Here is a 115,343-nt window from a genome sequence, read left to right on the forward strand (position 1 = left end):
TGGTGACTTAGACGTTGAGAGCTTCAGTGTTTCTCACGATGCGGCCGATGCTCAGTTTTACAACTTTCATGATGGCGACAAGAGTTTCGTCGTTCTGACGGATACGGGCTATGTTTCGGACCACATTGAAGGTGTCATCAAGGACGCGAACGCCTACGTCTTAGAGTGTAATCATGACGTGGAAATGTTGCGAAACGGCGACTATTCGTGGCCAACGAAACAACGTATCATGAGTGATGAGGGCCATTTATCTAATGAAGCCGGTGCGGATGCGATGATTGACATCATTGGACGCGACACCAAGAACATCTTCATTGGCCATCGTAGTCACCACAACAACATGAAGTCGTTGGCGCACCTTACCGTGGCTTCGATGCTTGAAAATGAGGACTTTGGTGTGGGACACGACTTTAATTTGTTTGATACGGACGTGGAAAAACCATCTAATTTAATAACTCTTTGAGAATTATTGACCCTTTCTTAAAAATTATTTGCTAAAATAACGTTAAATGGGGTGTAAATATGAAGAGAACACATCCACTACTAACGGTTGCCATTGTGGCATTAGTAGCTGGTTTATTGGGTGGCGGAATTGCCTACGGAGGAATTACGTGGTATAACGGCGGAATGTCTCTCGGCACGCAAGCTGTCCCTGCTGGTTCCAATCGTGGTGGAACCGCAAAAGTTGAGAATGTAAAAGTCAATGCCTCTAATCAGGCTGAGAAAGTCTTTAAGAATAATAAGGACACGGTGGTTTCGGTTATTAATACCGAGAAGACCAAGTCCAACGACTCCGATCCACTATCAGGAATGTTTAGTGGGATGTTTGGCGGCAGTGACGGAAATGGCAGTAAAAATAATCCATCGCAAAAGGACCAGCAACAGATTAGTGAAGGTTCTGGAGTGGTCTACAAGAAGGATAACGGTTCTGCTTACATTGTGACCAACAATCACGTGGTTTCTGGTTCATCAAGTCTTGAAGTAGTCTTGAGTAACGGTCAGAAGAAGGAAGCTAAGCTGGTTGGGCATGATGCCGTGACCGACCTGGCTGTCTTAAAGATTAACGGTAATGGCGTTAATCGAGTTGCCAACTTCGGAAATTCTGACGACATTAAAGTGGGTCAAACGGCCCTTGCGATCGGTTCCCCACTCGGTTCCGAATACGCATCGTCTCTAACTGAGGGAATCATCTCCGCCAAGAAACGGGAAGTTCCGCAGGCAAGTACCGAAAATGGGCAACAGAATGCCAGTGCTGGTGATGCGACGGTCATTCAGACCGACGCTGCCATCAACCCCGGTAATTCTGGTGGACCACTATTAAACATTGCTGGACAGGTTGTTGGAATTAACTCCATGAAGCTGTCGAAGGATAGTTCTGGAACGAGCGTCGAAGGGATGGGCTTTGCGATCCCAAGTAACGAAGTCGTTCGGATTATCAATCAGTTGATTAAGGATGGAAAGGTCATTCGGCCGGAACTAGGGATTAAGTACGTGGACCTGGCCAATATCTCAGTTAAGCAACAGAAGTCGATTCTAAAGCTTCCTGGAAACGTTAATGAAGGTATTGTTGTCATGGACGTTAACGGTGGCTCACCGGCTTCTAAAGCGGGTCTCAAGAAGAATGACGTGATTACCAAGTTGGCTGGAAAAGCCATTACTAACCAGGGGAAGTTGCGTGATATCTTGTACGACCATAACGTTGGCGATAAGATCTCAGTTACCTACTATCGAAACGGCCAAATGAAGACCGCCCAGATCACGTTAGATCAACAAGCTAAACAACAATAAAATTAAAAAATGTTCGTCGTAGATGCGGCGAACATTTTTTGGTTCAAGATGGTAAACTGACAATTAATGGGGTTAATGAGATAATTAAAACGCTGGTGAAGGAAAAATAGCTGTTATTTAATGCACAAAGGTGTTTTTTTCGGGACTGATGCGTTTCCTGATAAACTCCGAACGAAAAGACGATTCTAAAATCAAATAATCAGAAAATGCTGATTTTGAAATGTCAAGGGGTAAAACACTGTGCATAACTTTGTGGATAAACTCATTGTGAAAACACAAAGACTGTAATTAAGGCTTTTATTCACAGTGGAAAAGTATTATAGAGTTATCCACAAGCAGTGTGCATAAGTTTATGTAACAAGATTTTATGAAAAAAAGAACGCCACAAACGTTGATATGACAACAACAAAACTTGCGTTAACGAACATATGTATTGTTTATTTCTGTGGATAAATAAAAATGTTGTTGACAAACGTTGGTTATTAACAGGTATTAAATTTTATCTAAATGTGCACATTTTGTGAAATAGCTTGTGGATAACTTTGTGGATAATCTGTTTAAAGGAGTCGACTTATGAACATCAAATTAGTGGTGGTTGGAAAATTGAAGGAAAAATACTTCAAAGACGGAATTAACGAGTACGCAAAACGACTTTCTAGATTTTGCAAGTTTAAAATTGTTCAGGTTCCAGACGAAAAGGCCCCTGAAACGCTTAGCCAAGCGGAAATGGACGATGTTATGGATAAAGAGGGGACTCGGATCTTGGCTAAAATCAAGGATCGGGAGTATGTGATTGCTTTAGCAATACAAGGAGATGAACTAACCTCCGAGCAGTTTGCGAAAAAGATCCAGGACCTGACCACTTACGGTCACTCTGACATTACCTTTGTGATTGGCGGATCGTTGGGACTTGCGCCCAAGGTTTTAAAACGGGCTAATTTTGAACTGTCGTTTGGACGCTTCACGTTGCCACATCAACTCATGCGGCTGGTGCTGACCGAACAAGTTTACCGGGCCTTCATGATTAACAGTGGGAGTCCATACCACAAATAAAGCAAATTGACTTTTATTAGAATTTAAGCATATAATAAATATGTAATTAAAAAGGAAGAGATGCTGGTATCATCTCTTCCATGTTCGCAAGTTAGGTGCGGTTACTGTGGTGAGCTAATCAGTCATGATTAGCTTTTTTTATTATCGCATATGCTCTCGCAAGGTTAATCACGATTCGCGATAACACCCAAAGTCCTATTATGTAGGACAATTTCCAGTAACCTTTCCCAGGTGATTTCATGTCCACCAACTCCCTTAATTAGGTTGGAGAAGTTTGGATATAACCACAGACTTGCTAAAACGTTGTAAAGGTTCGCGAAACCTAAGCGCTCTATTTTTAATTATACAGCAAAATAAATGATTATTCATAGGAATTATTTTGGCCTCATGGAAACGCCGAGAGGGTATTAGAAATGAAATATTTAGATGCGCATCACGTCATGCGCTTTTTAGTTCAGGTCTTAATCACAGCGGTCGGAACCGCCATTATCGCGGTAGGGATGACACTCATGCGCAAGGAAAATTTGGGGATGGATGCCTTCACCGCGCTGAGCGTTGGATTGTCGCATCACTTACCGATTGGACTGGGAAATATCCAACTGGGTGATTATCTGATTTTATTAGTCATCGTATTATTCATGGATTATCATCAAATCGGGTTTGGCACGCTCATTAACATGATGGTCGGATATGGCGTTCAGTATTTTACCCTTTGGTTTGGGGCGTACTTGGTTTTTACCAGTTTTTGGCTGAAATTACTCTTTGCCGTGCTAGGATTTCTGATTTTCACGGTGGGAATCGCCGTCTACATGTCGGCCAAGTTTGGGGTGTCGTCGTACGACGCGATTGCCCCGATTTTCTCCAAGAAGTTTCACATGCCGTACTGGTCGGTCCGAGTGATCCAAGACGTGTTGTTCATGTTTCTGGCCTTTCTCGCTTCGGGTCCCATTGGGATTATGACGATCATCATTTCGTTATGTTCGGGACCATTTGTGGAATTCTGGGGCCGACATTTAAATCTAATTCAATAAAAAATCCCGGTGGAAATTAATCCATCGGGAAATTTTTTTGGTTAATTATTTTTGATTATTAGCGTTCGGATCTACGCTGCAGCTTCCGCCTTCGCAGTTAGCACCCTTTGACTGGTCGTCATCGCCACCAACCATTTCGATTGGTTTAAAACTATCCCAGGCCTTGTCTAGCGCGGACTTGAATACCTTAAATGGTTGAGCACCAGAAACGGCGTACTTCTTGTTGAAAACGTAGAACGGAACACCGTTGATTCCAACTTGTTGGGCAGCGGCTTCGTCAGCTCTTACATCGTTTTTGAATTTGTCACTGTCTAAGACGGATTTAACTTCGTCTTGGTTCAGACCAACACTCATGGCTAAGTCAGTTAAAACGGCGTTATCGTCAACGTTCAAGCCATCAGCGAAGTAAGCTTCAAACAACTTGTCCATTAGTTCTGATTCTTTGCCCTTGGTTTCAGCAAAATGAAGCAAACGGTAGGCCTTTAAAGTATTGACCACTTTGATCTTACTTGTATCCATCTTCAAGCCAGTTTCTTTGGCTAATTCGGTAATGGTTGATAGGAATTCGTCAACCTTTTCCTTAGACATTCCCTTTTCCTTGCTCATGTGGTCAGCCATGGTTTCTGGTTCACCAGAAGCGGTAGTATCAAGTTCGAAACTATTGTAATGAACTTCAACGTCATCTTTATGATCGAAATCAGCGAGTGCTTGCTTAAAGTGAGCACGACCGATGTAACAGAATGGGCAGGCGATATCTGACCAAACTTGTACTTCCATTTTCTTTGCCATTTGATTACCTCCTCCATCAAATTTACTAACTAAACTATAGGATGCAATTGGATCAATCACAATTATATTGACTGGAAATTACTTATCGATTGCGTTGCTTGTTCCAAGTAATTTATCGTTCTTGATGCGATTTGGATCTTGTTGTTCGTTAGTACTTTGGTTATTTTGACTGTCGTTATTTTTTGTGTCTTTAGTTTCGTTATTCTCATTCGTCTTATTCTCGGCATGATCCGATGACTTTTTGTCAGAATCGCCATGGACTGATTTGAGAATCTTATCAAGCCAATTCTTCATGTTACTTCCCCCTCATCTACTTCTCAGTTCATTATAGTATAGTAAGATTTGATTGTAATGGAAGTTGATGAATTTATAAAGAATTATGTTACCTCAACTGTAGTAATTGAAACGAGCAATTTACTTGCTTTTACTTTGAAAATTAAATAAGATACTTATATAAGACAACTTACTTTTTGTGAGTAGAGGAGAGATATGGAATGAAAACAATTGATGTTATTTTAGGTAGTGCTCGCTCTAATTCGAGTGGTGCCGGGATTTTTAACTATTTAAAAAAGAATGCCAAAGAACTGGAATCTGACAATGGGGTCAAATTAAACTTCATGGCGATCAGAGACTTTGACCTGCCAACCTTCAACGAACCGCTTCCACCAATGGGGAACCCGGATCGTAAGCTAACTGGAACACCTAAGAAGTGGATTGAGAACGTTAAAGCAGGGGACGGTTACTTGTTCATCGAACCCGTTTACGACAACGGTCTGTCTGGGGCGTTCAAGAATGCGTTAGATTACATCGGATTTGAAATGGCTGACAAGCCCGCTCGAATTATTTCATACTCTAGTAACGCCATGGCTGGTCAGGCTTCTGCTTTAGCACTCCTACCTACGCTTGCCATGTTAGGGATGGTTATGTTGCCACACATGACCATGATTGGTCACATCGATGACAACTTTGAAAAGGATGGTAACTTTGTAAGTAACGCTCCTTCAGAAGACTACTATTCTAAGCAGTTGAAGGATGCGGTCGCTGACATTGCCTCTTATACCAAGCTTTTAAATAAGTAGTCTGATACTACTAAAATTAAATACGTAAAAAAACGTCTCGTTTCTACTAAGTTGTTAGAAACGAGACGTTTTTCTTTTCTGTTAAAACATCATCTGGGCGACTATCAAGATGATTGAAATCAAAAAGACGGCCGTGATTATGTACTTGAAGAATTTGTTGATTTTGTTACTTCCCTCAGGAAACAACCACAGGATCATGATCAAAATGACGTTTAAACTAATGCCAACCCATGGATTGGGATGAAAAAGAGTCAAAACCATCAGTAACACTAGGATACACAGCTCAAGGAGCTCCTTAAAGATTGTCAACTTCCTAACCATTCCTTTCTTATGTATTTACTAAAAACACCAAATCCCAAGTAGACATGGAAATTTACTCAACTGATTTGGTGCACAGGTATGTTTTTAAAGTGGTAATGGAGATCAATGAATCATTTTCATTACCAAAATTAATTATACCATTGCGTTAAATAAAAAACTAGACGATTTTTAATTATCTTGAATGGTTGAAAATTTGTTCCGATACGGTAGAATGTTATATGTAACGGGGAGGGATCCGTATGAAATCGAAAAATAAATACAAAACGCTTTTTAATTCTCAACACTTAACTATTTCGGTTCACGTCAACAGTAAGAAACAGATTATTAAGGAAGCCAGTAAGCTGATTTTGGGATTGGCTTTGATTAATGGCGTCGTTTTATTATGGCACTTAAAATAAGTTTGTGAAATTTAGCTTTTCAAGCTTATTTTTTTTCACTCTCAAAACATCAAATTTATCACTATTTAAAAGGTCTGAATCTTACCTGATACACTGCTATCACTAGTCTCACATATACAACAAGGTTAATTACTCAGGAGCAAAAATGTGTTACGTTCGAGCTCCTTTTTAAATGAAATAATTGTTACTTACGTAACTATTAAAAGGTGACTATAAAATCGCTTAAAATGTATAAGTTTCCTAGTATATCAAGCTTTATCGCACTTTACAAATTATCAATCTCTTAACAATTTGCTAATATTTGTGAAACAGTTATCATTATTGAGGTTACGCTACGGAACAAATTTTCTGCCAATAAAAATGCTTGTGCAAAATTGCCACAACCCGTACTATGAAGGTGGTTAAAACGTTTAACCATATGCACAAGTAACAATCTTATGAGGAGGATTATTATGAAATCTGCAATTGAAGTGAACTCAGAAATTGGGCGCCTTAAGTCTGTTTTGATGCACAGACCGGGTAAAGAGATTGAAAATGTCATTCCAGACACCATGAAGCAGATGTTGTTTGATGACATCCCATTTCAAAAGATCGCTGATAAAGAGCATGATTATTTCACAAACCTGTTACGAAACCATGGAGTGGAAGTCGTATACATTGAAGATTTGTTGGAAGATATCTTGCAAAAAGATGATGTGAGAGATGATTTCGAATCAACTTATTTAAATGAGCACTACTACCAGGGAAGTTCTGCTGAAGACATCAAGCAATACTTTGAAACCCTCTCAATTCATGACCTCGTGAGCACCATTTATGCGGGCCTCAGGCGAGAGAAAATTCACTTTACTCATCCTAGTCTGCACGACGTTGCTGGAACCAACGCTTTTGATCCATTTCTACTGGATCCACTTCCCAACGCCTACTTTACAAGGGACCCACAGGCTTCGATGGGATCTGGTCTAACCATTAACCACATGACCTTTGAAGCCAGAAGGCCGGAATCGCTGATTACCGAGTACGTGATGAAATACCATCCCCGGTTCGCTGGGAAGATTAATGTCTGGCTCGATCGCTACAATGATGCCCGGATTGAGGGCGGCGATGAGTTAGTCTTAAACGATCACGTGGTGGCGATTGGATGTTCACAAAGAACTTCGACCCGGTCCATTGAAAAATTGGCCCACAAATTGTTTGAGGATCCTGATTCTCATTTTGACACGATCGTGGCAGTTCAGATTCCGCACAACCACGCCATGATGCACCTTGATACGGTCTTTACCATGGTCAACTATGATCAATTTACGGTATACCCTGGCATCATGAACGGTGGTAAGATGAATATTAACATCTTACATCCTGGAAAAGACAACACCATCAACTTGGAACACCGCACTAGTCTGCCAGATACTCTCAAAGAAGTCTTAGGACTTTCTGAGATTGACCTGATGGAGACTGGTAATGGTGATCCGGTTGCTGCACCGCGTGAACAGTGGAACGATGGTTCTAATAATCTGGCAATTGCTCCTGGCGAGGTTGTCACTTACGATCGCAATACCGTTACCATCGATTTGATGCGCAAACATGGCATTACCGTTCATGAGATCTATTCGTCCGAACTGTCGCGTGGCCGGGGTGGAGCTCGTTGCATGTCACAGCCCATCATTCGGGAACCAATTGAGAAAAATTAATTAGGAGATTAAATCAGATGAGTACATTATTAGAGGAACTAAAATCAATGCAAGGTCGTTCGTTTTTAAAGGAATCGGATTTTACCCCAACCCAGATTGAGGCTTTGATTGATTTCGCGATTAACTTAAAGAACGAACACAAGAAGTACGGTAAGGTTACTAAGTACTTACACGACAAAGACCTTGTCCTCTTGTTTCAAAAAACTTCAACGAGAACCAGACTTTCATTTGAACTGGGTGGAGACGATTTAGGTGGCAACACCGCCTACATTGATCCGACCTCAAGTCAGTTTGGGAAAAAAGAGTCGGTGGAAGATTCTGCCAGAGTCTTTGGTGAACTCGCCGATGGAATTGAGTATCGTGGTTTTGAACAATCCGACATGGATATCATGGCTAAGTATTCCGGTGTTCCGGTCTGGAACGGTCTTTCAAACGAATGGCACCCCACTCAGATGATTGCAGATTTCATGACCATCAAAGAAAACTTTGGTCACTTAAAGGGTTTAACTTTAACCTTCGTTGGCGATGGAAGAAACAACGTGGCCAATTCACTGCTAGTGACGGGTTCCATGCTGGGCGTAAACGTCCACATTGTGGCTCCTGATGAATTGCACCCCGAAAAATCCGTGGTGGATTTAGCGGAGAAATACGCTCAAGATTCTGGTGCGAAAATCATGATTACCTCTGACATCGATAAGGGTGTTAAGGGATCCAATATTGTCTACACCGACGTCTGGGTTTCAATGGGAGAAACTAACTGGCAACAACGAATTGACCAGTTATTACCATACCAAGTCAACATGGACCTCATGAAAAAGACGGGAACACCAGATGATGAATTAATCTTCATGCACTGTCTTCCAGCCTTTCACGATGACAACACGACCACCGCTAAAGAAGCTGTGAAAAAATACAAAGGCCTCGACAGTCCCAAAATGGAAGTAACCGACGAGGTCTTTAGAAGTCCTTACGGCCGCCAGTTTGTTGAAGCCGGTAACCGTAAGCATTCAATTATGTCAATTATGGCCGCTACTTTAGGCGACCTAAGCATGTATAACGAAAATTAGATTTTACTAAAAGCATAAAATAGATATCAATGATACAATCATGTCCGAAGTTAGGATTTGAGAGGATTGCGTAAATTATATGGGAAATAAAAAGGGAGTTTCATTATTTGGATTAATTATGCTGGTGATTAGTTCCGCAATTGGTGCTGGAATTTATAATGCCAGTGAGCAGATTGCGGCAGCTGCCACTCCAGGACCCGCGCTAGTTGCGTGGGTTATCACTGGGGTCGGAATTTTTGCACTAGCGATGAGTTTGAAGTCTCTTAGTGAGGCTAAACCAGAGCTGACTGGTATTTCAGACTTCGCCAGAGATGGATTTGGTGATTTTGCTGGATTTCTATCAGGCTGGGGATACTGGCTTTCAGCATGGCTTGGCAACATTGCGTTTGCCACCATGATGATGTCAGCGATCGGTTATTTCTTTCCGGTTTTCCGATCGGGTAACTCAATTCAAGCAGTTATCATTGCGTCGATATTCACTTGGCTTCTAACGTGGTTAGTAACGATGGGGATTGAGAACGCGGCTTTCATTAATACAATTATAACTGTAATAAAAATAATCCCCTTGATTGCCTTCGCAATCTTAGGAATTGTCTTGTTCAAAGCCAACGTTTTCACGGCCCACTTTTGGGCAAACTTTAGCTCTAATTTCACGTATAGCCCCGCGACAGCAGTGGGGGTATTTGATCAAGTGAAGGGTTGTATCATCACCACCATGTGGATTTTCATTGGGATTGAAGGCGCCACAATGATGGCGGGCCACGCTAAGAAGCGTTCTGATGCAGCCAAGGCTACCATTATCGGAACCATTTCACTCTTGATCATCAACATCGTCATCGCGATGCTACCATATGGCTATTTACCCCAAGCAAAACTAGCTAAATTGAGCAACCCCGCCTTAACGTACGTCGTTAAAGATATGATTGGACCAATAGGTGCAGCTTTTGTCAGTATCTCACTCATAATCACAATGGTCGGTGCCCTCCTGTCATGGACCATGCTTCCGGTAGAAGCAACATCGCAACTGGCTGATCAGAAGCTGTTGCCCCGGTGGTTCGGTTACTTAAACAAGCACAAATCACCCTCACACTCATTATGGTTGACTCAGATTTTGGTACAAATTGTGTTGATTTCGTTACTATTTACCGACCAGGCCTACAACTTAGCAATTTCGTTGTGCACGGCGGCAATTGTGATTTGTTACGCGTTAGTCGGTGCCGATCAAATTAAGGCAGGACTTCAGGCGCATTCCGTAAAGAAAATGATACCAGGAATCTTGGCTTTATTGTTTGAGGTTGTCGGAATCACAGTGGCGGGATTACAATTCTTGTGGTTATGCTCAATTGCATACGTCCTAGGCTTTGGATTTTACATCAAAGCGATTAAAGATCAGGGACGCAAAATCACACCTTTCGAATGGATCATGATGGCATTGATAACGATTGCCGCCATTAGTGCGGTAGTTGCACTATTTATGGGAAAGATAGGAGTGTCATAGAATGAAAAGAGTCGTGATAGCTCTAGGTGGCAACGCGATTTTGACTGACGATCCAACCGCAAAGGGTCAAGAAGCGGCCCTAAAACAAACAACGAAAAAAATTGTGGAGTTCGTGCGCAATTCGGCTGAGAATGTTCAGTTAATAATTACCCACGGCAATGGTCCACAAGTTGGAAATTTGTTGCTCCAAGAACTAAACGGTAGCACAGAAAAGAATCCGCCAATGCCACTTGACGTGGTAGGGGCAATGACACAGGGCGAGATGGGTTTATGGATTAGTGATGCCCTCTGCGATAATGATATGACAAGTTCAACCATTGTCACACGGGTGCTAGTTAATCCAGATGATCCCGCTTTTAAAGATCCGACGAAACCAATTGGTCCGTTTTACGCGGACGTCAACTCGATCTTAAGGGAGCATCCGGACTGGAAGTTCGCTGAAGATTCCGGTCGTGGATTTCGCCGGGTCGTTCCATCTCCGCATCCCATCAGTATTCTTGAGGCCAAGCAGATTGGCACACTCGTTGACAGTGGTTTTACTGTCATTGCTGGTGGCGGAGGTGGAGTTCCGGTTATCATGACTGATAACGGGGATGTCGAAGGCGTGGAAGCCGTGATTGACAAGGACTTTACCGCTTCATTAATTGGTCAGATGGTAGAGGCCGATCAGTTAATTATTCTGACCGCAATCGACCAAGCTGCAATTAACTTTGGTAAACCCAATCAACGAGAGCTTGGACACGTGTCGCTTGATGAGTTGGACATGTATCTGAAACAGCATCAGTTTGGCAGGGGTTCAATGGAACCCAAGATTCAGGCTGCCATGCAGTTCGTAAAGAACACTTGTAAAGATGCTGTGATCACGTCGTTAGACAACGTTGCTGAATTTGAAAAGAACGGACGGGCAACCGTCATTAAAAAGTAAAGCGATAATAAATCACCCTATGACTATGTGAAGTAGTTGTGGGGTGATTGTTGTTATGAAAGTAATTTTGCCTACTGTTTATTTCGAAATATTAATATGCAACATAGTTTATATGGTGCTAAAAATCATTTAAATTACTTAAGAGCTATTAAAAAATAGCTAAAAAAACTGTCTTAGCTTACCCGAGCGGACAGTTATTATTAACATAATCAAGCTGCTACCTGGCAACTTTCAAGGCAGTTGCAATCATGCAACTGCCTTTTTTACAATTAAATATTATCATGCAGAAGGAATTTGTCAACGAAAACGATTTGACACAATTATCATTAGTGCAATTGAAAATTAAATACCAAACTCAAAAGTTCCCTCACAACTATCAAGAATAATCGTAAGGGAACTTCAATGATACTTATGGGTCATAACCATCAAATAGAAAGGAGTAGTGCATCTTATTTGAAAACTACCGCTTTTGCGGCACAAACACAGTATACCATATAGAGTAAAAATGTCTAGGAATATTTATTTTATGTAATTGAAAAAGGTAAATGAAGCCCTTAACTGTACCCAATAATCATGATTAGACTTGAATTGATATGCGCATTGCTATTAACAGCTAGTTGAATTTGTTATGCTTTAGATATAAATAGGAGGTATTAATTATGAAAATAATGATTATTGGTGGAACCGGTCGAGTTGGTTCTGACCTAGTAAAACAATTCAGAAAAAACACCGACGACGAGATTACCATTGCCGCTCGTCATCCCGAAGAAATTAAAATCGTGGACACTGTTGAGGAACGTCCTAAGATCAAGACCCTAAAGTTCAGTATCGTTGACATGACCGTGGAACAGATGGCCGATACCATGAAAGGCTTTGATGCCATCTACTTTACTGCCGGATCTGGTGGTCACAACGTGGTCCTTGTCGATAGTTATGGTGCCATTAAGACCATGCAAGCTGCTGAAAAGGCGGGCGTTAAGCGCTACATCATGTTAAGTTCAGCGTTTGCCCTGCAACCAGACCAGTGGGAAGGTAAGAAACACTACGCTAAATTACAGGATTACCAAGCCGCTAAGTTCATGGCTGACCACTGGTTGATTCATGATACCGACCTGAATTACACCATTTTACAGCCCGGAAGTTTGCTTGAGACTCCTGGAACTGGTGAAGTTACTTTTAACGATGATCAGCCAGGATCCAACTCCATCAACGACGTTTCCCAAGTTTTGTTTGATGTCTTGGATAACAAACATGCCTTTGATAAGGTTATCATCATGCACAGTGGTGACATGAGTATTGAAACTGCGCTTAACAATTTGAAATAGTTAGGAGAGTTAAAATGGCTGTTAAAAATAAAGTAGTAGTGATCACGGGAGCTTCCAGTGGAATTGGTGAAGCCACCGCCAAAATGTTGGCAAAGAACGGCGCCAAGGTTGTGCTTGGTGCTCGGCGTGAGGATCGCTTGCGTGCCATTCAAGAGGACATCGAGGCCGCTGGTGGCGTGGTTGCCATTCAAAAGACTGACGTTACCAAGCTCGATGAAGTCAGAAACCTAGCATCAATGGCCGTTGACCAATTTGGTCGCATCGATGTTTGGATGAATAATGCGGGTGTCATGCCTCAATCACCACTAATCAACGGTGATGTCAAAGGCTGGAACCGAATGATCGACGTTAACATCAAGGGTGTTTTGTATGGAATTAATGCATCACTTGATACGATGCGAGCTCAGGGTGACGGTCAGTACATCAATACGGCTTCGGTTGCCGCTCACACTTCTGGAATTAACAGTGGGGTCTACAGCGCAACCAAAGCGGCTGTTAAGATGATTAGTGATTCCCTTCGAGAAGAAGAGGCTCAGGCTAAGTCAGGCATTCGGGTTACCATGATTTCACCCGGTGCGGTGGCTACTGAACTCCCTAATCACATCACTGATCCAGACATCAAGAAGAAGTTTGAGTCTTCCGATCTGACGCCACTGAGCCCCGATCGAATTGCCCAATCAATCTTGTATGCCATTGACATGCCAAAGGATGCCTCGGTCAACGAGATTGTAATTCGTCCAACCGATCAGGTTTAGGGTGTTAGGCAATGAAATTAGATGTGTCAAAGCACGTGTTACGGGATGGTTCGTTTTTAATCATTGCCATTCTCTCAATTATGCAGTTTGCGCGTTACGTTTACACCCAAGAGTACCTACGTTCGGCAAAGTACCTGGTACTGTTTTTAATTACCATTTTAATGTACGGGTTTGTTCCGAACCCGATGATCCAGTCAGGAGTTAACCTGATTATGATTGTGCTCTTACTGGGATTCACCTGGTACGACGAGCGGATTGATAAACGACGTGAAAAGAAATAAATAATAAGACTAGTTGTCGAATTTAATCGATAATTAGTCTTTTTTTACGAAAAAATTTACTTATGGATGAACCATTTCTGGAAATGAGGTTGAAATAGTTAACATTTAATACTATTATTATAAAAAACAGGTTGTTTGGATTTTGTTATTTAACGAGATCCGAACATTGTATACAAAAGTGGAGGAGAAAGTTCGATGAATTATTATCTAATCATTAACATCATTGGGGTGGCAGTCTTCCTCGGAATTGCCTTTTTGTTTTCCAAGGATCACAAACACGTCAATTGGCGCTCGGTTATCGTTGTTTTAGTTCTTAACTTGGTCATCGCGTTTCTCCTTACTCGATTCAGTTGGGGTCGAGACGCCGTGAAGGGTGCTGCCGAAGGATTTAACTGGATTGTCCAGGTAGCTTACACTGGGATCGCTTTTGCCTTACCAAACTGGGTCCACGTTAAGCAGATGAACTTCGTGACGTCCGCCCTGCTTCCAATTCTGATGATTGTTCCATTGTTTGATATCCTTACATACTTTGGAATCTTACCATTTATCATTAAATGGATCGGAATCGCGCTATCAAAGATTACGGGACAACCAAAGTTCGAATCATTTTACGCCGTTGAAATGATGTTCCTTGGAAACACGGAAGCCTTAGCCGTTTCAAGTCTGCAATTGAAGCACCTGTCAGCGGATCGGCTCTTGACGATTGCCATGATGTCGATGTCTTGTATCACCGCTGCCATCGTTGGTTCATATACCCAGATGATTCCGGGTCAGTACGTCTTGACCGCCATTCCACTGAACATCCTGAATGCGATCATCGTTACTTCACTTTTAAACCCGGTTCACGTTACTCCCGAAGAAGATACGATCGCTACGATGAACGAGCAGCCTTCCGAACAAGTAGCTGAGGAGACGGTGGCCGACAAGCCCGAAAAACCGAAAAAAGAACCATTCTTCTCATTTTTGGGTGATTCAATCCTTGGTGCCGGTAAATTGGTACTAATCATCGCCGCTAACGTCATTGCCTTCGTGGCCCTTGCTAATTTAATCAGTAAGCTACTAGGACTCATCAATCCCTGGCTTTCACTGCAACATTTGCTTGGAATCGTTATGTTCCCATTTGCATGGCTGATGGGGATGGACGTTAACCACGCTTTCCAATTCGCACAATACATGGGAACCAAGTTAGTAACCAACGAATTCGTTGTCATGGGTGCCATTGCACCTCACATCAACAACTTGCACTTCTTCCCAGCTCATTACCAAGCTCAGCTGTGTGTCTTCCTTACTTCCTTTGCCAACTTCAGTACCGTCGGAATGGTAATTGGATGTTTGAAGGGATTAGTAAGCCGTGAAAAGAACGACGTTATTTCTAGAAACGTGGGATACCTAATCCTATCTGGAATCTTGGTATCACTCCTATCGGCTGGAATCGTTGGCCTGTTCGTCTGGTAATCATTAAATAAAATTAACGACACTTCTGATTAGGTTCAGAAGTGTTTTTTGTATTCAATGAGAAAAACGCATGTTTAGTGAAACTTAATTTTGATATGATACACTGGTCTTAATTAATTAGGGGATGAGAATTTGAAACGAATCCATCCAAAATTTAAGATTCGTTGGCTCGCCATCGTCTTGGTGTTAATCTCGGGTTTGATCGTCGTGACGTTCACCCATTTTGACGCTCCCATGTACAAACAAACGGTGGCCAGAGTCGTAAACGTGCATAATTATGGCCGGACCTCACAAAGTGATGAATTTCAAAATCATGATTATCAAGAGAACCAGACCCTGACTTTGAAGGTCTTAAACGGTCAGTATAAGGGGAAAACCATCACTGCCAATAACCAGTTCTCTGGTTCTGGGGCGACCGATATGAAGTACCATCCTGGTCAACAGATCTTCATTCATATTGCCAATAAGAATCTGAAGCGGTCGTCGATTTTGATTAATGGTTTTAAGCGTGATACCGCCGTCGTTTTCTTGATTTGGTTGACGGTGATGCTGCTACTGGTGATCCTGAAATTCAGTGGATCGATGGCGCTCCTGAGCATTGTCATCAACGCCGTGCTGTTCTTTCTGGCAGTTTCAATTGACGTGGGCACGAGCTTTAATCCGTTTATTTTGTTTGCCATTTTGTCTGTAATCTTCACGATTGTCACCGCCGTACTGATCTTTGGAGTGTCGAAGGAAACGGTTGTCACGATCTCGTCGACAATCTTAGGAACGGCGGTCGCGATTCTGATCGCGTTCATTGTCCTGTCGGTGACCCACGAACGGGGCATGAAATTCGAGATGATGGACTACGTGACCCAGCAACGCCTGCCGATCTACTTCGTCGGTTGTATGATTGGGTCACTTGGGGCCATCATGGATTTGTCCGCGGACATCACGTCCAGTCTGTTTGCGGTCTATGAAGAAGATCATAGTCTGTCGTTCTTTAAACTCTTAAAGAATGGGCAAAATATCGGACGCTCGATTATGGGACCCTTGATTAACGTCTTGTTCCTGATTTTCGTTGCCGGAACCTTCCCAATGATGGTGCTGTTCTTAAGAAATGGAAACAGTTGGGGTTACTCATTCTCGATGATCATGTCGCTTGGGATTATCCAAAGTTTGATTAGTGCGATCGGCATCACGCTGACGGTTCCCATTACCAGCCTGATTGCGAGTGCGCTTTGTGAAATGAAGGTGGTCAAATGAGTACGATGACCGTCCTACTGATTATCCTGTTTCTGGCAATGCTGCTGGCAGGGGGATCCAAGGGATTTGTGGCCTTTATTGGCCTGTTATGTAACTTTGGACTGGTCTTCATGTCCGTTGTCCTGATTTCATTTGGAATCCCATACCTCCTGGTCACGCTAATCAACGCCATCATCATTCTGGTCATTACGATTTACTTCGGCAATGAACAGGGACGAAATGCCGACGTGGCCTTCGTGACGTCGTTAATCGTGGTTGCCATTGTGATTGCATTAATCATTCCAGTGGAACACTGGGCACAGGTGCAAGGATTTGGTCCCGAGAACACCGAGGACTTGGAAGGTATGTCGCTGCAAATTGGCGTGAAATTCCTCGACATTTCATGTGCCATGACAATTCTGAGTTGTCTGGGGGCGGTTGCGGAAGCTTCCGTTGCCATGGCAACGGGTCTGGTTGAAATTCAGGACCACAACACGCAGATTTCCGACAAGGATTTCAGTTATATCGGAGTTTCGATTGGAAAGGAAATTGTCGGCACCGCCTTTAACACGCTGTTCTTCAGTTTCTATGGTGAACTAGTGGGTCTGTTTATCTGGTTCGCTCGGTTGCACTACAGTATTGGAATGGTGATGAATGACAAGATCTTTGCGTCCGAGTTAATCATGACGTTGATTTCGGCGATTGGAGTGGTTCTGACCATCCCAGTAACCATCGCTGTGATGTTGTATTTGAAGCATCGGAAGATGAAGAAAGCAAAACGGGAATGATTTGTGAACTTTATTCTTTACAACCCACTATTTCTGTGGTTAAATAATGACAAAATATGAAAGGGATGAAACCAAATGACAATGATTACTACGAACTATCAAAATACTTGCTGTTGCTGTACTTGTTACATGTAGGTCGGCGTTCGTAGTTTTAGATGCGGGTGTTGATCAAACGCCTGTATCTAAGTGTAGTAATTTTTGTACTCGGTTAGATACAACGAATTTTGTTAGTCTAACTGAGAGTGGTGGATTCCAACTCAATCGAATATACTAAGCTACTCTATAACGTAGTGAAAGTGGATCAGTTAGGCTAACTTTATCGTTAGTCCGACTGGTCCTTTTTTATTACCTATTTCATGATATTTCGACAGGAGATCGTTATATGAAGAGTAAAAGCATTAGTAAAATTGAAAGTCCCACCTTACTTAGTCAATTAAAAGAAATTCGGCATTATCTGCATCAACATCCCGAACTGTCCGATCAAGAGTTTAAGACCACCAAATTCATCACAAATTTCTTAGATCAATTGGGATATAAAATTATTACTCCGGCAAGTCTTAAAACTGGTGTAATTGCGGAAATCGGTCCCAACGAGGCGTCCAATGTCATCGCTTTGAGATCCGACATTGACGCTTTACCCATTGACGAACAAACCGACTTGGACTTTGCGTCTGAGAACGCCGGGGCGATGCATGCTTGTGGTCATGATTTTCACATGGCGGCACTAATGGGAGCGGCAGTCCTACTAGCGGATAATAAGAGTAAATTAACCAGTAAAATTCGTTTGGTGTTTCAGCCGGCCGAGGAGACGAATGCAGGCGCCCGTGAAGTGATTGAGTCCGGTGCTCTGAACGATGTTGCTGCAATCATCGGTTTTCATAATGAACCGACGTTAGCTGCCGGTGAAATCAGTGTGAGTGGCGGTGTTCAGGATGCGGCGGTTGATCAGTTCAAGGTGACCTTAAAGGGTGTTGGCGGTCACGCGGCCCATCCTAATCAAGATGTTGATCCGATTGTTGGACTAGCGAGCACGATTACGTCACTTCAGACGATTGTCAGTCGTAACATCGATCCGATTCATCCCAGTGTCTTGTCGGTCACCCACATCGAAAGTGGCTCCACGTGGAATGCCATCCCCAATGAAGCTTGGTTTGAGGGAACATTACGAACGTTTTCAGATGCTGACGCCAAGATGGGGAAAGAAAAATTTTATCAAATCGTTCAAGGTCAGGCAGCTACCTACGGATTGGACGTTGACATTGAATGGATCGAGGGTCCCCGGGTGCTTAAAAATAACGACGAACTTGCTAGGGTGCTCGCAGATGATGCTCAACACTACGCCAAACTGGTCAACGTTCCACCGACCCCGGGTGGTGAAGACTTCGCGTTTTATACCGACAAATTGCCGAGTGTCTTCGCGGAAGTTGGCAGTGGCGCAAACGTGGGCCTCCATCATTCTGATTTGATAGTCGATGACGACGGTTTGATGACGGGTGTGAAATGGTTTTATCACTCAGCTTTGAGATTGCAGGATTATTTAAAAGAGGGAGAACAGTAAGATGAAGAAGAGATATTGGATTACCGCATTAGTCGCAATTATCGTGGTTTTGTTTGGATACACGTTTGTGTACCGACCGTACCAGAAGGCACATCAGCCGCAGTCAAATAAGAAGACGATTGTCTTGGCCAGTTCACCCGGTCCTTACAGTGATCTATTCATGAAGGGCATCAAGCCCATTCTTGAGAAAGATGGTTACAAGGTTAAAAATAAGTCGTTTTCGGTTTTACTAAATGCTGATATGGCATTAAATCAAGGTCAAGTCGACCTCAACGTTGAGCAACACGGAGCTTACATGAACAACTTTAACAAGGAAAATCATGGTGATTTGGTTTCCTTGACCAAGGTTCCAACCATTCCAACTGGTATTTATCCCGCTAAGAAGCACAGTCTAAAGGACGTGAAGAAGGGTGACACGGTTGCCATTCCTAACGATCCATCCAACATGTCGCGAGCCTTCTTAGTAATGGAAAAAGCGGGATGGATTAAGTTGAAGAAGGGTGTCGATCCCATCAAGGCCACCAAGAATGACATTGTCGACAATAAGTACGATTTGAAATTTGACGAAATGGATTCGGCCAGCGAGCCACGTTCCAGAAACAGCGTGGACTACGCCATTATTCCTGGTTCTGACACATACGGGGCCAAGATTCCGGCTAGTTCAATGCTGCTGCGTGAAAATCCACAGAGTCAGTACATGCTGCTAGCCGTTGTGAACAAGAAGAATGAACACACGAAGTGGGCGCAGGACGTTAAGAAAGCCTACAATTCTAAGCAATTCATGAACTATATGAAGCAACATAATCAGGATCATGAGTGGGAAATTCCTGAGAAATAGTTAGGTATCAAATTGGGTATCATATGTAGATACGAAAAAATCCTCCAATTGTTTGGGGGATTTTTTTGTTTCACGTGAAACTTATTTTGATTTTAAATTTACTATGATATGATATTTTGCTTGGTACGAGTCATAAATTTAGATTGTGCATTGATTAACACAGTAATATAATTAATATATAAATTAATTAAGGAGTATTCAGGTATGAAAAAAAGCAAGGGTAGATGGGGATTATGGGTAATAATTATTATTTTAGTGATAATAATTTTGATGGGAGCAGCTTATATTATTGGTACTATGAGTAATCATAACGCGAAAACTAAAGAAATTAGAAAAGAAGTTGTAGTAAAAAAAGATAAAAAGAACTCTAAAAAAGATAGCTCAGAAAGTAAGCAAGAATCATCAAAACCTTATGAAGGTACTTCTAATAATGCTAATGAAGCCGCTTCAAATAACAAAAGTTCATCTGATTCCAGTACTAAAGATACTAATAACGCTCCTATAACTTTATCAGAAGCTGAACAATTAGTTAACAATGTAGATGGAGAATGGCCTCAAGATGCAAAAGTTACAAGTAGTAATGGGAACACCACTACTGTATCTGGCTATGCTGGTGCAAAGGGTGAAGATCATTTAACCTTTACTACAGATGGAAATAATGTCAAAATTCACGAAGAGTTTGGCACTTTAGATGGTGGAAGTTATAAACCACTTGACGATATGCCTCCACGAGACTATTCAACGACTAGATAATTAAAAATTTTTCTTGGAGGGAATTATAATTAAGCGTAGATTAATTCACAGAGTATTATTAATATCGTTATTGACATTTGGAATAATTCTTATTTCAGGATGTGGAAATAGTACAAGCACATCTGGTAATAACTCAACTAATGATTATGCAAAAATTGCAAAGGAAGTTTCTAAAGATCAATTTGTCGACAGAACTTCATCAGGACAAGATAAAGATGAAATTGTTACATTTGAAGATGATGACTATAATCTTGATAAAAATGAAATGGAATTAGGCGATGTATTTGATTATGGAGAAGAAACGCCAGTTCATTACAAAAGGTTTGGAGATAAATTAAAAGTATATAAAGATGATTATCCAAAGGGTGTAACTAAATGGTACTTACAGCTACTTGATACTCCAAATAAAATTAAAATTGTAGAAACAAAGGATGGAGAGACCAAAACTCTTACTGGATACTCAGTTAATCATGAAGGCGATGTAGAAAGTAAAAAGGAAAATGATGATAGTAATTATTAAATTTTTTTTGCTAGCATAATTGTTATGTAATTAAATATTTACACAAAAACAGGCCAACCTCACAGTTGACCTGCTTTTTCATAAGTATTGCCAATCCTACTTATCGCCATTGTTCAAAGCAATCTTTCTCAATGCTTCAAACGCATCAACGTCAATTTCTTCAGTAGTATTGTTGTTGAAAGTTACTTCATATGAAATAATCTTTCCTTCTGATTCGTGCGGGTGGATTGAGTTAACGTTATCAATGTTAATTAAACGACCGTCACCAGTTTCTAATAATCCATAAAAGTTCATGATTTTCACCTCCTTGTTAATATTATTACATAAGTGGTGTAAAAAGATTACTAATAACGTGCGAAAATTGCCGCCATCTTGGGAATTAACTTCATTAGTATTAACGCGAAATAATCGTTAGAAATATTTAATTAATTAATCAAGCCATTTTATTGCAACCGTTTTCATATCGGAGTATATTAGGGACAACAAAAGGAACACATATACTTTTGGGAGGAAAATATTATGACAGATGTAAAGAAAATCCCTGCAGCAGTAGCAATGCTTAAAGTCATTGAATCATATGGCGTTAAGGATGTTTTTGGTTACCCTGGTGGTTCCATTAACTCAACGCTTGCTGCACTTGACCAAGAAAAAGACAATATTAATTACGTACAAATTCGACACGAACAAGTGGGCGCTTTAGCCGCAGCTGCTCACGCAAAGTTAACCGGTAAGATTGGTGTAGCCTTTGGATCAGCTGGTCCTGGTGCCGTCAACTTACTCAATGGTTTGTATGACGCCAAAGAAGACCACGCTCCAGTCCTTTCCATTGTTGGACAAGTTGGTCATGACAACATGAACTACAACTACTTCCAAGAATTTCCAGAGACTCCAATGTTCTCAGACGTTTCCGTCTACGACCGAATCGTCATGACTCCTGAAAGTTTGCCACACGTTGTTGACCGTGCTATTCACGAAGCATACCAAAATAAGGGTGTAGCCGTGGTTGTCATTCCAAATGACTTTGGCTTTGACGAAATCCCAGACGTTCCATACAGTTCCGCTTCAAAGACTTACGACAAGCCAGCTCCAGAACCAGTTGCATCTGACGACGAAGTTAGTGAAGCTCTCAAGATGATCAAGAACGCTAAACGCCCAGTTCTTCACGTTGGTCGTGGTATCAAGGGTAACGGCGACAAATTAATCGAACTTTCAAAGAAACTTCAAATTCCAATTATCATGGATGGATTAGCATTGGGCTACGTTGACGCTAACTACGAAGGTAACTTAGGAACCGCTAACCGTGCTGCATCAAAGGCCGCTGACAAAATCCTAAGTACCGCTGACCTTGTAATCGCCATCGGTGGTGACTTTCCATTCGCTAAATCAGTGTACGCAAGTCATCCATTTGCCTACATTCAAGTTGATAATTCACGAATCCAACTTGGTCGACACCACGAAGTTGACCTTCCAATCTGGTCTGACTCCGGTTCATTTATCGACAAAGCCCTCGCTCAAAGCGAACAGGTTGCTCCAAGTCCATTCTTCAAGGCTGCCGTAGCCGATGAAGCTAACTGGAAAGAGTACATCAACAAGATGTTGAACGTTGGCAGTGACGAACAAGATAAGAGTAACGGAAACTTCATGGATGAATTCAAGGATTTTGGTAAGCACTTGAAGGACACCATCACGAACGCTAACTCAACCATGCCAGTTGCACCAATCTACAAACAAATCAACCGGGTTGCCGACAAGGACGCCGTCTTCTCAATCGATGTTGGTGACAACATCATCAACAGTTTCAGATACTTGGACATTCAACCAACTAACAAGTGGGTCATCTCCGCATTGTTCGCAACGATGGGTTCAGGACTTCCTGGAGCAATCGCTGCCAAACGAGCTTACCCAGACCGTCAAGTGTTCAACATTGCCGGTGACGGTGCCCTTTCAATGGTCATCCAAGACCTTGTTACTTTGACGAAATATCAACTACCAGTTATCAACGTGGTTACCTCAAACGAAGACCTTAGTTTCATCAAGGGTGAACAAGATGATCTTCCAATGCAGATCTTCGGACTTCAACTTCAGGGTCAAAGCTTTGAATTAATCGCTAAGGGAATGGGAGTTGACGCTACCACGGTTCGTAACGTTTCCGAACTTCCTGCCGCCTTTGACAAAGCCGTTAAGGTTACTAAGGCTGGTCATCCATTCTTGATTGACGCTAAGATCAACCAAGACCGTGGCCTACCAGTTGAAGATTTGGTTGTTAAAATCGAAAACGGACAAGTGGTTGAAACCGTAAGTCCAAACTACTTGAAGGACAAGAATGGCAACAAGACTTACACACTACCTGATTTCTTCGCAGAATACGGCGGTGAAGGATTGTTACCACTTAAGGACTTCTTCGACAAATATGATGTTCAACTTTAAGATGTAAATTAAAAAAGTTCCCATTTGGGAACTCTTTTTTTGTGGTTAATTTGGGTGTGAGCTTTAAAAGAGTGATAATTAAAAAATTGAGCAAATTTCCCGGATTGTGGGCGTTTAATGGTAAAATGAATGTAATCACAAGTGTATATTGGAGATGACGTAATGAGTTTTAAAAAGATCGTTAACTGGTTTTTAGTCGCATTCTGGATCGTAACCTTTGTCGTATTGGCCATGGGTTTCAGCATGGTATCAATGTATATGATGGTGATTGGGATGCTGATTCATAGCTTAAATTGTGTCTTAGGTGACAAACTATAAAGTTATAAGGAGGAATTAGATGTTTAAACCAATTTTATTGATTATTACCGTAATTGCCTTAATCATTGCGGGTTATTTGTATTGGACGAATCGGGATCGTGCCGATGATAAGAGTTATATCAAGAGCTGGAAATACTTCGTGTTCATCTTATGTATTTTGGTTGCTGTCGTAACTTTTGCCGTTGCCACCAGAAACATTTTGTCGGTTGCGGGCTTCGTGATCGCCTTTATCCTACTTATCTACTACCTGGTTCGCTACTTCGTCGTAGCTTTGGGAAAGCACTACAGTTGGGATCAGACCGTTTTTCTGAAGTACTTTAGAAGAGGTGTGTACGCATTAATTGCGACATTAATTTTCTTCATCGCATTCTACTGCTCATCAAACAACCAGTTGGATATGCTGCACCATCGAGAGATCACTTCACATCTTCAGATGAAGCAGAAGAAGACTCATAAGGAAAAGATGAGAATGGAGAAGAAGGATAAGAAAGCGGAAATGAAATAGTTGAAGGGAAGCCCTGTGGTGGGGCTTTTTTTATAAAATAATTTAATCGAGGTAATTAAAATGGAAAGGAATAAGACTGAAAATATGAAAAATTCACAATTATGTTTATCAATATGGGATTTATTGTTCTCATTCATTTCTTCTATAATGATATATTTCTTTTCTAAATTAAAATCCTCTGACAGCATAATTACATACGAATATATGTTTTTTTTAATACCTAGTATAATTTTTATAATATACTTTTGTTTTTTATATTTTAGCTTTCGTAAACATACTAGAAATAATACGAGTAATTTCTTTTCATTAATGTCAGCCCCTTTTGAATTTAATTCCTTATTTACTTATTTTTTTTAATATCATTTATAAAATTGAACATTTTAAATCTATTTTTGTTGTTGCGCTTTTAGTAATGATATGTTGTAACGTCTTAGTTGCGTATGTTTATTTGAGTCATTACTTACGTAATAATAAATGCATTGGGAAATTTTTCTTGTCTATTAATCTGGCTTGGCCAAATGAAAATACAAAAGAATTACTTTCTATTACGAATGACTATAATATGAGTAGATTAAAGGTAAGAAAGATAGAACATGATTATCTGCAAAATTGTTATTTGAAAAGTCAAAATGTAATAAATGGTATTCAGAGTTGTCTTTTTCTGTTTGTTTTTTTAGCTAGTATGTTGGAGCCATATTCTCGCAGTGAAAACGTTATAGTAACTATGTTTGTTTATTTAATAACTATATCAGTTGGATTGCAATTATATAAATATTATTTAGGAAAAGTTTTTGATAATATGGTTAATTTGCATAAATATACTACCCATCCAGGTTTATATTTTAAAGGTGTTGTGTTGTTTTCGGTAATAGTTGGTATTTTACTTGGTGGTTTCTATTTGTTTCTTAAACCCAATGTTTGCTATGAAACTTTAAGAAGTATATCCCATCTCTTATTAATAATGTTTTTATATATTGTTAACTTGTCTTTTTTAGTGGTAATGATTACATGTATTTGTATTCAAGTTATAGAATTTAGATATAGTATCGATGATGATTTATATGTTAAAAAATCAAAATGGACTAGAGACAAAAGATAAATATCTTCTTGTCCCCAATTTATTCCTTATGGTAAGATTATTATCGTGAAAAAATTCATTTTTACGTACTTTACTGTGCGTACGATAATATTCTACTTGGAGGTTAACGTTCATGAACGTTATGCAAGCAATTGAGAAGACCGTCACTAATGCTGGAATCATTAGTTCGATCACCTCAACGATTTTTATTATTTTACTGGGTTTCTTTTTACGTAAGAAGAACATTTTTACCGATAAATTCGGGAAGATGTTGTCAAAGGTCGTCCTGACCGTTGCAATTCCAGCCTTGGCGCTGAACTCATTTATGCAACCAATCAATAATGACACCCTGAAAGAGGGGATGAACGTCCTGCTGTGGGGTTTCATCATCTACATCATTTTGATTTTCGTTGCGCCACTGCTTTATCCCAAACAGGATAAGGATAAAAAAGAAGTGATGGGAATTTTAACCACGTTTGGTTCCACAACCTTTTTTGGAATTCCGATCGTCGGTGCGGTTTTTGGACCCAAGGGAATCATGTACAGTTCCATTTTTAACATTGGTTACCGGGTTTTCCTTTATTCATACGCCTACATCAGAATGTCAGGCTTGAAGATGGAAATGAAGAACATCAAGAAAATGTTTTTAAATCCGGTTGTGATCGCCACCTTCCTAGGACTTTTCCTGTGGTTGGGACAAAATTATGTTCCACATGTAACAGTCCAAACGATGTTAAATGGTCTCCCTGGCAAAGGTACTAGCAGTGTGGCTTTCTACCGCATTGACCAGACCGCCTTGTGGCTCTGGAAACCGTTGAACTACTTGGCTCAACTTTCCTCGCCACTGGCCTGGCTATCAATTGGTGTGACCCTTGGTTCCATTTCGTTCAAGCAGGCCGCTTCCAACAAGCTTTCGTGGTACTACAGTTGGAACAAGGTGATCATTGTGCCGTTGTTCAACTTGATTGCTTTGACGGCCATTTCAATGCTTGGAATCATGCCAATGAGCTACGTGGCAATCGCTACGATCGTGATCATGATGGCAACACCAACCGCCACGGTGGCTTCGGCTTACGCGATCAGTTTCAATCGAGATCCGATCTTGGCTTCTAACGCGTCCTTTCTATCAACAATCCTGTCAGTGATCATGATGCCAATCTGGATTGCCTTACTGGAAGTCATCAATAACTCTGGAATTATCAAATAAAGAGGTCTAGAATGTTTAAAATTACTGCGTACGGGGTTCGTCCCGTTGAAGTTAGCTACTTCAAAGATTTAAATAAATACGATTACGAGTTGAACCTAGTTTCCGAAATGTTAGATCACGAGAACGCCATTGATTCTAAGGGATCAGATGGTGTGTTAGTTCGGGGAAATTGTCTGGCTGACCGTGAGAATTTACAAAAATTCGCTGACTGGGGCATTAAGTATGTCTTCACGCGCACGGTTGGATATGATCACATTGATTTGATGGCCGCTAAGGAACTTGGCATTAAGGTTGCTCGCGTTCCCGGTTACTCGCCATACGCCGTGGCCGAACTGGCGATGACACTCGGGATGAGTTTGTTTAGAAAGGTCGCTTCCGAAATTAATGCCACTCATGACGGCAATTTCATCGTGAGCGACTCCTACTTCAGCCGTGAAATTCATTCCAGTATTGTCGGCATCATTGGTGCTGGACGCATTGGACGTGCCGAAGCCAGCTTGTACAGTGGGATGGGCGCAACTGTGCTTGCCAATGACGGTCACAAGGTTGACGCTCCTGAGATTGACGAATACGTTCCAATTAATGAACTATTGAAACGCTCTGATATTGTTTCGCTGCACGTGCCCTACATTAAAGGTGAAACCGATAACTTAATTAGTACCGATCAAATTAATTTGATGAAAGACGATGCCATTTTGGTTAACACCGCTCGCGGTCAGGTGGTCGATTTAAAGGCCGTTGATGATGCGCTATCTACTGGTAAGTTAGGTGGATACGGTGCTGACGTGTTGATTGACGAATCCAACATTTTTGGTCATGAGTTCAAGAGTGTCAATGACATCAAGAACCGGGAAGTGGTTGGTTTAATGAAGAATTATCCGAACGCAATTGTGACGCCCCACGTTGGTTCGTTTACGGAACCTGCTTTAACGGATATGATTACCGTTAGTTATGATAATTTTCATGAAATGGTGACGACGGGCAAGTCTAAGAACGAGATTTAAGGGTCAAAGTTAACATTAAGTGTTATCAAAATTATTTGATATAATTGATTTATTATTAAACTGAGTTATAATAATAGATGTAAATAGTTCATGGGATCATCGATTTTTAGTAGGATTGATGATCAAGAGTTCATTGGTTTGTCGCTGATGAACTTTTTTATATTTAATAATAAAAAAATACCACTCCCATTATGGAAGCGGTATTAACTTATTATTCATTTAAGTTATAATATAAATGAAGATTATGCAATCTACTCATCGATTTAATAGGGTTGATGAGTAAGAGTTCATTGGTTTATCATTGATGAGCTCTTTTTTATACTTAAGATTAAAAAATGCAGCCTCCATTTTGGAAGCTGCACTTTTTAATTATCATGTCTGTTTAAACGGTCAAGTAATATATCAATTAATCGAATGATTAAATGTGATAAAGTACTAATCGTGATAGATACGATAATAAATAACAAGTAATACATGTTTTCACCAGTGGGAACAGTTATATTTTCGGTAAATCATTTCCCACTTTAATTATTATACAGTATAATTGACTTATTATTCAGTTAAGTTATAATATATTTATAACAAGTAATACATGGTCACTGATTTTCGGTAGGATTGATGATCAAAAGTCCATCGGTTTGTTCCCGATGGACTTTTTTTACATAAACACATATAAAAAGGCTGAAACCCTAATCGGTTTCAGCCTTTTTGATACTATAGGTCTCGCTAATGTGGAGACATTGACAAGATGGTGCCATTCCCACTAACGCAGGGAGACTCGTTACTTATATCATACCATGTCAGATTAATTAAATAAATGCTGTAACGGCGGAAGCAAAGACAATTAGCACCAATCCAAGATAGGTCAAGGTCATTTCCTTTGGTGTCTTTCGCTGGTGTAAGAAGTAAATTCCCGTCAGAGTGGAGACTAGGACGGCTAACTGACCAAGCACGTTGGCAGTGGCCAGTCCGTTCATGTCAGGTTGAGCCGAAATTAAGTACATTAACATCCCAAAGCCTTGTGACAATCCAGCTAGGATATTCTTATATGAAACGGATTGAACAAAGACGTTTTCGTCCTTTAGATTCCACAAACCATAGATTACGGCACAGAGTACCATCCCGACGGCTTGAGGAAGAAAAGCATGATTCCCGTCCATTGGATGCATGCCCGGCAGTAAAGCCTTCATCGATGGCATGATGACTACTTGGGGAGCAGCTGAGTAAATTAAGTATCCAAAGGCACCGATAATCTGAAAGATCGTGGCCTTCTTTAAAGCACCCTTATTGGTTGATTCTGGATTTTGAACCCAGGCGGTCAAAGTAGCGCCTAAAATCACAATGATTAATGCGGCAAATCCCAGAATCTTTCCAATAATTCCGGTCCAATCTCCGAGGACGAATACTCCCCACAAAGACGTTAGGATCAGTTGGAGAGCCGTGGTAATGGGCATGACCCGTGATGATCCAACTAATTTGAACCCCTTGAACTGCATGATTTGACCAAAGCCCCAGCCGAGACCGGAAATGACGCCAAAAGTGGTACTAATTCAACCTGGCAGTGCTAGTCCTTCAATGAAGAAGAGGACGACCGCAAAGATCAAGGTTCCAAGCGTCGCACCCAAAATCTGGTTGGCGGGCTTTCCACCAATCTTCGATGAAATCGTGGGAAAGAGTCCCCAACCGATCATCGGTCCTAAACCAATCAATATCGCTAGCCAATTCATAATAACTACCTCCTAAAGTGTATCAATGAATTTGTGAAACGCCGCGGTTCCCTTGTCGTCAAGCTTGAAGACCCCAGCGTTTTCCAAGACGTGCATAAAGGTAATCCCGACTTCTTTGTCGATCACGTCTTGGACGTTGTCGGGATTGAGATTGTAATTTTGTTTAAGCTGCTTCGCCCAGGGAATGTGATAGTCCGCGATGTTGTTGGGCTGGCCCAAGAGGTCTTTTTTGACCTCGGCCAATTCGGATTTCAGTCTGGCGGGTAAAATAGCGCGACCCATAACCTCGATCAGGCCGATGTTTTCCTTCTTAATGTGTTGATACTCGGCGTGGGGATGAAAGATCCCATCGGGATATTTCGCAGATGTCTGGTTATCGCGCAGAACCACGTAGGCTTCAAATTGACCCTGGTCGTTCATTCGGACAATCGGAGTGACCGTGTGGTGCGGTTCTCCATTGGTCTCAGCGCGGACATCAACGGATGGATCCGAGTATTTTTGCCACTTGTTTAAGATGTGTGTTGCTAGGTCAATCAATTCGTGGGTGTCTGTACCAGTCAGGCGAATCGTCGACATGGGCCAGTTTAAGACTTCGGCTTTCACGTCTGGATAGCCGTCCACGGCGAATCCGAACCGTGCATTAGCTTTCATCATTGGAAACGTGTGATAGCCACCCTGGTAATGCTCGTGGCTCAGAATGGAACCGCCGACGATGGGTAGATCCGCGTTACTGCCGACAAAGTAAGTGGGAAACATTTGGACAATTTCAATTAAATTTGAAAACGTCTGCGCACTAATTTTCATTGGTTCGTGCACGTCGTCTAGGAAGATACAGTGCTGATCAAAGTAGGCATAGGGCGAATACTGAAAGCCCCACGATTTGCCGCCGATCAACAGATCAATAATGCGATGGTTGACGCGCACGGGGACCTGCGCATTGCCATAGTAACCCTCGGTCTGTGCACACAGATTACACTCGGGATAACCAAAGTGGGTGTTCTGACCAGCCTTTGTAATGTCCTTGGGATCCTTCTCAGGTTTTGACAGGTTAATCGTGATCTCGAGGTTGCCAAACTTGGTGGCGGTGTCCCAGTGCAAGTTTTTCTTGATTCGTTCGGTCTTAATGTAGTTATTTTGTTGACTTAGTTGATAAAAGTAGTCCGTCGCCTGTTCTGGTGAATTATGATAAAGATTCCAGAACCGCTCGTTGACCGTGCTTGGCAGGGGCGTATACAGATTTGTCAGCTCCGCCTCTAAGAGTTCGCGGTTTTTTAGCGTGTCATCAATTTTTCCATTCCGAATGGCCACGTTGATTAACTGACTGACCGTTTCCAAAAGTGCATCGTATTCGGCATTGCCTTCAACGTTTCCTTCGCCCACCAGGTGATACAGATAATTGATTAAATAAGTCCGGTCCATTGGTCGGTACGTCTGATTGGTGCTAATCACCTGATCGGCGTAGTGTTCCACTAAATTCTTCATAATGTTCACCGTTCCTAAATCTGAATTTCTCGTGGTCCGTCGGCGATGTTAGCGATGTAGAAATCAGCGTCGTAGCCGAAGCGGTAGTTGTACGTGTCGCCAACGTTTTTGGTAAAGCGGTCAATCTGGTCGGCAGGAACGATGGCAATTGCACAACCACCGAAGCCTGCACCGGTCATCCGAGCTCCGATCGCACCGTTTTTCCAGGCTTCGTGAACCAACGTGTCTAGGTTTGGCCCCGTGACCTCGTAGTCGTATTCCAGTGAAATGTGCGACGCGTTCATCAGGCGCCCAAATTCATCCACGGCGTTGTTCCGTAAGGCCTTGACAGCACGCAAGGTACGTTGATTTTCAGAAACCGCGTGTCGAGCGCGTTTCAAAAGGGTGGCGTTGTTGATGGTGTAAGTGTACTCGTCGAATTCGTCATTGCTCATGGCGCCAAACGAGGAGAAGTCGGCGACCTTATTGACAAGAGCCAAGGCTTCTTCACATTCTTTGCGACGCTCGTTGTACTTGGAATCCTTTAAGCCCCGTTTCTTGTTGGTGTTCATGATGACAATCTTGTAATTACCCAGCTTGATTGGAACCAGGTCACTCTTCATCGTGTTCGTGTCCAGCAGGATCGCCGTATTCTTCTGTCCCATTTCAACGGCGTACTGATCCATGATTCCCGAGTTGACCCCGATGTCGGTGTTCTCCACGTGTTGGCCGAGTTTAGCCAGTTCGGGTCCGGAGAAGACGTCACCGAACTGGTCGTTTAAGATCTTGCCGAATAACATTTCGATGGAAGCCGAGGACGATAGGCCTGATCCGTCCGGTAGGTTACCGTAGATCAGGATGTTAAAGCCGTGATCCAACTGGTGTCCCTTGTCGGCAAAAGCCTTGAACATGCCCTTGGGATAGTTGATCCAGCCGTCGTCACGGTTGATGTTCAGGTCGTCTAATGGAAACGTGTTAATGCCCGTGTCTGAGAAATTCGTCGAGTAGATCTTGACCTGATTGTCAGTTTTTGGTGTCACTAAGGCGTAGGTCCCAAGGCTGATCGCACACGGAAAGACATAGCCACCGTTGTAGTCGGTGTGTTCACCGATCAGGTTGATTCGTCCCGGGGCAAAGTATGCTTTGGTTGGTTTTTGTTGGTATAAATCTTTAAATTTACTGGTTAAATCACTAATGATTTTGTTGGTTGAAATTACTTTTTTGGTCACCACAAACATCTCCTTAAAAATTACTCTATCTGATGTTGTTTCTACATTAAGAGTAAGCGTTTTCAAATAGGAAAGCAAGGGCTTTTATTCTGAAAAATAATTGTTTGAATTAATTGCCAAATAAGGGCTGAACAAGTGAAAGTTGTATGGTAATCTGAAATCAATGATAACTAAATTTAATTTCACGAGGTGTAAATTATGAAAAAGAATCAATGGTGGAAAAACGCAGTTGTATATCAAGTCTACCCACAAAGTTTTCAGGACAGTAACGGTGATGGAGTTGGTGACTTAGACGGAATCAGAGAACGGTTGCCATACATCAAAAAATTGGGTGCAAACGTGATCTGGCTCAATCCGATCTATGCCTCACCCGAAGAGGACAATGGCTACGACATTTCGGATTACCGCCAGATTAATCCCAAGTATGGTGACATGAAATCATTTCAAAAACTGTTAGACCGAGCTCACGAACTAGGAATTAAGATTGTGATGGATCTGGTGGTCAATCACACATCCGATCAACACAAGTGGTTTCAAGAGAGCCGAAAGTCCAAGGACAATCCATACCGTGATTACTACTACTGGCGTGATCCAGTGGACGGCCATGCGCCGAACGACTGGGGTTCATTTTTCAACGGTTCCACTTGGAAGTACGATGAACAGACGGGTCAGTACTACCTTCATCTGTTTGCGGACGGCCAACCCGATCTGAACTGGGAGAATCCGAAGGTCCGAGAAGAAGTTAAGAGCTTGATGAAGTTCTGGCTGAATAAGGGGGTTGACGGTTTTCGAATGGATGCCATTAACTTGATTTCTAAACCAAAGGGATTGCCTGACATGCCAAAACCGGCGAATGCCAAGTATTCCGCTCCGGGAGCTGGTGTCTTGAATGGTCCTCGACTAAACGAATTTCTCAAGGAATTGAATCGGGACGTCTTGTCAAAGTATGACATCATGACCGTTGGTGAGATGTCAGGAACCAAGCCTGAGCAGGCGCTGGAATACACCGGTTTTGACGCGCATGAACTCAACATGGTCTTTCAGTTTGAGCACGTGGAACTCTCGTCTAATCCAGACCAAAGACTAGGGAAATGGAACGATCAACCCATTAAGTTAACTGATTTGAAACGGGTCTTTAACAACTGGCAGACCAAGTTGCACGGCAAGGGCTGGAACAGTCTGTACTGGAGTAATCATGACCAACCGCGTGCAGTAAGCCGATTTGCGACAGACAAACCAGAGTATCGGGTACTGGCAGCTAAAATGTTAGGAACGACTTTGCACATGATGCAAGGAACGCCATACATTTTTGAGGGTGAGGAGCTTGGGATGACCAACGCTCACAAGGAAGACTTGACCCAATACGAAGACATTGAAACGATTAATGCCTACGATCAATTCGTGAAGAAAGAGAAGCTCGTTTCCCCAACCAAGATGATGAGTTACTTGGCTCATATGTCACGGGATAATGCGAGAACGCCGATGCAGTGGGATGATTCCAAGAATGCGGGATTTACCACTGGCACACCATGGTTTGCGGTAAATAAAAACTACAAGAAAATTAACGCTAAGGATGAGGTCGATGATCTCAACTCCGTCTTTGCTTACTATCAGAAGTTAATTGAATTGCGAAAGAATAATCCAATTATTATTGAAGGGGATTTCGAACTCTTAGATCCTGATGATGAGGAAGTCTTTGCCTACAAGCGTCATTATCAAGGAGAAACCTTGTTGGTTATCAGTAATTTCACTGACCATGAGGTGGAACGTGATTATGATGTACCAGGGGATGCTGAAAGGTTGATTGGTAATTACGCTGATGATGCTGGTAAGAAGTTGAGGGCGTATGAGAGTAAAGTGTATAAAACTAAATAAAAGAAAAAGCCATGATTATATCATGGCTTTTTAGAAATTCTTCTTAAAATAATTTATAAAAAATGATAAAATTACGTTTATAACTATATTATTGCTAAGCAGGTTTTAATCGTGTATTTATTATTTTAAGGGAGAAAATTTATAAATGAAACGACATGATATTATAAACAGAGTTGGATCTCAATTTTTAAAGGCCAATCTTGAATCTTCTGATGAATGGAGTTATTTGCAAGATGCAGGTGGTCAAACAAAACTAAAAGAATATGTGGGTGTTGAGAAAGACATAACTCATTATAAATTGGACATTAGACTAGTTGACGAAAAATCGAATTGTGCAATTCTAGTTGAGACTAAACATAGATTTAAAAGTAGTGATGAAGCACAATTAGCCGCTTATGTTGATGAGGAACATGCTATGTTTCCGAATCATAATGTAGTTGCTATTTTGGCAGATACTGATGATGATAAAGTAAAAGTATGGAAACAAAATGTAGATTCTGAGAGTGAACTTAAACAAGAATCTGTATTACAGTCGATGGAACATTATGTAAGTTTATTTAAATTTCAAAAACAAAATAATCGTGAAAAAGTAATGAAAAATACTGTTAAATTAAATGAACTTTTACAGACGTATAATATTGGGGTTGATATTCGTAGTCAACTTGTTGGTTCATGTTTGCTTTATATTAAAAACAAAGTTGGGAAACATGAAAAAAACTCTTATATTACTAATACTGATATTTCTGAGTTAGAAAAAGAAATGAAAGAAAAAGATCCAGAAGTAATAAGAACAGAAATCAGATCAGAATTAAAGAAACTTTTACAAAAAAGTTCAAAAAAGAATAATAGTGATTCTGAACTTAATGTGAATCAAAAAGTTGGCCTTTTAGACAAGAATGTATTTGAAAATCAAAATGTTAAAAGTTTGGATAGTGATAAATGGGCTAGTATTCTTGGTGGAACCTTAGGTGGGGTTTATAGATATATAAATATGAATTCTGCAGAGGGTCAAGATATTTTAAACTTATTCTTTGTAACCTTCAATAAGTACTCTAGGAGTAATGATAGGAATCAGGCTTTTACACCTGATCATATAACTAATTTTATGGCCAAATTAACTGAGGTAGGCCCTAACACAGTAGTTTTAGATCCAACATGTGGATCAGGTTCTTTTTTAGTACAAAGTATGGTTATGGAGTTAAATGATGTCTTAAAGGATCCTGAATTAACTGATGATGAAAAAAATAAAAAGATGGATTCAATAAAATCTAATAATATGTTTGGCATAGAGTTAGACGAGAAGGTATACGGCCTTGCTACCACTAATATGTTATTACATGGAGATGGCAACTCAAATGTTAAGCAAGGAAATTGTTTTGAATTAGAGGATTTTAATGAATCCTCCCTTTAATGCAATTCCTTCTACAGTACCTAATAAATATAAGCGTACAAATGGTAATGTAAGTGATGCAAGTGATGAAAAGATTCCTAAAGCATGGACACATAAAGATGAACCTACTAAAGGATTAGTTTTCGTGAAATATTTATCAGACATTGCAAAAAAACAGAATTGGAATGGAACTAAATTAGCAGTATTAGTTCCATATTCAACTGCTATAGGTACAAGCGATACATTAAAACAGTTTAAAAAAAGTATTTTAAATGAATCAACACTAGAAGCAGTTTTTTCATTACCAGAAGGAATTTTTTATCCTGGATCTGCTAGTAGTGCTTGTTGTATGTTATTCACTTTAAACAAACCTCATTTTGATCATGAAGGTAATCCTAATCACGAGACATTTTTTTGTTATTGCCGAGATGATGGATTTAAAAAAAGGAAAAATTTAGGACGAGTTGAGCAGTTTAATGATAAAGGTGAAAGTATTTGGAAGAAAAAAGAAGATAGTTGGCTTAATGCATTTTTTAATAAAAAAGAAATTAATGGAGAATCCATCCAAACTAGTGTTAGTGCTGAAGATGAGTGGCTTTGTGAAGCATATATGAAGACAGATTATTCGAAATTGAATCAAGAAGATTTTCAGAAGATGCTTAATGATTATTTAGGGTATGAAATTATTCATGGGGAAAGTTAATGAAGGTTAAAGAATTATTTAAAGTATGTAAGGGTAGTCATTTGGATTATTCTAATCAGAAAATTGATAAAAATGATGGAATTAATTTTGTTTCTAGAAATTCGAATAATAATGGAGTAGTAGGTAGGATTAAACAGGATTCTAAAATGACTGTTTTCCCTTCTGGTGCCATTAGTGTTTCACTGGGAGGTAGTTATTTATTATCATGTTTTGTTCAAAGAGAGAAATTTGTTACAGCTGAACATATGGCTGTATTGATTCCTAGAGTCGTAATGAGTGAAAAGGAAAAGTGGTTTTATAGCTATGCGTTAAGAAAAAATAGATTTAAATTTTTAGCATTTGCTAGAGAAGCAGATAAATATATTGAAGATATTGATTTGCCAGATAAAATTCCTTTGTGGGTATATTCTGCTAATTTAGAACTTCCCAAAACAAAAAATACTTATAATGATGTACTTGAAATTAATATTAATGATTGGAAATTTATTAAATTAAAAGAATTATTTAATATGCGTAGAGGATCTATTGGTAAATTAACTACCTACCAGACCGGTAAAGTACCAGTAATTAGTTCGCAAGAGTCTAATCAAGGTATTAATGCATATTTAGACGTAGATAAAAAATATAGTAATGCATTAACTATATCTCTTAATGGAAATGGTGGTTATTGTGTATATCATAAATATAGTTTTAATGCTGGTAGGGATTGTGGAGTGTTAATTCCTAGATTTAATTTAACAAAAAATGTAGGAATATTTTTATCATCTATTATTAATAAAAACTCATATAAATATCAATACGGTAGGAAGCCGTCTCTTGATAAAATAAAAGAAGATACTATTTTGATACCATTTAAAAATGGTAAACCAGATTTTGACTATATGGGTTATTATATTAGTAAATTACCCAATGCTGATTTACTTTAGTTATGTAAATTGATAATTTTACTTTGACTAAAAATGGGATTGTATAACATGTGTAAAATACATCACGCTTATTAAGTGTGATGTATTTTTTATATTTGGGTTATAAAAACATATATTATAATTAAATATTGTTTAACATAAATTTATAATTAAAAATTCTCTTTTGCTGATTACTAAATAAATTATTTCTTTTTACTTGAATGTTCATCTATATATTTTTCTCCCTCTTTGCCTTGTACATAGAAAGCAATATAAGCAGTTAAAACATCTAAATATTTTTTTAAGTCGTCTATATTTAGTTCGGGGTGCAACTTATTGTAATGAGTACTATTATTTCCAATCCATGTAACCATTGTTGCATTTGCATTTAAAATGGGGTTTAGTGTAGATAAGCGCTTTATGCAGGTACCTAACCATTCATTTTTGATAGTACCCGCTTCTTTAGGGTATAGATATGATAAAAAATCTTTTACTAAAAATTCTAAAGCTTTTCTATAAACCCATAGGTGCAAGTTCATTCAGACCTTTGATTTCAGCATTTTCTGATTGAATATATAATTTTTTAAATTCAGGTGATAATTTTGATATTTTATTATCAAATGGAAATTTCTCTGTTCCAATATTATATTCATAATTAAGTAAATTAGTTGTTGCCCCACTTAAGGAGTAATCAAACAGACAATATTTTCCGCAGGATACACATTGAAATATAATACAAAAGTGCTTTTCATTATGATTATAGCCAATTCCTGTTGAGAATGGTGTTATCGCTTCGCGCGAAAACTGAGAAGAGATATGTTCAAATGGGCAATAATTTGGTTCTTCAATCATAACGTCTTTGTAAGAAATTGTTATCGTCTTTTCATTTGATTTAGTGCTGTCTATTTTAATAAATGGATTTTTCATAATTTTGCCCCTTATAATTTGTATGAAGTGTTATCTTTAAACTCCAGTTATGTGAAGTCGGTTTTCAATCATCATCTTATTCATAAGATCATTTCCATCATTAGGATTTAATTCTTGTCCGTATTTGTTTAATAATTCAGTTATAATTTTTAACTGCTCCTTAGGAATAATGTTATCTGGATAGCCCCTTGTTCGTGTATAACTAAGTGAATATTTAAATGTTAAGTCTATTTCTGAACTGTATAGATGTGTAGCTTCGAAGATAGATTTAAAGTATGAATAATCTGCTTCCACTAATGAATGACCAAATATGATGATGTTCTTAACTTTTTCATCAATTAAATCGTCATATTCATTAAAACTTTCAGATAGGACTCTATATGTTTTAGTAAATATAAAAATATCACTATCAGGTTTTATATTTTCACTACCAATTCCTATTATAATTGGGTTGTTTTTGTTATCTTCCGTGTTTCCATGGATGTATCGAACATGATTTATTTTCCTATTTTCACCTGGATAAATGGGTTTGGTGGGTACTGGCGTATAGTTAAAAGTTAAAACGTTGTACCATGTACTTTCTGAGATTTTATTTAGTTTGTTTTGATAATATTCAGTGTAATATTTATTTTTTTCTGGTAGTTTTGAAATGTAATTTGAAAAATTTTGTTCAAATTTATTTAATTGATTGAATAGTTCATTGTAGGTGATATTTTTAATGTTTTGTGTATCTAATAAAAATGGTAAGATGATTTTTTTAAAATCATCTTTAATAAAGGAATAAACAGGTATTGTTTGGTTCCCAGTAATAATTTGGTTGTGATTATATTCCCATTTTCCTGGTAGTTGATGACTGTTCTGTAGTTTTTGAGTATCGATCAGTTCATCAAAATCGGTTATCATACTATAATTATTTATTCTATGTTTGGTAAAAAAATTTTTTATTTGTGATTCTACATTTGACCAATTTTTCATTTTATAAAAATCAGTTCCAATTTTATTTTCATTAATATATCTTAATAGTAAGAAATAAAGATCCCAAAAGCTTAAAGTTGTTGAATTGAAATCTCTAAAATAATTTTTTACAATTCCAAACATTTGTTTTTTGTTTATAGCATTTGGATTTTGAGTTGTATCTTTTAAGACTTTATTTAGAAGGTCATTAAAATCTTTCTTTTCTTTATTAAAATTATCATCGTCATTTTTATCGAAATAATCTTGAAAACTTGTTTTTAATCCTAAATTTAAATCAAAACCATTTCCAATAATTACAAGAGTATCTGCTTCTTGTTTATTTTCTGTCATATTCATTTCATTCCTTATAGATATATGTGATATAGGTATTTTTCTTGTGAATTAACTAATTATTTCATTAATAATATAATATTTCAACAGAATCATTAATGGGACTGAAGTTATACAAATTATTTATGCGATTATTGGAACTTTGTTAATTTTAATAATTCAATTAAATCATCCCATATATCCACCTGAAATCGCAGCTTTATATTTAAAACTGTTATCTCTTTCATACCCAAACAGACTATTCACTTGACCATATATCACTTCTTCCAAGCTCCTAATTTTGTATGAATATTCTTCTTGCTTCTTTATAAATGAATAAGAATCATCTAAGTAAATAGTAGTAGATAGATCGTCAAAGTAGATTTCTAATCTGTTATCTCCAAGTCGAATTATATGATTAAGATTTGATTTTTCATATTTAACGTTTGAGTATTTCCAAATTATTTTCTCAAAATGAATTATCACATTGCACTCATGAGTGCTAAAATATATGTTAATAAATCTTACAAAGAACTAATTTTAACTATTTACTAGAGATTTTAAAACTAGGGACATCTCATGGAATCATTAGACCAACGCTGATAGGAGTACTCTATCTTTTGATAGAGCAATGTAGCCTAACCTTAAACAATTACCAACTTTTGAAAAGGACATGGCCTTGCGGTGAATACAAGGCCATGTCCCACAGTTTCTATATGCGTTTTAGCGGAAACAACATTCTAAGGAAAATATTACTTGTTTCTTTGATCCTTAAACCATTTACCTAATACAAGGAAACCGAGAAGAGATAGCAAAGCTGCTCCGATAGTACTTAAGATATTATTAGAGTTTTGACCAGTTTGTGGTAATTTGCTTTGTTTCCGAGTGTTATTTGTAGTTTGAGAAATGGATTGGTTAATAAAAGAGCACTTTACCATGGTTGGTAAGGTGCTCTTTTTCTATTAATTTTTATAATAGTATTGTGGCTATTTGATTAGTTTCATTAGATCGGTGAAACAGTCATCCTTATCTGGAGACTGATAGTTAAAATGGCAATTTTTCTGGTACCCAAACAGACTATTAACCTGATTACAGATCATTTCCTCCATACTTCTAATCTGATAAGAAGTTTCTTCCTGCTTTTTAATAAACGAATAATTGCCATCAATATAAATCGGGGTGGCAAGATCATTAAAGTAGATTTCTAGTCGGTTATCGCCCATTCGGATGACATGGTGGAGATTATGATAGGCAATCCATGATGTGTTTCTTTTACAATGGTCGATCGATTTGAGGCGTAGTAGTTGGACATCTTTTCGGACGTACGGAATGTTCCTCTTAATCTTACAGTAAGCCGCCAGCATTTTGATTTTCGTTAGTGACAGGCGGTTGTCCTTCCATAGTTCCTTCATCAACACGTTGGTGGTTTGTTTAACTAGTGTGAAACCAGAGACACGATCAACCACCAGTGAATTAAATTGACTGTGAGCGTCTTTTAAGTCAATTAATAATAGTAAGGAGTCCCAATTTACGGAGTAAGTGGTCAACTTTCTATTCACCTGTGATGGCAGGATGGAGTTGATGTCGACGGCAAATTCGTTTCTCATCTTTCTTTTCATTGGTTCACATAAATTTAATGGTAATTCATTTAGTTCCATAGTATTTCTCCCTTTTTATTGTTCTATAGATAAATACATAGACTACGGAGAATTTGTTCATGAATTTCGATTATTTAAAATAAATGTGAATTTCCAATTATCAAACCAATCAAAAAATAAGCCCTAGTGATCATCACTAGGGCTTATTAGTGTATAAATATTTGAAGGATTATTTGGTGAATTTACGTCTGTCTCCAGCTAGTCCGAAGATTCCTAACAGAGTAGTTAGGAATCCGATGACGGACAACCAGGTGGTGTTAGATTGCCAGGTTTGTGGGAGTTGACCTTTGTGAGCTATATTTTTCGTATCATTAATAGTCGATGTTGATTGATAAGCAAAGGTGGAAGCAGATAGATTTACTTTTGCATGATTACTTAGACGATATTGACCACTACTTACTGGTGTGGCACCTGTTACGTTGGTCTTGATGTTTTCAGGATGAACGGATTCTCGTCCATTGATGTATGTCGCCCGTGACTTGGTATTTTGTTGTGCCTGATCAATGGCGTGATTAATGATTTGTTCATTAACTTGCTGAGCTGCTCTGTTACTTTCAGATTGTTTTGTTGCAGCCTGTTTTTGCCATTTTGCTATTTGTGCCTTGTCCACAGCCATTTTGGTCTTGGCTTTAGCTAATTTATTCGTTTCATTTTGGTAATCAATCAGTTGCTTTTGTAGGGCGATCAGTTTTGCTTGGTCAGCTTGCAGTTGTTGCTCTGCTCGATTAAGCTCATTTTGCTTGTTAATCAGGTCTTGGATGGCACGAGCTAATTCATCTTGAGCTTGTTGGTTAGCGGCGGTGGCTTTTTGCAACTTATTTTGATCATTATTGAGTTGGTTGGTGTCGTTTTCCACCTGTTGTTTTGCCTGAGTTAGTTTGTGCTGCAGTCCGGGAAGAACGGCGTTGTTATTGTTGATAATCTGTTGTTGGTTTGAGATTTGGTGATTAAGACCGTCGATTTCAGCTTTTGCCTTGTTAATGTCAGCTGACCATTGAGCGGGATTGTTTTCCCTGGCCGCTTTGACATCGTTAGCTAATTGATTTTGGAGGGCTGCCAGTTTGTCGTGTGCGTTCTGGAGGGTTTGCGAATCGTAACTTAAGTCTTTGTGGTAGTCCGAAATTAATTCGTAAGTATCATCGATTTGGCGTTGCAGGGTAGCTGGAGTTGGGATGTGGGCGGTTACCTCATTAAATTGTTTAGCATTTTGAATTTGGGCTGGATTAACAAAAACGAGGTGAATTTGGCCGTAGTTATCAATGCCGACGCCCAGGTATTTGCTGTTATTAACGTTACTCGTAGATGGATCGATGCCTAACAGGCTCATTTCATCACTGTCTGATGAACTATTGTCATTAAACGTCAGGTTCATAATCATGCTGTATAACCTGGAATAGATGGCGTCCATAGTGGTGAAGTTGTTGAAGTTCATGTAACCAGGAGCGACGATTTCATAACCCTTCCTTTCGGGATAGGTTAAAAGGCCATTGCTATCTGCCGCGTTATTGATGGCGTTCACATCATAGCCATTTTTACCAACATTCCAGCCGTCCTGATCGTAACCGTTTATTAGATCATTGATAAATTGGTGCATTCCCCAACCACCGATTTCAACGTCGGCGGTTCCAAACTGGTGATGCATTTGGTTAATGAGCCAATTGATGTATTCTTCCATATCTGAGTACTGAGAATTTGTGACTGTGGAATTGTTTGTCCGTTATTGTCGACAGCACTTTGGGCTTGATTAGCGCCATCCGTATCATGATTAAGCTGATTTTGATCGTTGTTGACATCGCTCAAAGCACTGGTTTACTAGTTTTAAGCTTGATGCTAGATTAACCACCATATAATTAGGGCAATAATTAAAATGACCAAGGCTAACCCTAACCAATCTTTCCACGTGGGCTTATGTGGTAACATTTCGATGGTTAAGTGCTTTCCGATTTTCCATTTCTTAGGTTTCATAAGGATACCTCCGATATTGATGTGTTATAATGAAAATGTAGTAAGAAGCGAGCGCAATCGCTCCTTATGGTTGACTAATTCATACTAAAGACAAATATGAGACTTAGAAATGATATTTTGATGCTTACTTCAAATGTCGTTAATCTAAGTCTTTTGTTGTTTTTAGAGGTCATAGTCATCACCTCCTTACTACATCTATTATGATACGCTAGTATAAGTGCATTTAAAACACTTTTTATATTTTACAGCATACAGTTTTTAATTAATTTATTATTATTAATAAAGTTTACCTACTTTTTAGTAATTTCTGCTTTTTCTCTTCAAACTCTTCCTTAGTAATGATATGCTCGTCCATTAGCTTTTTGAACTTACGGATTTTGTCGGCTTCTGAAATGGGATCATGATTGACTTCCTAAGAGTTTGTTTATTAAATAAATTATTTCTTTTTATTGGAATGTTTATCTATATATTTTTCTCTTTCTTTACCTTGTACATAGGAAGCAATATAAGCACTTAAAACGTTTAGATATTTTTAAATCATCTACATTTAGTTTTGGATGCAATTAATTATAATAGGCGTTGTCATTTCCTATCTAAGTAACCATTGTTCCATATATATGGCGAATTTTGTTGATATTAGATGTTTTATATAGGCGTGTAATTAAAGGGGTATAGATATGATAAAAAGTCTTTTACTAAAAATTCTAAAGTTTTTCTATATCCCATAGGTGCAAGTTCATCCATACATTTAATTTCAGCATTTTCTGATTGGATATATAATTTTTTAAATTCAGGTGATAAGTTTGAAATTTTATTGTTAAATGAAAATTCATGTGTCCCAATAATATATATCCATACTTAAGTAAATTTGTCGTTGCTCCACTTAAAGAAATAGTTAAACAAACAATATTTTCCGCAAGATACACATTGAAATATAATTCCAAAATGATTTTCATTATGATGATATTTAATTCCTGTTGATAATTACGTTAGCGCTTCACGTGAAAATTGAGAGAGGGAGTGTTTAAAAGGGACAACAATTTGGTTCTTTAATCATAACGTCTTTTTAAGCCACTGTTATTGTTTTTCATTTGATTTATACTATCTACTTTAATAAGAGAATTTTTAATAATTTTGTCCCTTATAGTTTGTATGAAGAGGTATCTTTAAATTCCAATTATGTGAAGTCTATTCTCAATCATCATTTTATTCATAAGATCATTTCCATCATTTGGATTTATTTCATGACCATATTTATTTAATAATGTTGTTATTATTTTTAATTGATTCTTGGGGATAATGTTTTTATGATAACCATTTTCTTCAGCATATTTAAGAGAATATTTAAAAGTTAAATCTACATCTGAACTATATAGATGAGTAGCTTCAAAGATTGATTTAAAATATGAATAATCAGCATCAGCCAGGGAGTGACCATAGATTACAATATTATGTATATTATCATCTATAAGATTTTCATACTTATTGAAGCTTTCAGATAATACTCTGTATGTTTTTGTAAAAGGATATATATCATCATCAGGGTCAATATTTTTGCTTCCAATTCCTATTATAATGGGATGATTTTTTTATCTACTACAGTTCCATGGATATAGCGAACATGATTTATTCTTTTTACTTCACAAGTAAAAATAGTTTTTGTAGGTACTGGTGTATAGTTAAAAGTTAAAACATTATACCATGTACTTTCTGATATTTTATTTAGTTTATTTTGATAACATTCAGAATAATCGTCGCCCTTTATAGGTAGTTTTAAAATATAATTAGAGAAGTTTTGTTCAAATTTATTTAATTGATTAAGTAGTTCATTGTAAGTATCATTTTTGTTATTTTGTATTTCTAGTAAAAAGGGTAGTATGATTCTTTTAAAATCATCTTTGTCAAATGAAGAATTAGGTACAGTTTGAGTCCAATTAATACCATGACTACTATCATGTTCCCCATACCCATATAATTGTTTTCCTTTTCTTAATTCTTGGGTCCATATTAGTTTATTGAAATCGTTGGATTTATTTTCATTATTTTCAGTGAAAAATCTTTTTATTTGTGTTTCTACATCTGACCAATCTTCCAGTTTATTAGAATTAGTATTATTTTTGTTAATATAGCGTAATAGTAATAAATAGAGATCCCAAAAACTTAAAATTGTTGAATTGAAATCTTTAAAATAATTTTCTATAGTTTCAAACATTTGTCCTTTTGATATTTTATTGGGATTTATAGTTGTATCCTTGGAAATTTTATTTAAAAGATCGTTAAAATTTTCTTTTTCCTGAACAAAATCGTTATTTTTATTTTTATCAAAATAATCTTGGAATCTTGTTTTTAATCCTAAACTTAAATCAAAACCATTACCAATAATTACTAAAGTATCTGAATCTCCTTGTTTATTTTCTTTAACTTTCACATTATTATCTGACATATTATTTCCACCTTTAAATTATTAATTAAAGTTATTTTACCAAATTAATCTTTGATTTCCCCTTATTCCTATACCAATTTCTTCTGCTAATCTGTTGTATTTTAACTTTGTGATTTGCTTTTACTTTATCAAAAGTGGATTTGTTAAGATAGATATATTCGTATTTAAAATCAGAACTAGGATTTTTTGCAATTGCAAATCCATCAATGGATTTTTATCATATTTGAGGAGTAGTTGATCTTTAATAGTGGTTTTGGATTGTTCTTGTATTTTAATAACTGCTTCATAAGTTGCTGGCTGATTAAACTGGTATCACTATGATTATGTTAGGTAACCCAGATTGTTGTTAAAATTAAAATGATCCTTGAAATTAGAAAAATGATAATTATATTGATTACGATTAAAATTGAATGGTGTTTATGTTTCATATTTACTCCAGTCAATTTTAATCAATAGTTAATTAGAATGATTTGAAATTATAACATCATTGTGGTAATAATTTTTATTTTACATCAAATAATATTGATAATTGGATATGACACTATGTAGTAAGTATTTACAATAAGTATTTAATATTAAATTATTATCATAATTAATTGATAAATTAATGAATAAAGATGATAAAACGTTACAATAACTAGTTATTGTAACGTTTTTATGTAGGCTACATCTTGTCATCATTATGTGCTGAAAACCTTACCCCTCTATGTGGTACACACTTTGCCTTTCTTTGTCCTGAGCATTTTTCTCCAAGTTTATGTATAATCGCGTTATTCTTTTGAGGTATTAAGTGATTACTTAATAGTAATTGTGTCTTAGAAGTGATGTGTTAGTCATTATCATTTCACAAGATGTGTTTGAAAGCGTAGGAGGAAGTTTCATGCAAAATAGGGAGCCTAAGAAACATTTTAAGATGTACAAAGCCGGCAAACGGTGGATGGTCGCAGGGATTGTGACCCTCACGACCGTTGGTGGTTTGACCATCGGTGCAAGTGCTGATAGTGCTAGTCAGCCAGCCACGAGTGACGTTAAGATTGAAGTACCAGCAGCTAGTGGCAGGGCCAGTCAAACTGATCAGAGCCAGAACGTTGCACCAGTTAAGTCTGAACAAACTGCCAACGACAGTACAACCAAGACAGATCAAGGTCTGGCCGCCAATTCACAGCAGGACGATCAGTCTAGTCAACAAGTAACAAACAGTGTCAAAGCGGAACCACAAACTGAGCAAAAGAGTCAGAATGCTCAGCCAAATGATTCTAAGCAAGTTCAGCCAGTTTCAGATCCTAAGTCTGAACAATCAAAAGATGTAAGTAATCAACCTGCTAAGGAGCAACAGTCAAACGATCAAAAGACTGATAACCAGGCCGATAATCAAATGGCCAAACAGGCTGATTCTCAGACTAAGGATCAAAATGCCCAACCTGATTCACAAATGGCAGGGCAAAGTAACAAGTCAGACCAAAATGCTGACAAACAAGATGAAAAGAATCAGACTAACCCAGTTAAAACTGAGCAAGATCAACCAAAAGTTGCTTCAGAAAAATCAAACCAGGAAACGGAAAATAAAACTGACGATCAAGCTAATTTATCTGATAATCGTGAAGCAAACGTTGCCCAATCTCAGTTTCAAGCTAATCATAACAATGTAAAACAGGCTGTTAGCGACACAATTAACGGGACTTGGGGATCAGCCAATTATGTTTACGATAAACAAACTGGAACGCTCTCATTTAATGATGGCGGGAACCTTGGGAATGAATTTGCTTATGATAGCTGGTTAGAAGCTAATCACGCTCAGGTTCAACACGTAGTCTTTAATTCGAAAGTCTCAGTTAATGATGCCAATGGTCTCTTCGCTTACTGGAGTAGTGTACAGGATTACCAAAATTTATATAATCTTGATACTTCGAACTGTACTAAGATGACTAACATGTTCTTAGATAATCATTCTCTAAAGTCACTTGATTTAACGGGCATGAACACCAGTAACGTCACCGATATGGACGCCATGTTTTATACCAATGCCGGTTTGGATGGCAAGACCGGGACACAGCTTAAATACGTCAATCTTGGTGGCATTGATACCAGCAAAGTTACCAGATTCTACAACGCATTTAAAAATGACCGTCTCTTAAGTCGGATTGATGGTTTAAACCAGCTTGACACTAGTAATGTAACTGAGATGAACAGTATGTTTGCGGATTGTTACAGCTTACAAAGCCTGGATCTTTCTAGTTTTAATACTAGCAAAGCTGATACAACCAATATGCTTGCTAATGATTCTAACTTAAATGAACTCAAATTAGGGAAAGATACGATTTTAGGTATTTCTACCAATTTACCAAACGTCCCATCACAATACGCCGGTTGGGTTCAAGTTGATGCCAATGGGAAAGTCATTCCTTACCAAGAGGCGTTACCTTCAAACGAATTAGCTGATGGAAACGCTCATCCAGGAACATGGATTTGGGGCAATCCAATTAAAGATGAATCGTCAATGCATGCTCAAGGAATTACCATTTATGCTGGTAACCAGGTACCAACGGATGCGGCTGCTTACAATGCTGCAGCTACCAACGCAGATGGAAGCGTGTCAGCAATTACTAAGATTGACACTTCGAAAGTTAACAATCAGATTCCCGGTCAATATCCAGTTACCATCACGGCCGCAAACGGCCAGAGTATGACAGTCACGGTAACAGTTATTGCCAATCAAGCTAACATCACAGCGCATGGAATCTCAATTTATGTTGGTGACAGTGTGCCAACTGATCCAGCTGCTTACGGTGCCACTGCCACTAACGAAGATGGAACCAAAGCAACGATTACTAAGATTAACACTTTAAATGTCAACAATCAGGTTCCCGGTCAATATCAGGTTGCCATTACAGCTTCAAATGGGAAGACCTTTTTCGTACCGGTAACAGTACTTGCTAAAAACGGATCCAAGCCTGATCAGCCTGGTAACAATGGCAACGGCAATAACAATCCATCCACTCCAGATAACAATGGTGGAGATCATGGAAACGGGGAACACCCAAGTACACCAAATCACAACGGTGGTAATGATAATGGTAGCAACCCAGTTGCACCAAACCAACCAAGTGGGAGACCCGAAGTTCCAAGTCAACCAGTAGCTCCTAATCAACCAACTGGTGACAATGGAAACACGGTTCCAGAAAACCATGCTCAAAATGTTCCAGAGACACCAAAGAAGCCAGCTGCTAAACCAGAAGTGCCTAGCGAGGGTATCAACAAGGATAGTAACTCAACTGCCACTAAATCAACTAATAACGGTGAGCAAGCCATTTCGAATGATCATCAGATTTCGGTAACTAGTCAGAAGAGTTCCCAAAAGGAAACTCCCGTTACCAAAACCGATCATTCTGAAAGCCAAGTGGCTTCTAAGTCACAAAGTCATCAAACGGTTCGGGAAACTCAGAGTTCAGCCCAAGAAAATTCCAAGAAGGGTAAGCAGACTTTGCCACAAACTGGTGAAAAAGTGTCTACGTTCTTAGAATTGATTGGACTTGGCTTCATTGCGTCCGCTGCCGTCTTAGCATGGCGTGATTTGAAGCATCGTGTTAAATAGATCGGATAAATAAGAAGTCACTCTCGGTTGAGAGTGACTTTTTGTTTACTTATTTTTTAGAAGTTCTTTCTTTTTCTCCTCAAATTCTTCCTTGGTGATGATATGATCGTCCATTAATCCCTTGAATTTACGGATTTCGTCAGCTTCTGAAATGGCTTCTTGATTAGAATCTTTAGAAAAGAAAGTTGTGAGAGTACTTGTCAGCATTCCCACAAAACTAACTCCAACTAGCATTAAAATAATTGCGATCCCCTTGCCAATCTTGGTTTTAGGACTAATATCACCATAGCCAACGGTCGTGGTGGTTGTGATTGCCCACCAAATTGAATTAGTTAGTGATGTATTTTCAACGATTGAGTAAAGGCCAGCGGCAAGTAAAATTATGATGATACAGATAATTAGGAGGTAGATGAAACCGTTTGTTTTAAGGAATTTTTCAATTCGCTCTTTAAATTTCCCCAAGACACCAGCCACTCTGAAGATTCTAAAAACGCGAGTTAGACGGGTTACACGGGAAATTTTGAAAAATGAAAGTCCAAAACCAAAGGGAATGATTGCTAAAAGATCAAACAGATGGGTCTTGACGTATTTCCATTTCTTCTTGGCCAGAAACAGTCCGCCAAAGTAATCAACGGTAAAGATGATCCAAATGGCATCATCAATGGAAATGTAAGGTTCAACGTCCAAATTAATCTTATTCATAAATTGGAGAATTACTAACACGATTGAAACGATGGCCAGTAAGATGATGACAGCATCATATGTATTTTTGATGGTTTGTTTCCTCAATTTCATTTCTCTTTGACTTGATTTATTTCCTTTCCCAATGGCTTACCTACTTCTTCCTTTTGTTTAAAAGCCTTTTTTTGCTTATCATTCAACCCGTCAAGGTACCACGATCCTTCAAAGGGGTTTCGACGTTTAGGCATCGTAATTACATTTTTAAGTTTTTTTGATTTCATTATTAGTTCCCTCTTAAAATTCGATTTACTACCTATTTTACCAGTCATCTAAAGTTTTAGTGAGCATAAAAAACTAGCACCCATGCCTAGGTGCTAGTCTGGAGAAATTAAAATGTCATTTCAAAAGTTAATTATTGTAAGCTAATGATTTTAAAATTATCATCATCTGAGAAAATCTCAAATTCAAACACTTTGCCAAGTGCGTAGTGCTCAACGTGATAGGCGACATTGTCGTCAATCGCGTTCTCTAATCGTGAAAGATTCAAGTTGCGAACAAAAATGATCGCGTACTCTAGTAACATTATGGGGTCATCAATCAGATCATGAAATTGGCTCTCATCATCACACACTGTGGTGATATTCCCGGAAAATTCGTCACCAATGGTGTTGACCCCGTTGTAACATTTCTGTTTGAAGAATTCGTTACGGATAAATCCAAGACGATTGGCTTGGTCACGGTCTTTAACCTGATCGGTCTTGACCTCAAAGTCATCGTCGGTTTTATTAAGTTGGCTGTGTTTGGGCGCAAAGTCCCAAATGGAGCGTTTATCTTTGAAGTTTGGTGTGACGTTATAAGGATTTAAGCGGATGATTTCACTATCATTGAGTTCGCATACTGGCAAAGATGAATACAGTTTTTCTTTTCTTTGCTTCTTGATGTAGGCGTCTTGGTACATTAGGACTAGGTCGATAACGTATTGGGCGTCTCGAAGTTCATTTAATTTCATAGTTATCCTCCTCCCTATGCCAATCAATATAGCAGGAATTTACAGTGAAAGTCTACTAAGTTGTTTGTAAGTTAACATGGGGTGGGGATGAAAATGATTTAAGTAAGAATAATTGTAAAATAGTGTTATAGAAGCATTTTTAAGCAACAGGTACTACTGCTGGCATGCATTATTTTTTATGAAATAAACATTATTTGTTAAATAATTCACTACATTGAATTGCTTCTTATCAAGTAAATTTGGTACGATGAATAAAGTTTAAACTAGTTGTGATTATTTCAATAAGGAGAATTAAATGAACGTTCATAAGTTTATCGCATTAACTGAACCTAGTTCAATTGTATCAACCCTCTCACCCTTTATTGTTGGCATTATGTTTACAAGTTATGGCTATGGGAAGTTGAATGTTTTTAATTCGTTGGTTTTATTACTAGCATGCTTAACTATCCACTTAATGGCAAACGCGCTAGACAATTTATCGGATTATCGGGCTTCTTTTCAAACGACCAATTCAACGGCTCAAAAGTTTCGGCAAAAAACCAATTCATTAGGAGTCCACGGAATCTCATTTAAAGCAGCCATCGTAACGGCGGCAATTTTAGGAATAATAACCGTTATTTTGGGGATCTATTTACTCTTTGCGACCACAATGTGGCTTTTAGTGATCGGTATAATTGGCTTTGTGATTAGCTATTTGTATTCAGGTGGAAAGCTACCGATCTCGCACACGCCCTTTGGGGAGGCGGCGTGCTCACTGACGATGGGAGTTGGAATTACATATACTGTCATCATGGTTAATATCCCAGTTTCGCAGTTTAGCTGGAACTTGTTTCTTTCTGGATTTTTAGTTGCTACCATCACTATTTTTCCGCTTGCAAGTATCATGTTAGCTAATAATACCTGTGATGTGGCAGAAGACGTGAAGATGGATCGACACACGATTGTTTCAGTTATCGGGAAAAAACGTGCCCTGGAGGCATTTGCAGCCAACTATGTTATTACTTACATCATGGTGATAGTAACGGTTCTACTTCGTTTATTGCCTATTAGCATGCTGTTGGTTTTAGTAACCATCCCCATCGTGTATAAACACGTGAAAGAATTCTTCGCGGTTCAAGATAAAAAACGAACCTTTATTTTATCGGTCAAAAATAGTTTCACAATTGTTACCATGATCACCATTGCTGGGATTTGTGAGCTACTTTTTGACGGTTTAATTAAATAAATTCTAAAAAGTGGAAAGCTATTTCCACTTTCAAACTCAATATTACGACGTTAGCTCTTGCTAACGTCTTTTTTACGGCAAAAATCCCTCATTGCCCGTCATGGTAACGCTTTTAATCTGACCTTATGCTCATATTTGTGACAAAGGCCTTTGGATCAAACTACTTAAGGGAGATTCAATTTTATGAAAAACAAGCAAACCGCATTTCAGTTCTTAATGGAAGGTGACCACGAAATCATCGTGTTTGGGGTGCTCAAACGCCTGGGCATCCGTCCATTTTGCGATCAGTATCAGGATTTAGTGTCGGAAGGCCGACTGTCGTTTGTGGAAGCATACGACCGGTATCCCGGAGATTGTAACGACGAAGAGAGTCGGCTGAACTTCATCTATCAAGGCGTCTACTGGCACATCCTGGATATATTGAGAAGGGAACGGAGACAGAATTCTCACCTTGATGTGGAAACTAGTGAAGATGTGGATGTCATTGCGACAAATGATGAGGAGATTGAGAGTCGGGTCGTCTTGGAGGGAATTTTGGCTCAATTAGATGATCGCGAATGTCAGATGGTTAGTGGGTTATACAACGGGCAGTCAATGACGGCGATTGCCAGCGAACTCCATGTTTCCCGCAAAACTCTGTACCAATGGCGAAAACGAATTATTAAAAAAATTGATTGGGGTAACACATTTGCCAGCTGATTCGTTTCTAGTAGGTGTAAGGGGGTTGGCCAACTGCCTTAACAAAATAAATTTTAGAGGATGGAAAAAATGAAAAGAAATTGGATGAAGACAAGCGCAACATACACACTGGCAGAAGACAGTCACGCTGACGCGAAGCACACCTTCAACAACCTGGTGCAAAACGTTTCAGAAGATCAAATCAAACAGTTCGGTGTGATTTTGGCAGAACTATCCGGTGCCAAGTTTAAGAAAGCCACCTTAAGTTCCACCGATACGTTAGACGCTGAATAATTAGGAGGATGAAGATGAGAAATTTAGAATTAGTTTTTAAATCAGACGAAAACAAGGTCAAAACCATTAAGTTGAGCTACGCTTCTAGCACACTAGGGGAAGCAATTGTGAAAAACGCAATGGATCGCATTGCCAAGCTAGAGATGTTTCAAAAAGACGGGGTGAACTTGTACAACACTCCTGTTTGTGCTCGTTACGTTGAGATTAAGAAGTACCCAATCTACCAAGCACCGGTACCAGCGACGAAATAAAGTTACGAGTTACGAAAAGCACTTCACGAAATGTGGAGTGCTTTTTACATAGCGGTACATTGTTGCGGTTGCGTCACAGATTTTATTGAAGTAAAATGGCGTGACATCACAAATGTGTTGGAAAGATTGCCTTTGAGTCACGCACTTCACTTTCGTTTTGTTAGTGTTGAAAGCACGTAAGGAGCGACATCAATGAAAAAAACAATTAAATATGTGGTTCTCGGAATCATTTCCATCTTAGTCGTCGTGGTGATGGGACTATTTTTCCTTTTTCACGACGAATTATCTACGCTGAATTCCGTCAAAGAGGTTAACGGATATCCAATGTACGAGATGACGTACAAGAATGACTATGGATTAGATAAGCTGCTTAAAAAGGGTGCGTCCAACGATCAGGAACTGGTTCAGTTTGCGTCGAAACAGCTATTAAAGGGACTGCCACTCAAGATTGACATCCCAAAGGTCGCCTGCACGACCTTTTCGGCCACCACGCCTAACGGGCAACATTTATTTGGCCGAAATTTTGATCTCGAATATTCCCCGTCAATGGTGGTTAAGACCGCACCAAAAGACGGATACAAGAGTATTTCAATGGTTGACCTGAAGTTTCTCGGACTTGATAAGCAGGCCATGAATCATTTTTCTGACAAGGTTATTTCCCTAGCGGCACCGTACATCCCGTTTGACGGGATTAACGAAAAAGGAGTTAGTGCGGCCGTTCTGTGGGTGCCAGACAAGGTTACCAATCAACAGACTGGCAAACCAGATATCACCACGAGTGTTGCCATTCGCATGATTTTAGATAAGGCTAAGGACACAAATCAGGCAATTGCCTTACTGAAGAAGTACGACATGCACGCGTCGGCGGACGGCTGTTACCACTTCCAACTTAACGATGCCAAGGGTCACAGCGCCGTGGTGGAGTATGAGAATAATAAGATGTCAGTCATTCCGCAGACCGGTAACCACCAGGTCTTGACCAACTTTTATGAGACGCTTGGAAGTAAGTATCATCATGGAATCGGCTTTGATCGCTACAACGTGGCCAATAATCATTTGAATCAAAGTCACGGGATTGAGACCGAGAAACAAGGACTTCAGCTGTTAAACGACGTGCACGACGGTCCGCACATGCCTTACAAGGATGATGATCCGACGCAGTGGACGGTTCTTTATAATAATTCTAAAAAGACGATGACGGTGGTGACCGGTGCTAATTTTAAAAAGCAATATCACTACCACGTTAATTAATTAAAGCACTTCATTTGATATGAAGTGCTTTTTTTGTGCGTTATAATTTAACTATTGAAGAAACGAATTTGAAAGGAGGAATTGTATGAGTTTACGGTTTGTTTTAGCACCAGATTCATTTAAAGACAGCATGACCGCCAAGCAGGTGACAAATGCGATGGCGGCGGGAATTACCAACGTGGATCCATATGCCCGCATTGATAAAGTTCCGATGGCTGACGGTGGTGAAGGGACCGTTGACACGCTGGTCGATGCGACCCACGGAAAGAAGATTAACGTGACGGTCGATGGCCCGATTCCTGGTCAAAAGGTGGAATCATTTTTTGGGATGCTGGGTGACGGAAAGACCGCGGTGATTGAGATGGCGAAGGCCAGTGGACTGGAACTTATTCCGGAAAACCGCCGCAATCCGATGGTAACCACCACACTAGGTACTGGTGAACTGATTCGGGCGGCCCTTGATTTTGGTGCTCAAAAGATCATCATCGGCATTGGCGGAAGTGCCACCGTTGATGGTGGGGCTGGCATGGCGATGGCTCTTGGAGTCAGGTTTATGGATGAGAACGGAAAGGTTATCATTCCAAACGGATCGTCGATTGGTCGAATTTCCGATATCTCCGTTGCCGGTCTTGATCACCGGATCTCTGAGACTGAATTTGTGGTGGCTTCCGATGTCACCAATCCGTTGGTTGGAAAGAACGGAGCCGCACCCGTCTTTGGCCCACAAAAGGGCGCTAATTCGAGCCAGGTGGTTCAGTTAGATGATAATTTGCGAAGTTACGCCCACGTTATTTACGATAAGTTAGGTGTCGACGTGACCAATATTCCTGGCAGTGGAGCCGCTGGTGGCGTTGGCGCTGGTTTACTGGTATTTACCAAGGCTAAACTTCGTCCTGGTATTGAGATTGTTGAAGAAGCCGTTGGACTGGAAGAAAAAATTAAACAGGCCGACTGCGTATTTACCGGTGAGGGTAGCATTGATTCACAGACGAAGTTTGGTAAGGTGCCCTTTGGCGTGGCTAAGCTCGGAAAGAAGCACCACAAGCCGGTCTTTGTCGAGACAGCCCACATTGGTGATGGGATTGGCGACCTCTATGACGCCGGCATTTCCACCGTCATCGACATCCTAAGTGGGGTGACACCCATGGCGGAAGCACTCGAACGCGGACCTGAGAATATTGAACGCACCACTGAGAATATGGTAAGAATTATCAAAGCCAGTTCAAAACTTTAATTTTAAAACAAAAATAGGGTAGAATAAACGCATGGAGTAGTGGAATACGTTTATGAAATGGCGGTAGGAAAATGAAGAAATTTTTGGGAAACCTTCTCATTGTGATCCTAGTAGTGGTCGGACTGGGACTGGTTTTTAACTCACAGATTATGTCGTGGTGGGTTGGATACCAGGGAGGACAGAAGGCTAGTAGTATTACCAAGCAGGAAGCGAAACGTGGCAATCAGCGTAAGGGTGATTACAACTTCAATAACGTGAAGGCGGTCGACGAGAACGCCATCATGAAGAGTACGAAAGCCAAGCAGTCCCCAGCGATTGGTCGAATTAAGATCCCCGATCTCAAGGTTGATTTGCCGATCTTTAAAGGTCTAAACGACGATGACCTGACGATTGGAGCTGGCACGATGAAGATGGATGAGAAGATGGGCGAGAAAAACTACGTCTTAGCTGGCCATCATATGAAGAACCCTGACGTGCTGTTTTCGCCTTTGTCGCGAGCAAAGGTGGGGCAGAAGATCTACCTCTCGAATCCTAGTAAGAAATACACCTATAAAATTACCAGTAAAAAAATTGTTTCGGAAAATGATATTTCGGTGATTAATGATAATGGTAACCAAAAGGAAATCACATTAGTGACGTGTGCTTCTGGCAATCCTGGTGAAACGCGCCGTTTGATTGTGTCTGGCGAATTAGTGAAATCTTAATATAAAAAAAGTCCTCTAAATTAGAGGACTTTTTTATTGGGATAATTACTTAAAATATTTGAATTATTATATTGTTCTCTTTATAATAAACCCGCTTTACGGGTATGAATTATGTTTAATTGTGTAACTTTAATTTTGATATTAGGGGGGAATTTTATGTACGTGGATTCAAAAAAACATTTTAAGATGTATAAAGCCGGAAAGAAGTGGATGGTAGCGGCCATTGTCACCGCATTTACCGTTGGCGGACTAACCATTGGGGTTAATGCGGATACGATGGTTTCGTCCAATTCCTCATCCGACGTGTCAACAAGTGAACAATCGCAACAGACTACATATACGGCTTCTACGAAGAATGCCAATGCGGAAAACGATCAATCTCATAGTGTTACGTCGTCAGGTGATTTCAATCAAACGACGAAGCGGGATACTTCAAAGCCGGGCGATCAATCACCAGGTGCGAAATCACAGAACCAAGATGATGATCAATCGAACCAACCGGTATCGAAATCGCAGCCAGATCAAAAGCAGAGTAACGATCAATCCAGTCAAACTAAAGCAGGTCAAGACAAAACTGTTGGACAAAAAAACGATTCAGTAAAAGATGAAAATAATACTAATAGTTCTAATCATCAGTCCAATCAGGAAGACAAGCAATCGTCTGATCAGAATGACTCTAGTAAAGTTAATCCAAATCAAAAACAAGGTCAGGTCCCACAAACTAACCAGAGCAACTCTGATGATAAGACCGCTTCTCAAAATGATCAACCGAAAAGAAAAACTCAGGATAAATCAGTTAAATCTGATCCCCAGTCAGCCACTAATCAACCGGTTTCTGGGCAAAAAAATAATAATACCCAATTAGCCAGTGAAAATACCAATAGTAATTTGCCAAGGGGAATAAAGATTACCAGTAATCAAGTTAGTGCTCCATCGAACAACGACTTTAATCAATTTGGCAATTTAGATATTAGTAATAACGTTTCGGTCACAGACGCAAACGCCACCATTAATCCGGGTGACAAAATCGGGTTTAACATCGCTCATAGTGCCGATTCTAATGGTAATGGCATGATGAAGAAGGTCATTAATTGGAATCGAGTTGCCATGACGGGTGGTACTGACTATGGCCATTTAGAAGTCAATGGCGATACCGGTCAGGTCTTTTATGTTTTTGATAAAACCGTTCAGCTCACAACAAGTGGATTTGAATTCAATTTAAACGTGCCATTTCAAGCTGATTCAAGTGTGCCACGTGTTGCCACTAACTATTCCTCTGATTTTCAGCAAGGCAACACGACTTATCAACTAGGTAATTTTTCTTATGGTTACACGGTTTCTTCCAATCTATCAGCGCCAAACCAAGCTCAAGCACCTGGCTTAAGAGCCGGACAGGATGGAAGTGGCGACTATGCGGGCGTTTCAACATATGATGGGCCCAATGCGAATAATCCGGTTGCAGGTTCCGATCATGCGCATTCGATCTTTGATCCCAGTAAGGGTGACCAACCCAGTTTTACCAACGTTTTGTATCCTAATACTGATCCAGATAGTAATCTCAATAATCTAACTGGCAGAACGTGGACCGTTGATGTTAAGGGAAATAAAGCTTCTTTTGACCTAAATGGTTTACGGTTTGGGATTCCACAAGCTAACCTTCCCTCATCAGTAGCATGGGCCGGAAAGTACGCTGGTCAATGGATTACGTTAGGTCAACTGAGACAAGTTTTACCTGGTATGCAGGTTCAAATGAATCAAATTAGTTCGGATAACGCACGGTTAGCACTCATCTTTCCCAATGATGTTGGAATCCAGGATCTACAATTCACGGGTAATTTAGTTGCCCCAGACGTTGGTGGCACTTATTCAGTCAACTTTGGCTACCACGATGATCAGGGAACCCATTTCGATAATATTCCCATGACACTCACCTATCGAACTAGTAAGCAACATGGCTTTTTCCCGTCCATTGCGGCCAGTGACAAGTCCCTTAATGCCGACACCTTTGACGTTAACAATTTAAATCGTTACTTGTTAGATGGAACGAATGTTCAGGATAGTACTAATAATGATAAGTTGAAAATTTCTGATGATTCATACTTAAGAAATGCGTTGATTGAACATCAGGCTGGGACTTATAACGTTACATACGAAACGACCAATTCACTTGGTCTAACAAGTTATCAAACGGTTAGTGTGACGGTTGCCGTCAGTCAGAATGTCACGGATTCAACGACGGGGACTACCACCATCCATTACAATAATAATAATTGTAACCAGGTTGCTCCTGACAAAGTCATTAACGCCCATTTCACGCGGACGGGTAAAAGAGATCCTTTAACAAACAATGTTACTTGGGATGACTGGGATAGTGATGATAGTGGCTATGACATCACTCCTCCGACCGTGAAGTTTATGACTCCGAATAAGATTCATGTTAGTGGGGATGTCGTGGCGAACGAACATAATTTCGAGACGGTTGTTTATTCTGGCATGACGAAATTGGTAACCGATGAAGGACGGGGCCAAAGGAAAATTTATTACGTTGATAGGAACGGTAAGGAAATTGCTCCAAGTAAGACCGTAACGGCCGATTTTACTCGAACTGGCCTTAAAGATCTCTTGCTTAACGAAATTATGTGGAACAATTGGACTAGTAATGATAATCACTATGACGTTAGTTTGCCCGCCATTGATGGCATGGCATCTGGTAAAGATGGCGTTAGCGGAACGATCACATTGAATGAAAATGATACTGATAATGTGATTTATACCGATAATACCGAACCAGTAAGTGATCATGCTACGGCTCAAAGGACCATTCATTACGTTGATAGTAATGGCAATGAGATTGCTCCAAGTAAGATCGTAACGGCCAACTTCATTCGTACTGGAACGAAGAATCTGCGAACCGATGACATCGCATGGAACAATTGGACCAGTAATAATGATCGTTATGATATTAATTCAGCAACCGTTGACAACATGACGCCTGGTCAACAACGCATAAGTGGTGTGCTGACTCCTGGTGAGAGAAATTCAGAAAACGTGATTTATTCTGATAATACGAAACAGATCACTGATGAAACAACTGGACAAAAGGTAATTCGTTATGTCGATCGCGATGGCAAGAAGGTTGCTCCAAGCAAAACCATGACGGCCGACTTTACCAGAACAGGTATTAAAGATCTAAGGACTGGAGATGTCACATGGAATAAGTGGAATAGTAATCACTACAATGCAACCTCTCCATCTGTTGATAACATGACACCAAGTCAGTCGCAAATTAGTGGGACGTTGTCTCCGAATGAAAATGATTCCGAAAATGTGGTTTATACCGATAATACTGAACCAGTGAATGACCAAACAACTGGTCGGAAGACGATTCATTATGTCGATCACGATGGCAAGAAAGTTGCCTCAAGTAAAACAATTACTACCAATTTCCATCGAACTGGTATAAAGGATATGAGAAGTGGAAATATCACGTGGAACAACTGGATTGATAATGACAACCATTATAATGTTACTTCGCCGGCAGTCGACAATATGACTCCTAACGAGCAACATGTTTGTGGAACGATCGCTTTAAATGAAAATGACTCCGAAAAGGTTGTTTATACCGATAATACAAAGCAAATTACCAATAAAGTTGGTGGTCAAAAGGTTATTCGTTACGTCAATGGTAATGGTAAAGAAGTTGTTCCAAGTAAGACCGTAACGGCCAACTTCATTCGAACTGGAACGAAGGATTTGCGAACCAATAACATCACGTGGAACGATTGGAACAGTGAGAATGCTCGCTATGATGTTACTTCGCCAGCAGTCGACAGCATGACGCCTGATAAAAAACGGATTAGTGGGACGTTGATGCCAAACGAAAGTAGTTCAGAAAACGTGATTTATACCAAGAATCATTCTAAAGAAACTAAAACGACCCTAGCTCATCCAGCTAATGGTGATAGTAGCGACCCCATTCCAAGTCAAAACAATCATCATGATAATTTCACTCCAAATAAAAATAAGAATAATCATTCCATGAATTTTGGTGGTAAGAAACAAAGTCCAATTGCTTCAAAGTTTGATAAATCCAACGAAGGTTTTGTTAATAAAATTACGGAACTCCATACGCCACGGATCGTTCATCCTGATCAAATCCGTCAACAAAAGCGAGTTTCTCAGGTACCCCTTAAAGTAACGACCCAATCAAACCGAGAAGAAAAGACGGCAAAACCTAATCAAGTTATCCGTAAGAACAAAGCCCAGTTGCCACAAACTGGCCAAAATTCCGATAACTTCTTAAGTATTATTGGGACAATGTTGCTGTCACTACTTGGTTTTATTGGATTAGAAAAATGGTTTAGAGACCGAAAAGAAACCAAGTAAGCATGTAATTAAAAATATGAGAGTTTCATAAGGTTAGAGGTCAACATCTACGTAGGGTGTTGGTCTCATTTTTATAATTTATTAATAAAAAAATAAATTGTTTAAAGCCAAATCATGATATACTAAACGTTCTAAATTAATTTATATAATTATTTTTTTATATGATTAAGATGATTGAATTATTAGATGACTAAATTTATAATATAACCTCACTAGGAGATCAGAAGCATGATTGTGAGAGTAAAGGGGGATTTCTATGTACATGGATTCAAAGAAACGTTTTAAGATGTATAAAGCTGGGAAGAAGTGGATGGTGGCAGCCATCGTCACCTCATTTACCATTGGCGGATTAACCATTGGGGCGAGCGCTGATACGACGGTTCCATCGAGTGCGTCGAACGCTGCAGCGGGTGAAAAGACCCAAGAAACGACTGGATCAAATTCAAATCAGTCAGCGGATTCTACCGGAGACCAATCTCAAGATGCTTCGGCTACCAGTAGTACTAGCCAAACTGATCATCACGACCAGGATCAATCAGATGATTCGTCTAAAGCGGCTGATCAGGCAACCCAACCAACCTCGAAATCACAATCAGAATCGCAGGCGGAACCAAAGAATCAGACTGATCAATCAGATCATCAGACCCAACAACCGTCCACTCAGACTTCAAGTGCGGATCAGGCCAAGGATAAGAATGCGCAATCCGACCAAGCTAATCATCAATCAGCTAATGATGAAAATCATCAAGCTCAACCAACCGATTCGCAGGTAGATGACGCAAGTCGTTCTAATCAGAATACCCAAAAGCAACAGGCATCTGATGAAAAGCAGTCCGAGACGGCTAAAAAGGATGATCAATCGACTCATCAGACCGACGTCAACTCGCAACCAGATCAGACCAAGCCGAAGGAACAGACTGATTCATCTGATCAAAAGCAGCCTACTGACCAACCAGATCAAGGACAAAAACAGGCAACTAACAATACCAAACTAGCTAGTGAAGATTCTAATAATAGCTTACCAAAGGGACTTTCCATTACGAGTGACCAAATTAGTGCCCCATCTAGCAACAATTTTAACCAGTTTGGAACCATGGTCATCAGCAATCATGTTGCGGTTAATGATGCTGACGTCACGATTAATCCCGGTGACCGGATCGTTTTTAACATTGCGAATAGTTCAGACGCTGGTAGTGACGCTTTGATGAAGAAGGTTATTAATTGGAATCGGGTTTCTATGACCGGTGGCACTGACTATGGTCACTTAGAGGTGAACGCTAATGGTGGACAGGCTTACTACGTTTTTGATAAGACGATTCGTTTAACAACCGGGATGTTTTCCTTTACTTTGAACGTTCCGTTTCAATCTGATCCCAGTGTGCAACTGGCAGGGGTTAATTTCTCCTCTGAATTTCAGCAAGAAAACGTGACTTATCCACTAGATCAATTCTATTATGGTTACGTGGCTTCCTCTAACATTCCCTCACCTGGCCGAGTTCAAGCCCCTGGATTAAGAGCCGGATTAGGTGGAAATGAGTATGCCGGGGTTACTTCATATGACGGCTCGACCGCTAATAATCCAATTGCAGAGAGTAATGGAACTGCGATGTTTGATCCCACACGGGGTGATCATCCCAGCTTTACCAATGTTTTGTATCCCAATGCTGATCCAGATGGAAACCTCAATAATTTGACTAACAGAACCTGGACCGTCGACATCAAGGGAAATGGAGCTTCCTTTGATCTAAGTGGTCTACGTTTCGGCATCCCACGTGCTGGTCTGCCGTACTCGGTATCGTGGGCTGGTGATTACGCTGGTCAATGGATTACGTTAGACCAGTTGAAACAAGTTTTACCTGGAATTCAGGTGCAAATGGACCAAATCAATTCCAATGACGCCCGATTGTCATTGATTTTTCCCAATGGAGTTGGAATCCAGTACCTCCAATTTACAGGTAACTTCGTCGCACCCGATGTCAGCGGTAAGTATGCGGTTAACTTCGGCTACCATGATGATCAGGGCACTAATTCAAACAACAGTATTGATATGAATCTCGCTTATCAAATTAACAATGAACACGGCTTCTTCCCGACCATTTCGGCCAGTGATAAGTCCCTGAATGCCGACACCTTTGATATTAATAACCTCGACCACTATTTATTAGATGGGACGAGCGTGAATGATGTGCAGGACGGAGCTAACAAGGACGCAATTAAGGTCTCTGATGATGCCGCTCTAAGAAACGCGATCATTAATCATCAAGCTGGAACTTATACCGTGACTTATCAGACGACCAACTCTCTTGGATTGACGAGTTATAAGTCAATTAGTGTGACGGTTTATGTGAGCCAAGATGTGACTGATTCAACGACGGGCACTACTACCATTCATTATGTTGATCAAAATGGCAAGGAAGTGGCTCCTGATAGGGAGATTAAGGCTCATTTCACGCGAACCGGTAAACGGGACCCCTTAACGAACGACGTATCTTGGGGTGACTGGGATAGCGATGATAGTGGTTATAACATTACTTCTCCAACAATTGCCGATATGACACCAAATATGATTCACGTTAGTGGTAATGTTCTTCCTGATGAAAATAATTCAGTGACAGTGGTTTACTCTAATAACACGGAGCAGGTCTCTGATCAAGCAACCGGTCAAAAGAAGATTCGTTACGTTGATCAAGATGGCAATAAGGTTGCTTCAAGTAAAACAATCACGGCTCATTTTACGCGAACCGGTACTAGAGACGTTAAGACGGGTGACATTACCTGGGGTGATTGGACTAGTGATGATACGCATTACGACGTTGCCTCTCCAGAAATTGATAACATGACCCCCGATAAGAGTCAGGTTAGCGGAACGATCACAATGAACGAAAATGATTCGGAAAACGTGGTTTACACCGATAACACGGAACAGGTTAATGATGAAACGACTGGTCAGAAAACCATTAATTATGTCGATCATGACGGTAATGAAGTCGCTCCAAGTAAGACGGTCATCGCCCACTTTACGCGGACTGGAACTAAGAACATGCGAACTGGTAATGTCACATGGAATGATTGGACCAGCAATGACAACCATTATCAGATTACTGTTCCAGTAGTTGATAACATGACTCCAGATAAGCAGCAGGTAAGTGGGACGTTGACGCCCGATGAAAATGAGACCGAAGATGTGGTTTATTCAAACAACACGGAACAGGTCACTGATCAAACAACTGGTCAGACGACCATTAATTATGTCGATTCTGACGGCAAAGAAGTTGCTCCAAGTAAGACGGTAACCGCTCACTTCACCCGAACCGGAACCAAAGATTTAAGAACGGGGAAGATCGAGTGGAACGGCTGGACCAGTAATGACAACCACTATGAGATTACGTCACCGACAATCGCCAACATGACGCCTGATAAGCAACGGGTAAGTGGCACTTTGGTACCTAATGAGGATAACGTTGAAAACGTCGTTTACTCTAAGAATGAACCCGAAGCAACCAAGCCAACGCCCAATGAAAACGGATCACATCCATCGACCCCTGATCATCAAAATGGTGGTAACGGTGGGAATGAATCAAATTCAGGTGAGAATCAGAACTCCAATAGTAATAGGTCCACTTCTAACGAGAATGGAAACAATCAGGATGTGACATCTGGAGAAAATTCAAATTCAAGTTCTTCTAATAGCATGAAACCAGGGGAAAATTCCAAGCCGTCAACGGAATCATCTACTAATGAACAGCAGCCTAGTGAAAGTGCCCCAAGGATTCCCGCTGAATCGACGCAACAGCCAAGACCAAAGGGAACGGTTGTAAATTCCAATCAGGCAAAAACCAGTAAAAAGAATCAGCTTCCACAGACTGGTGAAAGAAGTCACTCTATTTTAGTCGCAGTCGGAGGACTCCTATTGGCTCTTGCTGGAATGCTCGGATTAGGTCATTGGATTAAAAGACGAAAAAAGTCGCAATAAACAGTTAAATTGAATAAAATCATCTAAAATGACCAATGTCGAATAAGTCGATGTTGGTCTTTTTTGTGCTGATTTTCGTGAAAATAAAAAATTTTTGAAAAAATATTTTGTGAATTTTACTTACTTAAAACGGGCGGAAACGGTTAAGGATAGGTTAATTGCAGGCAATAGAGTAAAGTACATGCTACTAGACTTAATTAATTAATTTAGAACTGCTCTTTTAATATATCCAGTCTAATTGCCGCGAGATTAGGATATAAAATGATTAGTTTTTTTAGATTGAAATCCCAATATCGAAAATTCGATAAGGGTCATGTGAAACTAGACTTTTTCCAGTCTTTTAACATATTAATTATTATTTTATAAAACCTCTTTATTAGTATGATTTCCACAAATTGTGAAGAATGTTCATGGGTTGAACGCTGCCGTTATCATGTTTACAATGTTAATTGTGAATATATAAACACCATTTTAAGCGGAAGGTCAAAGTAAGTTGGATATGACTACTGAATCAAACCAAAATGACACAAATCAAATGACTAACCAAACTAATCAAGTAAAAACTGAACAAGATCAAGCTGCAAATGCTTACCAGAAGCAAAATGAACAAGCTAATAATCAACATGCAGTGGTGAATGAGGCAGATAATTCAAGTAACAATGGTAACCATTCAATTACACCAAATTACAATGGCGGTACTCCAGTTGCTCCTAAGCAACCTGTAACACCAAAGCAACCGTCAAATAATGGTGGATTTTCCATTGTTCCAAGTAATAACGGACAAAACGTTCCAGAGACGCCAAAGATGGCTGCTAAGCCAAAATTTCTAACTAACAATGGTGGTACTTCAGTTGCGCCCACTCCAAATGGCCACAAAGAAGTTGCGGTTACTAAGAAGTCCTCTAATCAGATGATTTCTGAACCGCAGAGTAAGCGAGCCATTCACAAAGTGACAAATTCACCACAAAGTAACATTAAGAAGAGCAAGAAAATTTTGCCACAAACTGGTGAAAAGAATTCAGTCATCTTAGAGTTGATGGGACTGGGCTTTATTGCATCTGCTGCCGCTCTAGTTCTTCATGATTTAGAACATCGTATTAAATAACCGCAATTAAATTAATCGTTACGAAAACCACTACCTTATGATAGTGGCTTTTATTTGTGAAAAATTACTTAAATAAGTTGAACAATAAAATAACACTATCTATAATCTTAGAACAACTTGTTAAAGATTACTTAATTTACTGGTAAAAAAATAGGTGCTATAATCACACAAATTTAAAAAAGCGTCAATTTTAAGCGGATTATTCACTTATGATTTTGAAAGAAACTGGAAGTCATAAAGAATATGGAATTTGATTAATTGGAGAACTGACATGAACAAAATATTATTATGTTCAAATTTCTTGGTTGATTTACTTTTTATGATGTTAACCACTTTATTGCCATTATTTATTTTTTCGTTAACAAACTCTTATTCGGATGTAGGGAAAATATTACTTGTTTTTACAATAAGTGTATTAATTGTAAGATTTTCTGTATGGCATTCTGTGGGAAAAATAAAATTAAGGCTTTTACTTGGAACTATATCTTTTTGTACAACTTATGTAATTTTTTTGTTCTTCTTTAAAAGCTTTCTGCTTTATTATATTGGATCTATATCATTAGGAATAGGAATTGGATTAATTCCACCTATAATATTAAATCTTATAACCAACACGCAAAATGTTAAAACAAATGAAAAAAATATCGGTTTATACAATATAACCACGGCGGTATCATCTGCGATCGGACCAATGATTGCAGAATTAATTTATCATACGTCTACTAAACTTCTACTTTTGAGTTGGGTAGTTTTGGCAATATCTTTATTATTATTAATTATAAAAGTAATATCTAACAAGAAAATTAACATCACTGAGAATGTTTATACAGATAGTGCACCATTTAAATTTATATCTTTAAGATTGTTAGTTCTACTTTTGTTTTTAACTGCAATTTCCATTTCTTATGGAACAATAATAAGTTATTTACCAATTTATTTTAGCCATATTCATTTATCAGTAGGTATTTACTATTTCTTATTTTGGCTTTTTTATTCAATAGCTCAGGGATCACACTTTTTGAATTCAAATTGGAAATCTTTAAGCATTATATCTTTAGGAATGATTATTAGTATGGCAATTATTTCTTATAGTCACCAAAGCATATTATCATATATTAGTGGTATTTTATTTGGATATTTATATGGATCAATTTTTAGAATATATTATTCAATAATGTCAAAAATAAAGAATCCAACTTCAAGGAATAATGGATATGGAATAGTAGGACTGATGTCGTATATTGGAGTTGGTATTTCACAGATATTTATTAGTCCATTTTTAAATTTTCCTATTAATAATATTTTCTTTTTAAGTAGTACATACTTAATTCCATTTTTCATATTGATGCCATTAATACTAGGAAGAAAACAACACGAAAAAACGAAATAACTTCCTTTTAGAAGAAGTAAATAACTGCAAAAAAAATACGTGAAATTTTCCACCAAAATCTAAATTAGGGCAAAAAAATAACCTTCAGAATTTTCTGAAGGTTGTTTTTTATTGATCCCACTTGGTTACTAACGAATGACCCACGGTCACAATTGGTTGGTAGCTCATGACCTGGTTGGTCTTGGTGTTGTAGAGAACGTCCCCCATTTTGTCGACGTTGTCGCCACCGTTTTGATTGTACTTCGTGGCGTACGTTACGATGACGCGCACCTTCTTAATGGTGGCAGGACTGTTCGGGTTATCGTACATCTGGAAGCCAACCAACTTACTCTGGATTCCCATACTCTTAACCTTGTCCTTGGTTTTCCGATTTCCCTGTTTGCCAAAGACCTTTTGGTTGTCGGCATAACTGGGACTAATCAATCCCGCTTCTCTTAAGACTTTGGGACGAGCGAGAAATTGTTCGTCATTGTCGTAGGTGTAAAAGATCTGGAAGAATTCGTTGAGATTCTTATACGTCGTGTCCGCACTCTTCTGATTTTGAAGAATACTGCCAGCCTTTTCGTTATCAGTGTTGAGAAGGCGGTCCTTGTAGTTCTTATTTAGTGAATTAAAACGTTGATTGTACGTTTTCTGGTCGGCCGCTAGCGTTGCTTGATTAGTATTGACCTGAGTGTTGATGGTATCGTTATGGATCATCAAGGTGAAAATGGCGAGCAGCATAACAACAATGATGATGAACATGATGGCGAGCACGCTGACGTTCCGACTGAGGTGGAACCTTTTGTTTTTAGCCATTGATTTCCTGACCTCCTAACGCAACAAACGAGTTGGTAAATGATTGGCCAACGAGCGTGGTCTTGTTCTTCTTAACGCTATAATTGACCACGTAGTTTAAGACGTTGGATTTTTGCTTCTTTTTGGAAGCGAAGGTAATGGTAATCATGGCGTTGTAAGACTGGGACTGGTTATCGTAGCGGGCGTTATTAACGGAAATATCCCCAATTTTTCGATTAGCGTATTGCTTGTTTTTCCCCTTCTTACTTAGAATCATTTTAATTAAGGTCGGATCAAAATGGTTTTTCTTCATTTGTTGACTAGCAGCTTGGCGTTGCTTGCTCGACTTTGCCGTGTATCCCATCTTCATGGCTTTTTCATAAATCTGATCATTACTCTTCTGAATGGCAGTGATGTTGACACCGGTTTGGTGCTGTTTCTGAATCTTTTGCGCGGTTTTATTGGCGTTTAACGTATTGGTTTCCTGTTTGACCGTCTTAATCTTAGTCATGAGTTGTTGGTTCTGGACCTTGGCGTGATGAGTTGAGACCAAGAGACACCCTAATAGAATTGCCAGCACGACGATGGTGCAGGCAGCAACCGTGACAGCGATAAGGTGGAAGTCCCGTTTTTGATTGTTCATAGTTTTCCTCGAATTCTGGTAAATGTAGTTATTTTAATTATAACGGCTTTTATGTTGGGGTGTAAATCAAAATTCCATTAAGTTTAATTGACCACCAAATTGTGATGAAATTCTTAAGCAGAATGGTTTCCCTGTGGTTCCGTTCGATGTTAAGTTGTAATTAGTAAAGGAGTGATTAAAAATGGCTAAAGTAGCTGTATTAGTAACAAATGACGTTGAAGATGTTGAACTAACTTCACCAGTTGATGCCCTAAAGAAGGCTGGTCATGATATTACGATCATCGATCAAAAGGCTGGCGAAGAAATTACCGGTAAACATGGTCATAAGACCAAGGTTGACGCAGGCATTGCCGACGTAATGCCTGAAAACTTTGATGCCTTGTTAGTTCCCGGTGGCTTTTCACCCGATCAACTAAGAGGTGATCCACGGTTTGTAAAGTTTGCTAGAAGTTTCTTGTTATCTGACAAGCCAACGTTTGCGATCTGTCACGGTCCCCAATTGTTCATGCAAACTGGACTCGTTAAGGGTCGCACCATGACCGCTTACAAGACGGTTCAAACTGATATTTACTATGCTGGTGCAATCGTAAAAGATGAACCAGTAGTAAAAGATCATAATTTGATCACGAGTCGAACTCCAGATGATTTGGATCAGTTCAACGCTGCCATTGTGGAAGATTTGATTCAATAAAAAGATAGTAAAAATGCTTCACGTATTTAATTACGTGAAGCATTTTTTATTGGTCTTGATAAATCAATTTACCATTCGCAAAGGTCATTAAATTTTGGGCGTCAACTTGGTCACCAAGAAAGGGTGAGTTATGGCCCTTTGATTTCATGTCTTTAGTGGCAATCTGGTGGGGCGCGTTCAAATCCCAGATGGAAAAGTTAGCGTGATTGCCGATTTTAATTTCATTTTCGTTTGATAGGTTGAATTTAGCGGTCGGAGCACTACTCATCCACTTCAACAATTGGGAAAGGGTCACTTTCTTAGTCTTCACTAATTGAGTGTAAAGAAGTGGAAACGCTGTCTCAATCCCAGTGATTCCGAAGGCCGCGTCGTTAAAGGAGTGTCCCTTATCAGCACTGGTGTGTGGAGCGTGATCGGTCGCAATCATGTCAATGGTGCCGTCGAGTAAGCCAGCTAGTAGTGCCTCACGATCTTTTCTGGTCCGCAGGGGTGGATTCATTTTATACATGGGATCGTCAGCTTGGATCATTGAGTCGTCTAGCAGGAGGTGATGGGGCGTTACTTCAGCGGTGACGTTCACACCGTCCGCCTTGGCGCGCCGAATCAGTTCAACGCTTCTGGCCGTCGATACGTGACAGACGTGGTAGTGAACGCCCGTTACCCGAGCCAATTCAAGATCACGAGCAAGTTGGCTGGTCTCGGCTACTTCTGGAGCTCCCTTAAGTCCGAGCTTGTTTGATGCCGAGCCCTCATTCATCACGCCCCCGTTCATTAACGCGTGATCTTCGACGTGTGCCGCAAGTGGGAGACCGGTTTTTGCGATGGACGTCATGGCGTCGTACATGGTTTTGGCGGTTTGAATGCCAACGCCATCGTTACTAAAAGCGACCGCTCCAGCTTTCTTCATCCCATCAAAGTCGACCAACTGGTCTCCGTGCTCGTCGTAGGTCACCGGAGCGAACTGTTTCACACTTATCACACCCTGTTCATCATTGTAATTAATCATCTGCCTTAACTTGTCAGGAGTGTTGGGCACCGGCGTAACATTCGGCATGGCGCAAACGGTGGTATAGCCGCCGTGGGCGGACGCTTCACTTCCGGTTTTCACGGTTTCTTTGTCAGTCTGACCAGGGTCTCTGAAGTGAACGTGGACGTCCACTAATCCGGGTAGCACGGTTTGACCACTGACAGCGATGATTTGATCAGCTTGAGTTGGGTCAATGTGAGGGCCAATTTGGGCGATGATACCATCGTCTAATAGGATGTCACGAGTTTGAAATTCAGAATTCTGAAAAATCATTCCGCCTTGAATTAGAGTTTTCATGGTTAGTCAATTCCCTCAATCTCGGCCTTGTTCACGATGCCCTTGTTGACCAATACGTCGGTTAAAATGGCCATCCGCATGTACATCCCGTTCGTCATCTGTTTGAAGATGCGGGACTTGTCGGCCTCAACGAGGTCAGAATCAATCTCAATCCCACGATTTACCGGAGCTGGGTGCATGATGATCGCGTGGTCCTTCATGGTGTGGTAACGATCCTTGGTCAGCCCAAACTGTTCGTGGTAACTGGCGGCGTCAAAATCCGCGAGTTCCTGTCCGAGACGTTCCTTCTGTACCCTTAGTAACATCACAATGTCAGAGTTTTTGGCAAGCTCATCAACCGTTAAACGTTGACCATAATCTTCAAACTTTTGATCGTACCACTGGTCAGGACCGGCAAATGAGACGTGCGCACCTAGTTTAGTTAGGAGTTCCATGTTGGAGCGAGCAACCCGAGAGTGGTTTAGATCGCCAATGATCCCAACGTTTAAATCCCTGAAGGTGCCGAATTCCTGATAGATCGTCATCATGTCTAGTAGTGATTGGGATGGATGTTGGCCACTACCGTCGCCACCGTTTACAACGCTAATTTTTAGATTTTCATCCAGTAATTTTTGGTAGTACTCGTTTTCGGGATGGCGAATAACCGCGATGTCAACGCCAATCGCCTGTAGGGTCTTGATTGTGTCGGCCAGAGTTTCACCCTTGGTGATCGAACTGGAACCGGCGTTAAACTGCAGGACTTGGATTCCGAGGCGGCGTTCTGCCATTTCAAAGCTGGTGTGGGTTCGGGTGCTATTTTCAAAGAAGAGGTTCATCGCGTAGGTGGGACGATTAAGGTTAACGTTCTTTCCGCGTTGAAATAATTGGGCTAGTTTGATTTTATGTAGGACCTGATCTTCGTCCATGTCGGCTACCGTCACTAGGTCATGCTTGTAAGAATCTGTCATTTTATCCTCCTTGATTTCGATTCGTTCGATTCAGCGCATAAATAAAGGGCCTACTACCAATTAACGTAGTACGCCCATTTCTTGACATCCCAGTTAACTTCCCCATCTCTCTGGATCGGATTAAAGTAGCCTCTATTTATTGATAAACACTCTAACTAAATTAATGCTGAAAGTCAACTGCAATTTGGAGGTAAGGTGTCTTAGTTGACAACGACGGTCCCATCCCGTTATGATAATAACAATTAATCTTTAATTGGTTCAGAGAAGCCAAAAGATTATCTATCTTAACTAAATAAATCGCAGCCACAGTTATGACTTATGGGAACTTCTCTGAATGCCCTAGTCGTAGTTGTGGCTTTTTTATACCAAAGGAGTTATCGACCATGAATCATATTTCGATTTCGGCACGGATTGGCAACGAAACGTTTGAACATCCCTTTGTCAACGCGGCGGGTGTCTTTGATGAAACGGCTCAAGAAATGAACCAAATTTTAAACTCCGAAGCCGGTGGGGTCACCACCAAGAGCGCTACCTTGAAACCGCGGACGGGCAATCCCAAGCCACGGTACGCGAATACAGAGCTTGGCAGTATCAACTCCATGGGACTGCCGAATCAGGGCCTTACATACTATCTCGATTACATCGAGCATAACCAGATTGATAAACCAATCGGCCTTTCCATCTCGGGAACATCCCTTGGTGATAACATTGCGGCTTTAAAGGAGATCCAAAAAAGTGATTTTAACGGCCTCTGTGAGCTGAATTTATCGTGTCCCAATGTGGTTGGTAAACCGCAAATCGGTTACGACTTTGCGGCGATTGCGGCTGCCATGAAAGCGGTTTTCAGTTTTTATACCAAGCCACTTGGATTAAAACTTCCGCCATACTTCGACCTGCAGCAGTACGACGCCGTCAGCGAGATTTTAAACCAGTATCCTTTGACCTACATCAACACGATTAACAGCGTTGGCAACGGCCTCGTGGTTGACGTTGATACCGAGTCCGCTGTCATCAAACCCAAGGGTGGTTTTGGCGGCATCGGTGGTACTTACGTGAAGCCGATTGCTTTGGCCAACGTGCGGGCATTTCGACAACGATTGAATCCTGACATTAAAATCATCGGAACCGGTGGTGTTAGCACTGGAAAGGATGCCTTTGAACTTATTTTGTGTGGTGCTGACATTGTGGAAGTGGGGACAGCACTTCAAAGGGAAGGACCCGATATTTTTGCGCGGTTAGATTTCGAACTAACAAACTTAATGATTCACAAAGGATATCACCAATTATCTGATTTTCGTGGTAAACTTAGGGACAATCAAGACTAACAACAGCGTCACTTGAAGGGGAAGGTACTATGAAATCTGCGATTGAAGTAAACTCAGAGATTGGCCGATTGAAATCGGTATTGTTGCACAGACCCGGAAAAGAAATTGAGAACATCACACCAGCCACGATGAAGCGCATGCTGTTTGACGACGTTCCGTTTCAAAAGATTGCTGACGAAGAGCACGACTACTTCGCGCATCTTCTGCGTGATCAAGGAGTGGAGACGGTCTACATTGAGGATTTGTTGGAGGACGTTTTACAGGATGACGAAGTTCGAGACGACTTTCTAACCACCTATTTGGCCGAACACTACTACACCGGTAAATCGGCGGAAGACATCAAGAAATACTTCGAGACCCTCTCGATTCACGAACTCGTTTCTACGATTTACGCTGGCCTGAGACGTGATAAGATTCACTTTGAACATCCAAGTTTACACGAAGTCGCAGGACCAGATGCGGAAACGCCATTCTTGTTGGATCCGTTACCGAATGCGTACTTTACGCGGGATCCGCAGGCGTCCATGGGATCGGGTTTGACGATCAACCGGATGACCTTTGAGGCCCGACGTCCAGAATCGCTGATTACCGAGTACGTGATGAAGTACCATCCCCGTTTTGCTGGAAAAATTGACGTGTGGCTTGATCGCTATAATGACGCTCGGATTGAGGGTGGGGATGAACTGGTTTTAAACGACCACGTGGTTGCCATCGGTTGCTCACAAAGAACCTCAACCCGCTCCATTGAAAAGTTAGCTCATAGGCTATTTGATGATTCCGACTCTCATTTTGACACTATCGTGGCGGTTGAGATTCCACATAACCACGCAATGATGCATTTGGATACGGTCTTTACCATGGTGAACTACGACCAGTTCACGGTTTTCCCGGGGATTATGCATGGTGGCAAGATGAACATTAACATCCTGCATCCGGGAAATGACCACACCATTAAAATGGAACATCGGACCAGTCTTCCCGCTACCTTAAAGGAGGTTCTGGGACTTTCTGAAATTGATCTGATGGAGACCGGGAACGGCGATCCGGTGGCCGCCCCGCGAGAACAATGGAACGATGGCTCAAATAACTTGGCCATTGCGCCCGGCGAGGTAGTTACCTACGACCGGAACTACGTTTCCATCAAGGTCATGAGGGAACATGGCATCAAGGTTCACGAGATTTTCTCATCTGAATTGTCCCGTGGGCGAGGCGGTGCGCGCTGCATGTCACAACCCATCGTGAGGGAACCATTAAATAATTAAAAATCACTTTTTTAAGTTTGAACCTTAAATTGCGTTTGAAATTTCACCAATTGGACCGGGAATTAACAGTACTAACGCCATGCAGACGAGTAGTACAATTACAAGTACAACAGCAATCCCAATTATAATTTTTGTTGACTTGGGCATAATTTCCTCCTAATCATTTTTGATTAGATCAGTCAAAAGGATGAGCTCCCATGAATTAAAACACACAATCTCAATCTTTTTGAGTTTGATCTTGTGTTCCTCATTTAAGATGGGGTCAAACGGATCGTCAACGGCTCGTGAGATCAACGAAAATTGACCTGGCTTTCGATGTTTCATGGAGCCAATGCGATCCTTTTTCTTATTTTTCTTGTTAATCGTGACAACTTCAAAATTGACTTCACTTTGTGAAAGATAATCGAGGACTTCTTGAAGTGGTTCTTTAAAGGGAAGATCTTCGATGATTTTAATTTGTGGTGTGTCTTTGAGCCCATATTCGGTTGCAAGTGTGCGATATTCAATCATTTGTTTCAGGTAAGGGGTTCCCGTGTTAAAGACGGGAACTTCCTTGGTTAAATCGATTAACTCGTAGTTATCGAGCCGGCCTTCTGTGTCAATGGTTCTCATCAACGCGTACTGGTCGTTGTGCTTTAAAACGTAGCCAACGTCGAATTTGCTTTTGCGTTCATTTTCAAAGTATTCCACCATGGTGGTGGGTTTTAGTTCATCAATATCAATGTCTTCCATGTTCTCACCTCCTGGGCTCAAATTCATCATACCGAAACGCTCATGATAGTACAAACATTTAGAAAAACCAGCTAAAATGGGTGTAAAATACAGATAATAAAAACTAATAAAGAGGTAGTACATGCTAAAAAAACTTGTCAAGAAGCATCAATTTAAAACATTATCACTGGAGTTTGTGGCATATGCGTTTGTCATTTTGGACCTTCTCTACTATGATGCCTTTCATCTGGCAGCCGAAATTGGCCTGATTTTCATTTTTATGGCCGTGCCAATGGCTTTCTTCGAGAAGAACGGATGGGGAAGGCAATGGTCGTGGTTAGCTGCTTCAACCCTAATCTGTGGAGTAGCGGCGTCTGTCATGGATCGGCCGTACTTTGTAATCGCCGTCCTGTTTTTCACGGCCGTCTATGCTTTCATGATCTATCACCCGATTCGTTTGTATCCGAAGTTTTGGATGATGTTGATCTACTGGATGATTTTTATCTTGGGTTACAACGTCATCACGTGGATTGGGCAGAAGATCAACATTGTGACCGAGAGCCATTCCCAACCCCTCAGTTCCAATCTAGAAATTATCGGCATTACGCTGGTGACCATGATACTTCTGACGGTTTTAGGGTACTTTTTGATGCACAAACAATTGGAGCCATTATTGATCAAGAATAGTGTGTTGTTCTGGATTAACGTAGTCCTAAATGCCTTGTTGGTAATACAATCGGTGATTGTGGTTTTCTGGTTAAAATTTGGTCCCGTTAATCTTCACTTTGGTCCTCATTCGATCATGGGTGGCTTTATGATGGTTGGCGGAGGCTTAATTGCCCTAATTATCTACGTCGAGCTGATCTTTATCATTGTTAACTCAGCCTGGGCCAGTCACACGATGGGAAAGTGGCAGGTCGTAACCAGCTTTGTTTACCTTGATCTGGTGATGGTGTTTATCATGCTACTACTGGGAAATTCCCTTGTTTAAATTAAAATAGCAAAATAAAATGGCTTCACGTATTTAGGTACGTGAAGCCATTTTTGGTTTAATTAATTAAAATGCCATTATTAACAATTTGATTCCTTCAATAATGAAGTAGATTCCGATGAAGATAATGACAACGGCGTTGGAAAAGTATGGGGTAAACAATAGAATAATTCCAATGATGATCCCGATAATTCCAGCGGTCACAATCAACCAGTAGTAACGCTTGGGTGATTTTTGTTGGGCCTTTGTGGCAGAGTAAATACTCAGTCCAGAATCCACGATGAACCAGATGGCAAAGGCAATTGCGATTAGATAAAAGCCAAATGATTCACTGAATAATAGGAAGAGACCGATGATAATATCGATAATTCCGTTAAAGATTACTAGATAACTTGAAACGTCAAGATTTTTTTGCAACTGACGGTGAAGCACCAAGTGATACAGACCAATGCAGAGTGCGACGACTCCTAGGATGACCGCTAGTGCTTGCAGAGTTGCGAATGGTTTTACAAAGACGAAGATGCCGGCGGCAATAAAGATGATTCCCGCGATTAAAGCCCATCCGTCAAAACTTTTTTCTTTTGCATTAAACATAAAAACGCTCCCTTTATTAAAGCTATTACTGTGTTAATTATAACGTAATTGGTAAGAAATAGTGTAAAAAAACATATTGTAGGATTCTCTACGTATCTTATTTAGAAGAATGAGGGGAGACATGATTATGCTTTGAAATAATTTTTAATTGACAATTGAATGTTACTGATATGATAATTGTTTAAGGGGAATCAAAATGGCAAAAGCTATGAATGTGGCTGATTATGTTATTAAAAGGTCCGAAAAGATTGGTCAGCCTGTTTCTAATTTGAAATTACAGAAGATTATGTGCTTTTTAAACGTAATTCATTTGTTAAAATGCGCTAAACGACCTTTAATTACTGATAGTAATTTTGAAAAGTGGATGTATGGTCCTGTAATTCGTTCTGTTTATAGGGATTATTCTGCAAATGGGGCGGAACCAATTGTAAAACCAATTCGACATATTAAAGAATATATATTGCATAATGATGGAACGGCAGATTATAAACCCTATGATGAGAAAGAATTAGAGTTGGATATTGAAGATAAAAAATTTATTAATAAATATCTTGAGAAATTATTAAGGTTTAACCCATTTGAGTTAGTTAAATATTCTCATGAAGAGCCTCAATGGAATGATAAAAGTGATATAGATTACAATCAAGAATATACTTATGAATATTACTTAAATAAAAAGAATCGGTTTTGGGATTAATTATGGATAATAATTTAAAGGATAATGTAAATAATAAAGATGACTTTAATTCAACGGTTTGTGATCAATATTGTGATCTCATATTTTCAAGTAAAGCTTTAGAAGAAGATCGTACAAAAAAGTTAGAGAAAATATTGATAACCATGAATGATAATGGAATTCACGTTCCTTATGAAATAATTGCTAAAAGAATATTTGATTATAAAGGTAGAGTAGATAATTTAGTAAATCGTGCTGAGCAAGTTCTTGATACGGTTGCAAATAATAAATGTTCAAAATTAATCGAATCTACCATAAGAAACATCGAATTAACAAAAGTTCAAGATGATTTTATTGATGAGAAAACTAGTAAGGCAAATGATGAATTACAAAATATTAAGGAACAATCTAATAAAATCAGTAAAATGAAAGAGAGTATTTACACTGATTTTATAACTATCCTAGGGATATTCACTGCCATAACATTTGCAATTTTTGGTGGGATTACCAGTGTTTCTCATGCATTTGAGAAAATTCAGAATGTATCTTCCATTGGTGGGGCTTTGATATCAGCAGGCATATCATTTCTTTTAGTTTAAGGAATTGTAATTATTTTGTTTACTGGAGTTTCAAAAATAACAAATTTGGATACCCAATATGAATTTACACATTGGCTAACAGTGACGTTAATTCTTTTTGCGATCGTATCAATAATTGTTGGTATTATACTTATTAGAATATCAGAATGATCGGTTAAATGAAGTTCTATATTATTTTATATAGTTCCGCATTTAATTGGTGTAAGTTTTTTATACCTGAAATTGTCTTAGCTTTAAATCACACTTAAATATTTGATCATAAAAGCACCTCATAATTGTTCAATGTAACAATTATGAGGTGCTTCGTGTTATTACTCCGTTTACATGTTTAATTTTTTAATAAAATGAAGGCTTCGAAAGATTCTCCGTACCAGGTTCAACTACCCCAATATCTTCACGTTGGTACTTGCTTGGATCTTCGATGATACTGACAATCAACTTAGCGATTGCTTCCCGAGTAACTTGGGTTCCCTTAAATGGTTCACCAGCAGGGATAATCTTGTAGTTCTCGTTGTTCTTGTCGTTGTAAAGCCACGTCATCTTTAGATAAGTGTAGTCGACATCAGAATCAAGTAGTTCTTGATAGGCCTTCTTGGTGTCAGGATAGCCGCTTCCGATCATGTCATTATTCCATTTCTTGAATGGTCCAACGACCGTATCGTCAACGTCCAACAATCCGGCTACGATTAAGCGTTTGACGCCAGCCTGATCCATTGCCTTAATCACAGAACTCATTGCCTCAGCGTGGGGGACATCTGAAAAGACGATGTCTTGTCCCTTCATAACGTCCGTTAATTTACTGGTATCATTAATGTCGCCATCAACGATGGTCTCACGTTTAGGATCACTAGCGGTCAAACGACTTTTAGCGTTCCGTGCTAACAGCGTCATGTCGACGTCGGTTTCCTTTAATAACTTTGGGATTACGATGCTAGGAATTTGGCCTGCAGCACCTAGAATCAAGACTTTCTTTGCCATATGCATTTCCTCCTGTTTCTATTCATCACTTTTGACGCCCTTAGTGTGACGCATTTCGTAACGAACTACAAATGTTATGAACGCAGAGAACAGTAAAATAATGGCTACGATGGAGTAAGGATAGTGTGGATTGATGTCCATCAAAATTCCTGAAAAGATGGGTCCGATGATATTACCAACGCTTGTCAGTGACATGTTAAGACCGTTAATTAATCCTTGGTTGTTTTTGCCAAAACGGGTTAATAACGTCGTAATAGCTGGACGCAATACATCGAACGCACAGAATACGACTAGCGTTGCGATGATGACTTCAATCTTGGTATGGGCGAACAGAATCCAGACGATGCAGATCGAACTTAATATGAAACAGTCCCGAATTAGACCCAGTTCACCGCGCATTCTCACCAGCCAATCGAAGAAGACCATCTGCAGAACCAATGAGATCATTCCGTTGATGATTAGCACGATGGCGATGTTATCCAGGGTAAAGTGAAAGACCTGGTTGACGTAGATCGTATAGATACTTTCAAATCCCTGCAGACCAAAGGATGAAATTAAGATCATGGCAAAGAGTGCGACCATGGCACCGTTTAAGATGGATTTGAGTCCTTTCTCGGTGATGTGAACTTCCTCCATTACTGCGTTAGAACTACCAGTTTGTTTGATATGTTTTGGTAATCCCACCACGAAGAAGATGACGGCGATGATCCCGAGGGCACCCGCGAACCAAAATGGCGTTTTGTAGCCAAACTTGGCGAGGGCTCCTCCGATTCCGGGTCCAATGATTAATCCACCACTGAAGGCCGCCGAGAGGAGTCCAATTACCTTGGCTCGCTGTTCAGATGATGAGAGGTCAGCGGCCATTGCCATTGACGTCGGAACGACCATGGCGGCGGAAATTCCGCCGATCAGTCGTGAAACATCGAACAGCAAGAGCGTGTTCGATGCAGCAAACATTACCTCTGATACTGAATACAGTATTAATCCACCAGCTAAAATTGGTGCACGACCTACTTTATCAGAAACCCGTCCGACGATTGGTGAACCGATAAACTGAGCTAAAGCATATAATGATGTCATTGTTCCCATTTGAGCGGTTGTTAGGTGATATTCGTTCTTAATAAAGGGCTCAACTGGAATCACCAGACTCATCCCTAGACATATGATAAAGTTCGCAATAATCAGGATGAAAATTGCTCGTTTGGCTGCTTTTGACACGTCGATCCCTCCATTTTCGATAAGTAATATCTTCCATTTTAGCACGGCGTGACGCCCTCTCTCCAATTTTTTTGGCAGGGATTGTGAAGTCAAATAGGAGGAAAAGCCGAGTTTGCGGCACTAACCTTCTGTAAGTTAAATTTTGATTTCAATGGATTATACTTATTAATTGTAATTAGAAATCAAAATTAATAAAATGGACGCAACAAGAAAAACGAACTAAGAAAGGGTGGTTACATGAATAAGGAAGAATTAAACGCCAATTTAAAAAAGTATGCTGAATTAATTGTGAAGGTCGGTGTAAATGTGCAACCTGGTCAAACCGTCGTCTTGTACATTTCTGATCGACAACCGGAATTTGCCCACATGATTGTGAAAGAAGCTTATCAGGCTGGAGCCGCCGATGTGATGGTGAAGTGGGATGACACCTTTGTTTCCCAACAATTTCTGGAACACGCTAGTGAAGAGCGACTAGCCAATGTCCCTCAATACTTAGTCGACGAATCCCAATATATTGTAGACAAACACGCTGCTCGAATCTCGGTGCTTTCTGAAGATCCTGCAGCCTTTGCTAAGATCAACCCGAAACGAGTCGCCAAAAACTCTGCTGCCATGGGGAAAGCCACTAACGCGGTGCGGGTTGCTACCCAGAACAACGATCTAACTTGGACGGTTGTTGGTGCCGCTGATACCGCTTGGGCTAAACAAGTTTTCCCTGACTTATCTGACGATGAAGCCGTTGATAAGTTATGGCGAGAAATTTTCAAGACGGCACGGGTTGATAATGATGATCCGATTCAAGCTTGGAAGGAACACAAGGACCAGTTAGAAAGCAAAGCGGCCTGGTTAAACGAACAACAATTTGACACCCTCCAGTACCATTCACCACGGACTGACATGGAAGTTGGACTTCCTAAGAACCATGTGTGGGTTGGTGCGGGCAGCACTAGTGCTGACGGTATTCCATTCATGCCAAACATGCCAACCGAAGAGGTTTTTACCGCTCCTGACAAGCGCCGAATTAATGGTCATGTCACTTCCACGAAACCGCTGAGCTATGCTGGAACCCTCATTGAAGGCATGGAATTTACCTTTAAAGATGGTCAGGTTGTCAAAGCCACTGCTAAAAAAGGACAAAAAACACTGGATCACTTGCTGCAGACGGATCCTGGGGTTCGATCTCTAGGGGAAGTTTCTTTAGTTCCTGATCCAAGTCCGATTTCTCAGTCTGGGATTATTTTCTACAACACTTTGTATGACGAGAATGCGAGCGACCACATGGCCCTTGGCGCAGCCTACCCGTTTAGTGTGGTTGGCGGAACCGAAATGAGTCCAGTTGAGCTGGATCAGGCTGGCTTAAATAGCAGTCAGGAACACGTTGACTTCATGATGGGCTCTGATGACATGAACATTGACGGTGTGAAAGCTGACGGCACGGTGGTTCCGGTCTTTCGTAATGGAGACTGGGCCTAGTGAAAAAGTTAAACGGTGTGGGCGATCCAATTACGATTGCCTCGACCACCGATAACAACATGGCCCTTCCACTGGCCATTAATTACACGTCACTCTTATGTAATAACCCGCATACTAACTTTGAATTTTTTGTCGTAAACGATCATCTGAAGCAGTCTAATAAAAAATTGATGATGAGCCTGCAAAAAATCTTTGAAAATTGTTACTCGGTAAAGTTTTTAGATCCTCATGAAGAACTCTATCAACAGGCCAATACGGACGCTCCTAACAGTGTGATCAAACGAAACACTTACTACCGAATTGATATTCCCGAGGAGGTTAAACGACCTCGAATTCTGTACCTTGACGCTGACATGATCTGTGATGGTGATATCACTGGACTATGGCAGACTGACCTTGGTGGTAAAGTTGTTGGCGCCGTTGAAAATGCTGGTTACTTGGATCGGCTGCGTGAGATGGGTGTAAGTGAGAAACCGGGCCGTTACTTTAATGCCGGACTTCTCCTCATTGACACTAAGAAATGGAAGGAACAGGGAATTTCGCAAAGGGCACGAAACCTCGCTAATGATCATCCTGAAATTCTGCGCTTTCAGGATCAAGACGCTCTTAATGCCATCTTTAATGGGAACTGGCAGTCCCTGCCGTCTAAGTATAACGTTCAGAGTAATCTGGTAAAAGGGAAGTATCGGAAGAGTGGCACTGAATCAGGACGGAGATCGCAACAGGAAGCACTTAATCAACCCGTCATCATTCACTACACTAATTTTGATAAGCCCTGGTTAATAAGAAACGGTCATCTACATCCCTTACGAAGTTTGTATGATGAATACCAGAATAAGTTGCTGAATCAATTAGCTCATTATGTGAACTAGCAGCTTCAATCATAAATACGAAAAAAAGCATCCCAGAATTTTTATCTGAGATGCTTTTAATTTATTTAAATAGATAAGTAAGGACGGTTCCAACCATGTATGTCAAGATGTACAGCATCACAATTAACGAAATGTTCATAACGATGACGTTGTAAATCTCTTCTTTGTCCTGGTTGGTGTTGAACACCTTCACTTTCGACCAAACGTACGGATAGATCAGAATGGTTACCAAGGCGAAGTAGGGTACGATCCCAACTACCAGTGACAAGATGGGGATAACCAGGATTGAAAGCCAGTAGATCCAATCAAATACTCGGATCGAATTCTGTTTCCCGATGTAATCAACCAGGGTGTGTCGATTATTTCCAATGTCTTGTTCTAGATCACAGGTGTCGTTGGCCAGCTGAATGATGAAGAACAAAATAAACGGCAATAGGGTAACCAAGAAGGCGTCGAGCACACTCTGCAGGGTGAAGTTCCAGCGGTGGATGCTTCCCATGTACATATAAATCAAAGGAACAAAGAACGGAATCAGAGCGGCAACGGCCAGTTCACAGAGTGGCGTTGCGTCCAGTGGCTTTGGACCAGCCGAGTAAGCCAATCCTAGGATGAAACCGATTACTCCAATGACTAACGTGGGCCAGCCGGTGAAGTAACTGAGGATCAGTCCCGCAATTACGATGAAAGCACCAAATCCAAGGAGCCAGTGTTTGATCATGGAAAGACTAAGGTGGTTACTACCGATGGTACTGGTACTGTGCTTATAGTCCGTTTTGTCTGTTGCGTGTTCGTAGTCTTCCAAGTTGTTTTGCATGTTCAAAAATAGGTGCAGGGCAATTACAATCACGAAGGCAAAGATGGCATAAAGCCAGTTAAACGATCCATAGTAATAGTACGAAAAACTAGCCGCCAGGATGAGCCAGGTGACATCGAGTGGGGTGGTGTAAATCTCGGTCAGTTCATAAAAATATTTCCAGGTCATGATATAGTCTCCTCCTTGTTAATTATTAAAGAAAGAATTTGATTAAAGTTCCAATCATATAGGTAACGATATAGATTCCCATTAACATCGTCACACCACCAACGATATCATGGTAAACTTCTTTTTTACTCTGGTTGGTTAAAAAAACTTTAATCTTCTTCCATGCAAGCGGGTAAGCTAAAATAGTCAAATTAGAAAGTAGTGGGACGTATCCAAAGTAGGATAAAATTGGTATGATTAAGATTGTCAGCCAGAAAACGATTGTAAATAATTTAATTGCGTCTGATTTGCCGATGTAGTACACCAAGGTGTAACGGTGGTTACCAATGTCTTGGTGAAGGTCACAGGTATTGTTAGCTAACTGGGTAATGTAGGCCAGTACGAACAGGAACATGGTGCCTAAGAAAACGTCCCAGACACTACTCCACGTGAAGGGATGACGATTGATGCTTCCCAAGTAGACGTAGACCAGTGGATCAAAGAACATGATGAGCATGCCAGTTGCAAGCTCACAAAATGGAGTGGAATCCAGTGGACGGGGACCAGCGGAATAGGCAACCCCAAGGCCAAAACCGATCACCCCAATCACTAACGTGGGCCAACCGGTGAAGTAGGCCAAGATTAAACCTAAAATGGCGATGATAACGCCCATTCCAATTACCCAGTTTCTGATCATTTTAAGGCTTAAGTGATGCATCCCGATGATGCTGGTACTATGCTTGTAATCAGTAACATCAGTGGCGTGCTCGTAGTCCTCTAAGTTGTTATGTATGTTTAAAAAGAGATGCATGCCAAACACGATGAAGAAGGCCCACGTGGCGTAAAGCCAGTTAAAGGAGCCATAAAAGTAGTACGAAAAGCTGGCACAGAACAGTAGGAGTAAGACATCTACTGGAGTAGTGTACATTTCGGTTAATTGATAAAAGTATTTCCAAGTCATTGCGTTACCTCCAAAAATTGTTGTTAATGTTATTATTATTAAGGATAATGTTATTATTATAGTACCATGAAAGTATTGTAAAGTTACCATAAAAAAGGGAAAAGATATGAAAACTACCATTTGGAATAAATTTCCAGACCTTGAAAAAGAACTGGAACAGGTTCAATCGATCATAACTGATGAAATTCAGGTTCCCGAAGCTAATTTTGAACAGGGAATCGAACAATTAGTGACCGGAAACGGCAAGATGTTGCGGGCGGCACTCGTTTTGATTTCAGGTCACTTTGGGAAAGTGACCGTTGATCGCCAGAAATTATTGAAAGCTGCCGCCTCCATTGAGGTCATTCATTTGGCCTCTCTGGTCCACGATGATGTGATCGATCAATCGGACCTAAGACGGGGAGAAAGCACGTTAAACTCCCAATTTGGGCAGCGAGAAGCCATTTACCTGGGTGATTACCTGTTTACCAAGTACTTTGAGATGCTCTTGGACTACGCACCTAGTTTTGATAATTTACGCTATAACGTTGAGAGTATGAAGGACGTTCTGTTTGGCGAACTCGCTCAGGATGTCAGTAAATTTGATCTGGATCGTAGTGAGCAGGACTACTTTGATTCCATTCAGGGTAAGACTGCAGAACTCTTCAAGGTAGCCATGGGTGAAGGTGCCATTCTCTCTCAAGCGGATCAATCGACCATTCAAGTGGCCGAAAAGATTGGCTTAAACTTTGGGATGGCGTTTCAGATTAGAGACGATCTCCTAGACTTTGAGCCTGTCATTGAGACCGAGAAGCCCACTCTTCACGATGCAAGTGAGGGTGTCTACACTTTACCAGTAATTGAGGCTTTAAAGACCGCAGATGCGCCCCAACTAAAAAAGATCCTAAAAAAAGACCAGCTTGATAAAGCTGATCTTAAACAAATTGTTGAAATTGTAAGTGACAGTGGCGGAATGAAAGCGGCTCGTCAGATTTACGACCAGTATCTTGATGATGCTTTTCATCTCATTGCGAAGCTGCCGCAGTCCGAAAGTACTGTCATTCTTAAAACTATCATTTCTGAATTGTTTCAGTCATCCAAATAATCGAATTTTACTCTCCAACGTCCATTGCGTATAACCTACGGTAACGGGCGTTATTTTTATACAATTCTTTGGGATTTCCTTCCATTTTGATCACGCCATTTTCCAGGAAGATGACCTCGTTCATTTCGTCCAATCCCTGAAGATGATGGGTAACCCAGATGACGGTCTTGTCCCTTAGAACGCGACTAATTGTCTTAATCAGGTTGTTCTCAGTGATGGGATCCAGTCCCACGGTTGGTTCGTCTAACAAAACAATTGGATTATTCTGCAGCAAGATGCGGGCTAACGCAATTCGTTGCCTTTGACCACCTGAGAATCGGATTCCATTTTCTTTCACGTTGGTGTCGTATCCTTTCGGCAGTGATTCAATGTAGTCTGAGAGTCCCACGGCCTTAATGGCTTTTTTGACGTCTTCATCCGTCGCGGTTTCGTTTCCAATCCGGACGTTGTTTAGGACGCTGGTATCGAACAGAAACGGACTCTGATCCAGGACACTGAACCACTTGTAACTGTCAGAGCCCAACTTGTAGGCATCGACGTTGTTGATGAGCACGTGCCCACTGGTTGGAACAAGCGCACCGGTCAGTAGTTGTAGTAGGGTGGTTTTACCAACTCCACTGGGTCCGATGATCGCCAGTTTATGGTGTTTATCGATTTTAAAGGAGACGTCCTTGATGATGTCATTCTTATCGTCCTGATAATGAAAAGTTACGTGATCGAGCTTGATGGACTGAAATTCAGCCGGTGTTGGCAACTTTTCGTCAGTAACGTACGGATGTTTTTCTTCATCAGAGAGTTGATTTAAATGAACGACTGAGTCACTGTACATGGGCCATTCTTCGAGGGCCTGTGAGACGGGCACGAAGGCGTCCATTAAGGGAAAGATTCCCATAACGAAGGCAGCCGCGTAGTTGACGAGTTCCTGAGAACCCTTGAAGTACAGGTTCGACCACAAGAGGGTCCCAATAATGATGATCGCAAAGACAACTTTAATTAAGAATTCACGGTTCCACTCAAAGAGGTGAGTTTTGTCGTTTGATTTAGCGATTTTGGGATCGTTTTTGCGGACGTGGCTGATAAAGCCCTTTTCTCTTCCAGAAATCATCCAGTCGGCAATTCCTAGGGTAGAATCGGTCAAGTTCTCGTAAGACTGATGCAAAAGGGACTTTTGGTACTCCTTGGAAGCACCCCGCATTGCGACCGAAGCGAGGGGAACGAAGAACAAGACAATGGCGAACGCTACGAACATAAAGATGGCGTATGGCCAACTGATGATTCCGAGGGCCACAATGATCACGATTCCAGTGATGTAGGCCACGATGGTGGGGAAAATAGTCCGAAGATACAGGTTTTCTAGATGATCAATGTCGTCAGCCAGGACACCTAACAGGTCACCGGTTTGAAACTTTTCACTTAAAAAGAGGGCCGATGATTCAAGAGTAGTATAGAGGCGTTTTCTTAAAGCTGACGTTACCTTTAGCACCCAGTTATGACTGTTGATTCGTTCGAGATACTTGAAGACTGGTCGTCCAATTCCAAAGGCTCGCGTCAAGATGACTGGCACGTAGACGATCAGGATGTTGTACGGATGGGTTGCCGAACGGCTAATTAGATAGCCAGCAACGAACATTAGTCCGATTCCACATCCAAACGTGAGAACACCTAGAAAGAAGACCCAGAACAACAAGACCTTGTACTTAGTTAGATACGGTTTAATCCACGTATCGTGTTTAAGAAGTTTACGCATTGTCATCACCTCGAATCTCACTAATTAATCGTTTATAGGCCCCGTTTTGCTTGGTCAGTTCGGACTGAGTTCCTTGTTCAACGATTTTTCCGTCCTCCATGACCAAGATGTAGTCCATTTCGTTCATCCAGTGCAATCGATGAGTGGCAAAGATAACGAGATGGTCCTTAAAAATGGGAACCATGGTTTGTTTCAATTGATACTCGGTTTCAATGTCCAAATGTGCGGTCGGTTCATCAAGTAGGAGAATCGTTCGTTGGGTATCAAGTAGTGTGCGGGCCAGGGCAATCCGTTGGGCCTGACCACCACTGATACCACGACCACCTTCCCCGATCTTGGTGGCAGCTTTGTCGGGAAGACTATTTACAAAGCGCTCTAGGCCGGCTTTTTCAATGGCAGCGTTAATGGCATCCATATCAGCGTCGGGCTTGTAGAAAGCAATGTTTTGGGCAATTGTTCCGGCAAAGATGTAGGGATCCTGGGGAATGTAACTAATGTGTTTTTGCCACTCGGGTTGGGCCAAACTGTCAATTTTTTGACCGTTAACTTCAAATGGGAGATGGCCGTTCTCGTTGGTCGGTGAGAGCCAACCGCCAAGTAAGTTAAGCAAGGTCGACTTTCCTGATCCTGAGCGACCGACAATTCCAACGTTGACGAAGCCCTTTAAATTAAAGTTGGCGTCGGAGATGTTGTCCTCTTTTTGGTCATAACTAAAGTTTAAGTCACTGACCTTAAGGGTACTGTCAGCGGTCCAGTTCTGAAAGCCGTGAAGCTTGATTTGACTAGTCGGACTGGGCAAATCAAGAATGTGGTGAATGTCGATCATGGCATTTTTACCGTCTAGGGTTGCGTGATAGTCATTTCCGTAGTCCCGAACGGGCAAGAAGTAGTCCGGACATAGGATCAAGATGATCAGAGCGGGCAACAAGGTCACCGTTCCGTTAATCAATTTAACTCCTAGTAGGACGGCGACAATGGCAATTGACATCGTCGTGAAGAAATCGAGGGCAAACGTAGACAATAACGCCACTTTCAGCACACTCATCGTGCTTTTACGGTAGTTTTCACTGACCCGGTAAATGTTATCACCGTACCTCTTACTGAGTCCAAAGAGTTTCAGTGTCTTTAATCCCCGCATGCTGTCGATGAAGTTATTCGACATTTCTTTAAAGCCGGAGTATTGGCGGTCTGATTTGGCTTGAGCTGCGAGGCCCAAGATGACCATGAACAGGATGATAACTGGGAAGACCAGTAGCATGACGACCGCAGATAACCAGTTTACGAAGAAACTGTAAAGCAGGATAGTCCACGGAATAATGGCCAGGTTGATGGTTTTTTGCAAGATTAAATTAAGGTAGTTTTCTACCTTGTCAATGCCTTCAAGGGCAAGCGTGACCATGTGACCAGAACCGATGTTGGAGACCATGGCTGGTCCCAGTTCGAACTCTTTTTGCAGGAGCTGTTCCTTTAGCTGACTGCTTGCCTGACTAGCAAATTTATCAGTAATTTGATTTTCAATTCTTGTGATCAGATATCTTAATGCGAAAGCAACAAAAAAAGATAGCACGGGTATGGTTAACGCTGCTATCTTTTTTTGTTCCCAAGTAAGTACCATCGCCTGTGAAAGAAACACAGCTTCAAGAATGATAGCGATTGATTGAACGATCGCTAGAACACTTAGCTTGGCAATTAATTTTTTGACCCCAGGAATTGATAGAAGTTGTTTATCAAACATGTTTTATCAATCCTTATTTTTTTAGTATCCAGAATTAGTGTCTTCCATATCCTTAAGTGAGATACGGTGAAATTGTGAAATGTAACTCCAGGTGAAGTAAATCGCAATGATTGGTAGGAGGATACATGCCACAATTGTCATAACGACCAAAGTATATGGTGACGAAGAAGCATTCACGATGGAAATCGTGTGAGCTGGATTTTCTGCATTTAGTAGATTAGGGAATAAACCAACGAAGATCAGGATTACTAGCAGGGCAATGGTACTGGTACTAGCAAGGTATGCCTGTACTTCGTGACCAGTTGCACTGGTAATCTGACCCCAAATTGTTGTAGCAACGATTAATGCTAATACTACTACAGTTGAGATCAAATGTGTCTCAAAGAAGTTGGTTTGGAAATATAATGCAATCACAACTAGGATTTCCACTGGATATGCCAACCAGTACAGGTTGGAAGCCATTGCTGAGGCGTGATATCTGATCAAACCAGCCGTATGCAAGGCAATGTAGTGAAGACCCTGGTATAGACACAGAGCGGTTAACGTGATTCCACCGAGAACTGATAGTGGATTAATCACGTTTAGGAGGGAAACGTAAATGTTACCCTGACCGTCCATTGGTAACCGTTGAATCATGTCGGTGAACAGCATTCCGAACAAGAAGGGAATGAACACACTTCCGAAGAAGTTCGCCCACATCCAACGGTTTCGTCCTTTTCTGGTCTCTGCGTTTTCGGAGAATTCAAATGAAACTCCACGAAAAATCAGAGCGACCAAGATGAAGAACAATAGGAGATAAAATCCTGAGAACAATGAGGCATACCACATTGGCATGGCAGCGAACATTGAACCACCAGCGGCAACCAAGAAGACTTCGTTTCCACTCCAGTGCGGACCGATCGTTCGAAGGACAAGTGCTGCTTCGTCGTAGTTAGTAGCTAGAAAACGAGTTGACATCCCGGCCCCAAAGTCGGCTCCATCAAGAATTAGGAACAGTGCGAACAATAATCCAATCAAGAAATACCATAAAAGTTGTAATAAACTCATTTCTCAAAGGCCTCCTTTGAAAATGGATCTTCAGTGTCGTAACTCTCGTGGTCACCGACACCTTCAGGACCCTTGTAAAGTGCTTTTCGTGCGTACATAAACATGAAGACACCCAAGGTGGCAAATAAGAAGAAGTAAATAATAATGGTAAAGAGGACGGAACCTGCCGTCGTACTTGGTGAGACCGCCTTGGCAATTGGAAGTAATCCGTAGACAACCCATGGATCACGACCTCTTTCAGTAACTAACCAACCACAGGTGTTGATGATGAACGGCCCAAATGTCGCTACCGTCAGTAGTAGTGTTAGCCACCACTGTTTGCCAATCGTGTTCTTCTTTTTTCTTGAGAACCAAAGACCACAGATGGCAAGGAAAGCTAAGACAACGGCACCAAATGCCATGATTCTAAATGAATAGAACAGGGTATTTACTGGTGGATAGTAGTTCATGTTTTTCCCGAATTGCTTATTCCACTTCTTGTGGAGCTTAGCGTTGGTTTCGTTCATTCCAGTTACTGATCCACTTAGCTTATGATAAGTTAAGATGTCCATTAAGTATGGAATCTCAATCTTGAAGTCAGCCTTGTGTTCATTGGTATGAGCAATTTCAACGGCTGTCCATGAAGCAGGACTTTTGACGTTTTGGAATTCACCTTCAGCTGCGGCAAACTTCATTGGTTGTTGATGGCTTAAGTAAAGCATCTGTTGGTCTCCAGTTAGGAAACTACCGCAGACTGCAATTAATCCAACGGTCAAACCAATTCGCATTGATTTTCTGAAGAATTCTGGCCATTTCTTTCTGAAGATCATCCAAGCAGAAGCACCAGCAACGATAAATCCACCGGTAACTAAGGCTCCAAAAATAACATGGGGAAATTCGTACCAGAGCTGTTTATTTGTGAGAATGGCTGCAAAGCTAGTCATTAAAGCGTGACCAGTCTTAGGGTCAATTCGGTAACCAACTGGGTGCTGCATGAAACTGTTGGCAGCTAAAATCCAGAGGGCTGAAATGGCAGATCCGAAGAAGACCAACCAGATCATCAGAGCGTGCCAACCGGGCTTTAATTTGTCCCAAGTAAACATCCAAACTCCGATAAACGTTGATTCCAAGAAGAAGGCTAACAAAGCTTCGATGGCCAGTGGCGCACCGAAAATGTCACCCATGAATCTTGAATAATCAGACCAGTTCATCCCGAACTGGAATTCTTGAATTAAACCAGTTACAACACCAACTGCGAAACTGAGTAAGAAAATCTTACTCCAAAATCTAGTCATGGTTTTGTAGATTGGCTTTTTGGTAACCGCGTAGAAGGTTTCCATAATTGCTACAATCAGTGCCAGTCCAATTGACATGGGCACGAAGAAGAAATGGAAAATCGTGGTTTCAGCGAACTGAATCCGCGCTAGCGGCAAAACACTTAAACCTAAATTAAGCATCGTGATTAATTCCTCCTTAAATCAGTTTAGCTTTCTAACATGGTCCGGATGTTTCCAAGTTCCAATCCGTTCTTCTTGAAGATCATGTTTTTAAAGATTGGAACGATGCATCCCTTTAATTTAAATGTCATACCGAACATGTAGATTTCGGCAATTCCACTATAAGGTCCAAGGGAACAAACCGTTCCCATTGACTTGTAGTCGAATTTAACGGCAGACTTGCCGTTTAATTTATTGAGAAAATCGTTAACTGCCACGTCAGCCTCGTAGATCGAGATCTGACCAGTAGTTGGGAACATTCGTCCCGTTTTGTCGTCCTTAACAGCTGAGACATCACCAATTAGGTATTGGTTAGGGAAGTCGTTAAGACTCATGTCGGTGTTAACGGCAACTCGGTTTCTGTGTTCGTCTGGATACTGTGAAGCAGGAATAACGTCGGATCCCTTGACCCCAGCGGTCCAAAAGACTAAGTGTGATGGAATGAATTTATCATCTTTGCCGTAGTAAGCACCATCGGCGGTGATCTTTGACACCGTGTCACCCATCACAAACTTAACACCCTTCTTTTCAAGGAAGTGTTGAGCATAGTCGCCTAACTTTTTGTTGAACATTGGTAGAAAACCAGGGGCGATACAGGTAATCTTGAAGTCTTCCTTCTTAAAACCGTATTTCTTCGCCCACTTGGGAACCATGTGAACCAGGTCACCCAAGAGTTCAATTCCGGTAAAACCACCACCAACAACGACGATGTTTAAGAGTTTTGGATCTTTAAATTCATCGTATTCGTCTAGAGTGGTTTGAATCTTTTGGTAATCGGCAGTTGAGTTGTCAATGTCACTGATTTGAAGACCAAACTCGTCAGCACCTGGCGTGCCAAACGTTTCTGGTTCAAAACCTAACGCATTGAACAAGTAGTCGTAACTTAAATCACCATTTTTTTTGGTTGAAACTGTGTTATCTTTACCATTAACTTTAACAACGTCGTCTTCTATGAAATGAACCTTAGGACTGATCATGTCTGTAATTCTAAACATAAGTCGTTCTGGTGCTTCATCTCCTGATGCGACCTTATAAAGGCCGGTAGAGTCATAATGATAAGCATTTTTGTTAACTAAGGTAATGTCTAAATCAGCCTTACTCTTAGCCAAAAGCTTACAAGCCCTTAATCCAGCGAATCCACCGCCTAGTATTAAGACTTTTTTCATTATCAGGATCTCCTTTCATACACCTATTATTGTGTAAATCTTAACATTGTTTTAACCCTAATGCTGACATTGTGTCACTCTTTTTATAAATAAATTTTAATAAAATATTTTATTAAAAATAAAAGAGGTGGTCAAAGCCTTTTCAGCACTGTCATTTGGGCCTCAATAGGTGTTGATGCTTGAAAGTGATTTTGAGTTAGGCGATTATGAATGTAGGTAATAAGCAACGTAATTTTTTCCAAATTTAGGGAGTAGAATATGGCTAAAATTGACAAAATTTTAAATCAAGAGGGAATTGATCGAATTGCGATTAATCCCTATCAAAAATATTCGCGAGGATACATGGAACCTGGCAACCTTGGCGGTGGTTACGTCACAGGATTAAAGGTTGATGCTGGAACGCGTGAAAAAACGGACGATAGTATGTTGGATGGCATTGTCTCCTATGATCGAGCCGAATGTAAGAATGCCTACATCGGTCAAATCAACATGATGACGGCTTCTAGCTTTACCGGAGTCCAGGGGCACATCCTGGGATATGATCTACTGAGAAACCCCGCCGTTGATAAAGCGCAACCGCTCTTTTATGAAACCCAGTGGGATGGTTCCAAGCTTCCCATCTATGACGGGAAGCCGCTGCAAGATTCACTGGTGGAGTTTTTCGGGACGGCTGATAATCGGCGCCATTATCCCGCACCCGGTAGTTTCATTGTCTGTGCGAACAAGGGAGTCACGGCCGAACGACCACTTGATGATCGTCCGTTAAATCCGGGTGAAGCCTATGGAGTTTGGTCGGCCATTGCGATCTCAATTGCGAAGGATCCCGTTCATAACTCTTCCATGTTTATCGAAGACGCGGGGACCTGGAATACCCCAAATGAGGACGACTTAAACGAGTTTCTTTATCATCGGCGGGAAGCCATCGCTCACTCCATTGCCCAGTGTGGACAGGACGCTAGCACTTCGTTTGCTAGTTCATGGATCGGTTTTGCTCACGTCATGATGAAGCCAGGTGAGATTGGGAATGCCATCACCGTTGGACCGTATTTTTCCATGCCAGTGGACGCGGTGCCAGGAGGATCCATTTTGACCCCAGATGTCGATATGAACATCATGGAGGACTTGAGTCTGCCAGAATGGTTAGAGAAAATGGGATATCAATCGATCGTGGAAAACCAAGATATTCAATATTAATTACAAATGAAAAAGCCAGTCAATTTTTATTGACTGGCTTTTATTCTTTTTCAAGGTTAAGCATCTTACTCAAAGGTTTTGGAACGTGACGGGGACCTCTAACGGCCCTTACTCCGGCTCGTTTTAATTGCTCTAGGTTAAATTCAGTTGGTTTATACCTCTTAAGCAGATGTAAGCGCATGACGTAATGCATGGTGATGTTTTGGTCATGATAGTAATGCGGAAGGTTGACCGCTACCGCCACACATTTGTACTTGATGGCGGAAACGGGAGACGTAACGTAGATGTAGACCGTATCACCCACATGGATGTGGGTGGTTTGTTTCCAAATGATGGTTGCGTGTTTGGCAAAGTCACGTTCAAGGTCAAAGAACTTGGGGTTGGCTGGCACAATCCATTCCTGCCCGGTTGTCACCGGATCGTAGTTAAAGCAGTGGGTTGCAATGTTTTTTAGAATCGCAACGTAGGCTTTCTTGATGTTGGTAGCGAAGCCGCCCTGGGGATCGACCGCCCGGAAGTTGGTGTATTCCGCATGGTAATCATTATCCATTACTTTGCCAGCAACTTGGCCGTTTCGATCAACGGTGATGGAAACCGAAAAATTGGTTTGAGGGATGATGGTTGTGTATTCCAAGTGGTCGTTGACCGATTTAAAGCCGAAATTTCGTAGTTTCGTAAAATTTGGTTTTAAGTTCTTAAAAAGTTGTTGTTCAATCTCCATGATGTCCCTCTTGGGGATTAAGAAGAGCGTATTCAAGCCAACCGTATTCAGAAGCCCCTGTTTTAATCAGATTATTATCAGAATTGATTTGCCATAAGTACGTTTGGGTTTCTAAATGATTTGTTTCACAGAATGATTTTAAAATCTTCAAACCACGTGTGATTCCGAGGAGATCATTTTTAACTAAAATACATACATAATTACCGGCATCCCTTTTGATCATTGGGATGAAAAGCTTCTGTTGGTGGCTGACGGTTTCTTTGATGACTCTGAAGGAAGCATTTGGATAGCCATTGGGATTATTAACTGGTAAATTCGTTAAAAATCCTGACTTTCCAGTATCAATCACGGACAATGAATTCAATTGTTTATAAAACTCAGAAAAAAGTTGAGCCACTTCTTCTTCGGTACAGGTGGCCGATTCTTTTGAACACCAGAAAGTAGTTTGAACCCGTCTCTTAATGGCGGGCTGATATAAAACGGGCGGATCGGTAACGGTTTGCTGCTCAATTTTTTGGTTAATTACTTTTTGAATCTGGAGCAATTTATTAATTTTAGCGTCAATCCGGGTTTGCGCACTAAAGAGTTGCTCCCTTGAAGACTGATTGGACTTCCTTTGGATGACCTTAATTTCACTCAAAGAGATATCAAGTTTTCGGAGTCCCAAAATCAGCAGGAGGTCATATAGTTGCTGGTAATCGTAGTAACGATATCCAGCTTTCGTGCGATGGGCTGGTTTAAAGACGTCTTGTTGATCGTAGAAAATTAAGGTGCGACGGGTTGTGTTGGCTAGATCAGCCATCTCGCTTATTTTTAACATCCGAATTCCTCCTAAACGATGAGTTCTTAGTGTCATCATACAATTAATTATCAAGTAAAAAAATGTTGGATTAATTATGATGCAGAAACACCGCTGTTTAATTTATCATTGACTGTAACGTTTCGTTACAGTTTAAAATAATGACAGAAGATCGGAGGGAATTATGATGAAAACAAATAATGAGCAAGTTAATCACATTGAGGTTCGTGGTGGTAATGTACATAATTTAAAGAATATTGACGTTGATATTCCGTTAAATCAATTCGTGGCCATTTCAGGCCCTTCAGGATCAGGGAAAAGTTCTCTTGCAATGGGAATCCTGTACGCTGAAGGATCACGACGCTACTTAGAAGCGTTGTCGACCTATACCAGACGGAGGATTAGTCAGAGTAAAAGATCGAACGTACGGGAAGTGCGGCACATTCCATCTGCCATTGCCCTACGTCAACGACCAAACGTACCCTCAGTAGGCTCAATGAGTGAGATTTTTAACGTTGTAAGGTTGATTTTTTCCCGTTTAGGATCAACTGTGTGTCCTAACGGTCATCGCGTTCAACCCAGTCTTAAAATCGCACAATCCATGGATTTGCCGGGTGGACCCGACAGCAAGATGGGAATGATTACTTGTCCAACCTGCGGGGTGCAATTCATGGCCAAGTCAGCTGAGGACTTTGCGTTTAATGCTGGCGGTGCATGTAAGAGATGTCACGGAACCGGACAAGTACGGGAACTGGATGAGACTAAACTAATTGGGGATGAAAATCTCAGTCTAAAAGACGGGGCGGTTGCATCTTGGCATCTCCCTGGTAGAAATTTCATGCCGACGGTGGCGGCTAGTTTGGGCGTTCGGACCGATGTTCCCTATAAGGATTTAACTGATCACGAAAAAGACATTGTTTTGCATGGGAAGAAAAAACAATATCCAGTTGATTTTAGAACTTCAACAGGACGAGTCTTTCATACTGACAATACCCTTTATGAGAATGCGTATGAAGCTGTTTATGATTCATTAAAAAAATCCAAAAGTGATCGAGCAATGAATAAAATTAACGAATTCTTTCATTTTTCGGTCTGCCCAGTTTGTCATGGGACCCGTTTGGATCCTAGTTTGTTGACGCAAATTGTCGGCGATTTAAACATTGCTCAGGTGTCAGATCTTTCACTTGGAAAATTATCTGATTGGGAGAAGCAAACGAAGCAGGAGTTACCTGATGAGATGCAGGACATGGCGAATATCTTGTTTAAGAATTTAGCTGACACATTACAGCCATTGTTAGAACTAGGTCTCGATTACTTAACCCTAGCTCGAAACGGAAATAGCTTATCAACTGGGGAACTACAGCGGATTCAGTTAGCGAAGACCCTCAGGACTGAAACAACGGGGGTATTGTATGTTTTGGATGAACCGTCCATTGGACTACATCCAGCTAACATCAAGGGCTTAATTAACGTGTTTAAAAAATTGATTAAACAAGGCAATTCATTAGTGGTGGTTGACCACGAAGTTGACATTATTGAAGCAGCTGACTGGGTCATTGAAGTGGGACCTGGATCTGGTGACGCTGGAGGAAGAATCATCACCGAAGGGACGCCACACGACCTGATTGATGATCCTAAATCATTGATTGGTCCCTTTATGGCGGGTAAAGCTGACATAATGCATGAGAAGGTGCCAACCATGAAATCTTCTGATGAACTTACCACTCATTTGAAAGTTGGAAAATATTTTAACCTTCACGATGTTGATGTCACGATTCCAGGAAATGAAATTACGGCAGTTACTGGGTTCTCAGGTGCTGGGAAGACAAGTTTGATTTTGGACAGTCTCATCCCAGCGATCAGTGCTCATAATCATCATCAAGAATTACCTCATCAGGTTGAAGAATTAGACACTAATTTGACAAATGTAGTTAGTGTGGACGCCAAACCAGTTGGAAAAAATTCTCGGTCTAGTTTAGCTACCTATACTTCGATTATGGATAATTTAAGAAGAATGTTTGCGCACCTACCGGATTCCAAGAAGCGGGGATATGGGATGGCGTACTTCTCTTACAATAACAAGCAGGGAGCCTGCGAACACTGTGGTGGAGTGGGAATGATTTCACTCGACATTCAATATTTACCTGAGATGGAAGAAGTTTGTCCCTACTGTCATGGCTCCCGCTATAACCAAGCGATTCAACAGATTCATTGGCATGGCTACAGTATTGTGGACATCTTAAACATGTCAGTGAAAGAGGCCATAGAGGTGTTTAAGGGAGTTCCTAAGATTGAAAAGCAGTTGCGACTACTTGATGAGATCGGTTTGAACTATCTGAAGTTAGGGGAAAGTACTCCCAGCTTATCTGGCGGAGAAGCTCAGCGTTTGAAGTTAGTTAATCATCTCAATAAATCGCAAGACAAGACCCTGTTTGTCTTTGATGAACCCTCCGTTGGGTTACATCCCCAAGATATTCAGACACTGCTGGGTGTTATTAATAAATTAAAGAAGAGCGGGGCCACCGTGATTATTATTACCCATGATTTGGATCTGATGACAAATGCGGATTATTTGATTGATTTGGGGCCAAAGGGTGGTACAAATGGTGGTCAATTGATGGCCAGTGGTGAACCTAAAAAGCTAATCCAAAATCCAGTTAGTTCCACGCTTAAGTACTTGCGAAATCACTTTGTGAAATTTGGGTTAGTTTAGTTGATAGGAGAGAATTAATGGATATTTTAGAAAGATTGTTAAAGGGTGCTCACGTATCTGCTGCTGATCCTGGATTTGAGAAGGTTTCAGCTATTATTGATAAGAATTCATTGCTGGAACAAGATTTAAATTGTAATCGGCATACACATGCTGAACAGCATCAGTTGTTAGAAAAGATCATGCAACAAAAGATTGATCCGACTACTCAAGTTTCACTGCCGTTCCATACAGATTTTGGTCCTCATATTTTTTTGGGAAAGAATTGTTTTATTAATAAAAACTCGATGTTTGTTGACCTTGGTGGCGTTTATTTTGGTAATCATATTTTAGTTGGACCGAACGTTACCTTTACGTCTTTGAATCATACCCTTGATCCAACGCATCGTTGGGACGTTAACAGTGCATCCGTTCACATTGAAGATAATGTTTGGATTGGCGCCGATGTGACCATTTTGCCGGGAGTAACGGTCGGTAAAAATGCTGTTATTGGTGCTGGTTCTGTTGTGACTAAGGACGTAAAAGCGAACACGGTCGTGGTAGGAAGCCCAGCTCATTTCTTAAAAGCGATATAATGGATTTGATAATAAATCACATTTGATCTAGAAAGAAAGGTAGAGGGAAATGCACGCCAAATTAGGTAAATTTCATGGACTGCAAAAGGCACTTGGATCTCAATTCAATCAGTATCTTACGACTAACCTCCCTAAAGAAAGGGTAAGGGGATTATTGGTTGATAAAAGTGGAACCAAGACATCCGTTTTAATCATTACGAAGACCGAGTTGCTTATTTTTCAAGATGAGAATCAAACTTTTTCTCACCGATCCTACCCACGTAACATGATTGAAACCATGACATTCGTGAGTGGGGTTCCCAACGGCGCCCTTAAATTTCAGATTCGAAATCAAAAATTTAATTACCAAAACATTGTGTACGGTCGGGTCTATGACTTTACCCAGTCCGTTTTGAAACGTGGACTTACGGGTGCTAAATATGACAACACGATTCGTGGCGAAAGCAATTATCTCACTAACGCCGACCATGGTAAGGAAGTGGATCGGTTGCGAGTGGCCATGCAAAATGGAAAACTGAGTCGTTATGAGTACGACGACCTAAATGGTTCTATTTCTAAGGCTGGTAAGTAGAGGTAGATTGATGTTTCCATATCAAGTTGATCAAGAAATTTCATTACGGCTTCCGGATCAAGCGGGAGATTCCCGACACCTGTATCAGTTGGTTAATAATTCCCGTACCACGATCGCAAGGTGGTTGCCGTGGGCTAATTCGATGAGATCAGTAAAGTCCGAGCAGCAGTTTTTGACACAAACCATGGCATATTATCGTGCTGGAGATTCGGTTAACTTATTGATCATTTATCGAGATCAGATTGCTGGGATGATTAGTTTTAATTCGTTTGATGTTAACCAAAAGCAGGGTGAAATGGGGTACTGGCTTGGCAATCAGTACACTGGAAATGGAATTGTGCATCGAGCCGTTCTTTCCATGTGTCAAATTGGATTTTATGACTATCATTTGAATCAAATTCATATCAAAGCTGTGGTTGATAATGATCGTAGTAATCAGGTTGCCAAACGAGCTGGCTTTCATCTAAATCAGGTAATTCAAGATGGCATTCTAATCAACGGTGTGGGTTATCAAACTAATGATTGGATCATGAAAAAAGTGAATTATAAAGCTCATCAGTCTATTAAGGTCTGATGGGCTTTTTGACGTCTTAGAAACGGACGCATGAAAATGGAAGTATTATAATTGGACTAATGTAATGCTTTAATTACAGTGAAAATTAAATTAATAATGATGTTATTAACAAAGTGAGGTGCTTCAAATGAAATTTAGATACGCAAACGGGGTTCCTGAACACGTCAGCACGGTCACATCGAATCTTTTTAAAGCTGGTTCGGATCCTAAAGTGATTTCTTTTGGCGGTGGAATGCCTGCTCCGGAATTATTTCCGGTTGATGAGATTAAAGCCGCTGCCAACAAGGTTTTCGATCAGTATGGCCAAGTGGTTTTACAGTATTCCCAGTCGCTTGGATACGAAAAATTAAGAAAACAGATCGTGGACATCATGAAGGAACGCCACGTTGATACGGAGGTTAGTAACGTGGGAATTGTGACAGGGTCGGAACAGGCTATTGACATTGTTTCACGGATGTTGATTAACCCCGGCGACGTGGTTCTGACTGAGGATCCCACCTATCTCTCAGCGATTGATGTTTTTAAGTCGTATGGAGCTAAAATCGTTGGCATTCCCATGGACGAAGACGGGATGAAAACGGATGAGTTAGAAAAATTGATTCAAAAATATCCGGCCGCCAAGTTTATTTACACGATTCCAAACTTTCAAAATCCAACTGGACGAACCATGAGCGAACCACGACGTAAAGAATTGGTCCAGATCGGGAAAAAGGCCGGAATTCCCATTTTGGAAGACGATCCGTATGGGGCAATCCGTTACGCTGGTGAGTATTTACCGCCGCTCAAGCACTTTGATCATGATGGTGGCGTTATTTATCTGAGTTCGTTTTCTAAGATTTTGGCTCCGGGGTTACGGCTAGGTTGGTTAGTGGCAGCACAAAATTTCATGGATAAATTCATCCTGTTTAAACAAAATGCCGATCTTCACACCGATAATCTGACGCAGTACATCGTCTCGCAGTATCTGAGTGACGTTGACATTCACGAGCACATTAAAAAGATTACTGATACCTATGAACACCGGGCTAACCTAATGATGCAACAAATTGATAAGTATTTTCCTAAAAACGTTCGCCACAGTAAGCCTGAGGGTGGCATGTTTATCTGGGTGGAAGTTCCAGGAGTAAATACGGCAAAATTATATCAGACGTGTCTCAACAATAACGTGGTTTTTGTTCCCGGATCCGCTTTTTATGCTGATGACGCCCAACCGGGGACGTTCCGACTTAATTTCTCAAACATGAATGATGAAGAGATTAAAGAAGGGATCAAACGAATGGGAAAGGCCATTTCCGAAGTCGTTGGTCAATAAAATAAAAATAGCACCTAACTCATGCGAGTTAGATGCTATTTTTATTTATCTTTTATCCAATGAAGCTAAACTCGTGGATTTCTGTCCTAACTGCTTCTCGAGTTGTTTTTCCTTGTTAAATTCATTGTTGTAATTGTAATCTTTAGGATTAACCGGCTTAAAGCCCTTCGGATGATAGAAGCGCAGGAGATTTTCCTTGTTCAGTTTATCCGACAGTTCTAGTTCGGTGTTAACCTGCTTTTGGTTTTTGTTGATCTGTTCCTGTTGTGGTTTGGTGGGATGAAGCGGACGCTTGGTTCTATTATCGTAGACCGTTCCGTTAGCTGACGTGTACTGGGGTGAAACCCAATCACGGTTTCTAAAGGCCACGACCTGATCGTGTTGTTTTGAGAAAAGATCGGTTCCAAACTGAACGTACGGTTTGGAGTTAACACCCAAGAGGTGCAAGATCGTTGGCAAAACGTCGATTTCACCGCCATACGTGTGATGGATCTTTCCACCAGTCGTTCCTGGCATGTTGATCATGAAAGGAACCCTTTGAATCTGGCTGTGGTAGTAAGAGTTCCAATCGTTTGGCTTTACTCCTAACAACGGCGCCAAGCTCCGTTCGTCCTGATCCATTAGGCCGTAGTGGTCCCCGTAAATCACGATCATCGAGTTCTTATCGAGCCCCGTTTGGTGGAGATAATCATAGAATTCTTTGACGGACTGATCGAGGTAGTGGGCGGTCACAAAGTAGTTATTGACCTCTGGATTATCGGTGTTGGCGGTCTTAAACCGCATCTGTTTCTGATCCTTTTCGTCCAGAACGTACGGTAAGTGATTGGTAACCGTCAGATACTTGGCGTAGAACGGTTGTTGGAGATTTTCCAGGTATTTGTTGGAATCTTGAAAGAGGAGTTTGTCCTTTAATCCCATGCCTTCGGTTCGATCACCCTTTAAGTTGTAGTCCTTAGAACTAAAGAAATACTGGAAGCCAAGTCGCTTGTACGTGTTATTGCGGTTATAGAAATTGGCATCGTTACCGTGGAAAACGGCGGAGGTGTAGTTTTGTTGCTGCTTCAGGATGGCAGGGGCAGCTTGAAACGTGTTGGAATTTCCGTACTGTGAGAAGAGCGAACCTTCTGGCAGACCGTACGTACTAGTTTCCAGCATGTTTTCGGCGTCAGCCGTTCTTCCTTGTCCGACCTGATGATAGAAGTTATCAAATGAATTGGTCGATTGACTGTGGTAAATCTTGTTTAGAAATGGCGTAACTTCTTTGCCATTAATCTTCTTGTCGATCAAAAACTGTTGGAAGCTTTCCAGATGAATGATAATCACGTTCTTACCACGAGCTGAACCGTACATTGCCGGATTGGGAGCGGCATAGTGACTATTAGTAAATTTGAGGATGTCATTTAGATCAGATTTCTTAGCGGTGGACCGGGCAATATTGGTCTGAATCGATTTGGTCCAGTCGTAGACAGTGTAGTTGTCGATTCCGATATATTTGACGATGTCATTCTGCTTGCTTTGTGTACTTGATTGGGCAAACAGATTGGGATTATCAATGTGAGTTAGCACAAGATTGAGAATTAAGAAGAGAATTCCGATTCCGGTCGTAAGTAAGCTCCACCTTAGTTTTAAGGGATGCCGGTCAATTTTGATGACCCGAAACAGTAGTAATAGAATCACAATTACTAGGTCCAACCAGTAAAACGTATCCCATTTATTAATCAAGGCGGTGTCACTCGTAATCAACCCACCGTTTAAGTTAGAATGGCCAGTTGTCATCGTGTCGGCGGTCATGAAGCCAAGGAAGCCCCGGAAATACACGATATTTATGTATAGTAAGACGGTGTTTAAGAAATCAATAAAGATGATAAACGGATAAAACAGTTTTGCGGGCTTTAGATACAATGCCAGACTGAGTGTAATAATAATCGCGGCGAGCGGATTTATTAGTAAAATAATGTGTTGCATCCGACTCGCGGGAATCAGGTAAAAGACGTGATAGTACGCGTAAACAGTTTTAAACCAGAACAGCGCGACAAGTAGGATGAAGAAGCCAATCCGAGTGTTGAAGACGTGAAGAATTTTTTTGATGATTTTCAAAGTTAGACGTTCCTTTATGTATTAAAAATTATGTAAGTTATTACACAATTAATATTTTATCATACTGAGAAGTCTTGAAATGATAAAAAAGACTTCAAATGACCTTTAATAAGCCAATCTGAAGTCTTTTTTATTATTTAATTTTCAAAATCTTGCATCATTTCATCCACCACTTCTTTGACACTCTTAATGTCATGGATGTCGTTAATGCCAACGTCGATGGAAATCACCCCATCATCCAATTTGCCGTCAAGCATGGCGGGTCTTACCCCACCAGCCTCACGAGTTTGTTGATAGGTATCCTTAACACCGTTGTTAAATTCCTTGGCCCACTTATCAGCCATTGGGTTCTTGATGGAACGTTGGTTAGGTGAAACAAGGACAACGTCATCAACCGTGGAGTCAATGATCTTTTGTTTAGCGGCGTATGAAGTCCGGTTTTCGTCGGTTACGATGAACCGCGTTCCGACGTAGACACCTTGAGCACCGAGGGCAAAGGCAGCTCGTACACCACGAACGTCCATGATGCCACCCGCGCCAACAACTGGGATGGAAACGGCGTCCACAATTCGTGGAATGGTAGTGAAAGTTCCAAGTCCAGTGGTTGGGATAATGCCTCCCTCGTCGTAACCAGTGGCAATTAAGATGTCGACACCGAGGGACTCAGCCTTCTTGGCACCTTCAACCGACGGATTGAGTTCCCGAAAGATCAAGGTACTCCCAGAATCCTTGATTTCCTTAAATAACTTTGGATTAATGGCTCCAGATAAAATGAAGATTCGAACCCCCGCATCGAAAGCGGCCTTAAAAGTCTTGTCAGGATAGGCAAAGTCGTCTTCACTGTTTACGATCATGTTAACCGCGAACGGTTTGTCAGTGAGCTTCTTAGCCTCTGCAATCTGCTTCTTCAGCATTTCGGTGGCATCCTGATCAGGACGTGTTTTACCAGCATTGGGGCCAAGGGTTCCCATTCCCCCAGCGTTTGAGACGGCAGCCACGAACTTGGCGTCGGTCAACCAGTTTAATGAAGCTTGAATAATGGGATATTTAATTCCTAAAATTTTAGTAATTGGACTTGTTTTCAATTGAATAACTCCTTACTTATTATTAGTTAGTTATACATACATATTTTAGTAGAAAATGCATTAGAAGCAAACTAAAACGATTTGTGATTGATTGAATGACAGTTGAATTAATCTGTAACTTCCATTAAGACCTGCGATGACCGTGATTACGTTCCTTTCAAAAATCATTAGTCATTTGGTGAAGTGAAATCCTTATAATGAGCAGTATGTTAAAAGGGGCGAAATGATGAAAAAAGGAAAATTAAAGCGGTGGCACAAGGTTGTCATCGCACTTGTAATTATCGTTATTATCTTGATTTTTGTGGGAACCTACTTTCTATTTAACTTCGCGTTCAAGCGGGGTGGATACAGTACTCAGGTCGGTGAGAAAGTGAATACAACCTGGATCAAAAAACAAAATCCGCAGGTTTGGCACCAGACTAACAAGAGTGGGTTGAAGTTAACGGCGTACTACTTGCCCGCTAAAACAACTACCAATAAAACGATGATCGTGGTTCATGGCTACGGGAGCACGGGACACAAGATGAATAACTACATTCGGATGTTTCACGATGATGGTTACAACGTGCTGGCACCGGATGATGAATCGTTTGGTCGCAGTCAGGGAGAGTACGCTGGCTATGGCTGGAAGGATCGAAGCGACATTGTGACCTGGATGAACATGATCGACCAGAAAATGCCAACTGGTCGGCTGGGGATGTTTGGGATTAGTATGGGCGCTGCGGCCGTGTTGTTCACGTTGCCAAAAGCTCCCCATAACGTTGACTTTGCGATTGCCGACTGTGGCTACAACAGCATCTACGACGAGTTAAAATACGAACTCGGCACGTTGTTCCACCTGCCAACCTTCCCGATCCTGCCGATTGCCAGGATCTACGGTAACATCTTCGCCAAGTATGATTTTTACGCTGCCAATACGAAACAAACGCTGGCTCATAACAAAATTCCGCTCTTTATCATCCATGGAAATGCGGACAAGTTTGTTCCCGTAAAAGACGCGTACATTAACTACCAAAATGATCATGGTCCCAAAAAGTTGTGGATTGTGAACCATGCGACGCATGCCGATTCTCTCAATAAAGAGGGCCATGTATACGTGGAAAAGACCAGGGCGTTTTCGGAACAGTACTTTAAGTAGGACTTGGAAATGCCAGAAAATCAAAGTAATTAATTGATTTAACGCTAAGAATGTGTTTGAGTGATGATAATTAATGAAGTATAGAGGAGGTAAGGGATGAGAAGAATATGGAAATGGATCATTGGGATTGCGGTTGTTCTAGTCGTCGTCGGACTTGGTGCATATCAGTTTGGATACAAACCCGCTCAGTCGCCCAAAACCGTCACACTAGGCTCATATGGTCCTGATACTCAGGTATGGGAATACATTGCCAAACTACCTGAAACCAAGAAAGCCGGAATTAATTTACAGGTCAAAGACTTTTCTGATGGTGTAAGTCTTAACAAGGCTACCGTTGAGGGTCAGGTTGACGTGAATGCCTTTCAGATGGAAAGTTATTTGAAATACTTTAATCAGAATAACAAGAAGGGCAAACTGGCGGTTCTAGGAACCACTTATCTTGAACCAATGGGACTCTATTCTAACCGGTATAAGTCCGTCAATGCGATTCCCGATAAGTCGACGATTGCGATTTCTAGTAATCCAGCCAACACGGCTCGTAGTTTGAAACTCCTCCAGAGTGCTGGTTTGATTAAGTTGGGTGGAGAACCCAAGAATGGACTTTATCAACCCAGAAACGTGACGGATAATCACAAGGATTTGAAATTCCGTGAGGTTGATGACCACACGGGTCCACGTCTGTTGAATGATAAAACCGTTGCGGCCGTTGTCATTGGCAACACCATGGCACTTCAAAGTAACCTGAACGTGAAAAAGGATGCCATTTATCATGAACAACTGAATGAGGATACTAAGGGCAACATTAATGTGATTGCTACGAACGCTAAGAACAAGAATGATCCTAACTACAAGAAGTTAGTGAAGTTATATCACAGTAAACCAGCGCAGAAATACATTAAGCAGAAGTTTCATGGAACCAAAATTGATGTAAATAAGCCAGCCAGTTATTTTAACTAGCAGGGATAAATGAGACCAAGGAGAGGTTAAATGCTCCTTGGTCCTTTTTTGTGGTTAAAAAATATTAATAATCACAAGAAGTTTCGTAAACGGTTAACTAGTGATGAAATATAAGTTAAACATTGAAAATGCTGCGTTATTTTCACAAGTATGCCACAGAAGGGGTGAAGAAAGGCGTATTTTCCGTGTTATTCTTTAGACACTCCAAAAACATATTGCTTTCACAACGCTTTTCTTACTTCTGGAGACACATAGCTTCACACTCCCCAAAATGCCACTTAGTAATAAGTGGCATTTTTGTTTGGAAAATAAAAACCGATTAAGTGACTAACTTAATCGGTCTTAAATGTTATTCAAACGTAGCATGAACCATGTAGCGCTTTTTATTTAGATCCACTTGCTTGTTGATGATGTCGTACATCAGTTGAGCGGAGTATTTTCCCATTTTGTACGCATCAGTTCGGATACATTTGGTACGTGGGTTAATTAAATTAACGATCTTAGAACTCACAAAGCCCGTGATATTTGGAATTTTTTCTTTATCAATCACGTTGTTTCGCAGTAATCGTGGCAAAAGGTGCAGTAACCATTGTTCCGTCAGGCAGAAGATTAAACTGTTGGGTTGGCGTTTCAACTTCATGGTAGGCATGATTTAAGGACGTCTTGGAGTGACCCGGTTTGACAATGGTAATATCAGGTTCAGGGTACACGTATTTAATTCCCGCAATTCGTTCCCGAACTACCTTCATTTCACTTTCAGCGTTGGTAACCAGGATTAACTTCTGAATGCCTAGGTTGTTTTTAAAAAAGGAGCCGGCTTTTTGGGCAATTTCAAAGTTGTTAGCAACGATGTTGTAGAAAAAGCCGTCATTAATCGATTTGTCGGCTAGGATGACCGGAAAGCGCGGCTTTAATAGTTCGGCAATGTCCTTAATGTGTTCGTTGACAGGATGAATGATGGCGCCCCTGATCAGACTTGTATCCAGAGAGAGAAAGAGGTCCCGCTCATTTTTGTATTTACTGGCTGAATTGATTAGTAACGGAATGTACTTATACTTTGATAATTGGTCTTGAATACCCTCAAACATCCGAATCGAGAAGGGATCTTCAATATCAGAGACACCTACCGCAATGATACTCCCACTGTCATTTTGGCAACTGAGTCGACGAGCCATTGAGTTCGGCACATACCCGAGATGACTAATGGATCTTTTGATCCGATTTGCCGTATTCTTGGACATTGAATTCAAATGGTTATTTAAGAACCGTGAAACGGTTGCTGTCGACACATTGGCATGCTTGGCAACGTCGGTAATGGTGACACGTTTCTTGTTCATTTTTCACTTCCTCAATTTATTTCATAAATGATTAGATAAAAATATCATATCCAATAAAATTATAAAAAGCAAAATGTTATTACATAATACTTAGATTAATCATAAGAATTTGGAGCAAATTGAGTAAACGGTTAACCACTTACGTATTTAGGTATTGGAGAGTGAAAATAACTCATTTTCATTGTTACAGGTTAAAAGTGGGATAAATGGCGGTCTAGAGCAGTTAGGATGAATTATTGCTTGTAGAATTTCTGAAATTCCTTAATGGTTTACAACTTGACCGCCGTGTATCGCTGAAGGTGCAATGTTAACGAGAGAAACGGGGAGGTTAATTTGTGAAATTTATATGGGAGTCTAAATAATTTGGGCAAACGGTTAACTATAGGCGGAGTAGTAATTTGCTGCGCAAAAAGGGTCTGATTTGTGAAAATAAATTGTAAAATGGGACCGTACTAGCGATTTCATTCTCTATAATTATAGATAAATCAACCAAGAGAAGGTGTAAGCGATGGGCAGAGGATAGCTTCATGAAACGTTAAAATTTCAGCAACGAACCAGAGAAAATAGACGGTTATACTTATGAGAAAACCGTGAGTATTCATCAAGTAGCTTTCAAAACAAATAATTAAAAGATCAATACTTTAAAACAAACTAGTTCCTAAATGTGGTTACAAGTGTGAGGGATAAAACATAAATAAGTAAACAAACATATAAAAAGATCCTGGCGGTTTCTTTAATATCGAGTTAATTAATTTTAAGGGTGGGCTTTTCGGCGTTAATGCTTGTACGCATGGCTAGTGAGTAAGTAAAACTCGTGATGTTTTCCTCTCTGCAAGGGGATGGAGGGAAATAAAACAATTTGACGAAGAACATCATTCTCAAGTTGCTTCTTTAAAAGCAGATCTCATTCATAAAAACACTCCCAGAAAATTGTGAGATTTGTCATTAAAAATTTCAAACGCATTAACGGTTTAGTTAATAACGTTGGTATGCAGAGGAGAAACAATCCGAGTACTAGTACGTAATGGTTTAAAGTATGAGAACCTAAAAGAGAGACCTTGTCATGACAAGGTCCCTCTTTTTTTACTAATAATATTTTATTTAATGGCGTGTTTTAAAACGTTCTGGGCCACAAAAGTGGCATACTTTGGAGCTCCTTGATTATTTGGATGAGCTTGGTCCGAATACAACCAGCTTGGATGTTGATTGATGTAATCGTTCCAGTCAATAATGTATAGGTTCTTATATTTCTTTTGCGAGTCCTTTAGCATGGCGTTTACTGAGTTTTGCCATGTTTCGGTTGGAATGTGAACATTAATCCAGAAGACATTTCGTTTTGGTCCGGCAATGTCCATAATTTGTTTCATAGTTTCTGGAGAAATATTTCCGTTCGTTCCGAGTCCGATGATGACGTTTTTCCCTAGTAATCCCTGATTAGCTAAACTTTTAATGTCAGGGACCGCTGCAGCGGGTTGACGTGAAACTTGAGCGTCAATGTAAAAACGGGGAAAATCTTTTGTAAATCATCATGTCCAGCTAACATAACGGAGTCACCAACGGCAGTTCCAGAGAGGTTCTGGGCCTCCTTTACCTGGGCAGCCGTTAAACCATTCTTTTCTAATTGACTTTGATCTTTGTTTGAACTTTTAACTTTTTTGCCACTCTTAATATCTTTAGCAAGATTCTTATTGTTTTCTTTTTCAGTTTTAGCGTTTTTCTGAATTCGATTAGCAAGCTCCGTATGGTTAGCTTGCTTAGGATTAACGGTCGTTGACTGGAGGATTCCCACGCCACCAATGATGGCCAAAATGCCTAGAATAATCTCACGAATCCTAGTGTGACTCATGAAATGATATAGTTCACTAAAAAGTTGTTTGTAGTCGTATTTACCGAAGGGAACTTCCACAAAGCGATACGATAATTCTGAGATTCCCACGATCAGTAAAATTTCGATAACGGCGTATAGCAACTGATGGTCAGCTACGTTTTTAAATTTATCTTCAAAAAAGATAAAGACGGGCAGTTGATAAACATAGATTTCATAGCTCCGTGATCCGATCCAATCAAAGATTGGATTAGTCATGAGCCAGTTCCATTTTCCGATGTTGGATAGGATGGCCCACATGATCAGGACCGTAAAGAGTGAGAATAGAACCATTCCACCGCGATAGAGGAATTTAGACTGAGCACCAACGGTAAAAATGAGCCAGACCATACCAACAACACCGACCAGTCCAACAATATCGAAGAAAATCTTTTGTCCCTGATCAGAGTTTTTAACCGTTCGACTGCTAGGCCAGATAACGGCGAGGGCAGCTCCCAATAGAATTGAGAACATTCGGGTATCAGTTCCATAATAGACACGGCTTGGATCAGTTCCAGGCTTGAATAGTACGGCCATGAGGATGGCCGACAAGATTGATAATCCAATGGCAACGAAAAAGACGCTCTTTTTGTTTAAACGACCATGTTTATTTTTATTGAAAAGGTACAAAAGGATGACGATAATTAAGGGCCAAATTAGGTAAAATTGACCTTCAATTGCTAACGTCCACAAGTGGGTGAACGGTGATTCTGATCCAGCAAAATTCTGAAAGTATGACTGTCCGTTAGCGATTTCATACCAGTTATAGACGTACGCGAGGTTGGTAACCACGCTCTGCCATAGGTTTGCTAACAAATTTCGTTGGAATAAAGTGATGTAAGTTGCCGTTGCAAATAACATTACGATCAACGTCGGATATAGCCGTTTTAATCTTTTGTACCAAAAGTGACCGTAACGAAAGTGACCAGTTGATTGGTATTCATTAATTAAATGGTCGGTAACTAAGTATCCCGATAGTGTTAAAAATACCGGCACCCCTAAATATCCACCACTGAAAATATTTTGATTAAGATGGTAGAGAATTACGCAGATAACTGCTAGGGCTCTCAGTCCTGTAAACCCAGTAATAAAACGATTCTTTGAAGTATTTGTTTCCATAATTAAAATTCCCTACTAATTAATAATTATTAAATTCCGACCAAAAAAGACTGCCAAACAACATTATTTGACAGTCTTTTCACTTATGGTTCATTAAGTTAATTTAGTGTCTAAAATGATGTGCTTTTCTTACGCGATACCAGACAAACGCACCAATGCCGACAATTAAAATGACAATTATGCCACCGATCATCCATGGGGTATGATCCCTTTTAGCTGATTTTTTTGTTCGATCGTCTTTTTTAGCTTGTTTGTCTTGCTTACTTTGCTTCTGATTGTTTTGCTGCTTTTGGGATTCTTGATTGGCTTGATTCTTTGAGTTATCTTGCTTTTTATTTTGTTGATTAGGTTGGTTCTGATTGACTTGCTTGTCAGTAGAATCGGCTTTGCCTTGGTTAGCGTTACCTAGCTTTTCGCTATTATCATCTCCATTGGTTTTGGCTCTGTCATTTGCGTTATCAGTCTGGGGATCGGATTTGGCATTGTTTGCCGGTGTTGTGGCATTTCCGCCTTGCCAATTACCTGTCTGGCCTGCTTGATTGAGTGGTTGATAAGCAATTGTGACCGTCATTGACTGGCCACCAGCTGGGTAGGTGTTGCCACCATTATCAGCTCGGTTACTTCCAGTGACATATCCTGGGATGTTAGGAACATCATTGGATAAATCAAGCATGCTGTTGGGAGCACCGTAAATGACTTTACTAGAACGGATTGGTTGTCCGGTTAGGGCGTTGACGTATTGAACAACAACACGTCCCTGAGCGGTACTCTCCGAAACGTTTGGATCAGCATGAACCGAGTTTGGATGGCTTATAAAGAATCCACCACTAAATAGAGTAGTACCAACTAAAAGTGAAAGGGCAATTTTCTTAATGTTCATCATAACCATCCTCGCTATGTATTTTGTTATAAAACCCAGAAGCCATTATACAACAAAATAGGGGGGTAACTAGAGCGAATAAAAAAGAATCATTTCCAAAATAAATAGAAATGATTCTTTTGATTTTTATTGATACTCAATCGTTGCCGGTGGCTTACCGGTAATATCGTAGAGTACGCGGTTAATCCCGGGAACTTCATCGACGATTCGTGATGAGACCTTGCTTAAGACATCCCACGGAATTTCCGCAAATTCCGCAGTCATCCCGTCAACTGAGTTAACGGCACGAATATTAATAGCTTCATCATAGGTTCGTTCGTCACCCATAACACCGACCGTTCGAATCCCTGGTAGGGCAGTGAAGTACTGCCAAACTTTCTTGTCAAGACCGGCTTTTTTAAACTCATCACGCAGGATTGCATCGGAGTCCCGCACTTTCTTTAATCGTTCAGGAGTCACGTCACCGATAATTCTGATTGCAAGACCTGGACCAGGGAAGGGTTGACGCCAAACCATTTCGTCTGGCATACCAAGCTTTTCACCAATTTCTCGAACTTCATCTTTGAACAACTTGTTTAAAGGTTCGATTAATTTGAATTTAAGGTCTTTAGGAAGGCCACCAACATTATGGTGGGATTTGATTGTTTGGGCGGTGTCAGTTCCTGACTCAATGACATCCGTGTACAGCGTTCCCTGAGCTAAGAAATCAACGTCCTTGAACTTGCGAGCTTCCTTTGAGAAGGTGTCGACAAAGTCTTTACCGATGATCTTGCGTTTCTTTTCAGGGTCAGTCACACCCTTTAGTTGGGATAAAAATTCGTCGCTCGCATCGACAAAATCAATGTTTAAACCGAATTCATCTCCCAAAGTGTGTAAGACCTGTTGAGCTTCATTTTTACGTAACAGACCGTGATCCACGAAAACGGAGATCAATTGGTCGCCAATGGCACGGTGTAATAGAACAGCAACCACACTTGAATCAACTCCACCGGAGAGACCCAGCAGGACCCGTTTGTCGCCAACTTCTTCCTTAATGTTCTCAATGGCATCATCAATGAAGTCATCCATGGACCAGTTGTCCTTAGCATGAGCAATGTCAAAGACAAAGTTGTGCAGCATCTGATTGCCCTGCTTGGTTAGGTTAACTTCGGGATGAAATTGAACGGCGTAGATTCCCTTGTCGGGATCTTCCATGGCTGAAATGGCACACTGCTCACTTGTAGCGGTCACCTTAAAACCGTCTGGAACCTTGGTAACGAAGTCCCCATGACTCATTAAAACGGTTTGATCAGCATCAAGACCCTTGAAAGTTCCAGAATCATTACTGGTAACTTTGATTTCAGCGGGACCGTACTGACTGTCGTCGGCGGTCGTTGTTTCGCCACCCTTTAGATCGTGGGCGAGTAGTTGCATTCCGTAACAGATTCCCAGAATCGGAATTCCCATGTTCAAGATCTCAGGATCGACGTCTAGGGCATCTTTGCCGTTCACACTGTTGGGTCCACCAGAAAAGATGATTCCCTTTGGTGCGATCGCCTTTACTTCTTTGGCAGTGATGGTGTGTGGTTTTAGTTCTGAATAAACCCCCATGTCACGAATGCGACGGGTGATTAGTTGGTTATATTGACTACCAAAGTCGAGAACTAAGATCTCATCATAATCACGTTTTTTTGTACCAGTTGCCATCAAATTCCTCCTACTTATCGATTGAATAGTTTGGTGCGGATTTGGTGATTTGCACATCGTGTGGATGTGATTCGCGTAGTCCAGCATTTGTAATTCTAACAAATTGAGCGTTATTAATTAAGTCGGAAATAGTGTGAGAGCCGGTGTAGCCCATTCCAGAACGTAATCCTCCAGCAATTTGGAAGAGGACGGTTGAGACATCCCCCTTATAAGGGGTTTGACCCTCAATTCCTTCTGGAACGAGTTTCTTTTCTTCTTTGACCTTGCCTTGGAAGTAACGGTCAGATGAGCCATTTTCCATGGCTGCAAGGGATCCCATACCACGATAAGCCTTATACTTCTTACCGTCTGCACCCGTATAAACGTCACCGGGGGCTTCGGTAGTACCCGCTAGCATACTACCAAGCATGACGGCACTACCACCAGCAGCGAGTGCTTTGACGATGTCACCGGTGTACTGCATTCCACCATCAACGATGATTTGTTTACCGTAATTGGCAGCAACTTGAGCAGCGTCGAAAGCGGCGGTGATTTGGGGAACCCCAACGCCAGCCACAATGCGAGTGGTACAGATTGAGCCAGGACCAATCCCGACCTTAGCAATGTCAACCCCAGCGTCAAAGAGGGCTTTAGCCCCCGCACCGGTGGCGATATTTCCAGCGATCAAGGTTTTGTCTGGGAACTTGCTTCTGATTTCAGCAATTTTATCCAGGACACCCTTGGAGTGACCGTGGGCGGTATCGATGATGACGGCATCTGCGCCAGCATCAAATAATAATTGAGTTCGATCGAAGGTATCATTGGTTACCCCAACGGCCCCCGCTACTAATAAATGACCATCGTCATCCACTGCAGCGTTGTCGCCGGTAACCTCAGCAGTTTTAACCGTTTTAACTTCAGCCGCTTGATCTTTTGCGCTCATGTTCTTGTGAACTACTCCTAGTCCACCATTTTGAGCCATCGCGATTGCCAAAGGTGCCTCTGTGACAGTATCCATACTTGCGCTTAGAACGGGTAGGTTAAGCTTTAAGTTCTTGCCTAAAGTCGTTCTTAAGTCAACTTGGTTTGGTAATACGTCACTTGCTGCAGGAATTAGAAGAACATCATCAAATGTTAATCCTTGTTTCCCGAATTTATAATTCCAATCCTTCATCGTACTCCTCCTATTGTTCAGTTTTTTATAAATTATTAATAGAATACCATAAAAAACGTTGGACTATCAATGATAACTCGAACAATTTTTATTTGGTTAACGTTAATCATATGTAGTTGTCAGCTGGTTGATTTATTTGAGGGGGACAAGACATGCTAATTCAATAATGGTAAAATCTACGTATATATATTTAGCATGGTTTTAAATGAAGTAATTTAATAGAAAGATGGGAAAATTATGGACGACAAATTTAAGAAAGTTAGAGGGATGTCAGACATTTTGCCTGACGAGACCAGTATTTGGCAACGAATTGAAGACACCGCACGCGACGTCTTTTCCAGATACGACTTTCATGAGATGCGAACCCCACTAGTTGAGAAGACCCCGGTCTTTACGAGAACTTCTGGTGATAGTTCGGATATCGTGACAAAACAGATGTATAGTTTTCAGGATAAAAGTGGGCGTGATATCTCACTTCGACCTGAAGGAACCGCTGGAGTGGTACGTTCGTTTGTTGAAAACAAGCTCTTTGGACCAGAACATCCTAAACCCGTCAAGGTTTACTACATGGGCGCCATGTTTCGTTATGAACGTCCAGGTGCTACCCACAACCGTGAGTTTCATCAGATTGGTTGTGAATCGATTGGGGCCACAAGTCCACAAATTGACGCTGAGACGATTGCGTTAGCCCTCGACATTTTCAAAGGTGTGGATATTAACGATTTAAAGGTTGAGATTAACACCCTGGGTGACGAAGCGAGCCGCAAGCGTTACCATGATGTTTTAGTTGATTATTTCTCACAGTATGAGGATCAACTTAGTGACGATTCAAAACGGCGTTTACAACAAAACCCCCTGCGAATCCTTGATAGTAAGGACAAGGGTGACCAGAAGTTGGTGGCTGATGCCCCGAAACTGGAAGACAGTCTGACCGACGAATCGAAGCAGTATTTCACTGACGTCTTGTCCGCTTTGGATGCCCTAGACATCCCGTACGCCGTTGACGATCGGTTAGTTCGTGGCCTAGATTACTACACGGACACGGTCTTTGAAATCATGGCAAAGGATCCTAGTTTTGGTGATGATTACACCACCATCTGTGCCGGTGGTCGTTACAACCACATGGTGGAAGAATTTGGGGGACCCGAAAATACCGGTGGCGTTGGGTTTGCCTTTGGTGAAGAACGATTGGCAACGATCGTAAATTCTAACGATGACAGTAATGCCATTGATTATTTCATTGCGACCGACGTTAAAAATAAGGACAGTAAAGCCAAGAATCAGATCCTTGATGAGGC

Annotated in this window: 102 protein-coding genes and 3 pseudogenes (2 of these 105 cut by a window edge); 59 read left to right on the plus strand and 46 right to left on the minus strand. The window is 40.6% G+C overall.

What is annotated here, in order from left to right:
- The 4 genes from FC73_RS02325 to FC73_RS02340 all read left to right on the plus strand — a co-directional run.
- Positions 1-463, plus strand: the 3' portion of a protein-coding gene (locus FC73_RS02325) for an MBL fold metallo-hydrolase (RefSeq protein WP_050780920.1). The gene continues 326 nt to the left of window position 1, outside the view; the window shows 463 of its 789 coding nt (coding positions 327-789); its start codon lies off the left edge, out of view; it ends in the stop codon at positions 461-463.
- 59 nt (positions 464-522) lie between these two features.
- Entirely contained in the window at positions 523-1,788 is a 1,266-nt protein-coding gene (locus FC73_RS02330) for a S1C family serine protease (protein WP_010022208.1), read from the plus strand.
- A gap of 573 nt (positions 1,789-2,361) precedes the next feature.
- The gene (gene rlmH / locus FC73_RS02335) at positions 2,362-2,841 is read left to right on the plus strand and encodes a 23S rRNA (pseudouridine(1915)-N(3))-methyltransferase RlmH (RefSeq protein ID WP_010022209.1); all 480 of its coding nucleotides are present in this window, start codon (positions 2,362-2,364) and stop codon (positions 2,839-2,841) included.
- A 413-nt stretch (positions 2,842-3,254) separates the two neighbouring features.
- On the plus strand, positions 3,255-3,872 hold the full coding sequence (locus tag FC73_RS02340) for a YczE/YyaS/YitT family protein (RefSeq protein WP_010022213.1): 618 nt from the start codon (positions 3,255-3,257) through the stop codon (positions 3,870-3,872).
- A 45-nt stretch (positions 3,873-3,917) separates the two neighbouring features.
- Here the strand turns inward: FC73_RS02340 and FC73_RS02345 are convergent, their stop codons facing one another.
- Both FC73_RS02345 and FC73_RS02350 read right to left on the minus strand, forming a co-directional pair.
- The gene (locus FC73_RS02345) at positions 3,918-4,661 is read right to left on the minus strand and encodes a DsbA family oxidoreductase (RefSeq protein WP_010022214.1); all 744 of its coding nucleotides are present in this window, start codon (positions 4,659-4,661) and stop codon (positions 3,918-3,920) included.
- Between the two features lie 78 nt (positions 4,662-4,739).
- Entirely contained in the window at positions 4,740-4,955 is a 216-nt protein-coding gene (locus FC73_RS02350; protein ID WP_010022216.1) for a hypothetical protein, read from the minus strand.
- 200 nt (positions 4,956-5,155) lie between these two features.
- Between FC73_RS02350 and FC73_RS02355 the strand changes: the two genes are divergently transcribed.
- The gene (locus tag FC73_RS02355) at positions 5,156-5,740 is read left to right on the plus strand and encodes an NADPH-dependent FMN reductase (protein ID WP_010022217.1); all 585 of its coding nucleotides are present in this window, start codon (positions 5,156-5,158) and stop codon (positions 5,738-5,740) included.
- An 81-nt stretch (positions 5,741-5,821) separates the two neighbouring features.
- Here FC73_RS02355 and FC73_RS02360 read toward each other — a convergent pair whose 3' ends face one another.
- The gene (locus tag FC73_RS02360) at positions 5,822-6,049 is read right to left on the minus strand and encodes a hypothetical protein (RefSeq protein WP_147299368.1); all 228 of its coding nucleotides are present in this window, start codon (positions 6,047-6,049) and stop codon (positions 5,822-5,824) included.
- A 251-nt stretch (positions 6,050-6,300) separates the two neighbouring features.
- Between FC73_RS02360 and FC73_RS06960 the strand changes: the two genes are divergently transcribed.
- The 15 genes from FC73_RS06960 (at position 6,301) to FC73_RS02430 (ending at position 21,137) form a co-directional block, all read left to right on the plus strand.
- The gene (locus FC73_RS06960; RefSeq protein ID WP_010022220.1) at positions 6,301-6,459 is read left to right on the plus strand and encodes a hypothetical protein; all 159 of its coding nucleotides are present in this window, start codon (positions 6,301-6,303) and stop codon (positions 6,457-6,459) included.
- A gap of 452 nt (positions 6,460-6,911) precedes the next feature.
- Entirely contained in the window at positions 6,912-8,147 is a 1,236-nt protein-coding gene (locus tag FC73_RS02365; protein WP_010022221.1) for an arginine deiminase, read from the plus strand.
- A 17-nt stretch (positions 8,148-8,164) separates the two neighbouring features.
- Positions 8,165-9,214, plus strand: coding sequence for an ornithine carbamoyltransferase (gene argF, locus FC73_RS02370; RefSeq protein WP_010022222.1), 1,050 nt, complete (start codon positions 8,165-8,167; stop codon positions 9,212-9,214).
- A 79-nt stretch (positions 9,215-9,293) separates the two neighbouring features.
- Entirely contained in the window at positions 9,294-10,712 is a 1,419-nt protein-coding gene (locus tag FC73_RS02375) for a basic amino acid/polyamine antiporter (protein ID WP_010022225.1), read from the plus strand.
- A gap of 1 nt (position 10,713) precedes the next feature.
- Positions 10,714-11,637, plus strand: coding sequence for a carbamate kinase (gene arcC, locus FC73_RS02380; RefSeq protein WP_010022226.1), 924 nt, complete (start codon positions 10,714-10,716; stop codon positions 11,635-11,637).
- Between the two features lie 659 nt (positions 11,638-12,296).
- The gene (locus FC73_RS02385) at positions 12,297-12,962 is read left to right on the plus strand and encodes an SDR family oxidoreductase (RefSeq protein WP_010022227.1); all 666 of its coding nucleotides are present in this window, start codon (positions 12,297-12,299) and stop codon (positions 12,960-12,962) included.
- 14 nt (positions 12,963-12,976) lie between these two features.
- The gene (locus FC73_RS02390; protein WP_010022228.1) at positions 12,977-13,717 is read left to right on the plus strand and encodes an SDR family oxidoreductase; all 741 of its coding nucleotides are present in this window, start codon (positions 12,977-12,979) and stop codon (positions 13,715-13,717) included.
- Between the two features lie 11 nt (positions 13,718-13,728).
- Positions 13,729-13,998 carry a hypothetical protein gene (locus FC73_RS02395; RefSeq protein ID WP_010022229.1) on the plus strand — a complete coding sequence of 90 codons (270 nt, stop codon included), beginning with the start codon at positions 13,729-13,731 and terminating at the stop codon, positions 13,996-13,998.
- A 195-nt stretch (positions 13,999-14,193) separates the two neighbouring features.
- Positions 14,194-15,453 carry a NupC/NupG family nucleoside CNT transporter gene (locus tag FC73_RS02400; RefSeq protein WP_039143518.1) on the plus strand — a complete coding sequence of 420 codons (1,260 nt, stop codon included), beginning with the start codon at positions 14,194-14,196 and terminating at the stop codon, positions 15,451-15,453.
- A gap of 132 nt (positions 15,454-15,585) precedes the next feature.
- Positions 15,586-16,701: a YibE/F family protein gene (locus FC73_RS02405; protein ID WP_010022231.1), complete on the plus strand. Its 1,116-nt coding sequence runs from the start codon at positions 15,586-15,588 to the stop codon at positions 16,699-16,701.
- The gene (locus FC73_RS02410; protein ID WP_010022232.1) at positions 16,698-17,468 is read left to right on the plus strand and encodes a YibE/F family protein; all 771 of its coding nucleotides are present in this window, start codon (positions 16,698-16,700) and stop codon (positions 17,466-17,468) included. Before FC73_RS02405 ends, FC73_RS02410 begins: the two co-directional genes overlap by 4 nt.
- Positions 17,469-17,850: 382 nt before the next feature.
- Positions 17,851-19,026, plus strand: coding sequence for an amidohydrolase (locus tag FC73_RS02415; protein WP_010022234.1), 1,176 nt, complete (start codon positions 17,851-17,853; stop codon positions 19,024-19,026).
- Between the two features lies 1 nt (position 19,027).
- The gene (locus FC73_RS02420; protein ID WP_010022235.1) at positions 19,028-19,864 is read left to right on the plus strand and encodes a MetQ/NlpA family ABC transporter substrate-binding protein; all 837 of its coding nucleotides are present in this window, start codon (positions 19,028-19,030) and stop codon (positions 19,862-19,864) included.
- A 204-nt stretch (positions 19,865-20,068) separates the two neighbouring features.
- Positions 20,069-20,617, plus strand: a complete 549-nt coding sequence (locus tag FC73_RS02425; protein ID WP_010022237.1) for a hypothetical protein — start codon at positions 20,069-20,071, stop codon at positions 20,615-20,617.
- 70 nt (positions 20,618-20,687) lie between these two features.
- Complete coding sequence (locus tag FC73_RS02430; protein WP_010022239.1) at positions 20,688-21,137, plus strand: hypothetical protein; 450 nt, start codon at positions 20,688-20,690, stop codon at positions 21,135-21,137.
- Positions 21,138-21,233: 96 nt separating this feature from the next.
- On the opposite strand, the gene FC73_RS02435 is transcribed toward FC73_RS02430, so the two are convergent.
- Positions 21,234-21,431, minus strand: a complete 198-nt coding sequence (locus FC73_RS02435; RefSeq protein ID WP_010022240.1) for a hypothetical protein — start codon at positions 21,429-21,431, stop codon at positions 21,234-21,236.
- Positions 21,432-21,656: 225 nt separating this feature from the next.
- On the opposite strand from FC73_RS02435, the gene FC73_RS02440 reads away from it, so the two are divergent.
- The 6 genes from FC73_RS02440 to FC73_RS02460 all read left to right on the plus strand — a co-directional run bounded on the left by FC73_RS02440 (position 21,657) and on the right by FC73_RS02460 (position 27,676).
- Positions 21,657-23,564, plus strand: coding sequence for a thiamine pyrophosphate-binding protein (locus FC73_RS02440; RefSeq protein ID WP_010022241.1), 1,908 nt, complete (start codon positions 21,657-21,659; stop codon positions 23,562-23,564).
- Positions 23,565-23,726: 162 nt separating this feature from the next.
- Entirely contained in the window at positions 23,727-23,882 is a 156-nt protein-coding gene (locus FC73_RS07045; RefSeq protein WP_010022242.1) for a hypothetical protein, read from the plus strand.
- Positions 23,883-23,901: 19 nt separating this feature from the next.
- On the plus strand, positions 23,902-24,387 hold the full coding sequence (locus tag FC73_RS02445) for a hypothetical protein (RefSeq protein ID WP_010022243.1): 486 nt from the start codon (positions 23,902-23,904) through the stop codon (positions 24,385-24,387).
- 493 nt (positions 24,388-24,880) lie between these two features.
- Complete coding sequence (locus tag FC73_RS02450) at positions 24,881-25,486, plus strand: hypothetical protein (RefSeq protein ID WP_010022244.1); 606 nt, start codon at positions 24,881-24,883, stop codon at positions 25,484-25,486.
- A 112-nt stretch (positions 25,487-25,598) separates the two neighbouring features.
- Positions 25,599-26,672: an AEC family transporter gene (locus FC73_RS02455; RefSeq protein ID WP_010022245.1), complete on the plus strand. Its 1,074-nt coding sequence runs from the start codon at positions 25,599-25,601 to the stop codon at positions 26,670-26,672.
- An 11-nt stretch (positions 26,673-26,683) separates the two neighbouring features.
- On the plus strand, positions 26,684-27,676 hold the full coding sequence (locus FC73_RS02460) for an NAD(P)-dependent oxidoreductase (RefSeq protein ID WP_010022247.1): 993 nt from the start codon (positions 26,684-26,686) through the stop codon (positions 27,674-27,676).
- Positions 27,677-28,485: 809 nt separating this feature from the next.
- Here FC73_RS02460 and rbsU read toward each other — a convergent pair.
- The 3 genes and pseudogenes from rbsU to FC73_RS02475 all read right to left on the minus strand — a co-directional run bounded on the left by rbsU (position 28,486) and on the right by FC73_RS02475 (position 32,102).
- A pseudogene (gene rbsU, locus FC73_RS02465) lies at positions 28,486-29,403 on the minus strand (ribose/proton symporter RbsU).
- Between the two features lie 12 nt (positions 29,404-29,415).
- Positions 29,416-30,885 (minus strand): UDP-glucose--hexose-1-phosphate uridylyltransferase, encoded by a 1,470-nt coding sequence (galT, locus tag FC73_RS02470; protein WP_010022250.1) that lies wholly within the window; start codon positions 30,883-30,885, stop codon positions 29,416-29,418.
- A gap of 14 nt (positions 30,886-30,899) precedes the next feature.
- Positions 30,900-32,102 (minus strand): galactokinase, encoded by a 1,203-nt coding sequence (locus FC73_RS02475; RefSeq protein WP_050780897.1) that lies wholly within the window; start codon positions 32,100-32,102, stop codon positions 30,900-30,902.
- A 189-nt stretch (positions 32,103-32,291) separates the two neighbouring features.
- Here FC73_RS02475 and FC73_RS02480 point away from each other — a divergent pair, with 189 nt between their 5' ends.
- The 3 genes and pseudogenes from FC73_RS02480 (at position 32,292) to FC73_RS02495 (ending at position 36,987) form a co-directional block, all read left to right on the plus strand.
- On the plus strand, positions 32,292-33,968 hold the full coding sequence (locus FC73_RS02480) for a glycoside hydrolase family 13 protein (RefSeq protein ID WP_010022252.1): 1,677 nt from the start codon (positions 32,292-32,294) through the stop codon (positions 33,966-33,968).
- 991 nt (positions 33,969-34,959) lie between these two features.
- A pseudogene (locus FC73_RS07135) lies at positions 34,960-36,061 on the plus strand (HsdM family class I SAM-dependent methyltransferase).
- Positions 36,061-36,987 carry a restriction endonuclease subunit S gene (locus FC73_RS02495; protein WP_010022253.1) on the plus strand — a complete coding sequence of 309 codons (927 nt, stop codon included), beginning with the start codon at positions 36,061-36,063 and terminating at the stop codon, positions 36,985-36,987. Before FC73_RS07135 ends, FC73_RS02495 begins: the two are co-directional and overlap by 1 nt.
- Positions 36,988-37,169: 182 nt before the next feature.
- Here the strand turns inward: FC73_RS02495 and FC73_RS02500 are convergent, their stop codons facing one another.
- From FC73_RS02500 to FC73_RS02535, 9 genes and pseudogenes are all read right to left on the minus strand, one after another.
- Positions 37,170-37,499: a DUF4145 domain-containing protein gene (locus FC73_RS02500; protein ID WP_010022255.1), complete on the minus strand. Its 330-nt coding sequence runs from the start codon at positions 37,497-37,499 to the stop codon at positions 37,170-37,172.
- Entirely contained in the window at positions 37,480-37,893 is a 414-nt protein-coding gene (locus FC73_RS02505; protein ID WP_010022256.1) for a hypothetical protein, read from the minus strand. Before FC73_RS02505 ends, FC73_RS02500 begins: the two co-directional genes overlap by 20 nt.
- Positions 37,894-37,929: 36 nt before the next feature.
- The gene (locus FC73_RS02510) at positions 37,930-39,198 is read right to left on the minus strand and encodes an AbiH family protein (protein ID WP_010022257.1); all 1,269 of its coding nucleotides are present in this window, start codon (positions 39,196-39,198) and stop codon (positions 37,930-37,932) included.
- Between the two features lie 731 nt (positions 39,199-39,929).
- Positions 39,930-40,115 (minus strand): LPXTG cell wall anchor domain-containing protein, encoded by a 186-nt coding sequence (locus FC73_RS07165; RefSeq protein WP_081454158.1) that lies wholly within the window; start codon positions 40,113-40,115, stop codon positions 39,930-39,932.
- Between the two features lie 48 nt (positions 40,116-40,163).
- Entirely contained in the window at positions 40,164-40,835 is a 672-nt protein-coding gene (locus tag FC73_RS02520) for a hypothetical protein (protein WP_010022259.1), read from the minus strand.
- Positions 40,836-41,004: 169 nt separating this feature from the next.
- A pseudogene (locus tag FC73_RS02525) lies at positions 41,005-42,528 on the minus strand (SEC10/PgrA surface exclusion domain-containing protein); the annotation flags it as partial.
- Positions 42,529-42,665: 137 nt separating this feature from the next.
- Complete coding sequence (locus FC73_RS07095) at positions 42,666-42,800, minus strand: hypothetical protein (RefSeq protein ID WP_010022262.1); 135 nt, start codon at positions 42,798-42,800, stop codon at positions 42,666-42,668.
- A 286-nt stretch (positions 42,801-43,086) separates the two neighbouring features.
- The gene (locus tag FC73_RS07065) at positions 43,087-43,194 is read right to left on the minus strand and encodes an SHOCT domain-containing protein (protein WP_115791461.1); all 108 of its coding nucleotides are present in this window, start codon (positions 43,192-43,194) and stop codon (positions 43,087-43,089) included.
- Between the two features lie 1,176 nt (positions 43,195-44,370).
- Positions 44,371-45,243, minus strand: a complete 873-nt coding sequence (locus FC73_RS02535) for an AbiH family protein (RefSeq protein ID WP_010022266.1) — start codon at positions 45,241-45,243, stop codon at positions 44,371-44,373.
- 880 nt (positions 45,244-46,123) lie between these two features.
- Here FC73_RS02535 and FC73_RS02540 point away from each other — a divergent pair.
- Entirely contained in the window at positions 46,124-48,835 is a 2,712-nt protein-coding gene (locus FC73_RS02540; RefSeq protein WP_010022267.1) for a BspA family leucine-rich repeat surface protein, read from the plus strand.
- 45 nt (positions 48,836-48,880) lie between these two features.
- Here the strand turns inward: FC73_RS02540 and FC73_RS02545 are convergent, their stop codons facing one another.
- The 3 genes from FC73_RS02545 to FC73_RS02550 form a co-directional block, all read right to left on the minus strand.
- On the minus strand, positions 48,881-49,630 hold the full coding sequence (locus FC73_RS02545) for a potassium channel family protein (RefSeq protein ID WP_029327153.1): 750 nt from the start codon (positions 49,628-49,630) through the stop codon (positions 48,881-48,883).
- On the minus strand, positions 49,627-49,797 hold the full coding sequence (locus FC73_RS06970; protein ID WP_010022269.1) for a hypothetical protein: 171 nt from the start codon (positions 49,795-49,797) through the stop codon (positions 49,627-49,629). Before FC73_RS06970 ends, FC73_RS02545 begins: the two co-directional genes overlap by 4 nt.
- Positions 49,798-49,928: 131 nt before the next feature.
- Entirely contained in the window at positions 49,929-50,525 is a 597-nt protein-coding gene (locus FC73_RS02550; protein WP_010022270.1) for a hypothetical protein, read from the minus strand.
- Between the two features lie 295 nt (positions 50,526-50,820).
- Between FC73_RS02550 and FC73_RS02555 the strand changes: the two genes are divergently transcribed.
- The 11 genes from FC73_RS02555 to FC73_RS02605 all read left to right on the plus strand — a co-directional run bounded on the left by FC73_RS02555 (position 50,821) and on the right by FC73_RS02605 (position 67,016).
- Entirely contained in the window at positions 50,821-51,750 is a 930-nt protein-coding gene (locus FC73_RS02555; protein ID WP_010022271.1) for a prenyltransferase, read from the plus strand.
- A gap of 216 nt (positions 51,751-51,966) precedes the next feature.
- A complete protein-coding gene (locus FC73_RS02560) occupies positions 51,967-52,449 on the plus strand; it encodes a sigma-70 family RNA polymerase sigma factor (protein WP_225416849.1) in 483 nt (160 codons plus the stop codon).
- A 69-nt stretch (positions 52,450-52,518) separates the two neighbouring features.
- Complete coding sequence (locus FC73_RS02565) at positions 52,519-52,722, plus strand: DUF1659 domain-containing protein (RefSeq protein WP_010022274.1); 204 nt, start codon at positions 52,519-52,521, stop codon at positions 52,720-52,722.
- A 14-nt stretch (positions 52,723-52,736) separates the two neighbouring features.
- Positions 52,737-52,973, plus strand: coding sequence for a DUF2922 domain-containing protein (locus FC73_RS02570; protein ID WP_010022277.1), 237 nt, complete (start codon positions 52,737-52,739; stop codon positions 52,971-52,973).
- Positions 52,974-53,165: 192 nt separating this feature from the next.
- On the plus strand, positions 53,166-54,224 hold the full coding sequence (locus FC73_RS02575; protein WP_010022278.1) for a linear amide C-N hydrolase: 1,059 nt from the start codon (positions 53,166-53,168) through the stop codon (positions 54,222-54,224).
- Positions 54,225-54,309: 85 nt separating this feature from the next.
- Positions 54,310-55,458 carry a glycerate kinase gene (locus FC73_RS02580; protein ID WP_010022280.1) on the plus strand — a complete coding sequence of 383 codons (1,149 nt, stop codon included), beginning with the start codon at positions 54,310-54,312 and terminating at the stop codon, positions 55,456-55,458.
- A gap of 71 nt (positions 55,459-55,529) precedes the next feature.
- Positions 55,530-56,162 (plus strand): class A sortase, encoded by a 633-nt coding sequence (locus tag FC73_RS02585; protein ID WP_010022282.1) that lies wholly within the window; start codon positions 55,530-55,532, stop codon positions 56,160-56,162.
- A 156-nt stretch (positions 56,163-56,318) separates the two neighbouring features.
- The gene (locus FC73_RS02590; RefSeq protein ID WP_056936286.1) at positions 56,319-60,548 is read left to right on the plus strand and encodes a mucin-binding protein; all 4,230 of its coding nucleotides are present in this window, start codon (positions 56,319-56,321) and stop codon (positions 60,546-60,548) included.
- Positions 60,549-60,810: 262 nt separating this feature from the next.
- Positions 60,811-64,521, plus strand: coding sequence for a mucin-binding protein (locus FC73_RS02595; protein WP_162250896.1), 3,711 nt, complete (start codon positions 60,811-60,813; stop codon positions 64,519-64,521).
- A 499-nt stretch (positions 64,522-65,020) separates the two neighbouring features.
- Positions 65,021-65,626 (plus strand): LPXTG cell wall anchor domain-containing protein, encoded by a 606-nt coding sequence (locus tag FC73_RS02600; protein ID WP_147299369.1) that lies wholly within the window; start codon positions 65,021-65,023, stop codon positions 65,624-65,626.
- 271 nt (positions 65,627-65,897) lie between these two features.
- A complete protein-coding gene (locus FC73_RS02605) occupies positions 65,898-67,016 on the plus strand; it encodes an MFS transporter (protein ID WP_010022287.1) in 1,119 nt (372 codons plus the stop codon).
- Positions 67,017-67,124: 108 nt separating this feature from the next.
- On the opposite strand, the gene FC73_RS02610 is transcribed toward FC73_RS02605, so the two are convergent.
- Both FC73_RS02610 and FC73_RS02615 read right to left on the minus strand, forming a co-directional pair.
- Positions 67,125-67,814 carry a hypothetical protein gene (locus FC73_RS02610; protein ID WP_010022288.1) on the minus strand — a complete coding sequence of 230 codons (690 nt, stop codon included), beginning with the start codon at positions 67,812-67,814 and terminating at the stop codon, positions 67,125-67,127.
- Positions 67,807-68,436: a hypothetical protein gene (locus tag FC73_RS02615; RefSeq protein ID WP_010022291.1), complete on the minus strand. Its 630-nt coding sequence runs from the start codon at positions 68,434-68,436 to the stop codon at positions 67,807-67,809. Before FC73_RS02615 ends, FC73_RS02610 begins: the two co-directional genes overlap by 8 nt.
- Positions 68,437-68,617: 181 nt before the next feature.
- Here FC73_RS02615 and FC73_RS02620 point away from each other — a divergent pair, with 181 nt between their 5' ends.
- Positions 68,618-69,127 (plus strand): type 1 glutamine amidotransferase domain-containing protein, encoded by a 510-nt coding sequence (locus tag FC73_RS02620; RefSeq protein ID WP_010022292.1) that lies wholly within the window; start codon positions 68,618-68,620, stop codon positions 69,125-69,127.
- A gap of 46 nt (positions 69,128-69,173) precedes the next feature.
- Here FC73_RS02620 and FC73_RS02625 read toward each other — a convergent pair whose 3' ends face one another.
- Together FC73_RS02625 and FC73_RS02630 are read right to left on the minus strand one after the other, a co-directional pair.
- Positions 69,174-70,451 carry a dihydroorotase gene (locus tag FC73_RS02625; RefSeq protein ID WP_010022293.1) on the minus strand — a complete coding sequence of 426 codons (1,278 nt, stop codon included), beginning with the start codon at positions 70,449-70,451 and terminating at the stop codon, positions 69,174-69,176.
- Positions 70,452-70,453: 2 nt separating this feature from the next.
- Positions 70,454-71,398: an aspartate carbamoyltransferase catalytic subunit gene (locus tag FC73_RS02630; protein WP_010022294.1), complete on the minus strand. Its 945-nt coding sequence runs from the start codon at positions 71,396-71,398 to the stop codon at positions 70,454-70,456.
- 383 nt (positions 71,399-71,781) lie between these two features.
- Here FC73_RS02630 and FC73_RS02635 point away from each other — a divergent pair, with 383 nt between their 5' ends.
- A complete protein-coding gene (locus FC73_RS02635; RefSeq protein ID WP_010022295.1) occupies positions 71,782-72,723 on the plus strand; it encodes a dihydroorotate oxidase in 942 nt (313 codons plus the stop codon).
- A gap of 29 nt (positions 72,724-72,752) precedes the next feature.
- Complete coding sequence (arcA, locus tag FC73_RS02640) at positions 72,753-73,985, plus strand: arginine deiminase (protein WP_010022296.1); 1,233 nt, start codon at positions 72,753-72,755, stop codon at positions 73,983-73,985.
- Positions 73,986-74,009: 24 nt separating this feature from the next.
- Here the strand turns inward: arcA and FC73_RS07100 are convergent, their stop codons facing one another.
- Both FC73_RS07100 and FC73_RS02645 read right to left on the minus strand, forming a co-directional pair.
- Complete coding sequence (locus FC73_RS07100) at positions 74,010-74,132, minus strand: hypothetical protein (RefSeq protein ID WP_010022297.1); 123 nt, start codon at positions 74,130-74,132, stop codon at positions 74,010-74,012.
- 9 nt (positions 74,133-74,141) lie between these two features.
- Complete coding sequence (locus FC73_RS02645) at positions 74,142-74,717, minus strand: hypothetical protein (protein WP_010022298.1); 576 nt, start codon at positions 74,715-74,717, stop codon at positions 74,142-74,144.
- A 121-nt stretch (positions 74,718-74,838) separates the two neighbouring features.
- Here FC73_RS02645 and FC73_RS02650 point away from each other — a divergent pair, with 121 nt between their 5' ends.
- Positions 74,839-75,687 carry a hypothetical protein gene (locus FC73_RS02650; RefSeq protein ID WP_010022299.1) on the plus strand — a complete coding sequence of 283 codons (849 nt, stop codon included), beginning with the start codon at positions 74,839-74,841 and terminating at the stop codon, positions 75,685-75,687.
- A 66-nt stretch (positions 75,688-75,753) separates the two neighbouring features.
- Here FC73_RS02650 and FC73_RS02655 read toward each other — a convergent pair whose 3' ends face one another.
- A complete protein-coding gene (locus FC73_RS02655) occupies positions 75,754-76,281 on the minus strand; it encodes a DUF308 domain-containing protein (RefSeq protein WP_010022300.1) in 528 nt (175 codons plus the stop codon).
- A 196-nt stretch (positions 76,282-76,477) separates the two neighbouring features.
- Here FC73_RS02655 and FC73_RS02660 point away from each other — a divergent pair, with 196 nt between their 5' ends.
- Entirely contained in the window at positions 76,478-76,978 is a 501-nt protein-coding gene (locus FC73_RS02660) for a Panacea domain-containing protein (RefSeq protein WP_010022302.1), read from the plus strand.
- Between the two features lie 2 nt (positions 76,979-76,980).
- Positions 76,981-77,556: a hypothetical protein gene (locus FC73_RS02665; RefSeq protein ID WP_040472327.1), complete on the plus strand. Its 576-nt coding sequence runs from the start codon at positions 76,981-76,983 to the stop codon at positions 77,554-77,556.
- 336 nt (positions 77,557-77,892) lie between these two features.
- On the opposite strand, the gene FC73_RS02670 is transcribed toward FC73_RS02665, so the two are convergent.
- Positions 77,893-78,534 (minus strand): NAD(P)H-binding protein, encoded by a 642-nt coding sequence (locus tag FC73_RS02670; RefSeq protein WP_010022305.1) that lies wholly within the window; start codon positions 78,532-78,534, stop codon positions 77,893-77,895.
- Positions 78,535-78,552: 18 nt separating this feature from the next.
- Positions 78,553-79,752 (minus strand): MFS transporter, encoded by a 1,200-nt coding sequence (locus FC73_RS02675; protein ID WP_010022306.1) that lies wholly within the window; start codon positions 79,750-79,752, stop codon positions 78,553-78,555.
- Between the two features lie 237 nt (positions 79,753-79,989).
- On the opposite strand from FC73_RS02675, the gene FC73_RS02680 reads away from it, so the two are divergent.
- A complete protein-coding gene (locus FC73_RS02680; protein WP_010022307.1) occupies positions 79,990-81,225 on the plus strand; it encodes an aminopeptidase in 1,236 nt (411 codons plus the stop codon).
- Positions 81,225-82,097 (plus strand): glycosyltransferase family 8 protein, encoded by an 873-nt coding sequence (locus tag FC73_RS02685; RefSeq protein ID WP_010022310.1) that lies wholly within the window; start codon positions 81,225-81,227, stop codon positions 82,095-82,097. Before FC73_RS02680 ends, FC73_RS02685 begins: the two co-directional genes overlap by 1 nt.
- Positions 82,098-82,158: 61 nt before the next feature.
- Here the strand turns inward: FC73_RS02685 and FC73_RS02690 are convergent, their stop codons facing one another.
- Both FC73_RS02690 and FC73_RS02695 read right to left on the minus strand, forming a co-directional pair.
- Positions 82,159-83,079 (minus strand): prenyltransferase, encoded by a 921-nt coding sequence (locus tag FC73_RS02690; RefSeq protein ID WP_010022314.1) that lies wholly within the window; start codon positions 83,077-83,079, stop codon positions 82,159-82,161.
- A 25-nt stretch (positions 83,080-83,104) separates the two neighbouring features.
- Positions 83,105-84,019 (minus strand): prenyltransferase, encoded by a 915-nt coding sequence (locus tag FC73_RS02695; protein ID WP_010022315.1) that lies wholly within the window; start codon positions 84,017-84,019, stop codon positions 83,105-83,107.
- A gap of 106 nt (positions 84,020-84,125) precedes the next feature.
- Between FC73_RS02695 and FC73_RS02700 the strand changes: the two genes are divergently transcribed.
- The gene (locus tag FC73_RS02700; RefSeq protein WP_010022316.1) at positions 84,126-85,103 is read left to right on the plus strand and encodes a polyprenyl synthetase family protein; all 978 of its coding nucleotides are present in this window, start codon (positions 84,126-84,128) and stop codon (positions 85,101-85,103) included.
- A gap of 7 nt (positions 85,104-85,110) precedes the next feature.
- Here FC73_RS02700 and cydC read toward each other — a convergent pair whose 3' ends face one another.
- Genes cydC through FC73_RS02725 form a run of 5 tightly spaced genes read right to left on the minus strand, consistent with a single transcriptional unit; the run spans position 85,111 to position 92,273 of the window.
- Positions 85,111-86,850, minus strand: coding sequence for a thiol reductant ABC exporter subunit CydC (gene cydC / locus FC73_RS02705; RefSeq protein ID WP_010022318.1), 1,740 nt, complete (start codon positions 86,848-86,850; stop codon positions 85,111-85,113).
- Positions 86,843-88,585, minus strand: a complete 1,743-nt coding sequence (cydD, locus tag FC73_RS02710) for a thiol reductant ABC exporter subunit CydD (protein WP_010022319.1) — start codon at positions 88,583-88,585, stop codon at positions 86,843-86,845. Before cydD ends, cydC begins: the two co-directional genes overlap by 8 nt.
- Positions 88,586-88,606: 21 nt before the next feature.
- A complete protein-coding gene (gene cydB / locus FC73_RS02715; RefSeq protein WP_010022321.1) occupies positions 88,607-89,632 on the minus strand; it encodes a cytochrome d ubiquinol oxidase subunit II in 1,026 nt (341 codons plus the stop codon).
- Entirely contained in the window at positions 89,629-91,068 is a 1,440-nt protein-coding gene (locus tag FC73_RS02720) for a cytochrome ubiquinol oxidase subunit I (RefSeq protein WP_010022322.1), read from the minus strand. The genes cydB and FC73_RS02720 overlap by 4 nt, the downstream gene beginning before the upstream one ends.
- A gap of 26 nt (positions 91,069-91,094) precedes the next feature.
- The gene (locus FC73_RS02725; RefSeq protein ID WP_010022323.1) at positions 91,095-92,273 is read right to left on the minus strand and encodes an NAD(P)/FAD-dependent oxidoreductase; all 1,179 of its coding nucleotides are present in this window, start codon (positions 92,271-92,273) and stop codon (positions 91,095-91,097) included.
- 258 nt (positions 92,274-92,531) lie between these two features.
- On the opposite strand from FC73_RS02725, the gene hdcA reads away from it, so the two are divergent.
- On the plus strand, positions 92,532-93,467 hold the full coding sequence (hdcA, locus tag FC73_RS02730) for a histidine decarboxylase, pyruvoyl type (RefSeq protein ID WP_010022324.1): 936 nt from the start codon (positions 92,532-92,534) through the stop codon (positions 93,465-93,467).
- A 40-nt stretch (positions 93,468-93,507) separates the two neighbouring features.
- Here the strand turns inward: hdcA and FC73_RS02735 are convergent, their stop codons facing one another.
- Positions 93,508-94,188: a hypothetical protein gene (locus tag FC73_RS02735; RefSeq protein ID WP_010022325.1), complete on the minus strand. Its 681-nt coding sequence runs from the start codon at positions 94,186-94,188 to the stop codon at positions 93,508-93,510.
- Positions 94,178-95,008, minus strand: coding sequence for a MerR family transcriptional regulator (locus FC73_RS02740; protein ID WP_010022326.1), 831 nt, complete (start codon positions 95,006-95,008; stop codon positions 94,178-94,180). The genes FC73_RS02735 and FC73_RS02740 overlap by 11 nt, the downstream gene beginning before the upstream one ends.
- Positions 95,009-95,171: 163 nt before the next feature.
- Between FC73_RS02740 and FC73_RS02745 the strand changes: the two genes are divergently transcribed.
- The 5 genes from FC73_RS02745 to FC73_RS02765 all read left to right on the plus strand — a co-directional run bounded on the left by FC73_RS02745 (position 95,172) and on the right by FC73_RS02765 (position 100,729).
- The gene (locus FC73_RS02745; protein WP_040472328.1) at positions 95,172-97,700 is read left to right on the plus strand and encodes an AAA family ATPase; all 2,529 of its coding nucleotides are present in this window, start codon (positions 95,172-95,174) and stop codon (positions 97,698-97,700) included.
- A 17-nt stretch (positions 97,701-97,717) separates the two neighbouring features.
- Positions 97,718-98,272: a DapH/DapD/GlmU-related protein gene (locus FC73_RS02750; protein WP_010022329.1), complete on the plus strand. Its 555-nt coding sequence runs from the start codon at positions 97,718-97,720 to the stop codon at positions 98,270-98,272.
- Between the two features lie 49 nt (positions 98,273-98,321).
- The gene (gene hdcB, locus FC73_RS02755; protein WP_010022331.1) at positions 98,322-98,843 is read left to right on the plus strand and encodes a histidine decarboxylase maturation protein HdcB; all 522 of its coding nucleotides are present in this window, start codon (positions 98,322-98,324) and stop codon (positions 98,841-98,843) included.
- A 10-nt stretch (positions 98,844-98,853) separates the two neighbouring features.
- Positions 98,854-99,417 (plus strand): GNAT family N-acetyltransferase, encoded by a 564-nt coding sequence (locus FC73_RS02760; RefSeq protein ID WP_010022332.1) that lies wholly within the window; start codon positions 98,854-98,856, stop codon positions 99,415-99,417.
- A gap of 127 nt (positions 99,418-99,544) precedes the next feature.
- Positions 99,545-100,729: an aminotransferase-like domain-containing protein gene (locus FC73_RS02765; protein WP_010022333.1), complete on the plus strand. Its 1,185-nt coding sequence runs from the start codon at positions 99,545-99,547 to the stop codon at positions 100,727-100,729.
- Between the two features lie 45 nt (positions 100,730-100,774).
- Here the strand turns inward: FC73_RS02765 and FC73_RS02770 are convergent, their stop codons facing one another.
- Together FC73_RS02770 and FC73_RS02775 are read right to left on the minus strand one after the other, a co-directional pair.
- Positions 100,775-102,826 carry an LTA synthase family protein gene (locus FC73_RS02770; RefSeq protein ID WP_010022334.1) on the minus strand — a complete coding sequence of 684 codons (2,052 nt, stop codon included), beginning with the start codon at positions 102,824-102,826 and terminating at the stop codon, positions 100,775-100,777.
- A gap of 137 nt (positions 102,827-102,963) precedes the next feature.
- Positions 102,964-103,911 (minus strand): NAD(P)H-dependent flavin oxidoreductase, encoded by a 948-nt coding sequence (locus FC73_RS02775; RefSeq protein WP_010022335.1) that lies wholly within the window; start codon positions 103,909-103,911, stop codon positions 102,964-102,966.
- Between the two features lie 226 nt (positions 103,912-104,137).
- Here FC73_RS02775 and FC73_RS02780 point away from each other — a divergent pair, with 226 nt between their 5' ends.
- Positions 104,138-105,049, plus strand: a complete 912-nt coding sequence (locus tag FC73_RS02780) for an alpha/beta hydrolase (RefSeq protein ID WP_010022336.1) — start codon at positions 104,138-104,140, stop codon at positions 105,047-105,049.
- Between the two features lie 96 nt (positions 105,050-105,145).
- Positions 105,146-106,006, plus strand: coding sequence for a MetQ/NlpA family ABC transporter substrate-binding protein (locus FC73_RS02785; RefSeq protein ID WP_010022339.1), 861 nt, complete (start codon positions 105,146-105,148; stop codon positions 106,004-106,006).
- A 349-nt stretch (positions 106,007-106,355) separates the two neighbouring features.
- On the opposite strand, the gene FC73_RS02790 is transcribed toward FC73_RS02785, so the two are convergent.
- The 7 genes from FC73_RS02790 to guaB form a co-directional block, all read right to left on the minus strand.
- Complete coding sequence (locus FC73_RS02790; protein ID WP_029327157.1) at positions 106,356-106,556, minus strand: hypothetical protein; 201 nt, start codon at positions 106,554-106,556, stop codon at positions 106,356-106,358.
- Positions 106,549-107,343 (minus strand): LacI family DNA-binding transcriptional regulator, encoded by a 795-nt coding sequence (locus FC73_RS02795; protein WP_010022342.1) that lies wholly within the window; start codon positions 107,341-107,343, stop codon positions 106,549-106,551. The genes FC73_RS02790 and FC73_RS02795 overlap by 8 nt, the downstream gene beginning before the upstream one ends.
- 1,097 nt (positions 107,344-108,440) lie before the next feature.
- Positions 108,441-108,698 (minus strand): SGNH/GDSL hydrolase family protein, encoded by a 258-nt coding sequence (locus FC73_RS07070; protein WP_010022343.1) that lies wholly within the window; start codon positions 108,696-108,698, stop codon positions 108,441-108,443.
- Positions 108,699-108,781: 83 nt separating this feature from the next.
- Entirely contained in the window at positions 108,782-110,326 is a 1,545-nt protein-coding gene (locus FC73_RS02800; RefSeq protein ID WP_010022344.1) for an acyltransferase family protein, read from the minus strand.
- Positions 110,327-110,429: 103 nt separating this feature from the next.
- Positions 110,430-111,209 (minus strand): hypothetical protein, encoded by a 780-nt coding sequence (locus FC73_RS02805; protein ID WP_029327158.1) that lies wholly within the window; start codon positions 111,207-111,209, stop codon positions 110,430-110,432.
- A 123-nt stretch (positions 111,210-111,332) separates the two neighbouring features.
- A complete protein-coding gene (gene guaA, locus FC73_RS02810; protein WP_010022346.1) occupies positions 111,333-112,892 on the minus strand; it encodes a glutamine-hydrolyzing GMP synthase in 1,560 nt (519 codons plus the stop codon).
- A 10-nt stretch (positions 112,893-112,902) separates the two neighbouring features.
- Positions 112,903-114,045, minus strand: coding sequence for an IMP dehydrogenase (gene guaB / locus FC73_RS02815; protein WP_010022349.1), 1,143 nt, complete (start codon positions 114,043-114,045; stop codon positions 112,903-112,905).
- A 237-nt stretch (positions 114,046-114,282) separates the two neighbouring features.
- Here guaB and hisS point away from each other — a divergent pair, with 237 nt between their 5' ends.
- Positions 114,283-115,343: the 5' portion of a histidine--tRNA ligase gene (hisS, locus tag FC73_RS02820; protein WP_010022350.1), read on the plus strand. It continues 130 nt past the right edge of the window; the window shows 1,061 of its 1,191 coding nt (coding positions 1-1,061); its start codon is at positions 114,283-114,285; the stop codon falls past the right edge of the window.

The sequence above is a fragment of the Fructilactobacillus fructivorans genome, assembly GCF_001434095.1.
Taxonomy (GTDB): Bacteria; Bacillota; Bacilli; order Lactobacillales; family Lactobacillaceae; genus Fructilactobacillus; species Fructilactobacillus fructivorans.

Coding starts and splice junctions, on each gene's coding strand:
- FC73_RS02330 (WP_010022208.1), top strand. CDS start 523: ATGAAGAGAACACATCCACTACTAACGGTTGCCATTGTGGCATTAGTA.
- rlmH (WP_010022209.1), top strand. CDS start 2,362: ATGAACATCAAATTAGTGGTGGTTGGAAAATTGAAGGAAAAATACTTC.
- FC73_RS02340 (WP_010022213.1), top strand. CDS start 3,255: ATGAAATATTTAGATGCGCATCACGTCATGCGCTTTTTAGTTCAGGTC.
- FC73_RS02345 (WP_010022214.1), bottom strand. CDS start 4,661: ATGGCAAAGAAAATGGAAGTACAAGTTTGGTCAGATATCGCCTGCCCA.
- FC73_RS02350 (WP_010022216.1), bottom strand. CDS start 4,955: ATGAAGAATTGGCTTGATAAGATTCTCAAATCAGTCCATGGCGATTCT.
- FC73_RS02355 (WP_010022217.1), top strand. CDS start 5,156: ATGAAAACAATTGATGTTATTTTAGGTAGTGCTCGCTCTAATTCGAGT.
- FC73_RS06960 (WP_010022220.1), top strand. CDS start 6,301: ATGAAATCGAAAAATAAATACAAAACGCTTTTTAATTCTCAACACTTA.
- FC73_RS02365 (WP_010022221.1), top strand. CDS start 6,912: ATGAAATCTGCAATTGAAGTGAACTCAGAAATTGGGCGCCTTAAGTCT.
- argF (WP_010022222.1), top strand. CDS start 8,165: ATGAGTACATTATTAGAGGAACTAAAATCAATGCAAGGTCGTTCGTTT.
- FC73_RS02375 (WP_010022225.1), top strand. CDS start 9,294: ATGGGAAATAAAAAGGGAGTTTCATTATTTGGATTAATTATGCTGGTG.
- arcC (WP_010022226.1), top strand. CDS start 10,714: ATGAAAAGAGTCGTGATAGCTCTAGGTGGCAACGCGATTTTGACTGAC.
- FC73_RS02385 (WP_010022227.1), top strand. CDS start 12,297: ATGAAAATAATGATTATTGGTGGAACCGGTCGAGTTGGTTCTGACCTA.
- FC73_RS02390 (WP_010022228.1), top strand. CDS start 12,977: ATGGCTGTTAAAAATAAAGTAGTAGTGATCACGGGAGCTTCCAGTGGA.
- FC73_RS02395 (WP_010022229.1), top strand. CDS start 13,729: ATGAAATTAGATGTGTCAAAGCACGTGTTACGGGATGGTTCGTTTTTA.
- FC73_RS02400 (WP_039143518.1), top strand. CDS start 14,194: ATGAATTATTATCTAATCATTAACATCATTGGGGTGGCAGTCTTCCTC.
- FC73_RS02410 (WP_010022232.1), top strand. CDS start 16,698: ATGAGTACGATGACCGTCCTACTGATTATCCTGTTTCTGGCAATGCTG.
- FC73_RS02415 (WP_010022234.1), top strand. CDS start 17,851: ATGAAGAGTAAAAGCATTAGTAAAATTGAAAGTCCCACCTTACTTAGT.
- FC73_RS02420 (WP_010022235.1), top strand. CDS start 19,028: ATGAAGAAGAGATATTGGATTACCGCATTAGTCGCAATTATCGTGGTT.
- FC73_RS02425 (WP_010022237.1), top strand. CDS start 20,069: ATGAAAAAAAGCAAGGGTAGATGGGGATTATGGGTAATAATTATTATT.
- FC73_RS02435 (WP_010022240.1), bottom strand. CDS start 21,431: ATGAACTTTTATGGATTATTAGAAACTGGTGACGGTCGTTTAATTAAC.
- FC73_RS02440 (WP_010022241.1), top strand. CDS start 21,657: ATGACAGATGTAAAGAAAATCCCTGCAGCAGTAGCAATGCTTAAAGTC.
- FC73_RS07045 (WP_010022242.1), top strand. CDS start 23,727: ATGAGTTTTAAAAAGATCGTTAACTGGTTTTTAGTCGCATTCTGGATC.
- FC73_RS02445 (WP_010022243.1), top strand. CDS start 23,902: ATGTTTAAACCAATTTTATTGATTATTACCGTAATTGCCTTAATCATT.
- FC73_RS02455 (WP_010022245.1), top strand. CDS start 25,599: ATGAACGTTATGCAAGCAATTGAGAAGACCGTCACTAATGCTGGAATC.
- FC73_RS02460 (WP_010022247.1), top strand. CDS start 26,684: ATGTTTAAAATTACTGCGTACGGGGTTCGTCCCGTTGAAGTTAGCTAC.
- galT (WP_010022250.1), bottom strand. CDS start 30,885: ATGAAGAATTTAGTGGAACACTACGCCGATCAGGTGATTAGCACCAAT.
- FC73_RS02475 (WP_050780897.1), bottom strand. CDS start 32,102: ATGTTTGTGGTGACCAAAAAAGTAATTTCAACCAACAAAATCATTAGT.
- FC73_RS02480 (WP_010022252.1), top strand. CDS start 32,292: ATGAAAAAGAATCAATGGTGGAAAAACGCAGTTGTATATCAAGTCTAC.
- FC73_RS02495 (WP_010022253.1), top strand. CDS start 36,061: ATGAAGGTTAAAGAATTATTTAAAGTATGTAAGGGTAGTCATTTGGAT.
- FC73_RS02505 (WP_010022256.1), bottom strand. CDS start 37,893: ATGAAAAATCCATTTATTAAAATAGACAGCACTAAATCAAATGAAAAG.
- FC73_RS02510 (WP_010022257.1), bottom strand. CDS start 39,198: ATGACAGAAAATAAACAAGAAGCAGATACTCTTGTAATTATTGGAAAT.
- FC73_RS07165 (WP_081454158.1), bottom strand. CDS start 40,115: ATGGTAAAGTGCTCTTTTATTAACCAATCCATTTCTCAAACTACAAAT.
- FC73_RS02520 (WP_010022259.1), bottom strand. CDS start 40,835: ATGGAACTAAATGAATTACCATTAAATTTATGTGAACCAATGAAAAGA.
- FC73_RS07095 (WP_010022262.1), bottom strand. CDS start 42,800: ATGAAACCTAAGAAATGGAAAATCGGAAAGCACTTAACCATCGAAATG.
- FC73_RS02535 (WP_010022266.1), bottom strand. CDS start 45,243: ATGTCAGATAATAATGTGAAAGTTAAAGAAAATAAACAAGGAGATTCA.
- FC73_RS02540 (WP_010022267.1), top strand. CDS start 46,124: ATGCAAAATAGGGAGCCTAAGAAACATTTTAAGATGTACAAAGCCGGC.
- FC73_RS02545 (WP_029327153.1), bottom strand. CDS start 49,630: ATGAAATTGAGGAAACAAACCATCAAAAATACATATGATGCTGTCATC.
- FC73_RS06970 (WP_010022269.1), bottom strand. CDS start 49,797: ATGAAATCAAAAAAACTTAAAAATGTAATTACGATGCCTAAACGTCGA.
- FC73_RS02550 (WP_010022270.1), bottom strand. CDS start 50,525: ATGAAATTAAATGAACTTCGAGACGCCCAATACGTTATCGACCTAGTC.
- FC73_RS02555 (WP_010022271.1), top strand. CDS start 50,821: ATGAACGTTCATAAGTTTATCGCATTAACTGAACCTAGTTCAATTGTA.
- FC73_RS02560 (WP_225416849.1), top strand. CDS start 51,967: ATGGAAGGTGACCACGAAATCATCGTGTTTGGGGTGCTCAAACGCCTG.
- FC73_RS02565 (WP_010022274.1), top strand. CDS start 52,519: ATGAAAAGAAATTGGATGAAGACAAGCGCAACATACACACTGGCAGAA.
- FC73_RS02570 (WP_010022277.1), top strand. CDS start 52,737: ATGAGAAATTTAGAATTAGTTTTTAAATCAGACGAAAACAAGGTCAAA.
- FC73_RS02575 (WP_010022278.1), top strand. CDS start 53,166: ATGAAAAAAACAATTAAATATGTGGTTCTCGGAATCATTTCCATCTTA.
- FC73_RS02580 (WP_010022280.1), top strand. CDS start 54,310: ATGAGTTTACGGTTTGTTTTAGCACCAGATTCATTTAAAGACAGCATG.
- FC73_RS02585 (WP_010022282.1), top strand. CDS start 55,530: ATGAAGAAATTTTTGGGAAACCTTCTCATTGTGATCCTAGTAGTGGTC.
- FC73_RS02590 (WP_056936286.1), top strand. CDS start 56,319: ATGTACGTGGATTCAAAAAAACATTTTAAGATGTATAAAGCCGGAAAG.
- FC73_RS02595 (WP_162250896.1), top strand. CDS start 60,811: ATGGATTCAAAGAAACGTTTTAAGATGTATAAAGCTGGGAAGAAGTGG.
- FC73_RS02600 (WP_147299369.1), top strand. CDS start 65,021: ATGACTACTGAATCAAACCAAAATGACACAAATCAAATGACTAACCAA.
- FC73_RS02605 (WP_010022287.1), top strand. CDS start 65,898: ATGAACAAAATATTATTATGTTCAAATTTCTTGGTTGATTTACTTTTT.
- FC73_RS02610 (WP_010022288.1), bottom strand. CDS start 67,814: ATGGCTAAAAACAAAAGGTTCCACCTCAGTCGGAACGTCAGCGTGCTC.
- FC73_RS02615 (WP_010022291.1), bottom strand. CDS start 68,436: ATGAACAATCAAAAACGGGACTTCCACCTTATCGCTGTCACGGTTGCT.
- FC73_RS02620 (WP_010022292.1), top strand. CDS start 68,618: ATGGCTAAAGTAGCTGTATTAGTAACAAATGACGTTGAAGATGTTGAA.
- FC73_RS02625 (WP_010022293.1), bottom strand. CDS start 70,451: ATGAAAACTCTAATTCAAGGCGGAATGATTTTTCAGAATTCTGAATTT.
- FC73_RS02630 (WP_010022294.1), bottom strand. CDS start 71,398: ATGACAGATTCTTACAAGCATGACCTAGTGACGGTAGCCGACATGGAC.
- FC73_RS02635 (WP_010022295.1), top strand. CDS start 71,782: ATGAATCATATTTCGATTTCGGCACGGATTGGCAACGAAACGTTTGAA.
- arcA (WP_010022296.1), top strand. CDS start 72,753: ATGAAATCTGCGATTGAAGTAAACTCAGAGATTGGCCGATTGAAATCG.
- FC73_RS07100 (WP_010022297.1), bottom strand. CDS start 74,132: ATGCCCAAGTCAACAAAAATTATAATTGGGATTGCTGTTGTACTTGTA.
- FC73_RS02645 (WP_010022298.1), bottom strand. CDS start 74,717: ATGGAAGACATTGATATTGATGAACTAAAACCCACCACCATGGTGGAA.
- FC73_RS02650 (WP_010022299.1), top strand. CDS start 74,839: ATGCTAAAAAAACTTGTCAAGAAGCATCAATTTAAAACATTATCACTG.
- FC73_RS02655 (WP_010022300.1), bottom strand. CDS start 76,281: ATGTTTAATGCAAAAGAAAAAAGTTTTGACGGATGGGCTTTAATCGCG.
- FC73_RS02660 (WP_010022302.1), top strand. CDS start 76,478: ATGGCAAAAGCTATGAATGTGGCTGATTATGTTATTAAAAGGTCCGAA.
- FC73_RS02665 (WP_040472327.1), top strand. CDS start 76,981: ATGGATAATAATTTAAAGGATAATGTAAATAATAAAGATGACTTTAAT.
- FC73_RS02670 (WP_010022305.1), bottom strand. CDS start 78,534: ATGGCAAAGAAAGTCTTGATTCTAGGTGCTGCAGGCCAAATTCCTAGC.
- FC73_RS02680 (WP_010022307.1), top strand. CDS start 79,990: ATGAATAAGGAAGAATTAAACGCCAATTTAAAAAAGTATGCTGAATTA.
- FC73_RS02690 (WP_010022314.1), bottom strand. CDS start 83,079: ATGACCTGGAAATATTTTTATGAACTGACCGAGATTTACACCACCCCA.
- FC73_RS02695 (WP_010022315.1), bottom strand. CDS start 84,019: ATGACTTGGAAATACTTTTATCAATTAACCGAAATGTACACTACTCCA.
- FC73_RS02700 (WP_010022316.1), top strand. CDS start 84,126: ATGAAAACTACCATTTGGAATAAATTTCCAGACCTTGAAAAAGAACTG.
- cydC (WP_010022318.1), bottom strand. CDS start 86,850: ATGCGTAAACTTCTTAAACACGATACGTGGATTAAACCGTATCTAACT.
- cydD (WP_010022319.1), bottom strand. CDS start 88,585: ATGTTTGATAAACAACTTCTATCAATTCCTGGGGTCAAAAAATTAATT.
- cydB (WP_010022321.1), bottom strand. CDS start 89,632: ATGAGTTTATTACAACTTTTATGGTATTTCTTGATTGGATTATTGTTC.
- FC73_RS02720 (WP_010022322.1), bottom strand. CDS start 91,068: ATGCTTAATTTAGGTTTAAGTGTTTTGCCGCTAGCGCGGATTCAGTTC.
- FC73_RS02725 (WP_010022323.1), bottom strand. CDS start 92,273: ATGAAAAAAGTCTTAATACTAGGCGGTGGATTCGCTGGATTAAGGGCT.
- hdcA (WP_010022324.1), top strand. CDS start 92,532: ATGGCTAAAATTGACAAAATTTTAAATCAAGAGGGAATTGATCGAATT.
- FC73_RS02735 (WP_010022325.1), bottom strand. CDS start 94,188: ATGGAGATTGAACAACAACTTTTTAAGAACTTAAAACCAAATTTTACG.
- FC73_RS02740 (WP_010022326.1), bottom strand. CDS start 95,008: ATGTTAAAAATAAGCGAGATGGCTGATCTAGCCAACACAACCCGTCGC.
- FC73_RS02745 (WP_040472328.1), top strand. CDS start 95,172: ATGATGAAAACAAATAATGAGCAAGTTAATCACATTGAGGTTCGTGGT.
- FC73_RS02750 (WP_010022329.1), top strand. CDS start 97,718: ATGGATATTTTAGAAAGATTGTTAAAGGGTGCTCACGTATCTGCTGCT.
- hdcB (WP_010022331.1), top strand. CDS start 98,322: ATGCACGCCAAATTAGGTAAATTTCATGGACTGCAAAAGGCACTTGGA.
- FC73_RS02760 (WP_010022332.1), top strand. CDS start 98,854: ATGTTTCCATATCAAGTTGATCAAGAAATTTCATTACGGCTTCCGGAT.
- FC73_RS02765 (WP_010022333.1), top strand. CDS start 99,545: ATGAAATTTAGATACGCAAACGGGGTTCCTGAACACGTCAGCACGGTC.
- FC73_RS02780 (WP_010022336.1), top strand. CDS start 104,138: ATGAAAAAAGGAAAATTAAAGCGGTGGCACAAGGTTGTCATCGCACTT.
- FC73_RS02785 (WP_010022339.1), top strand. CDS start 105,146: ATGAGAAGAATATGGAAATGGATCATTGGGATTGCGGTTGTTCTAGTC.
- FC73_RS02795 (WP_010022342.1), bottom strand. CDS start 107,343: ATGAACAAGAAACGTGTCACCATTACCGACGTTGCCAAGCATGCCAAT.
- FC73_RS07070 (WP_010022343.1), bottom strand. CDS start 108,698: ATGGACATTGCCGGACCAAAACGAAATGTCTTCTGGATTAATGTTCAC.
- FC73_RS02800 (WP_010022344.1), bottom strand. CDS start 110,326: ATGGAAACAAATACTTCAAAGAATCGTTTTATTACTGGGTTTACAGGA.
- FC73_RS02805 (WP_029327158.1), bottom strand. CDS start 111,209: ATGATGAACATTAAGAAAATTGCCCTTTCACTTTTAGTTGGTACTACT.
- guaA (WP_010022346.1), bottom strand. CDS start 112,892: ATGGCAACTGGTACAAAAAAACGTGATTATGATGAGATCTTAGTTCTC.
- guaB (WP_010022349.1), bottom strand. CDS start 114,045: ATGAAGGATTGGAATTATAAATTCGGGAAACAAGGATTAACATTTGAT.